109 protein-coding genes, 3 tRNA genes, 2 other RNA genes, 3 pseudogenes and 1 CRISPR repeat array (2 of these 118 cut by a window edge) are annotated in these 115,343 nt (G+C 45.2%); of the genes and pseudogenes, 45 read left to right on the top strand and 72 right to left on the bottom strand.

Going from position 1 to position 115,343, the window contains the following annotated elements:
• On the bottom strand, positions 1–613 hold the 5' portion of the coding sequence (gene hflK / locus IPP67_02765) for an FtsH protease activity modulator HflK (protein ID MBL0338117.1). It extends 485 nt beyond the left edge of the window; only the first 613 of its 1,098 coding nucleotides appear in the window; its start codon is at positions 611–613; its stop codon lies off the left edge, out of view.
• A 248-nt stretch (positions 614–861) separates the two neighbouring features.
• Between hflK and IPP67_02760 the strand changes: the two genes are divergently transcribed.
• The gene (locus IPP67_02760) at positions 862–1,917 is read left to right on the top strand and encodes an Mrp/NBP35 family ATP-binding protein (GenBank protein MBL0338116.1); all 1,056 of its coding nucleotides are present in this window, start codon (positions 862–864) and stop codon (positions 1,915–1,917) included.
• 34 nt (positions 1,918–1,951) lie between these two features.
• Here the strand turns inward: IPP67_02760 and IPP67_02755 are convergent, their stop codons facing one another.
• A complete protein-coding gene (locus tag IPP67_02755; protein ID MBL0338115.1) occupies positions 1,952–2,905 on the bottom strand; it encodes an FAD-dependent thymidylate synthase in 954 nt (317 codons plus the stop codon).
• A 58-nt stretch (positions 2,906–2,963) separates the two neighbouring features.
• On the opposite strand from IPP67_02755, the gene ssrA reads away from it, so the two are divergent.
• Together ssrA and IPP67_02745 are read left to right on the top strand one after the other, a co-directional pair.
• Positions 2,964–3,275: a transfer-messenger RNA gene (gene ssrA / locus IPP67_02750) on the top strand.
• Between the two features lie 37 nt (positions 3,276–3,312).
• Positions 3,313–3,897 (top strand): hypothetical protein, encoded by a 585-nt coding sequence (locus IPP67_02745; GenBank protein MBL0338114.1) that lies wholly within the window; start codon positions 3,313–3,315, stop codon positions 3,895–3,897.
• Between the two features lie 73 nt (positions 3,898–3,970).
• Here the strand turns inward: IPP67_02745 and pyk are convergent, their stop codons facing one another.
• Complete coding sequence (gene pyk / locus IPP67_02740) at positions 3,971–5,383, bottom strand: pyruvate kinase (GenBank protein ID MBL0338113.1); 1,413 nt, start codon at positions 5,381–5,383, stop codon at positions 3,971–3,973.
• Positions 5,384–5,538: 155 nt separating this feature from the next.
• Here pyk and IPP67_02735 point away from each other — a divergent pair, with 155 nt between their 5' ends.
• From IPP67_02735 to IPP67_02720, 4 genes are all read left to right on the top strand, one after another.
• On the top strand, positions 5,539–5,760 hold the full coding sequence (locus IPP67_02735; GenBank protein ID MBL0338112.1) for a hypothetical protein: 222 nt from the start codon (positions 5,539–5,541) through the stop codon (positions 5,758–5,760).
• On the top strand, positions 5,760–6,299 hold the full coding sequence (locus IPP67_02730; protein ID MBL0338111.1) for an N-formylglutamate amidohydrolase: 540 nt from the start codon (positions 5,760–5,762) through the stop codon (positions 6,297–6,299). The genes IPP67_02735 and IPP67_02730 overlap by 1 nt, the downstream gene beginning before the upstream one ends.
• A 23-nt stretch (positions 6,300–6,322) precedes the next feature.
• Positions 6,323–6,589, top strand: a complete 267-nt coding sequence (locus IPP67_02725) for a DUF1244 domain-containing protein (GenBank protein MBL0338110.1) — start codon at positions 6,323–6,325, stop codon at positions 6,587–6,589.
• A gap of 97 nt (positions 6,590–6,686) precedes the next feature.
• Positions 6,687–6,929: a DUF2312 domain-containing protein gene (locus IPP67_02720; protein ID MBL0338109.1), complete on the top strand. Its 243-nt coding sequence runs from the start codon at positions 6,687–6,689 to the stop codon at positions 6,927–6,929.
• Between the two features lie 201 nt (positions 6,930–7,130).
• Here IPP67_02720 and IPP67_02715 read toward each other — a convergent pair whose 3' ends face one another.
• From IPP67_02715 to IPP67_02690, 6 genes and pseudogenes are all read right to left on the bottom strand, one after another.
• Complete coding sequence (locus tag IPP67_02715) at positions 7,131–8,144, bottom strand: dipeptide ABC transporter ATP-binding protein (protein ID MBL0338108.1); 1,014 nt, start codon at positions 8,142–8,144, stop codon at positions 7,131–7,133.
• Positions 8,126–9,088 (bottom strand): ABC transporter ATP-binding protein, encoded by a 963-nt coding sequence (locus IPP67_02710; protein MBL0338107.1) that lies wholly within the window; start codon positions 9,086–9,088, stop codon positions 8,126–8,128. The genes IPP67_02715 and IPP67_02710 overlap by 19 nt, the downstream gene beginning before the upstream one ends.
• Before the next feature lie 7 nt (positions 9,089–9,095).
• On the bottom strand, positions 9,096–10,004 hold the full coding sequence (locus IPP67_02705; GenBank protein MBL0338106.1) for an ABC transporter permease subunit: 909 nt from the start codon (positions 10,002–10,004) through the stop codon (positions 9,096–9,098).
• Positions 10,004–10,923: pseudogene (oppB, locus tag IPP67_02700) on the bottom strand (oligopeptide ABC transporter permease OppB). The gene IPP67_02705 and the pseudogene oppB overlap by 1 nt, the downstream one beginning before the upstream one ends.
• Before the next feature lie 79 nt (positions 10,924–11,002).
• A pseudogene (locus tag IPP67_02695) lies at positions 11,003–12,600 on the bottom strand (peptide ABC transporter substrate-binding protein).
• Between the two features lie 331 nt (positions 12,601–12,931).
• On the bottom strand, positions 12,932–14,527 hold the full coding sequence (locus IPP67_02690; GenBank protein MBL0338105.1) for a peptide ABC transporter substrate-binding protein: 1,596 nt from the start codon (positions 14,525–14,527) through the stop codon (positions 12,932–12,934).
• A 321-nt stretch (positions 14,528–14,848) separates the two neighbouring features.
• Between IPP67_02690 and IPP67_02685 the strand changes: the two genes are divergently transcribed.
• Complete coding sequence (locus IPP67_02685; GenBank protein ID MBL0338104.1) at positions 14,849–15,724, top strand: serine hydrolase; 876 nt, start codon at positions 14,849–14,851, stop codon at positions 15,722–15,724.
• Positions 15,725–15,797: 73 nt separating this feature from the next.
• Here IPP67_02685 and IPP67_02680 read toward each other — a convergent pair whose 3' ends face one another.
• Positions 15,798–15,968, bottom strand: a complete 171-nt coding sequence (locus IPP67_02680; protein MBL0338103.1) for a DUF1674 domain-containing protein — start codon at positions 15,966–15,968, stop codon at positions 15,798–15,800.
• A 218-nt stretch (positions 15,969–16,186) separates the two neighbouring features.
• Between IPP67_02680 and htpX the strand changes: the two genes are divergently transcribed.
• Entirely contained in the window at positions 16,187–17,086 is a 900-nt protein-coding gene (gene htpX, locus IPP67_02675) for a zinc metalloprotease HtpX (protein ID MBL0338102.1), read from the top strand.
• Positions 17,087–17,212: 126 nt separating this feature from the next.
• Here the strand turns inward: htpX and gyrB are convergent, their stop codons facing one another.
• From gyrB to ubiE, 13 genes are all read right to left on the bottom strand, one after another.
• Positions 17,213–19,642: a DNA topoisomerase (ATP-hydrolyzing) subunit B gene (gyrB, locus tag IPP67_02670; protein MBL0338101.1), complete on the bottom strand. Its 2,430-nt coding sequence runs from the start codon at positions 19,640–19,642 to the stop codon at positions 17,213–17,215.
• 37 nt (positions 19,643–19,679) lie between these two features.
• A complete protein-coding gene (gene recF, locus IPP67_02665; protein ID MBL0338100.1) occupies positions 19,680–20,807 on the bottom strand; it encodes a DNA replication/repair protein RecF in 1,128 nt (375 codons plus the stop codon).
• A 19-nt stretch (positions 20,808–20,826) separates the two neighbouring features.
• Positions 20,827–21,948: a DNA polymerase III subunit beta gene (locus IPP67_02660; GenBank protein MBL0338099.1), complete on the bottom strand. Its 1,122-nt coding sequence runs from the start codon at positions 21,946–21,948 to the stop codon at positions 20,827–20,829.
• A 186-nt stretch (positions 21,949–22,134) separates the two neighbouring features.
• Positions 22,135–23,586, bottom strand: a complete 1,452-nt coding sequence (dnaA, locus tag IPP67_02655) for a chromosomal replication initiator protein DnaA (protein ID MBL0338098.1) — start codon at positions 23,584–23,586, stop codon at positions 22,135–22,137.
• Positions 23,579–23,998, bottom strand: a complete 420-nt coding sequence (locus IPP67_02650) for a rhodanese-like domain-containing protein (GenBank protein MBL0338097.1) — start codon at positions 23,996–23,998, stop codon at positions 23,579–23,581. Before IPP67_02650 ends, dnaA begins: the two co-directional genes overlap by 8 nt.
• Before the next feature lie 256 nt (positions 23,999–24,254).
• Positions 24,255–24,518, bottom strand: coding sequence for a 30S ribosomal protein S20 (gene rpsT / locus IPP67_02645; GenBank protein MBL0338096.1), 264 nt, complete (start codon positions 24,516–24,518; stop codon positions 24,255–24,257).
• Between the two features lie 159 nt (positions 24,519–24,677).
• Complete coding sequence (locus tag IPP67_02640) at positions 24,678–25,187, bottom strand: hypothetical protein (protein ID MBL0338095.1); 510 nt, start codon at positions 25,185–25,187, stop codon at positions 24,678–24,680.
• Positions 25,188–25,257: 70 nt separating this feature from the next.
• Positions 25,258–26,085, bottom strand: coding sequence for a HesA/MoeB/ThiF family protein (locus IPP67_02635; GenBank protein MBL0338094.1), 828 nt, complete (start codon positions 26,083–26,085; stop codon positions 25,258–25,260).
• A gap of 52 nt (positions 26,086–26,137) precedes the next feature.
• The gene (dut, locus tag IPP67_02630; GenBank protein ID MBL0338093.1) at positions 26,138–26,614 is read right to left on the bottom strand and encodes a dUTP diphosphatase; all 477 of its coding nucleotides are present in this window, start codon (positions 26,612–26,614) and stop codon (positions 26,138–26,140) included.
• Between the two features lie 48 nt (positions 26,615–26,662).
• Positions 26,663–27,892 (bottom strand): bifunctional phosphopantothenoylcysteine decarboxylase/phosphopantothenate--cysteine ligase CoaBC, encoded by a 1,230-nt coding sequence (gene coaBC, locus IPP67_02625; protein MBL0338092.1) that lies wholly within the window; start codon positions 27,890–27,892, stop codon positions 26,663–26,665.
• 5 nt (positions 27,893–27,897) lie between these two features.
• Positions 27,898–28,056, bottom strand: a complete 159-nt coding sequence (locus tag IPP67_02620; GenBank protein ID MBL0338091.1) for a hypothetical protein — start codon at positions 28,054–28,056, stop codon at positions 27,898–27,900.
• Positions 28,056–29,465 (bottom strand): 2-polyprenylphenol 6-hydroxylase, encoded by a 1,410-nt coding sequence (ubiB, locus tag IPP67_02615; GenBank protein ID MBL0338090.1) that lies wholly within the window; start codon positions 29,463–29,465, stop codon positions 28,056–28,058. The genes IPP67_02620 and ubiB overlap by 1 nt, the downstream gene beginning before the upstream one ends.
• Positions 29,466–29,469: 4 nt before the next feature.
• Positions 29,470–30,249: a bifunctional demethylmenaquinone methyltransferase/2-methoxy-6-polyprenyl-1,4-benzoquinol methylase UbiE gene (gene ubiE, locus IPP67_02610; protein ID MBL0338089.1), complete on the bottom strand. Its 780-nt coding sequence runs from the start codon at positions 30,247–30,249 to the stop codon at positions 29,470–29,472.
• A 29-nt stretch (positions 30,250–30,278) separates the two neighbouring features.
• Between ubiE and mutM the strand changes: the two genes are divergently transcribed.
• From mutM to IPP67_02585, 5 genes are all read left to right on the top strand, one after another.
• Positions 30,279–31,106, top strand: coding sequence for a bifunctional DNA-formamidopyrimidine glycosylase/DNA-(apurinic or apyrimidinic site) lyase (gene mutM / locus IPP67_02605; protein MBL0338088.1), 828 nt, complete (start codon positions 30,279–30,281; stop codon positions 31,104–31,106).
• A gap of 87 nt (positions 31,107–31,193) precedes the next feature.
• Positions 31,194–31,970: an enoyl-CoA hydratase gene (locus IPP67_02600; GenBank protein MBL0338087.1), complete on the top strand. Its 777-nt coding sequence runs from the start codon at positions 31,194–31,196 to the stop codon at positions 31,968–31,970.
• Between the two features lie 42 nt (positions 31,971–32,012).
• On the top strand, positions 32,013–33,296 hold the full coding sequence (locus tag IPP67_02595) for an ActS/PrrB/RegB family redox-sensitive histidine kinase (protein MBL0338086.1): 1,284 nt from the start codon (positions 32,013–32,015) through the stop codon (positions 33,294–33,296).
• Positions 33,297–33,343: 47 nt separating this feature from the next.
• The gene (locus tag IPP67_02590; GenBank protein MBL0338085.1) at positions 33,344–33,907 is read left to right on the top strand and encodes an ActR/PrrA/RegA family redox response regulator transcription factor; all 564 of its coding nucleotides are present in this window, start codon (positions 33,344–33,346) and stop codon (positions 33,905–33,907) included.
• Positions 33,891–35,222: an RsmB/NOP family class I SAM-dependent RNA methyltransferase gene (locus IPP67_02585; protein ID MBL0338084.1), complete on the top strand. Its 1,332-nt coding sequence runs from the start codon at positions 33,891–33,893 to the stop codon at positions 35,220–35,222. The genes IPP67_02590 and IPP67_02585 overlap by 17 nt, the downstream gene beginning before the upstream one ends.
• 45 nt (positions 35,223–35,267) lie before the next feature.
• Here the strand turns inward: IPP67_02585 and rmuC are convergent, their stop codons facing one another.
• Entirely contained in the window at positions 35,268–36,674 is a 1,407-nt protein-coding gene (rmuC, locus tag IPP67_02580) for a DNA recombination protein RmuC (protein MBL0338083.1), read from the bottom strand.
• Between the two features lie 7 nt (positions 36,675–36,681).
• Positions 36,682–38,637, bottom strand: a complete 1,956-nt coding sequence (locus tag IPP67_02575; protein ID MBL0338082.1) for an acetoacetate--CoA ligase — start codon at positions 38,635–38,637, stop codon at positions 36,682–36,684.
• An 84-nt stretch (positions 38,638–38,721) separates the two neighbouring features.
• On the opposite strand from IPP67_02575, the gene IPP67_02570 reads away from it, so the two are divergent.
• On the top strand, positions 38,722–39,651 hold the full coding sequence (locus IPP67_02570; protein MBL0338081.1) for a DMT family transporter: 930 nt from the start codon (positions 38,722–38,724) through the stop codon (positions 39,649–39,651).
• Between the two features lie 21 nt (positions 39,652–39,672).
• On the opposite strand, the gene IPP67_02565 is transcribed toward IPP67_02570, so the two are convergent.
• Together IPP67_02565 and cobT are read right to left on the bottom strand one after the other, a co-directional pair.
• A complete protein-coding gene (locus IPP67_02565) occupies positions 39,673–39,975 on the bottom strand; it encodes a 4a-hydroxytetrahydrobiopterin dehydratase (GenBank protein MBL0338080.1) in 303 nt (100 codons plus the stop codon).
• Between the two features lie 12 nt (positions 39,976–39,987).
• Positions 39,988–41,021, bottom strand: a pseudogene (cobT, locus tag IPP67_02560) (nicotinate-nucleotide--dimethylbenzimidazole phosphoribosyltransferase).
• Between the two features lie 96 nt (positions 41,022–41,117).
• Here cobT and IPP67_02555 point away from each other — a divergent pair.
• Both IPP67_02555 and IPP67_02550 read left to right on the top strand, forming a co-directional pair.
• On the top strand, positions 41,118–41,885 hold the full coding sequence (locus IPP67_02555) for an adenosylcobinamide-GDP ribazoletransferase (protein ID MBL0338079.1): 768 nt from the start codon (positions 41,118–41,120) through the stop codon (positions 41,883–41,885).
• A gap of 56 nt (positions 41,886–41,941) precedes the next feature.
• Positions 41,942–42,637, top strand: coding sequence for a lipid-binding SYLF domain-containing protein (locus tag IPP67_02550; GenBank protein ID MBL0338078.1), 696 nt, complete (start codon positions 41,942–41,944; stop codon positions 42,635–42,637).
• Positions 42,638–42,661: 24 nt separating this feature from the next.
• Here IPP67_02550 and IPP67_02545 read toward each other — a convergent pair whose 3' ends face one another.
• The 11 genes from IPP67_02545 to ffs all read right to left on the bottom strand — a co-directional run bounded on the left by IPP67_02545 (position 42,662) and on the right by ffs (position 53,870).
• A complete protein-coding gene (locus IPP67_02545) occupies positions 42,662–43,996 on the bottom strand; it encodes an insulinase family protein (GenBank protein ID MBL0338077.1) in 1,335 nt (444 codons plus the stop codon).
• 12 nt (positions 43,997–44,008) lie between these two features.
• Complete coding sequence (locus IPP67_02540; GenBank protein MBL0338076.1) at positions 44,009–45,331, bottom strand: insulinase family protein; 1,323 nt, start codon at positions 45,329–45,331, stop codon at positions 44,009–44,011.
• A gap of 46 nt (positions 45,332–45,377) precedes the next feature.
• Positions 45,378–45,956 (bottom strand): DUF3035 domain-containing protein, encoded by a 579-nt coding sequence (locus IPP67_02535; protein ID MBL0338075.1) that lies wholly within the window; start codon positions 45,954–45,956, stop codon positions 45,378–45,380.
• 38 nt (positions 45,957–45,994) lie between these two features.
• The gene (gene lspA / locus IPP67_02530) at positions 45,995–46,474 is read right to left on the bottom strand and encodes a signal peptidase II (protein ID MBL0338074.1); all 480 of its coding nucleotides are present in this window, start codon (positions 46,472–46,474) and stop codon (positions 45,995–45,997) included.
• Positions 46,452–49,301 carry an isoleucine--tRNA ligase gene (locus tag IPP67_02525; GenBank protein MBL0338073.1) on the bottom strand — a complete coding sequence of 950 codons (2,850 nt, stop codon included), beginning with the start codon at positions 49,299–49,301 and terminating at the stop codon, positions 46,452–46,454. The genes lspA and IPP67_02525 overlap by 23 nt, the downstream gene beginning before the upstream one ends.
• Positions 49,302–49,373: 72 nt before the next feature.
• Positions 49,374–50,315 (bottom strand): bifunctional riboflavin kinase/FAD synthetase, encoded by a 942-nt coding sequence (locus IPP67_02520; GenBank protein ID MBL0338072.1) that lies wholly within the window; start codon positions 50,313–50,315, stop codon positions 49,374–49,376.
• Positions 50,316–50,345: 30 nt separating this feature from the next.
• Positions 50,346–50,795 carry a MaoC family dehydratase gene (locus IPP67_02515; GenBank protein ID MBL0338071.1) on the bottom strand — a complete coding sequence of 150 codons (450 nt, stop codon included), beginning with the start codon at positions 50,793–50,795 and terminating at the stop codon, positions 50,346–50,348.
• Positions 50,796–50,843: 48 nt separating this feature from the next.
• On the bottom strand, positions 50,844–51,452 hold the full coding sequence (gene recR / locus IPP67_02510) for a recombination protein RecR (GenBank protein MBL0338070.1): 609 nt from the start codon (positions 51,450–51,452) through the stop codon (positions 50,844–50,846).
• A gap of 7 nt (positions 51,453–51,459) precedes the next feature.
• Positions 51,460–51,786, bottom strand: a complete 327-nt coding sequence (locus tag IPP67_02505) for a YbaB/EbfC family nucleoid-associated protein (protein ID MBL0338069.1) — start codon at positions 51,784–51,786, stop codon at positions 51,460–51,462.
• Positions 51,783–53,645, bottom strand: coding sequence for a DNA polymerase III subunit gamma/tau (locus IPP67_02500; GenBank protein MBL0338068.1), 1,863 nt, complete (start codon positions 53,643–53,645; stop codon positions 51,783–51,785). The genes IPP67_02505 and IPP67_02500 overlap by 4 nt, the downstream gene beginning before the upstream one ends.
• Before the next feature lie 126 nt (positions 53,646–53,771).
• Positions 53,772–53,870: signal recognition particle sRNA small type (gene ffs, locus IPP67_02495), an RNA gene on the bottom strand.
• 226 nt (positions 53,871–54,096) lie between these two features.
• On the opposite strand from ffs, the gene IPP67_02490 reads away from it, so the two are divergent.
• Positions 54,097–54,993: an LOG family protein gene (locus IPP67_02490; protein ID MBL0338067.1), complete on the top strand. Its 897-nt coding sequence runs from the start codon at positions 54,097–54,099 to the stop codon at positions 54,991–54,993.
• Positions 54,994–55,046: 53 nt separating this feature from the next.
• Here IPP67_02490 and IPP67_02485 read toward each other — a convergent pair.
• Together IPP67_02485 and IPP67_02480 are read right to left on the bottom strand one after the other, a co-directional pair.
• A tRNA-Ala gene (locus IPP67_02485) sits at positions 55,047–55,122 on the bottom strand.
• An 81-nt stretch (positions 55,123–55,203) separates the two neighbouring features.
• Complete coding sequence (locus tag IPP67_02480; GenBank protein ID MBL0338066.1) at positions 55,204–55,554, bottom strand: TIGR02300 family protein; 351 nt, start codon at positions 55,552–55,554, stop codon at positions 55,204–55,206.
• A 201-nt stretch (positions 55,555–55,755) separates the two neighbouring features.
• Between IPP67_02480 and IPP67_02475 the strand changes: the two genes are divergently transcribed.
• The 5 genes from IPP67_02475 (at position 55,756) to pyrF (ending at position 59,959) form a co-directional block, all read left to right on the top strand.
• Positions 55,756–56,448 carry a (d)CMP kinase gene (locus tag IPP67_02475; protein ID MBL0338065.1) on the top strand — a complete coding sequence of 231 codons (693 nt, stop codon included), beginning with the start codon at positions 55,756–55,758 and terminating at the stop codon, positions 56,446–56,448.
• Between the two features lie 120 nt (positions 56,449–56,568).
• Positions 56,569–58,323, top strand: coding sequence for a 30S ribosomal protein S1 (rpsA, locus tag IPP67_02470; GenBank protein ID MBL0338064.1), 1,755 nt, complete (start codon positions 56,569–56,571; stop codon positions 58,321–58,323).
• Positions 58,324–58,609: 286 nt separating this feature from the next.
• Positions 58,610–58,900, top strand: a complete 291-nt coding sequence (locus IPP67_02465; GenBank protein ID MBL0338063.1) for an integration host factor subunit beta — start codon at positions 58,610–58,612, stop codon at positions 58,898–58,900.
• A gap of 13 nt (positions 58,901–58,913) precedes the next feature.
• Positions 58,914–59,117: a DUF1049 domain-containing protein gene (locus IPP67_02460; protein MBL0338062.1), complete on the top strand. Its 204-nt coding sequence runs from the start codon at positions 58,914–58,916 to the stop codon at positions 59,115–59,117.
• Between the two features lie 86 nt (positions 59,118–59,203).
• Positions 59,204–59,959: an orotidine-5'-phosphate decarboxylase gene (gene pyrF / locus IPP67_02455; GenBank protein ID MBL0338061.1), complete on the top strand. Its 756-nt coding sequence runs from the start codon at positions 59,204–59,206 to the stop codon at positions 59,957–59,959.
• Between the two features lie 39 nt (positions 59,960–59,998).
• Here the strand turns inward: pyrF and gpt are convergent, their stop codons facing one another.
• Positions 59,999–60,496, bottom strand: coding sequence for a xanthine phosphoribosyltransferase (gene gpt / locus IPP67_02450; GenBank protein MBL0338060.1), 498 nt, complete (start codon positions 60,494–60,496; stop codon positions 59,999–60,001).
• A 236-nt stretch (positions 60,497–60,732) separates the two neighbouring features.
• On the opposite strand from gpt, the gene IPP67_02445 reads away from it, so the two are divergent.
• A tRNA-Arg gene (locus IPP67_02445) sits at positions 60,733–60,809 on the top strand.
• Between the two features lie 130 nt (positions 60,810–60,939).
• Here the strand turns inward: IPP67_02445 and IPP67_02440 are convergent.
• Entirely contained in the window at positions 60,940–61,104 is a 165-nt protein-coding gene (locus IPP67_02440; protein ID MBL0338059.1) for a hypothetical protein, read from the bottom strand.
• Positions 61,105–61,475: 371 nt separating this feature from the next.
• On the opposite strand from IPP67_02440, the gene IPP67_02435 reads away from it, so the two are divergent.
• Genes IPP67_02435 through IPP67_02425 form a run of 3 tightly spaced genes read left to right on the top strand, consistent with a single transcriptional unit; the run spans position 61,476 to position 63,028 of the window.
• Complete coding sequence (locus IPP67_02435; protein ID MBL0338058.1) at positions 61,476–61,772, top strand: YggT family protein; 297 nt, start codon at positions 61,476–61,478, stop codon at positions 61,770–61,772.
• A 36-nt stretch (positions 61,773–61,808) separates the two neighbouring features.
• The gene (locus IPP67_02430; GenBank protein ID MBL0338057.1) at positions 61,809–62,117 is read left to right on the top strand and encodes a DUF167 domain-containing protein; all 309 of its coding nucleotides are present in this window, start codon (positions 61,809–61,811) and stop codon (positions 62,115–62,117) included.
• Positions 62,114–63,028 carry a bifunctional methylenetetrahydrofolate dehydrogenase/methenyltetrahydrofolate cyclohydrolase gene (locus IPP67_02425; GenBank protein ID MBL0338056.1) on the top strand — a complete coding sequence of 305 codons (915 nt, stop codon included), beginning with the start codon at positions 62,114–62,116 and terminating at the stop codon, positions 63,026–63,028. Before IPP67_02430 ends, IPP67_02425 begins: the two co-directional genes overlap by 4 nt.
• 52 nt (positions 63,029–63,080) lie before the next feature.
• On the opposite strand, the gene IPP67_02420 is transcribed toward IPP67_02425, so the two are convergent.
• From IPP67_02420 to ccmD, 10 genes are all read right to left on the bottom strand, one after another.
• Positions 63,081–63,770: an ABC transporter permease subunit gene (locus IPP67_02420; protein MBL0338055.1), complete on the bottom strand. Its 690-nt coding sequence runs from the start codon at positions 63,768–63,770 to the stop codon at positions 63,081–63,083.
• A complete protein-coding gene (locus IPP67_02415) occupies positions 63,770–64,441 on the bottom strand; it encodes an ABC transporter permease subunit (protein ID MBL0338054.1) in 672 nt (223 codons plus the stop codon). The genes IPP67_02420 and IPP67_02415 overlap by 1 nt, the downstream gene beginning before the upstream one ends.
• A gap of 96 nt (positions 64,442–64,537) precedes the next feature.
• Positions 64,538–65,308 carry an ABC transporter substrate-binding protein gene (locus tag IPP67_02410; protein ID MBL0338053.1) on the bottom strand — a complete coding sequence of 257 codons (771 nt, stop codon included), beginning with the start codon at positions 65,306–65,308 and terminating at the stop codon, positions 64,538–64,540.
• Between the two features lie 148 nt (positions 65,309–65,456).
• Entirely contained in the window at positions 65,457–66,233 is a 777-nt protein-coding gene (locus IPP67_02405) for an ATP-binding cassette domain-containing protein (protein MBL0338052.1), read from the bottom strand.
• An 87-nt stretch (positions 66,234–66,320) separates the two neighbouring features.
• A complete protein-coding gene (locus tag IPP67_02400) occupies positions 66,321–67,022 on the bottom strand; it encodes a tetratricopeptide repeat protein (protein MBL0338051.1) in 702 nt (233 codons plus the stop codon).
• Positions 67,015–67,455, bottom strand: coding sequence for a cytochrome c-type biogenesis protein CcmH (locus IPP67_02395; GenBank protein ID MBL0338050.1), 441 nt, complete (start codon positions 67,453–67,455; stop codon positions 67,015–67,017). Before IPP67_02395 ends, IPP67_02400 begins: the two co-directional genes overlap by 8 nt.
• The gene (locus IPP67_02390; GenBank protein ID MBL0338049.1) at positions 67,455–67,991 is read right to left on the bottom strand and encodes a DsbE family thiol:disulfide interchange protein; all 537 of its coding nucleotides are present in this window, start codon (positions 67,989–67,991) and stop codon (positions 67,455–67,457) included. The genes IPP67_02395 and IPP67_02390 overlap by 1 nt, the downstream gene beginning before the upstream one ends.
• Before the next feature lie 74 nt (positions 67,992–68,065).
• Positions 68,066–70,027, bottom strand: coding sequence for a heme lyase CcmF/NrfE family subunit (locus IPP67_02385; GenBank protein ID MBL0338048.1), 1,962 nt, complete (start codon positions 70,025–70,027; stop codon positions 68,066–68,068).
• A gap of 2 nt (positions 70,028–70,029) precedes the next feature.
• Entirely contained in the window at positions 70,030–70,488 is a 459-nt protein-coding gene (locus tag IPP67_02380) for a cytochrome c maturation protein CcmE (protein ID MBL0338047.1), read from the bottom strand.
• On the bottom strand, positions 70,478–70,651 hold the full coding sequence (ccmD, locus tag IPP67_02375) for a heme exporter protein CcmD (protein MBL0338046.1): 174 nt from the start codon (positions 70,649–70,651) through the stop codon (positions 70,478–70,480). Before ccmD ends, IPP67_02380 begins: the two co-directional genes overlap by 11 nt.
• 222 nt (positions 70,652–70,873) lie before the next feature.
• On the opposite strand from ccmD, the gene mutL reads away from it, so the two are divergent.
• The gene (gene mutL / locus IPP67_02370; protein MBL0338045.1) at positions 70,874–72,685 is read left to right on the top strand and encodes a DNA mismatch repair endonuclease MutL; all 1,812 of its coding nucleotides are present in this window, start codon (positions 70,874–70,876) and stop codon (positions 72,683–72,685) included.
• A gap of 36 nt (positions 72,686–72,721) precedes the next feature.
• Here the strand turns inward: mutL and IPP67_02365 are convergent, their stop codons facing one another.
• On the bottom strand, positions 72,722–73,342 hold the full coding sequence (locus tag IPP67_02365) for a CDP-alcohol phosphatidyltransferase family protein (protein MBL0338044.1): 621 nt from the start codon (positions 73,340–73,342) through the stop codon (positions 72,722–72,724).
• A gap of 247 nt (positions 73,343–73,589) precedes the next feature.
• On the opposite strand from IPP67_02365, the gene IPP67_02360 reads away from it, so the two are divergent.
• The gene (locus IPP67_02360) at positions 73,590–74,456 is read left to right on the top strand and encodes an acetyl-CoA carboxylase carboxyltransferase subunit beta (GenBank protein MBL0338043.1); all 867 of its coding nucleotides are present in this window, start codon (positions 73,590–73,592) and stop codon (positions 74,454–74,456) included.
• 66 nt (positions 74,457–74,522) lie between these two features.
• Entirely contained in the window at positions 74,523–75,830 is a 1,308-nt protein-coding gene (locus tag IPP67_02355) for a bifunctional folylpolyglutamate synthase/dihydrofolate synthase (GenBank protein MBL0338042.1), read from the top strand.
• Between the two features lie 738 nt (positions 75,831–76,568).
• Here IPP67_02355 and trxA read toward each other — a convergent pair.
• The 7 genes from trxA to tsaE all read right to left on the bottom strand — a co-directional run bounded on the left by trxA (position 76,569) and on the right by tsaE (position 85,573).
• A complete protein-coding gene (gene trxA / locus IPP67_02350; protein MBL0338041.1) occupies positions 76,569–76,889 on the bottom strand; it encodes a thioredoxin in 321 nt (106 codons plus the stop codon).
• Between the two features lie 37 nt (positions 76,890–76,926).
• Positions 76,927–80,319, bottom strand: coding sequence for a double-strand break repair helicase AddA (addA, locus tag IPP67_02345; protein ID MBL0338040.1), 3,393 nt, complete (start codon positions 80,317–80,319; stop codon positions 76,927–76,929).
• A 12-nt stretch (positions 80,320–80,331) separates the two neighbouring features.
• Positions 80,332–83,301, bottom strand: a complete 2,970-nt coding sequence (gene addB, locus IPP67_02340) for a double-strand break repair protein AddB (GenBank protein ID MBL0338039.1) — start codon at positions 83,299–83,301, stop codon at positions 80,332–80,334.
• 21 nt (positions 83,302–83,322) lie between these two features.
• Positions 83,323–84,057, bottom strand: coding sequence for a nucleotidyltransferase family protein (locus IPP67_02335; protein ID MBL0338038.1), 735 nt, complete (start codon positions 84,055–84,057; stop codon positions 83,323–83,325).
• An 8-nt stretch (positions 84,058–84,065) separates the two neighbouring features.
• On the bottom strand, positions 84,066–84,614 hold the full coding sequence (locus IPP67_02330; GenBank protein MBL0338037.1) for a phosphotransferase: 549 nt from the start codon (positions 84,612–84,614) through the stop codon (positions 84,066–84,068).
• Positions 84,615–84,720: 106 nt separating this feature from the next.
• Positions 84,721–85,083, bottom strand: a complete 363-nt coding sequence (locus tag IPP67_02325) for a phosphotransferase (protein ID MBL0338036.1) — start codon at positions 85,081–85,083, stop codon at positions 84,721–84,723.
• Complete coding sequence (gene tsaE, locus IPP67_02320) at positions 85,076–85,573, bottom strand: tRNA (adenosine(37)-N6)-threonylcarbamoyltransferase complex ATPase subunit type 1 TsaE (protein ID MBL0338035.1); 498 nt, start codon at positions 85,571–85,573, stop codon at positions 85,076–85,078. Before tsaE ends, IPP67_02325 begins: the two co-directional genes overlap by 8 nt.
• A gap of 128 nt (positions 85,574–85,701) precedes the next feature.
• Between tsaE and IPP67_02315 the strand changes: the two genes are divergently transcribed.
• Together IPP67_02315 and argC are read left to right on the top strand one after the other, a co-directional pair.
• Entirely contained in the window at positions 85,702–86,715 is a 1,014-nt protein-coding gene (locus tag IPP67_02315; GenBank protein ID MBL0338034.1) for an NAD(P)/FAD-dependent oxidoreductase, read from the top strand.
• An 80-nt stretch (positions 86,716–86,795) separates the two neighbouring features.
• Complete coding sequence (argC, locus tag IPP67_02310; protein ID MBL0338033.1) at positions 86,796–87,734, top strand: N-acetyl-gamma-glutamyl-phosphate reductase; 939 nt, start codon at positions 86,796–86,798, stop codon at positions 87,732–87,734.
• A gap of 250 nt (positions 87,735–87,984) precedes the next feature.
• Here argC and IPP67_02305 read toward each other — a convergent pair whose 3' ends face one another.
• From IPP67_02305 to IPP67_02275, 7 genes are all read right to left on the bottom strand, one after another.
• Positions 87,985–90,246, bottom strand: a complete 2,262-nt coding sequence (locus tag IPP67_02305) for a PAS-domain containing protein (protein MBL0338032.1) — start codon at positions 90,244–90,246, stop codon at positions 87,985–87,987.
• Between the two features lie 203 nt (positions 90,247–90,449).
• On the bottom strand, positions 90,450–91,745 hold the full coding sequence (locus IPP67_02300) for an adenosylhomocysteinase (protein ID MBL0338031.1): 1,296 nt from the start codon (positions 91,743–91,745) through the stop codon (positions 90,450–90,452).
• Between the two features lie 145 nt (positions 91,746–91,890).
• On the bottom strand, positions 91,891–92,154 hold the full coding sequence (locus IPP67_02295) for an HPr family phosphocarrier protein (GenBank protein ID MBL0338030.1): 264 nt from the start codon (positions 92,152–92,154) through the stop codon (positions 91,891–91,893).
• Positions 92,151–92,576, bottom strand: a complete 426-nt coding sequence (locus IPP67_02290; GenBank protein MBL0338029.1) for a PTS sugar transporter subunit IIA — start codon at positions 92,574–92,576, stop codon at positions 92,151–92,153. Before IPP67_02290 ends, IPP67_02295 begins: the two co-directional genes overlap by 4 nt.
• Before the next feature lie 49 nt (positions 92,577–92,625).
• Positions 92,626–93,519 carry an RNase adapter RapZ gene (rapZ, locus tag IPP67_02285; protein MBL0338028.1) on the bottom strand — a complete coding sequence of 298 codons (894 nt, stop codon included), beginning with the start codon at positions 93,517–93,519 and terminating at the stop codon, positions 92,626–92,628.
• Positions 93,520–93,628: 109 nt separating this feature from the next.
• Positions 93,629–95,278 carry a stimulus-sensing domain-containing protein gene (locus IPP67_02280; GenBank protein MBL0338027.1) on the bottom strand — a complete coding sequence of 550 codons (1,650 nt, stop codon included), beginning with the start codon at positions 95,276–95,278 and terminating at the stop codon, positions 93,629–93,631.
• A 40-nt stretch (positions 95,279–95,318) separates the two neighbouring features.
• Positions 95,319–96,041, bottom strand: coding sequence for a response regulator transcription factor (locus tag IPP67_02275; GenBank protein MBL0338026.1), 723 nt, complete (start codon positions 96,039–96,041; stop codon positions 95,319–95,321).
• A 171-nt stretch (positions 96,042–96,212) separates the two neighbouring features.
• Between IPP67_02275 and IPP67_02270 the strand changes: the two genes are divergently transcribed.
• Positions 96,213–96,289 (top strand) — tRNA-Arg (locus IPP67_02270).
• A 91-nt stretch (positions 96,290–96,380) separates the two neighbouring features.
• Here IPP67_02270 and IPP67_02265 read toward each other — a convergent pair.
• Positions 96,381–96,773, bottom strand: a complete 393-nt coding sequence (locus IPP67_02265; protein MBL0338025.1) for an FKBP-type peptidyl-prolyl cis-trans isomerase — start codon at positions 96,771–96,773, stop codon at positions 96,381–96,383.
• 254 nt (positions 96,774–97,027) lie between these two features.
• On the opposite strand from IPP67_02265, the gene IPP67_02260 reads away from it, so the two are divergent.
• The 5 genes from IPP67_02260 to IPP67_02240 are packed head-to-tail and all read left to right on the top strand — an operon-like array spanning position 97,028 to position 103,115.
• Complete coding sequence (locus IPP67_02260; GenBank protein ID MBL0338024.1) at positions 97,028–100,564, top strand: FAD-dependent oxidoreductase; 3,537 nt, start codon at positions 97,028–97,030, stop codon at positions 100,562–100,564.
• 9 nt (positions 100,565–100,573) lie between these two features.
• Positions 100,574–101,401 (top strand): fumarylacetoacetate hydrolase family protein, encoded by an 828-nt coding sequence (locus tag IPP67_02255; GenBank protein MBL0338023.1) that lies wholly within the window; start codon positions 100,574–100,576, stop codon positions 101,399–101,401.
• A gap of 21 nt (positions 101,402–101,422) precedes the next feature.
• Positions 101,423–102,025 carry a DedA family protein gene (locus IPP67_02250; GenBank protein ID MBL0338022.1) on the top strand — a complete coding sequence of 201 codons (603 nt, stop codon included), beginning with the start codon at positions 101,423–101,425 and terminating at the stop codon, positions 102,023–102,025.
• 36 nt (positions 102,026–102,061) lie between these two features.
• Complete coding sequence (locus IPP67_02245) at positions 102,062–102,568, top strand: disulfide bond formation protein B (protein MBL0338021.1); 507 nt, start codon at positions 102,062–102,064, stop codon at positions 102,566–102,568.
• A complete protein-coding gene (locus IPP67_02240) occupies positions 102,561–103,115 on the top strand; it encodes a demethoxyubiquinone hydroxylase family protein (protein ID MBL0338020.1) in 555 nt (184 codons plus the stop codon). Before IPP67_02245 ends, IPP67_02240 begins: the two co-directional genes overlap by 8 nt.
• Here the strand turns inward: IPP67_02240 and IPP67_02235 are convergent.
• The 4 genes from IPP67_02235 to cas9 all read right to left on the bottom strand — a co-directional run bounded on the left by IPP67_02235 (position 103,112) and on the right by cas9 (position 109,796).
• Complete coding sequence (locus tag IPP67_02235) at positions 103,112–103,675, bottom strand: HNH endonuclease (protein ID MBL0338019.1); 564 nt, start codon at positions 103,673–103,675, stop codon at positions 103,112–103,114. The genes IPP67_02240 and IPP67_02235 overlap by 4 nt on opposite strands.
• A gap of 816 nt (positions 103,676–104,491) precedes the next feature.
• Positions 104,492–105,096: direct repeats of the CRISPR family, unit length 34 nt; unit sequence GTTATAGCTTCCTTTTCCACACGGATGCTCTATA.
• A gap of 243 nt (positions 105,097–105,339) precedes the next feature.
• Positions 105,340–105,645 (bottom strand): CRISPR-associated endonuclease Cas2, encoded by a 306-nt coding sequence (gene cas2, locus IPP67_02230; GenBank protein ID MBL0338018.1) that lies wholly within the window; start codon positions 105,643–105,645, stop codon positions 105,340–105,342.
• A 72-nt stretch (positions 105,646–105,717) separates the two neighbouring features.
• Positions 105,718–106,605, bottom strand: a complete 888-nt coding sequence (gene cas1, locus IPP67_02225) for a type II CRISPR-associated endonuclease Cas1 (protein ID MBL0338017.1) — start codon at positions 106,603–106,605, stop codon at positions 105,718–105,720.
• On the bottom strand, positions 106,605–109,796 hold the full coding sequence (gene cas9 / locus IPP67_02220) for a type II CRISPR RNA-guided endonuclease Cas9 (GenBank protein MBL0338016.1): 3,192 nt from the start codon (positions 109,794–109,796) through the stop codon (positions 106,605–106,607). Before cas9 ends, cas1 begins: the two co-directional genes overlap by 1 nt.
• A gap of 514 nt (positions 109,797–110,310) precedes the next feature.
• On the opposite strand from cas9, the gene IPP67_02215 reads away from it, so the two are divergent.
• From IPP67_02215 to IPP67_02185, 7 genes are all read left to right on the top strand, one after another.
• Positions 110,311–111,387: an IMP dehydrogenase gene (locus IPP67_02215; protein ID MBL0338015.1), complete on the top strand. Its 1,077-nt coding sequence runs from the start codon at positions 110,311–110,313 to the stop codon at positions 111,385–111,387.
• Between the two features lie 12 nt (positions 111,388–111,399).
• A complete protein-coding gene (gene guaA / locus IPP67_02210; protein MBL0338014.1) occupies positions 111,400–112,896 on the top strand; it encodes a glutamine-hydrolyzing GMP synthase in 1,497 nt (498 codons plus the stop codon).
• 5 nt (positions 112,897–112,901) lie between these two features.
• Positions 112,902–113,432, top strand: coding sequence for a GNAT family N-acetyltransferase (locus tag IPP67_02205; protein MBL0338013.1), 531 nt, complete (start codon positions 112,902–112,904; stop codon positions 113,430–113,432).
• Between the two features lie 18 nt (positions 113,433–113,450).
• Positions 113,451–113,588 (top strand): hypothetical protein, encoded by a 138-nt coding sequence (locus IPP67_02200; protein MBL0338012.1) that lies wholly within the window; start codon positions 113,451–113,453, stop codon positions 113,586–113,588.
• Between the two features lie 548 nt (positions 113,589–114,136).
• Complete coding sequence (locus IPP67_02195) at positions 114,137–114,502, top strand: NADH-quinone oxidoreductase subunit A (GenBank protein MBL0338011.1); 366 nt, start codon at positions 114,137–114,139, stop codon at positions 114,500–114,502.
• Positions 114,493–115,044, top strand: a complete 552-nt coding sequence (locus IPP67_02190) for an NADH-quinone oxidoreductase subunit B (GenBank protein MBL0338010.1) — start codon at positions 114,493–114,495, stop codon at positions 115,042–115,044. Before IPP67_02195 ends, IPP67_02190 begins: the two co-directional genes overlap by 10 nt.
• A gap of 45 nt (positions 115,045–115,089) precedes the next feature.
• Positions 115,090–115,343, top strand: partial view of an NADH-quinone oxidoreductase subunit C gene (locus IPP67_02185; protein ID MBL0338009.1) — the start only. The gene runs 349 nt beyond the window's last position; the window shows 254 of its 603 coding nt (coding positions 1–254); it begins with the start codon at positions 115,090–115,092; the stop codon falls past the right edge of the window.

Genomic DNA, 115,343 nt, shown 5'->3' with positions numbered 1-115,343 from the left:
CGAGGGTGCGGGCCCGGTCAAAGGGATTGCGGCCGATAATTTCCCGCATGGCGCTTTCGGAGATATTTTTAACCGTGGCCTCTGGATCGCGGACATTAAAGGTAAAATCCTCCGCATCTTTGATTTGCCAGAATACCACAAACTGAACGTCAATAATATTTTCATCACCCGTTAACATTAAGCTTTCAACAGGTTTATCCCGGCTGGCAATCCGTTGGCTGTCGCCACTGGCAATAAACCCGATTTCAACCCGGTTGACATCGGTGACTTTAGGGGTTGAGACACCGCCGATTGGGGCAGGCCAATTATAATTCAACCCAGGCGTGGTAGTGGCCACATACCGGCCAAAAATTGTTTCAACACCTAACTCATTGGCATCAACCCGGTAAAAGCCAGTGGCCATCCATACCACAACAGCAGCCACAATAATAAAAGCGATGGTGCGGCGATTATTAAAGGGATTGCCGGTTGGTAAAAAATCTTTAAAACGGTTTTTCCCCCCCTGATTACCTGTATTATCTGGATCGGGATCATTAGGGCTGGGGTTGCCGCGTCCCCATGGTGAGTTGGGTTGATCTTGTCCCCATGGATTCTTTTGTTGATTCCAAGCCATAAAATAATTTTTCCCTTTAAGAAGTGGTCGTGGCCATATAATATAAAATCAAAACGTAATTAATCAATAGCGGCAGGTAATAAAATATACCAATACGGGTACTTTCCGAATTCTTATTTTGTTCTGAATTTATAAAAAGACAAGCAAACTCTTGCTAAATCATAAAAAATATTTTCGTCGATGACTCAAAAATTCAACGCCCACTATCGCTGGCCCAAAAAAACGCGCTAACAAAAAGGCTGTAACATATGATTACCGACCATGACATTCGCCAACATTTACTGACCTTTCGGTTGCCAAGCAAGGATTTACTGATCCCTGATCCGAAAATTGTTGAAAGCATTCAACTGCAAGGACGGAATGTCTTGATAGTGCTCAACAACCCGTTGCTACAAGGAAGTGCCGAAAAGCAACACTGGTTTCAGCAGCAGGTAGAAAATTGCCTAAAAAAACTTCCGGGGATTGGGGATATTAAAATTGTATGGACGGCGGAAAAACCCTCAAAAACCACAGCACCTGTACCCTTAAGAAACGCTGCTATCCCGCCTGTTCCGGGCATTAAAAAAATTATTGCGGTTGCCAGCGGCAAGGGAGGGGTTGGCAAATCAACTGTTACAACCAATTTGGCGGTTGCCTTGGCGGGTTTAGGGCTTAAGGTGGGTATTTTGGATGCGGATATTTATGGGCCATCTCAGCCAGCTTTGCTGGGAATTCCCTATAAGAAACCGCAATTGCAAGAAAATAAAAAATTTACCCCGCCCGAAGCATTTGGGGTGGCCTGCATGTCGATGGGTTTTTTGGTGGATATCAGCGCGCCGCTGATTTGGCGGGGGCCAATGGTGATGGGGGCAATCCAGCAGTTACTTAATGATACCAATTGGGGGGAGAAGGATATTTTGGTGGTTGACCTGCCCCCTGGTACCGGGGATGCACAATTAACGCTTGTGCAAAAAGTTCCCCTAAACGGGGCGGTCATTGTTTCAACCCCTCAAGATATAGCCCTACTGGATGCCCGCAAGGGCTTGAATATGTTTCGTAAAGTGAATATCCCCATACTGGGCATGATTGAAAATATGAGTTATTTTATCTGTCCCCATTGTGGGGGGCAAAGCGATATTTTCAGTCATGGCGGCGCTGCGCATGAAGCGGAGGAGTCAAAGACGGAATTTCTGGGCCATATTCCGTTGGATTTAACCCTAAGACAGACTTCAGACATTGGAAAACCATTGGTTGTCATTCAACCGGATCATCCCATTAGCCAAATATTCAAATCCATCGCCCAAAAAATTTGGCGGCAGATTTGAATAACAGGATGAAGAATAGATAGCGGGTAGAGATTTATGCTTTCTTGCCAGAATTTTGCAATCCTAGGGCCTCCATCATTTCTTCCCATTCCCTTTTGCTCATTTGGCTGGTTTCTTGGGTAACCTTCTCGCCCTTAATCAGCCGCCGGATCACTTGCATAGCCGAGCTTGAAAAACTGGCCGAATCCATCTTGTATCTGCAAAAGGCACTGTAGGTTGCAGGCACCCATTGTTCCACCGTTTTTAACATGACATCGGCGTAAGCCCTGATTTCATATTGGGCATGGGAATGTGCGCGCAACCTTAAAAAATGCAGCAAATTATGCAAATCAATCTTCCAATACCATTGGGTATAGAAGTTTAAAGGCAGCCGCATACGGGCCAGTTCGCGGGCCAGCCCTGTTTCCTCCGCGGCAATGATTTTCCCCTCCTCATCTTCATTCATGAGTTGGGTGTAATCATCAAACGCTTTTAGGGATTCTTTCTTTAAAAGCTGCAGTACTTGCCTGGCCCGTTCAGCTTCCAGCAAATTTCCTCGTCCTTGGCGGTTGTTCTTGGATTGGGCGGCCAATTGCGATTCGGCAGGGACATAAAACTCATTTTCCATGATGGAATAACGGGCAGAATATTCATTGACATTGGCGGTACGGTGGCGGATCCACTGGCGAGCAATGAAAATGGGCAGTTTCACATGATACTTAATCTCACACATTTCAAAGGGTGTGGTGTGGTGGTGCCGCATCAAATAATCAATCAGCCCCTGGTCTTCCCGCACTGTTTTTGTGCCTTTGCCATAAGAAACGCGGGCTGCCTGGACAATTGCCGAATCATTTCCCATATAATCGATGACCCGGACAAAACCGTGGTCTAATACCGGCAGTGCCTGATATAAAATTTGCTCTAAGGCTGCGGCAGTTGGTCTTAAAGTCGTTGACGATTGCTGGCGTTGCGCCGCAATCATTTCTTGTTGGTCAGCTTTCAGGGGCATGTTGTTTCCTTATGGTGTGGAACTGCTGATGATAGATTATTCACTTTATTTTATAAAAAGTCTTTTATATGGATTGGGGATGGTATATATTAAAGATGTTGCGTAAGCAACTATGGCGATAAAAACTTTGTGTAATAAACATTGCGGACCCGGGGGCGGTACCCGGCGCCTCCACCATACAAGGGTTAATTGTTTATGGGGGCGAAATAGGCTTGACGAATGTGGTAAAGACAAGGCGTTTGCCCGGCATTGTTCCGCCGTTATCGGGCTAATTTGAAAATGCCAATGACAATAATCGTCTGGCTGTAGCTGCCTAATAAAAAGGCGAGCGCGCGGTTTGGGAAGGCACCGGGCAACAGAAGCCTTCCCGCTTAATACAAAATACTTTCAAAGGAATCGTCTGTTTCATGCAACAACCTCCTTCTCCATCTTTACGGTATGATCTGATCCTTGAACAGGCATTGAGGGGTGTTGTCAAACAAGTGTTGCAGGGGGTTGTTGATCACGGCTTGCCAGGTGCCCACCATTTTTACATCACTTTTCGCACCCGGGACCCAGGTGTCGTCATTAGCCCTTGGCTTAAGGAAAAGCACAATCCTACCATGACGATTGTGCTACAAAACCAATTTTGGGATTTGGCCGTTGCAAAAGACTATTTTTGCGTATCCTTAACATTCGGCGGAAAAATGGAAAAATTGCAAATTCCTTGGCAGGCTTTAACCGGCTTTGCCGACCCGTCAGTTAAATTCGGCCTGCAATTTCAAGAATTGGATTTAGAAAAATCCGAAAAAGAGCAGTTAACTCCATCTCCTATCAAAGATGCTTCCCAAGGTGAGACAGAGCTTATCCAATTACCGGTTGCAGACAAGCAGAAACAGAACAAGGCCCATCAATCACATGATAAAACACCGGAGCCTCCAACAACGGACGGCAAGGAACCCGGAACCCCGGATAATAAGGTTATTTCCTTAGACCGGTTCCGTAAAAAATAAAAGCTAGCCACAGTCTAGCCATAGTGCCAAGATTGATCCCATACCAACTGCCCATTTGAAGGGCCTCTGCTCTTTAGAGCTGTGCAATCCGTAAGGTGTTGGTCGAACCGGGTGTGCCAAAAGGAACGCCAGCAGTAATCACCAGCTTTTGCCCCGCTTGGGCGATGCCTTCCTGCAAAGCAATTTTTGAGGCTTTTTCAATCACCTGGCCAAAAGTATCTGCGTCGATTTGATAGACGCAGTGGGTGCCCCATACTAAAGATAAACGCCGGGAAATACGGATATCGGAAGGCAGACAAATAATTGGCACCTCTGGTCTTTCGCGAGCTGCCCTTAAAGTGGTTGAACCTGACGTGGTGTAGGTGACGATGGCTGCGGCGGAAATAGTGTGGGCAACTTGGGCTGCCGCCGCGGTAATGGCATCGGAAGCAGTTGGCTCTAACTGCAGATGTTGGGCATCCATAATCCGGCGGTATAAAGGATCGTGTTCCGTAGACATGATAATCCGGTTCATCATGGTGACCGCTTCGATTGGATAGGCGCCGGAGGCGCTTTCAGCCGACAGCATCACGGCATCTGCCCCGTCATAAACGGCGGTTGCCACGTCGGATGCTTCTGCGCGGGTAGGCGAGGGGGATTGGATCATCGATTCAAGCATTTGCGTTGCCACAATCACGGGCTTGCCCAGTTGTCGACAGGATGAGACAATCCTTTTTTGTACGGCTGGCACCGCTTCAGGCGGCATTTCAACCCCTAAATCACCCCGCGCCACCATGACGGCGTCGCTTAAGCGGACCAATTCATCCAGTTGATCGATGGCTGCGGGTTTTTCAAGTTTTACGATAATACCCGCCCGACCATTGATGATTTTGGCAGCTTCCAAAACATCTTCCGGGCGTTGGACGAAAGACAAGGCAACCCAATCCACCCCTAATTCCAAGCCGAATGCCAGATCAACCCGGTCTTTTTCTGTTAAAGCCGATACCGGCAACATAATGGAAGGAATATTAACGCCCTTGCGGTCGCTTAACTTTCCGCCGATTTGGACAATCGTATCCACAAAATCCTTGCCAGTCTTTTCAACTTTTAAGCGAATTTTGCCATCATCCAGCAATAACTCAACCCCCGGTTTCAATACTTTCAAAAGCTCGGGATGGGGAAAGGATACCCGTTCACCGTTGCCTGCATCCTTATTTGAATCCAGGCGGAATTTCTGGTTTGGCTGTAACTGGATTGAACCCGCCGCAAACTGGCCGACCCGCAATTTCGGGCCTTGTAAATCCATCATAATCCCTATGGGGCGCCGGTATTTTTTCTCAAGTTCGCGTAAGATCAGATAGCGTTGCCGATGATCTTGATGACTGCCGTGGCTGAAATTAAGGCGGAAAACATCCGCGCCTGCTAGAAACAATTCCTGGATCATTTCCGCTGTTGAGCTGGCAGGACCAAGAGTGGCCACAATCTTGGCACGGCGATCACGTTTCATAATGAAAAAATCCCATATAAAATGATAAAAAATGGTGTCTGTCACCAAATCATCAGCTATTATGCCACAATGTCCAGTGATTTATCCGTATCCTAGCGGACATCATCGCTATCGGTCAAGATCAGGTTCATTGCTTAAGGGAAGCTGTAAATATCATGTCTTTATTGTCAAAAAAAGATAGACTGCCCTTTCAACTGCTGGCTGGCAAGCCAGGTCAGTCATGGATTTTATTAGGTGATCATGCGGGTTCATTTTTTCCCGGCAAGACGAAGCAATTGAGTTTATCATTAGCTGATCGTGAGCGCCATATCACCTATGATTTAGGCATTAAAGCGCTGTTGGAGCGTTTATTTATTCTAACTGGCGCAACGGTTTGATGGGAAATTATTCCCGTTTGGTTATCGATTTAAACCGGCCTTTGTCTTATGCCGACTCGGTAACTCTCCAAAGTGACGGCATTCCTATTCCTGGCAATCAAGATCTTGATGATCGGGATGTGCAGCAACGGCAAGAAGAAATTTTTTGGCCGTATCACCGGGCAATTGAAACCACCCTTAAGAATCTGCTGGGGCAGGGGTTAAAGCCTAAAATCATTTCGTTGCATAGTTTTTGTTGCCAGTTAAATGGGCAGGAAAAACGCCCCTGGCATGCTGGGGTGCTGTGGAATAAAGATGACCGTTTAGCGGGCAAACTTTTAAATTTTTTAAAACATAAAACAAAATGGCAGATCGGCAATAATCAGCCCTATAGCGGTCAAGACCCTTGTTCTTTTACCTTGCCATTTCACGCCGAACCCCTTTATTTACCGCATGTTTTGTTGGAAATTCGCCAGGACATGTTGGAAAGCACGGCGCAGATTGAAGATTGGGCGTTGTTATTAGCCGATTTTATAAACAGGGCTGATCCAATTAATTAATCGGATAAGGAGGAGACAAGCGAATGGATGATTTAGAAGCTCAAATTCAGGCAAAAGTGCTTAATCAGTTATTAGAACATTTACGTGAGCGGACGGATGTTCAAAATATCGATTTGATGAATCTGGCCGGATTTTGCCGTAATTGCTTGGCCAAATGGTACCGGCAAGCGTCCTTGGAAAAGGGCAAAACCCCTAGTGATGCACAGGCGCGGGAGTTTGTTTACGGCATGAATTACGAAGAATGGAAAAAGAAATATCAGAAAGAACCAAGTAAACCCATATCTTCCTAACCTTTCAAATTAAATTTTCGAAAAGCCGTTGTGGTTTTCTTTAAATATACGTATCTTTCATTCTACAAAATAACCCATTTTATATATAGGAAAAGACATGACCCAAACCGGTGGTGTGACGGGCGATCAACTACGCTCCTTCATTGAACGAATTGAAAAGCTGGAGCAGGAAAAAGCAGCGTTGATGGAGACCATCCGCGATGTGTATAGTGAGGCCAAAGGTTCTGGCTATGATACAAAAGTGATGCGGCAAATTGTGCGCCTGCGGAAGATGGAAGATCAAGCGCGCCGCGAACAAGAGGAATTGCTGGATTTATATAAAAACGCGATCGGCCTTTAAAGCCTGCTTGGCATTCATTGACAGGAATGGCAATTTTCCCTTTCAGGTCTTTGGGTTCAAGCAATAAGGAAAAATTTGATTGTCTGGGTTTCAAGACAAGATAGGCAGATCAAGATAGGCAAATAATGGTAGGGAATGAACTTTCATTCCCTATTTTTATTATTCAGGTTTTATTATTCGGGCCTATAGATTTGGTTTTATTCAAACCTGATCCCAATGATGGCAAGCGACCCAATGATTGGGTTCAATTTGCTCAAGCGGTGGGATCTTTTCGGCACAAACGCTGGTGGCCAGGGGGCAACGGGTGCGGAAGGTGCAACCGCTGGGTGGGTTCAAGGGTGAGGGCAGTTCCCCGGAAATAACCAGCTGTTTTTTATTTTGCTCTTTATTAGGGTCAGGTAAGGGCACCGCTGAAATCAATGCCTTAGTATAGGGATGGCGAGGGTTTACATATAAACGGTCACGATCGGTTAACTCAACCACTTTCCCTAAATATAAAACCATAATCCGGTGGCTAATATGACGGACCACGCTTAAATTATGGGAAATAAAAATAAGGGATAATCTTTTTTCCCGCTGTAAATCCATCAGCAAATTAACGATTTGCGCTTGGATGGAAACGTCGAGGGCGCTAACCGGTTCATCGCAAACAATCAATTGCGGATTATTAACCATGGCGCGGGCAATGCCAATGCGCTGACATTGACCACCCGAAAATTCATGCGGATAGCGGTTGATTTGGGATGGCAACAACCCCATTTTGGCCATCATGTCCTGCACGATCTTTCTAGCGGTGGTGCGGTCAAGATCGGGTTGGAACGTACGTAAGGGTTCTGCAATAATTTCCCCCACTGTCATCCGCGGATTAAGGGAAGCCAAGGGATCTTGGAAAATAATTTGTAATTCTTGACGTTTTTTCCGAACTTCTTCGGGGGGCAGTGTGACTAGATTTTGGCCTTTCCATACCACATCGCCCTGAACATTGGGCAATAAACGTAAAACTGCCCGACCCAAAGTGGACTTGCCGCAGCCTGACTCACCCACCAATCCTAGGGTTTCACCGGAACCTAATTCAAAAGATACACCATCGACCGCTTTTAAGACAGCCTTGGGTTCTTTACTGAACATCTTCTTGCCAATCCGAAAATGTACCTTTAGGTCACGCACGGATAAAATCGGCTTGGCGGGGGGGGAGTTTAAAAATCCAGATGACATGTTTTATACCGTTGTTCGGCAATTTGCCGGAATTCAGGAGATTTGGTAATACAGATTGGTTGGCGATATGGGCAGCGATCGGCGAAAGAACAACCCGGTGGCAAATGTTGCAAATTGGGCGGTTGGCCAGCAATCGTCTGCAAACGGTCGGTTTTTACATCCAACCGCGGCATCGATTTTAAGAGCCCCATGGTATAGGGATGCTGGGGGTTATAAAAAATATCTTGAACCGACCCTTGCTCAACAATCCGGCCCGCATACATCACCAGCACCCGGTTGCATAACCCAGCGATCACACCCAAATCATGGGTAATCAGCACCATCGAATTGTTGGTATTTTTCTTTAATTCCCGCATTAATTGCAGGATTTGTGCTTGGATGGTCACGTCAAGCGCGGTGGTTGGTTCATCGGCAATCAATAATTCTGGTTGACAAAGCAAGGCCATGGCGATCATCACCCGTTGGCGCATACCACCTGAAAATTCATGCGGATACATAGAAATGCGGCGGGCAGCGCTGGGAATTTGCACTTTTTCTAAGAGCTCGATCGATTTTTCTTTAGCTTCCCGGTGTTGCATATCCCGGTGAGTTTCTAAAACCTCAGTCATTTGGCGTTCAATGGTTAAGTAAGGGTTTAGCGATGTCATGGGATCTTGGAAGATCATCGCCATACGGCTACCCCGAATTTTATTCAGCTTTTTTTTGGGTAATTTTAACAAATCAACACCGCGGTATCCAATGCTGCCTTTGGCACGCCCGTTGCCTGCGAGTAAGCCCATGACGGTCATAAAAATCTGGCTTTTGCCGGAGCCTGATTCACCCACCACCCCAACCACTTCGCCATCATTAATGGTAAATGAAATATTATTTACCGCTTGAACAGGGCCTTCTGGTGTTTTGAAAGTCACTTCCAGGTTTTGAACGGATAATAAAGGTGTGCCCATATATTGCCTACCGGTCTTTGGGGTCAAGGGCATCGCGTAGCCCATCGCCAATAAAATTAAAACAGAAAAGGGTAGCGGCCAGGAAAACCGATGGGAAAACCAAAGACCACCAAGCCGTATCCATGGTTTGCACCCCTTCGCTAATTAAAAGTCCCCAACTGGTCTCAGGTTCTTGTACCCCGAGCCCTAAAAAACTAACGAAAGATTCAACCAAAATTACAGAAGGGATGGTCAAGGTACAATAAATCGCAACCGGCCCTAATAAATTCGGAATGATATGGCGGCGGATAATATTGAAGGTTGAAACACCGCCAGCAACCGCCGCTTCCACAAATTCCTTCCGTCGCAAACTAAGCGCTTGGCCGCGCACAATGCGAGCCATATCCAGCCAGGTGATGGCACCAATAGCCACATAGATTAATAAAATATCTCGCCCAAAAGCCACGGTCAGCATAATGATAAAAAACATAAAAGGCATGGCGTATAAGATATCGACAAAACGCATCATGATGTTGTCAACCCGCCCACCAACAAATCCTGCAATAGCACCCCATAATACCCCGATCACCAAACTGACGAAGGTGGCAACTATCCCAACCGATAAGGAAACACGACCACCATATAAAGTGCGAACAAATAAATCGCGGCCATTACGCTCGGTGCCAAAATAATGCGCGTTTTCAAAGGAAGGTGCGGTAGAAAAATTATCGTAATCAACCGCATCATATTCATAGGGGCTTAAATAAGGCGCCAATAAGGTTAGTAAAACAATAAAACTAAGAAGAATAAGGCTAAACAGGGCAGCATAGTTTTTCCGCAGGCGGCGCCACGCATTTCCCCACAAACCTCGGCCTTTTACGGTCGCTTCGGCAATGATGGGGGTCTCAATGGAGGTAGTTGGTAAAGTTTCATTCATTAGTCATACCGTACTTTGGGATCTAAAAATCCATAAATAATATCGACCAGAAGATTACAGAAAACAATCAGGGCCCCATATAGGATGGTCACACCCATCACCATGGGATAATCGCGGTTAATCGCCCCTTGGACAAAGTGCCGGCCAATCCCCGGAATATTAAAAGTTTGTTCAATAACAATTGAGCCTGTGATAATCCCTGCCACGGCCGGTCCCAAATACGATAACACCGGCACCAAGGCGGGTTTTAAACTATGCCGTAAAATCGCCAATTTTTCTGGCAATCCCTTGGCCCTGGCGGTGCGTACATAATTGCTGCGCAAAACCTCGATCATGGAGCCGCGCATAAGCCTGGCGATAATGGCAATTTGCGGCAGGGACAAGGCGGCAATTGGCATGATTAACGAAGTCCAATCTTCCTTGCTCCAACTGAGTGGCAGCCAATTTAAAAACAATCCAAAAAACAGTGTCATAAATGGGGCAACCACGAAAACCGGGATGGTGATTCCAAACATGGCCACCGTCATCACCGCATAATCGGTTGTTTTATTTTGGCGTAAGGCCGCTATGATGCCAAGGCCCATTCCAACAATCAGGGCAATCAGAATAGCAATACCACCAATGATCGCTGAAATGGGGAAACCCAGGCCAATCAATTCGTTAACCGTAAAATCCTTGTATTTGAAAGAGGGGCCAAAATCACCTTGCAAAATATTACCCAAATAACGCAAATATTGTTCCGGCAAGGATTCATCCAAATGATAAACCTTGTTTAAATTCGCAAGTATTTCGGGCGCAATAGGCCTTTCCCTGCTGAACGGTCCGCCAGGGGCAATCCGCATCAGGAAAAAGCAATCGTGATAATTAATAGAAGGGTCGGAACAGCCCATAACAGCCGCCTGACGGCAAAATAAAACATTGATTTCTCGAATGTGCAATAGACAGAATGAATAAACCTGCTGACGATGATGAATCGCCAGCAGGTTTTTTTTGATAAACTACTTCTTCAGGGACATGTAACGGGTTAAATGGAAACCCATAACGTTATCTTGCCAACCCAAGACATTTTGCTTTACCAAAGATTTGCTGACATAAAAATAAATCGGAATGACGGGCAAATCTTTTAAGAAAATCTTTTCCGCTTGTTGCAAAGATTTTGACGTTCTTGAATATTTTGGGTAACCGCCGCTTTATCTAACAACGCATCAAATTCCTTGTTATTATAACCCGGACGGTTGGCAGCGCCAGCGTTCGATTTATACATATCCAAGAAATTCTGTGCATCGAGATAATCGCCAATCCAACCAGCACGGCCGATTTGATATTCTTTTTGATCACGGCTTTCTAAATACACTTTCCATTCCTGGTTGCTTAACGTGACTTCAACACCCAATACTTGCTTCCACATGGATTGAATGGCAACGGCAACCAATTTATGGCTTTCGCTGGTATTGTACAGAAGTTCGACTTTCAACACTTTGTTCGGACCGTAGCCGGCTTCGGCATACAACTTCTTAGCTAATGTATTGCGTTCTGCCTGAGACATCTTGGCATAATCCAATTGTTGCTGTTGATAGCCTGGAACACCAGGTGGTACCCAACCATAGGCAGGAACTTGGCCAGCTTTAAAGATCTTATCGGTCAGGGTTGTACGGTCAATCGCCAAGAATAACGCCTGGCGCAATTTCAATTGGCTGCCCAACGGCTCACGCGTTAAATTGATTTCGTAATAATAGGTGCCGAAATACGGTGGAATGTGGGTTTCAGCAGCCAAATTCTTTTTAACGAAATCCATTTGGTCGGTTGGAATATCATAGGTAATGTGCAATTCACCTGCTTGATACCGTTTGAATTCTTCCGATTGGCTTTCGGTCGGGTAATAATAAACTGTGTCAATTTTCACGCTGGCAGCACTGTGATAGTAAGGATTTTTCTTCAAAATGATGCGCGATTGCGGAATCCATTCCGTAATTATATAAGCACCATTGGAAACGGCGTTGCCCGGGCGTGTCCATTTATCACCAAATTTATCCATGGCGCCTTTGTTCACTGGAAACGTTGAGTGATGTTGCAATAAGGACAGGAAATAAGGTGTTGAAGATTTTAAAGTGACTTCCAATGTTTGGGCGTCAATTGCTTTAATACCCAATTTGCTCACGTCTTTTTCTGCGCCAGTGCGGATTTGCTCAGCATTTAATACGGGATCCAAAACCCAGGCATATTCAGCGGCGACGTTCGGGTCAACCAGATGGCGCCATGAATAGACGAAATCTTCCGCTGTAACCGGTTTGCCATCAGACCATTTTGCGTTGGTACGCAGATAAAAAGTGTATACCTTACCATCTTTGCTAATTTCCCATTTTTCGGCAACGCCAGGGGCAATTTCTGCCTTTGGGCCATACGTGATCAAGCCTTCAAACATATCATTTTCAATGAAAGCTTCGCTAACACCAGTTGATTTTTGCGGATCAATTGTTTCAGGCTCAGCGCCATTACCCCGGTGTAAAACCTGTTGCGCGCTGGCAACGGTTGCGGTGCCCAATGCAATTGCCGAGGCAAAAGCAAGGGCCGACCAATTAAATAATTTATTTTTCATCAAGTACCTCCTCCCATACAGGGCTAAATTTTACTGTTTTAGTAGGGTGCTTCCCGCTTGATTTTATCAATATTTTTAAAAATATTAATAGCAAGCGTCGTTTTTATTCAAACCAAATCAGGAATAAATCAAAACCACCTTCAGGTTATTCTGATAAACTTTCTTGGGAAGCGCAATGATTTTTTTTTATAAGGCAAGTAAAAGGGAAACATTCTCTAACGAACGGGGAAAATCGCTATGAAGAAACACACATTACAATCAATCAAGAAAATTTTTTTATAAGCCCCGATGCGGGATAATTATCCATCGGGGCTATAGGAAGTGAGGGGGATTAATTTTTTAAAGATAGATAACGGGTTAAATGGAAACCCAATAGATTATCTTCAAAGCCGCTGACATTTTTTTTGACCAAGGCCTTCGTCACATAATGATAAATAGGGATAATGGCGTGGTCATCCAGAAAAATTTTCTCGGCCTGTTCCAGGAGATTTTGCCGCTTGTTGGCATTTTGTGTAATGGCGGCGGTATTTAAAAGTTGATCATATGCTTCATTATGATAGCCAAGTTGGTTCGTGGAACCGGCATCTGATTTATGCATGCCCAGAAAGGCTTGGGCATCCAAATATACGCCAATCCAACCGGCCCTGGCCACCTGGTAATTTTTTTGTTCGCGGCTGTCCAGATAGACTTTCCATTCTTGATTGGTGATGGTGGTTTCAACCCCCAATACCTGTTTCCACATATATTGGACGGCAACGGCCGTCAATTTGTGGGATTCACTGGTATTATAAAGGATTTCAACTTTTAAGGGATTTTGCGGGCCGTAGCCAGCTTCCGCATATAATATTTTGGCCAATGCCTCACGCTCCGCTTGAGTCATTTTGGCTTCATTCAACTGTTGTTGCCCGTAACCAGGGATCCCGGGCGGTACCCAACCATAAGCTGGAATTTGCCCAGATTTCCATATTTTGTCCGTGATGACTTCACGGTCGATGGCTAAGGATAGGGCCTGGCGTAATTTAACCTGTTCCCCAAGGGGGGCTTTTGTCAGATTGATCGCATAATAATAGGTGCCGAAATAGGGGGAAATATGCAATTCCTGGGCCAGGTTCTTCTTCACAAAATCAATCTGGTCGGTAGGAATATCATAGGTGATGTGCAATTCACCCACTTGAAAACGTTTGAATTCTTCAACTTGGCTTTCGGTAGGATAATAATAAACGGTATTAATTTTGACCGCATTGGCGTCATGGAAATTCGGGTTTTTTTTCAGGACAATTCGGGATTGTGGGATCCATTCGGAAATACTATAGGCGCCATTGGAAACGGAGTTGCCGGGGCGTGTCCATTTATCGCCGAATTTCTCAATGGTTGCCTGATGTACCGGTAAGGTGGCATGGTGTTTCATCAACGACAAGAAATAAGGGGTGGAAGTTTTCAGGGTAATTTGCAAAATGCGTGCATCCAGTGCTTTGACCCCTAATTTGCTCAAATCTTTTTCTTCCCCCTTGCGAATTTGTTCGGCATTCAAAATGGGGTCTAAAACCCAGGCGTTTTCTGCGGCGGTGGCAGGGTTGACCAGCCTGGTCAGGGAATACACAAAATCCTTGGCTGTTACAGGATCACCGTTGGACCACTTGGCATCACTGCGTAGATAAAAGGTATAGACAAGCCCATCGGCACTGACTGCCCAACGTTCGGCAACACCAGGGACAGTCTCTGATTTAGGGCCATAGGTCACCAACCCTTCAAATAAATCGGTTTCAATATTGGCTTCGCTCACCCCGGTTGATTGTTGCGGATCCAGTGTTTCGGGTTCCGCGCCGTTGCCACGATATAAAACTTGCTGGGCGTTTGCCGCAAAAGCCGTAAAAATACTTGCTGCCAACAGGAAGGGCAGGGTAAAACCACTCAAATTCTTTTTCATCTATAGGATTTCCTTTATGAACATTATCTACAACCTAAACAAACATTAGGATTATTTTTTTTGGGTGCCGTACGTAAATATTTTACAGACATCGGCCATTATAACATAACAATTAAGCAGATATACAATAATAAAATGCAGGATCTCATGGCTTTACTAAATTCCCAAGTGAGGGAACCGTAGTGAAGGCAAGATATTTTTCTTATGCTTTGTTAAGGATATATCTTTTTTTAAGGTAAGAGTGGTATAATCCTGCTACTTATAAAGTATATTTACAGCGAGCCTTTTAGTGATTATGCATATAGGATGGAAGGGAAAATCATGCCATTTTATCAACAAACGCCATCCAGTACCAAAGCCAAAGAAAAATTAGCGGGTTGGTTGATGTCTGAATATCAGTTAGCTGAAAGGGAATTTTCTTTCACCTGGATCCAGATGAAGGAAGGAAGTAGCCCAATTGGTGCCGCGCATTTGGGGGATTTAACACTTTATCCGGCCAGTGTGGTCAAGTTATTTTACATGGTGGCCGCTTTCGCTTGGATCGAGTCAGGGGAGGTTAGTAATACCCCCGAATTGCAAAAAGCTTTATCCGCCATGATTAAAGAATCAAGCAATGATGCCACCAGTTATATCGTTGACCTTTTAACGAATACCGGCAGCGGTGCTGAAATGAAAGCGGTGTCTTTTGAAACCTGGCTGGTCAAAAGGCGATTGGTTCATGAGTATTTCCAGCGTTTTAAATGGGAAGAATTGGAGCGGGTGGTCATTACCCAAAAAACATGGGAAGACAGGCCCTATGGCCGGGAACATATGTCCAGGCTGATCCCGAATAACCGTAATTTATTGACCACCCATGCGGTGGCCAGGTTACTGATGGCAATCCAGCAAAAAACCATTTTGAAGACCAGCGCCAGTTGTGATTCCATGATGCAGTTGATGCACCGGCCTTTATCTTACCCATTATACGGTTTTGAGCCATCAAGCCAACGCAAAGGCTTTTTGGGGGAAGGGTTGCTGCCTGATTGTCAATTGTGGTCAAAAGCTGGCTGGACCAGTAATTGCCGCCACGATGCAGCGATTATCCAGCAAGGAAAAGATATCATCTTTTTTGTTATTTTCTTAAGCAAACCGAAACTTGCAAAGGACGAAGAGATATTGCCAAAGACAGCACGCCATATTTTAGAGAATAAGTTCTAAAACTTTAGTTTTTTCTGACCTTCACGGCAAAACGATGGAGAGAGAGAAAAAGCGAGTTATGGGCGGCTAGTTTTTAGAAATCATAACAACGCCCTTTTTTCTCCCAATCGCCATAGCGGGTTGGCTCCGGTCCTGTGGGGCCGCCGGTTTCTGCCCGAATTGATTGCTTTCCCGTCTTGGGTGGGCTGGTGGGTGAGGGATCAGGAACGATATGTTGGGGGTGGGTAAGGGGGAGGTCATTCATCTTATTTTCAAGCTGATCATGGGGTTGGGTTGGGTGACGCAAATAGCAGACATCGTTTTTCATCTTGTTTAAGGCATCCTATTCTCCCACGCTAGCTACCAGGATTTAATTTTTTGGATTTGGGCAGTGTAGCAGGCTTTCATATTATTAAAAACTCCCTATATGTAAAATGGTTAATGTTTCTTAGATTAACAGATTTATGGGAATATAGGACGATGATGAATTATGCTAGGGCGGCCTTGCTTTTGTCAGTGTTAACGGCGCTTTTTATGGCCCTGGGCTATATGGTGGCTGGCCAACAGGGAATGATGATTGCCTTGATTGCGGCCTTGGTTATGAACGGCAGCGCTTATTGGTTTTCTGACCGGATCGTTTTGCGTATGCAACGGGCAGAGCTTTTGGATTCACGTGACGCACCTGAATTATACCAAAAAATTTCCCAATTGGCCGCTAAAGCTGGTATTCCTACCCCGAAAATATATTTGGTTCATAGCCAACAACCGAACGCTTTTGCCACTGGCCGCAATCCACAAAACGCGGCTGTAGCCGTTACCACGGGTTTACTTGAATATTTAAAACCGGAGGAAATCACAGGTGTTTTAGCCCACGAACTGACGCATATCCGGCACCGTGATACCTTGATTATGACAATTGCTGCAACCATTGCGGGGGCTATTGGCTTGATTACTCAATTTGCCTTTTTATTTGGTTCGCAGCGCCGGAATAACCAATCATCATCCAATCCAATCGGAATGGTTGGCGGCTTGTTATTGCTTATCCTGGCCCCCTTGGCTGCTATGCTGATACAAATGGCGATTAGCCGTTCCCGTGAATACCAGGCGGATGCGGGGGGTGCCGAAATCTCCGGTAATCCCCTAGCGTTGGCTGCAGCTTTAGAAAAAATTCATCGGCTGGCAGATGTGAAAGAAAACCCCTATGCCCAGGCTAATCCTGCAACCGCCCATTTATACATTATCAATCCTTTGCACGCTGGCAACATGGCAGAATGGTTTTCAACCCACCCGCCGATTGAAAAAAGGATTGAGCGTTTACAGCAAATGGCCAGCCGATTTTCACCCACTCGCCAAGAAATTTTTTCCAAAGGCCCTTGGGGATGATATGGGCGTTAGCCTATTACTTGATAGGCTGGCGTAAATGGGTTAGGGAAGGATATCATGTTGTTACTAACAACAGAATTTATCTTTCCCGACCAGCGTAGGGCATAGCCAAAAATCAAAATCACCCTATATATCCAAGTTACCCACGCGTAAGGCGTTGGCCTGAATAAAATCTCGCCTGGGTTCAACCACATCACCCATCAGGGTGGAAAAGATTTTTTCTGCCTCATCCAAATGCTGTACTTTCACTTGCAGCAGCGACCGAACAGTCGGATTTAAGGTGGTTGCCCATAGCTGCTCCGGGTTCATTTCTCCAAGTCCTTTATATCTTTGTACGGTAACGCCGCGGCGGCTGAGGTCATTTAAATAGCTGATAAAAGATAAAGGGCCTGTTACGACTTGGCGCGAATCTTTACTGACAATATGCCAGGCTTTATCAATAAACAGGGAAGCCGCTTCCCGGAATTGGCGAAGCTGCTGGGTGTCCGGGTGATCCCATAAATGGGCACCGATTTTGTATTGTTCAGCCAACCCTTCTTGCCGCTTGGTAATAATAATGTCTTGGGCAGTATTTTTCATCATCATCCATAAAGGAGGCGATGATGGTGCAAAATGATTGAGTCGTTGCACCACTTTCTCAGCCATGACAGGCAAAGGTTTTGATAGATGTTCAGGGAATAAAATACCATGGATTGCGGCCTGTTCTGCAAGTTCGGTATTACCAATGACTTTTGCTATATTCCCAATCACCCGGGCAAAGGGGCGAAGCTGTTGGATATATTGCGTTAACACTTCGGTTGATATCGGTTTGCCATCAATTTCGATGGTCAAGTTTGATAAACTCATTTGCAAAAGATAGGTATCCAATTGATCATCATTCTTTAAATATTGCTCCTGGCTGCCTTTCTTTACGCGGTAAAGGGGCGGCTGGGCAATATAAAGATACCCTTTTTCAATGATCTGCGGCATTTGTCGATAAAAGAAAGTCAACAGCAAAGTCCGAATGTGCGAGCCATCAACGTCAGCGTCGGTCATGACAATGATTTTATGGTAACGGGCTTTATCGATATTGAATTCTTCACGGCCAATACCTGTGCCTAGAGCTGTAATTAACGTGCCGATTGATTCACTGTTTAACATTTTATCGAAACGGGCGCGTTCCACATTCAAGATCTTACCACGCAAAGGCAAAATGGCCTGATGTTTTCGGTCGCGCGCTTGTTTTGCGGATCCGCCAGCGGAATCACCTTCAACAATAAAAAGTTCTGACAAAGCAGGGTCGCGTTCTTGGCAATCGGCTAGTTTCCCAGGTAAGGAGGCAATATCCAAAGCCCCTTTGCGGCGTGTGAGTTCACGTGCCTTACGGGCGGCTTCGCGCGCGGTCGCAGCCTCCAAAATTTTCTGGACAACTTTTTTCGCCTCTCCTGGGTTTTCGTCAAACCACTGCCCTAATTTATCCTGTACCACTGCCTCAACAGCTGCCCTAACTTCAGAGGACACCAATTTTTCTTTGGTTTGCGAAGAGAATTTGGGATCAGGAACTTTAACCGATAAAACACATGTTAATCCCTCACGCGCATCTTCCCCGGTGGTACTGATTTTCTCTTTTTTAGTCGTGGGGCTTTGCTCAACGATATTATTAATCAAACGGGTTAAGGCAGCCCGAAAACCAGCCAAATGGGTACCACCGTCTTTTTGCGGGATATTATTGGTGAAACAAAGCATGGTTTCGTGATAGCTATCCGTCCATTCCATAGCAATTTCGACCGTGATGGCGTCTTTTTGCTGAACAAAGCTGATGGTAGGGGTATGCAAGGTATTTTTGCCATTATCCAAATATTGGACAAATGCTTGCAGGCCGCCTTCATAAAACAATTCAACAACTTGGGCAGGTTCAATTCGGCGGTCGACTAATTGCAAACGCACGCCGGAATTTAAGAAAGCCAGTTCTCGCAGCCGATGTTCTAAAACCTTGTATTCAAAAAGGATATTGGTAAAAGTTTGGGGAGAGGGCCAAAAGCGCACCTCCGTCCCTCTCATATCAGGGGCAACCGGGTGCATTTTTGCTAGCGGCGCCTCGGCCTCGCCATGACGGAAGCGCATGAAATATTCATAACCGTTCCGCCAAATTTTTAATTCTAATTTTTCGGATAAGGCATTAACCACCGATACCCCAACGCCATGAAGGCCGCCCGATACTTTATACACATTTTGGTCAAATTTACCGCCAGCATGCAGGCGGGTCATAATCACTTCAGCAGCTGATACACCTTCTTCCTTATGCATATCAACCGGGATGCCCCGGCCATTGTCCCGGACGCTGACCGATCCGTCTTCATGAATAATGACATCGATGAGGGTACAAAAACCAGCTAGTGACTCATCAATTGAGTTATCCACCACCTCATACACCATGTGGTGTAATCCGGAGCCATCGTCGGTATCGCCGATATACATGCCGGGACGTTTACGGACGGCATCAAGGCCACGCAAAACTGTAATCGAATCAGCACTATATGTTGCAGCAGTCAAATCGGCGGAGGGGGCTGTTGTCATCACTATATAACCTTTATGAAAATTATAGGTCAGACTATCACATATTCCTTGATTTTACCAAGCCCTTTTCGACATCAAAAAACTGTGCTTTTCCTTTTAGGCTGCTGAAAGGTTCCATTTCGGTGCCGCTTAACCAAAATTGGCTTTGCAACTTGATAAGATGGTTAAAAAAACGCTCCCTTTTTTGGGGGTCGAGATGGGCTGCCACTTCATCCAATAAAAGGATTGGTGATAAGTTTTGATGCTGTTTTTGCCAATTTGCCTGCGCGAGTAAAATCGACAGCAAAAGCATTTTTTGCTCACCGGTTGAACAGGATTCGGCAGGTGTGCCGCTGATCAAATCATGCACCATAAAATCGCTGCGTTGCGGGCCGATATGGGTCATGCCCGTGATTTGATCGCGTTTGCGCGACTGTGCCCAAATTTCTTGCAAATCCTCTTCAACCTTAAGGGCAGGGGAGTGTTGCAGAGATGTCTCCACCGTTCCTTGGATAGCCATGGTAGCCTGTGGGAAAGCCTCGTCTTGCAAAAAGAAATTTTGTAATTCCTTTAAATGCTGCAAGCGGGCGGAGGCAATAGCAACAGCATGTTCCGACATTTGTTGCTCCAAGCCATTTAGCCAGGGGTGGGCGATGCCATATTCCAGCAATACCTTTAAACGTTCTTTCAGCAAATTTTGGTATTCGGTTAATAAATCGGCGTGGGATGGATAATGGCTATAAACCAACCGGTCAAAAAAGCGCCGTCGTTCACTAAATGCCTCTAAAAACAATGTGTCCATCTGGGGGGTTAGCCAGATCATGGATAAAATAGATAAAAGCGTTGATTGATCGCGTTGGGTCTGACCATCGATGCGGATATGGCGGCGTACCGGCTTATCTATTTCATAAGCCGTGCCAATCGTGATGCTACCTTGAAGATTTTCTAAAACTGCTGCAATTGTCCAACCGCAAGGGGCGGATGAGCGGCAACTGATGTCGGGTAATTTGGCTTGGCGGAGTCCCCGACCGGGCACAAAAAAAGATAAGGCTTCTAATAAATTACTTTTACCAGCACCATTCGCCCCAATTAAGACAACGGGTGCTGCTTCAATTGCTAAAGCCAGACGGGAATAATTACGGTAATTTGTTAAATTAAGTTGGCGGATTGCCGGGACAAAAGACATGATCGCCAAAAACAAAGATTTATATGCGCATCGGCATTAAAACATAGGTGGCGGCAATATCTTCGGGGTTGCTGATGAGGACAGGGGAAGAAGCATCAGATAAGGCAATTTTGGCTTTCTTACCTGTCATTTGTTGCATGATATCAGCCAAATATTTGGCATTAAAGCCAATATCAAACGCTGAACCTTGGTATTTTGCTTCAATTTCCTCAATCGCACTGCCCATGTCAGTGCTGGCGGCTGAAAATACGAGGTTATTTTTCTGCACTTGTAATTTAATGCTGCGTAACTTATCGCTGCAAATGGTGGCAACGCGATCAACCGCGGCTGCAAACGCCAAGCGGTCAGCTTCAATTATTTGTTGGTTATTGGTTGGGATCACCCTTTCATAATCGGGGAAATTCCCATCAATCAATTTGGAAGATAGGGAAACCTGTTTGAAAGTCACCGTCATCCGTTGTGGCGACAGGCCGATTGTCACCGAATGATCCTCATGCTCCAGCAATTTCATCAATTCCTGTACCGTTTTGCGTGGAATGACGACGCCAGGCATTTGTTCGGCCTTGGCAGGCAAAACTGTTTCAGCGCGCGCCAAACGGTGGCCATCCGTTGCCACAGCCTTTAACGATTTGGGCGCATATAGTTGACTTGGCCCAACATGCAAGAAAATACCATTCAAATAATAGCGTGTTTCCTCATTGGACATTGCAAAACTAGTTTGCGTTAATAGTTTCAAAAACTGGATAGCAGGTATTTGAAAGACGCAGGGCATATCCGTTTGGGCGGAAAGCGGAAAATCTTCGCGTGGCAATGTTGGCAGCGAAAATCTTGACCGGCCTGCTTGCAAAGAAAGCGCCCCATTTTGCTGCCATTCTAGGGATAATTGGTTGGCGTCCGGTAGTTTGCGGACAATATCATAAAGAATATGGGCTGGGGTAGTAATTTGGCCAGGGGCAGTCACAGTTGCAGGCACTGCCTCCGTTACCGTTAAATCCAAGTCGGTTGCGGTGAGCTGCAATTGATTGTTTTTGGCCTCTAATAATAAATGGGAAAGTATGGGAATTGTGGTGCGGCGTTCAACAACACTTTGAATATGGGTTAATGCTTTCAGGAAGATATTTTTTTCAATGGTTAATTTCATGATGTTATTCAATTGATCCCTGTCGCAAGCCGAAAATAATAATGAATAGTTGCCACCTAAATTAGAAGGTCTTTTTAAAGAAAGCAAGCATGTTTAATGGATCATCAAAGACGGTTCTCTTTGGGTGAAAAAGCGAGGATGCCGCTTTCAAAAATGGTTCGGCAGCCCATTGCCGGAGAGGATAAATTAAAGGGATCTTCTTAAAATTTCAACGTCTTCAGCGAAACTTTTATCTTGCCCGCAAAGTTCTTCCACCTTTTTAACGGCGTGCAAAACGGTGGTGTGGTCACGCCCGCCGAATTTCTTGCCTATTTCTGGCAAGGAACATACGGTCAATTGTTTCGCCAAATACATGGCCACTTGGCGGGGCCGGGCAATATTGCGGGCACGTGAGGGGGAGTGCATTTGGATGATCTTCACATGATAATGTTCGGATACTTTTTTCTGGATATCTTCAATGGTTAGTTGTTTTTCAGTTTGTTTTAATAAATCACGCAACAATTCTTGGGTCCCCTCAATCGTAATGGGGGTATTCACCAAGGCTGCATGGGCCACCACCCGGTTAAGGGCGCCTTCCAATTCCCGGACATTAGAGGTTATTTTTTTAGCTAAAAATTCCAACACATTTAAAGGAACGTTACTTTTTAAAAGTTCACTTTTTGCTTGAACGATGCTGAGGCGCAATTCATAAGTGGTGGGGTGGATATCGGCAACCAAGCCCCAGCCTAAACGGGAGCGCATCCGCTCTTCAAGGCCCTCTAAATTTGCAGGCGACTTGTCGGCTGAAACAACTACTTGATGGTTTTTATCCACCAATTCATTGAAGGTATGAAAAAATTCTTCTTGGGTTGAATCTTTGCCACAAATAAACTGGACATCATCAATCATTAAAACATCAACGGAGCGGAACTCCTCTTTAAAAGAAAAGGTATCTTTATGCCGTAAAGCTTTGATAAACTGGTACATAAATTTTTCTGCCGACATGTATAAAACACGGCGTTCCGGTGATATTTGCCTGATATGCCAGGCAATGGCGTGCATGAGGTGGGTTTTGCCAAGCCCAACGCCCCCATACAAGAATAGGGGATTATAGGAAACAGTCGCCGATTCAGCCACCCGTCTTGCGGCGCTGTACGCCAGTTCGTTCGATTTCCCGACAATAAAATGATCGAAAGTAAAACGGGGATCCAACCTTACACCTAATTCTTCCCGGTGCTGCTGGGTGCTTAAGAGGGAAGAGGGGGATGTCTTATTTACCGAACCCTGGATAACTTGCAAATGACCTTGGGCATAAGACTGGCCTACAGGATCCTCAGCGTTGAGTTGGGCAGACTGATCGATATTGCGGTGGGGTGAATCTTCCAAAACGATCGCAACATCTTTAACGGACGCATCCTCAACGATCCATAATTGGCGTAATTTTTCTAAATAATGGGAAGTAACCCAGTCACGGATAAAACGGGTGGAGACCGATAAACGCACGGAACCGCCATCCCTGCTTAATAAGGATAATGGTTTCAGCCAGCTTCGATAAATCACATCGCCAAATTCTTTGCGCATCCGGCCTTGGATTTTTTCCCATTGGCTGGCAATCAGCGTCACTTTATGGTCGCGAATAGCCGTCAAATTTTCAACCATTCTTATGTAATCCCCACGGTAAGCCCTGTTGCTTCCAGCCTGGGGTTGAAGCTTCATGGGCAAACGAAGATAAATGCCCTAAAAATCCCCCTTGGATATTATAGGCTTTTGAGAAGCCGTTATTAGACGCTAAAAAAGCTGCGGATTTTGAACGTCCGCCGCTGCGGCATAAAAATAACAAAGGGGTGGTGCTGGTAAAAGATAGTTCCTGAAGTGCCTGAATAAAATAGGAAGGTTTTTCTAAAGCTTTTGCATTCCAGCTTAGAAAATGTACAGGGCGATTAAGGGCGGATAAGTCAGGCACGCCATCTTGCAGCCATTCGCCATCTGTGCGTACGTCAACCAATTCCACGGATGGGTTGGAAAGCAAATATTCCCAGGCTTGCTTGGGGGTCAGGTCACCCGCATACATACTGCTAATCCTTATAATCAGGAAATGTTCAAATTTCTGAATGATCCAATGAAGGGGATCAAAAATACGATGATCTAATAATCGCTTTTTTATCCTCCCCCTACTAAACAAATTCTAAAGGGGAAGAGTCAAGACTTTTTAAAATAAATTTTTATTATTGATACGAAATCAGGGAATAATAAAAAGGCAAAGCACAAGCGCACCCTGAGAAAAACCCTGATTTCTGAAAAATAAAAAAGCTTAATCCAAATTGTGGTTATGACAAAGCTTTAATGCGGGCAGACAACCTGGACAGCTTGCGGGCAGCGGTATTACGATGCAAAATGCCTTTGGTGACGGAGCGGTGAATTTCCGGTTGGGCCTCTTGTAAAGCCTGGCGGGCTTCATCTTTATTTTGACCGGCGATAGCAGTTTCAACTTTTTTTACAAAAGTGCGCATGCGGCTGGTATTGGATTTGTTGATTTCCGTGCGTTTCAGGGTCTGACGAATTCTTTTTTTGGCTGATAAGCTGTGCGCCATCTTGGTCTTTCTCTCTATAATAGTTACTACATATTTGGCTGGACAATCTAACCATTCTTGATTTTCCAGTCAAGGGTTTCAAAAAATAAAATTGTTATTTAAAGAATATTTATTTAACCAACTTTACCCAACTCCTGACGGGAAAGCTGGTTTCGCTGTTTAATTTAAGGTTTCTTGGGCATAAATTCCCCATAAATGTTGGCGAACGATCCAACCTTGGTAATCTTTCACCCGGATTTGGCAAAAAGCCACAACACATTTTTCTAAACTGACAAAAACGCCCGCCTCAATTCTTGCAAGGGTTGCGCTATCCACATTGTTGTCTCGGTACAAGAGGGTGATCGTCGTCGTAATGGCCGTACGGTTAGATGTCACCTGATCTTGCCTGACCCACCCGGTTGTTTTCTCCACATCACGGATTTGCAGCCAATCCTTATATTTATTGACCACTTCCACGGGGGTCAGTTTGCGCTGGTAGATCCATTCCACCACATATTGCATGCCGGGACCTGTGCGCAGGTTAACTTTTTCATATCTTAACGATGCAAAATAAGGCTGGAAAGGTTCTTGGGCCTTTAAAGAGGAAGGAAGCAACCCCAACAATAAAATGCTACTTATAGTAGATAAAAAAACAGCCATCGATAAAAGGGTATAACGGAACAATTTCATCTTTTAATCATTTTCCCAAGATTAATTATTTTTACTGCCGGAACGGCTCATCATTTTATCTTTATCAGAGTCAAGGAATTTGGCAACCATCAATCCGTTGTTTTTCTTCTTTTAAAATATTTTGCCAAGATTGGGGGCGGTTGCAAAAATGGCATGATGATTGTTTTTCTAAACGTATCTGTTGTACACTTGGTTCCAAGGCATCGTAAAGCAGCATCAGGCCAGATAAGCTGGTGCCTAAACCCAAAATTTCTTTGACTGTTTCGGTGGCAAGCATTGATCCTAAGGTTGCAGCAACCGAACCTAAGATCCCGGCCGTTTGGCATCTGGGGACCGTTCCTGTGGCGGGTGCTTCTGGGAAAAGACACCGATAACAGGGATGGGGATGGCCCAGATAGCCTTTCCAAGTGGTTATCTGCCCTTCAAAACGTAAAAGGGCTGCAGATAGCAAGGGTTTTCCCAAAAAGAAACAAACATCATGAACGAGATAACGGGTGGGGAAATTGTCACTGCCATCAATAATTAAATCGTAGGGTGAAAAAATGGGGCGGATATTTTGTGCAGTGATCCGTTCAGGATGAATATGAAGTTGGATGTCAGGGTTTAGGGAACCTAGGGTTTGGGCGGCACTGTAAGCCTTATTTTGTCCAATTCTTGCGGTGGTATGGATAATTTGACGTTGAAGGTTGGAGCGATCAACAACATCATCATCCACCACCCCTAATTGGCCGATGCCAGCCGCCGCCAGATATAGCAGGACAGGGGAGCCAAGCCCCCCGGCACCGATGACCAAAACCTTCGCCCCTAGCAAACGTTGCTGGCCTTCTTCGCCGATTTCATCCAAAATAATTTGGCGCGAATAACGTTCTAGTTGCTGATCATTAAGGGGCGGGATCATATGTTAAATCATCCATCTTCGTGATAAGAGTGATTAAGGCTAAGGATAGAAATTAGGTTTTCAGCCGCGGATGCTGCACGCCGGTTGAACCGAATCCGCCGGTACCCCGCTCTGTATTAGACAGTTCTTCGGCTTCTTGCCAAATAGCTCGCTGATAAACGGCAATGACCATTTGGGCAATCCGCTGCCCTGGCTCAACTACAAACGGCTGCTCGCCGTGATTGATCAAAATGACACCAATTTCTCCGCGATAATCCGCATCGATTGTACCGGGGCTGTTTAAGATGGTAACCCCGTGTTTCAACGCAAGACCTGACCTTGGGCGTATTTGTGCCTCACAATCCGCGGGTAGGGCTATGGCAATGCCGGTTGGGACCAACGCCCTTTTGCCTGGCTGGATGGTGATAGGTTTATCGATGGCGGCACATAAATCCATCCCCGCACTTTGGGTGGTTGCGGGTTGGGGCAAAGCAAGATGCTTGCCGTGGGGCAGCCGTTGGATGGGTATTTTGACAGTTGGTAGGGGCATTGCTGGTTATACTCGCTTTAAAGATGAAAAAATTGTACCTGGTTGATGTTAAGAAGAGTGGAAGAATGCCACCATTTTTTCAACCAATTTTATAGCAATTTGTTGCTTGGTCATTTTAGGCCATTGTTCCTGGCTGCTGCCGGTTACAAAAGTAACCTTATTGTCTAGACCACCAAAAGGTTGATGGTTCTGATCAACGGGGTTAGCCAAGATCCAATCACATTGCTTCTGTTGGCGTTTCAACAGTGCATTTTTCACCAGATTTTCTGTTTCAGCAGCAAAGCCAATAACCAATTTAGGCCGCTGTCCCTTGGGTAAATGGGCGATCGTTGCCAGAATATCTGGGTTACGGACAAGTTCTAGATGAAGATTTTGTTGATCAGATGTTTTTTTGATCTTTTGCAGGGCTGCTTGGGCCACCCGCCAATCGCTGACGGCTGCCGCGGCGACCATGATGTCAGCAGGCAAATGACTTTCACAAGCTGCGAGCATTTCTTGGGCGGTTTGCACGAAAGTAACGGGGATATGGGCGGGTAAAGTTTCATGGCTTGGCCCTGATACAACGGATACGGTGGCACCTGCATTGGCCAAAGCCAAGGCAATCGCATAGCCTTGCTTACCGGAGGAATAATTGCTGAGATATCGGACGGGATCAATCGCCTCAATTGTTGGGCCGCTGGTCACTAAAGCCCTCAGCCCTGCTAAAGGTTTTAAGGAAAAAGCGGGGGATAAGAGGGATAAAATTTCAGCAATGATGGTGGCAGGTTCTGCCATGCGACCAGCGCCTATTTCTCCACACGCCAAATCACCGCTGCCGGGTGCTACAAAAAACACCCCCCGTTGTTTGAGACGGTGCATATTATCTTGGGTGGCGGGATGTTCCCACATTTTGACATTCATGGAAGGGGCCAGCAAAACAAGTTTATCGGTTGCGAGTAACAGCGTACTAGCTAAATCGTTGGCCAAACCGCAAGCAAGCTTTGCCATGATATCCGCGGTAGCTGGGGCAACCACAATCAAATCTGCTGAACGGCTTAATTGGATATGGCCGAATTGGCTTTCTTCATCTGCGGAGAATAAATCGGACAATACTTTTTCACCGCTTAGGGAAGCGATGGATAGGGGTGTAACGAAATGGGCGCCTGCTTGGGTCAACACGCAACGTACCCCGATATCATGATCTTGGCGTAAGCGCCTGATCAATTCTAAGCTTTTATAAGCGGCGATCCCACCGCTAATAATCAGAAGAATGTGTTTCATCGACAAGGGCCTTATCATGTTAATTACGGATGAAAAATGAGCCAAGCAGCCAATAATAAAATGGCTGACCATAGTAGGAGGCCATTCAGCTGACGCAACCAACGATGCTTGATATTGGCATGATGTTGGTCAATGGGTTCCTGTTTTCGCCATAAATCAAGGCTTTGTTCTAATTTTGTCATTAAAATCGGTATTTTTCCACCAATTTTATTCCTTGTTCTGCCATGTTGATCAGCCGCGCTTCCACGCCCCGGTTTTCCCGCATCCAATCGGTAATCATGGGCCGTATTAAAACCCAAATATTCAAATTGGGGTTTAGGCTGCGACCGATCCCTTCCGCCATCAACATATTTTTTTGCAACAGTAGTAATTGGGGTTGGACTTCCATGTGATAGGTTCTGGCCAAACGGAATAACTGGGTCAATAAATTGGCTAAGGAAATTTCATTCAAGGATAACCCAAAAATCGGCTCACCAATAGCGCGGCAGGATTGCGCAAAATTTTCAAGCGATGTATCGGGGGGAATATAACCTGCATTCAGATGGACTTTAGCAACTTTTAGATAATCCCGCTCTAGAAACGCCAATAGCATATCGACCAGGTAATATTGGCTTTTTTTATCTAAGCGCCCCATAATCCCGAAATCAACCGCCCCCATATGGCCGTTTAGGGTAACAAATAGGTTGCCAGGATGTTGGTCTCCATGAAAATAGCCGTCCCGGAATACCTGTTTGAAGAAAACTTCTGCGGCATTTTGTAAAACAGCATCAATTTGGAATCCGGCTTTGACAATGGCGTCTTTATCATCAATATTGCAGCCTCTTAGCCTTTCTTGCGTCAACACCCGTTGCGAGGTATAGCGCCAATCAATAACGGGGACTTTATAACTGATATCCCCTTCAAAATTCTTGCCTAATTCAGCGGCAGCGGCAGCTTCCAGGCGTAAATCCATCTCCCGTTCCATCACCTCGGTAAAAGTTTTGGTAATGTCCAAAAGCTTTAAACGCCGTAATTTAGGCACCAGCCTGTTGAGTAATTGGGCAAGCCAAGTAAAAAGAGTCATATCTTGAAGGAAAGAATGCTCGATTCCCGGACGCAGGATCTTGACAGCCACTTCCTCAATGTTATTTGCCAAAGGCTTTTTTAGCCGGGCAAAGTGGACTTGGGCGATGGATGCCGCGGACACTGGGACAGGGTCAAAATCCACAAAAAAAGCTTCGAGTTCTTGGCCTAATTCTTTCTTGATGGTTTGCCGAACAATTTTATAAGGAAAGGGGTGCAAGCGGTCGCGCAACATCGCTAAATCAGCCGCCATTTCCTCACCGATGAGATCAGAACGGGTTGAAAGCGTTTGTCCAAATTTGATAAAAGCTGGCCCTAAATCCGTTAAAGCTTTTCGGAGACGCTCACCCCTGCGTTCATGCTTGTTGCCCTGGAACATCAAGGCTTGGAAAATCCTGCCGACCCATACCAGAAAAGCCAGTCGGCTGCTGCCCCTGACCAAAATAAAAACAGGCTCTAATGCGCCGTGGCGGGCCAAAGTAAAGACAATAGATAAAAGCCTAAAAAGATGGCGAATGGAATGACGCAAGATCTTACACCCGCCATGCTGTATGGATGGCCACAATCCCGCCTGTTAGGCTGTGGTAGCGCACATGCTTAAACCCGGCGTCTGATAATAGATCAACCAAATGTTCTGGGGAGGAAAATTTACGGATACTTTCTACTAAATACAGATAAGAATCCTGATCTTTTGCAACCAAATGGCCTAATTTAGGCAGAAGATGAAAGGAGTAAAGGTCATATAAACGTTGCAGGAAAGGTAGGGCACTTGGGCTGAATTCCAAACAACAAAATTGTGAACCAGGCTTTAATACGCGGTGGGCTTCTTTGAGTACAGCGGGGATATTACCCATATTGCGTAAACCGAAGGCCACCGTATATAAATCGATTGTTTGGGAGGCAATTGGCATATTTTCGGCATTTGCGTTAACCCAGGAAATACCGGTGGTAATGCCCTGGTCAAGCGCTTTTTTCTGGCCCATTTCCAACATCGCCGGGGTTAAATCAGCGACAATAACTTGGCCGCCCTTGGCTTGCATCATAGGGATCCCGCCACACGCTTTCACCAAACGTAAGGCTATGTCACCCGTGCCACCTGCCACATCAAGGATTTGCTGATAAGGTTGGGGGTTGGCTACAGAAACCATCATATTTTTCCAAAGGCGGTGGATGCCCAATGACATCAGATCGTTCATCAAATCATATTTTATGGCCACCCGATTGAAAACGTCCTTGACCATCGTTGTTTTGCTGTCTTTATCCACCAGGCGATTGCCAAACCAAACCTGTTGTGTATCTTGGGGGTTATTCATTTTATCTCGTCATTAAAGGTTGTTGGGATATGCCGGAATTGCCTGAAGTGGAAACAACGTGCCGGGGACTTGAAAAATACATGCAGGGGAAGGTTATTCGGCATGTTTTTATAAGCCGTCCTGATTTACGTAAGCCAATGCCTGACAATCTGATCTCCCGGATTGAGGGTAAACACGTGGATGCAATCAAAAGACGGGCAAAGTATATCCTGATATTTTTGGAAGGACAATATATTCTGCTTATCCATTTGGGAATGTCGGGAAGGATTATACATTCAACGCTTGCAATATCCAAGGATAAACACGATCATTTCGGTTGGCAAATGGACGGGGGTGATTGGTTCCATTTCCGCGATCCTCGCCGATTCGGGCTGGTTGATTTGATCGCTTCAAACCAAATGGCCAATTATCCCTTACTGAAAGAGTTAGGTCCAGAGCCGTTGGATCAGGCTTTTGGAGCGCGTCAATTAGCCGAAATTTTAAAGGGGCGGCAAGCGCCGATTAAAAATGTGTTGTTAAATCAGCATATTATTGCAGGGGTTGGCAACATATATGCGTGTGAAAGTTTATTTTATGCAGGTATATTGCCATTCCGGCCAGCTGCAAGTTTAAATAAGAATGAAGTCACAAAATTATGGCAAATGATCCGGCGTACCCTGGAAAAAGCGATCCAAGCGGGCGGTTCATCGGCCAGGGATTATGTGCAACCGGACGGTCAGTTGGGAACATTCCAGCAGCAATGGGCGGTGTATGGAAAAGAACAACAAACCTGTCCAAACCGCGGGTGCAAGCGGCCCATCCAGCGGGAAAACCAAGCTGGGCGTTCCACTTTCTATTGCGCCCATTGTCAACAATAGACATATTGATAAACGACCGTACATTCGTTACGCTGCTGTCGATGATCAACCCTATAAAACAATGCCAACAAAATATAAGGAAAATAAATGATTTACCAAAATATCAATGTGGAAAAGCGTGGAAAAATTGGATGGATTACCTTAAATCGCCCCAAAGCGCTTAATGCCTTGTGTCAGGCATTAATTGAGGATTTAAATCATGCCCTGAATGCGTTAGAAGACGATGTCTCCATCCATGTTTTGGTGATCACAGGCAGTGATAAAGCGTTTGCTGCGGGTGCTGATATTAAAGAGATGAAAGACCGTTCCTATATTGATGTGTATATGACCGATTTTATCACGAAAGGTTGGCAACGCATTGCCCAGTGCCGCAAACCGGTTATTGCAGCGGTTGCAGGCTATGCCTTGGGGGGCGGGTGTGAAATAGCGATGATGTGCGATATTATTTTGGCTGCTGATACCGCAAAATTCGGGCAACCGGAAATTGCCTTGGGGACAATTCCGGGGTCAGGCGGTACGCAACGGTTGACACGGGCGGTAGGTAAATCAAAAGCCATGGAGTTATGTTTGTCTGGTCGTACAATGGATGCGGTTGAAGCAGAAAAATATGGGTTAGTCAGCCGGGTAATCCCTGCCGCCGATTTGTTAAGCGAAACGATGAAGCTCGCCGAAAAAATTGCATCCATGTCATTGCCGGTTGCGATGATGGTAAAAGAATCCATTAACCGCTCTTATGAAACAACTTTGTCGGAGGGGTTGTTATTCGAACGCCGGGTTTTCCACGCCACCTTCTCGCTACAAGACCAGAAAGAAGGAATGGCTGCTTTCGTAGAGAAGCGCCCCGCCCAATTCAAACAACAATAATGAATAGTTAAACCCAATTTTAAGGGTAAATGCGCTGCGATCATGACCAACCTTTTCAAAGATCGGCAATTGCAACAGCGGACGTTGATTTTCATCCGCTGGATGGCCATCTGTGGGCAATTAGCGGCTATTTTAGCGGTTACTTTTATTTTTGGCTATTATCTGCCCCTGGCGTGGTGTTTAGCGACTGTAGGCGCTTTGGCTTTGGTCAATTTGATTGCCAACATCCGCCGGTCGCGTCCTTTTGTCAGCGACAAAGTGGCGGCTGCTTATTTGTCTTTTGACATGATCCAATTGGGATTTTTATTATATTTAACGGGTGGTATCAATAACCCTTTCTCCATCCTGATGCTTTCCCCGATTACGGTATCGGCAACGATCCTTTCCAAAAAAGTGACAGCTTTTCTCGTGTTTCTGGGTTTGGGATTAATTGCAATTTTATCTTTTGTTCATTTGAGATTGCCGATTGGTGGGGAAATCACTCTTCTACCGCCCATTTACTCTTGGGGGTTATTAACGGCCCTTTGTTTATCATTGGTTTTTATTGCCGTGTATCTGACCGTTGTTTCAGCCGATTCCAGCCGCCTATCCAAAGCTTTGCTTGAAATGCAAAAAATGCTGGATCAACAGCGCCGCTTGTCTGCCTTAGGGGCGCAAGCCGCCGCCGCCGCTCACGCGTTAGGCACGCCCTTGGGTACCATTTCCATTATCTCAAAGGAATTGACCCATGAAAAAACATTATCACCTGCCGTTCAGGAAGATATCCGCTTGCTCAATAGCGAAGCCCGCCGTTGTCAGGAAATATTGGCGATTCTTGGCAAAAAACCTGGCCAACAACCAGCAGAAATAGAACATTCTTTATTAAATGACCCTTTCACGCAATTGCCCATTAGCGCTGTTTTAGAATTGGCGGCGGAGCCTTATCGGCGTGCCGATATCCGGTGGGTTGTTGAAAGCAAGCTATCATCTGACCACATGCCTGCTTTATTGCCAAAACCTGAAATTTTACAAGGATTGGGTAATTTGCTGCAAAACGCTTTTCAATTTGCCCGTACTGAGGTAAAAGTAGTCATTGCCGAAAATCAGCAACATTATATCATTCGAATCCAAGATGACGGGTGGGGTTTTTCGGTTGATATATTAGATCGTTTGGGTGAACCTTATATCTCAACGGGCGCATTGCACCGCCAACAACCTTACAGTAGCCAGCATTTAGGACTGGGTGTTTTCATTGCCCAATCATCGCTGGCCACCATATCTGCCAATCTGTTTTTCTCTAATCATAAAGCAGGTGGGGCCCAGGTCACAATTGTTTTGCCAAAGTAAAAAATGAAAATGATGATGAATGAAGTACGAAGGATAGGATCATGGTAATGCAGGAACAAAATCAGGACGAAACAACTGTTGAATTGCTAAAAAAATTATTGATTGTCGACGATGATGAGGTTTTTCGGCAGCGCTTGGCCCAGGCTATGCAAAAGCGCGGTTATACAACCTACGTTGCCGAAAATGCCCAGCAAGCTTTAAGCTTGGCTCGCAATCATCTGCCTGATTATGCGATTATCGATTTGCGCCTGTTGGATAGTAATGGGTTAGAAATTGTTCCTGAATTACGCGAACTCAAAAAAAATATGCGGATTATTATGTTAACCGGATATGGGAATATTGTGACTGCTGTGGCAGCGGTTAAAGCAGGGGCGGTCGATTATCTGGCAAAACCTGCCGATGCCGATGCCATTGATGTAGCTTTGCAGCAACGAGGGTCAATGTTGCCGCCAGCGCCTGAATTATTAATGAGCGCTGACCGGGTACGTTGGGAATACATCCAGCGCGTTTTTGAACAATGTGGGCGGAATGTCTCGGAAACAGCACGGAGTTTACGTATGCATCGTCGTACTTTACAAAGAATTTTGGCCAAATATGCCCCAAAGAACTGATCTGTCTTCCATCCACCGGTTGCCTGATTCCATCAAAACTCGCTATATTGCAGCCAACACGATCCAAATATTATGGGATTCTTCCGACAAAATTGAAGAAGCACTCCATCATAGTGGCTGGACGCTGTTGGCAGAAAAACGGGATCAGGCTTTTTGTCGCTTGATGGTGTTAACGGCCTTGCGCCATTGGGGCCAAATCCGGCACATATTGCAAAATTATATTAAAAAACCTGTTCCCCAGAAAGATTGGCTGGTTTTGAATATGTTGTCGGTTTCGCTGACACAGCTTCTTTTTCTAGAAACACCGCCCCATGCCGTGATCAACACCGCCGTTGAAACCATTAAAAATTTTTATCAGTTAAAAAAATATCAAGGATTTGTGAATGCCATCTTACGCCAATTTGTGCGCGATCAGGAACAGCAACCAATTATCCCGGATATACAGCATAATTATGCCCCGTGGTTGTGGCAATCCTGGGTTAAAACTTATGGGCTACCGCAAACCCAGCAAATTGCTGAAGCCCATGTTCAAGAGCCTGGGTTGCATATTGCCGTCAAAGGCAGGCCCGCATATTGGGCTGATCAACTGAAGGCAGAAATTTTGCCGATGGGTGGTTTATTCGTAAAATCCCATGAGGGGCGGATTGAACAATTGCCTGGGTATGAACAGGGTGAATGGTGGGTCCAAAATGCCGCCGCCGCTTTGCCCGCCAAATTTTTGCAGGTTAAACCTGGTGATACGGTATTGGATATCTGTGCAGCCCCGGGCGGCAAAACCGCCCAATTATCTAGCGCGGGGGCAAAAGTTATTGCTTTGGAAATGAATGCCGAACGATTGAAAATGCTTGAAGAAAATTTAGAGCGATTGCATTTGCAGGCGGATTTGGTTGAAGCAGATGCCAATAACTGGCGTCCGGCCCAACCCATGCCGTTTATCTTGTTGGATGCGCCTTGTTCTTCAACTGGCACCATTCGCCGGCACCCAGAAATTGCTTGGCGGTGCAAACGGGAAGAACTTAGCCATTTGATCAAACAACAACGCGACCTTTTGCAATCATCTTACCAAATGTTGGCCAAAGGCGGCCAATTGGTTTATGCCACTTGTTCGTTGCTGCGGGAGGAAGGGGAGGGCCAGTTGGATTGGCTATTAAAAAAATATCCTGATTTGAACATTGTCCCCATCCTACCTGCAGAGGTGGGTGGGCTTAGCGAGTTAATTACTGATCGGGGGGAATTACGCACGTTACCTTATCATTTATTGGATAGGGGAGGCTTGGATGGCTTTTATGCCGTGCGGCTGCAACGCCGGGCTTAAGCGAAGTTAATGAAGCATAGGCGGTACAATAGCTTTTCTTGACACTTATTCATCGTCATGGGGTTCAACCACTTGCTTCCATAAATGCGGCTGGGGGAGATTAAGTTGTTGGTTTTTGGCCTCGGGGTAAATTGCCTTCTGATTATGGGGCTGGAATTGGGTTACTTTGGATAACAGTGGAAAAATATTTTTTTCAAAATCCGAAACAATTTTATTGTAATGTCCCAGCGATTTACTCAGCGCCTTGCCTAAATCAACCCATTGTGCAGCTGTTTTCTGCCATTCCTTATGAAGATTATCGGTTAAACCGCTGATTTCATTCATGGCGTTTTGGCTGTTATGTTGACGCCACCCCCATTCAATCACCCGCAACAGGGCAATTAAAGTGGTGGGGGTCGCGATAATAATTTTTTTCTGGAAGGCTTCTTCAAAAAGGTCGGGATTAGCCTCTAACGCTGCGTTATAAAAATGGTCGCCCGGAATAAAAAGGATAACCAAATCCAGCCCTTTTGTGCCGCTTGCATAATCTTTCCGGTGTAAACGTTGCAGGCAATCGGTGATATTGCTGGCATGAAGCTTTAAATATTGGGTTTGCTGCTGTTCATCGCTGGCTTCGGTTGCTTGTAAATACGCTTCCAAGACCACCTTGGAATCGATAACCAATGTGCGGTCGCCTGGCAAGCGGATGGTGACATCCGGCCTTTTCATCACGTCATCCGGCTTGTCTTTCGGCAGGGTGCTTTGTTCGATGAAATCGCAATAAGCGTTCATACCCGCCATTTCCAAGATATTACGCAAAGCGGTTTCCCCCCACCTGCCGCGGGCACGGGGCGACTGGCGCAAGGCGCTTGATAATTTGTTGGTTTCCAAACGCGCCAATTCATTAATTCTTTCAACCTGCTGAAGCTGGGTTTTGATATCACTATAACTGACATTCCAAATATTTTGCAGTTCCGCCAGTTTTTCTTGGTATTTGCTTAGATCTTGGCTGATGGGACCTGTTTGATGTAAAAAGGTTTGATATTGCTTGCCCAATTCTGCCCGTTGTTCCACTTGGCTGGTTTGCAGGGTTTGTTGGGCCATATGGACAAAAGTTTGATGGGCTTGTTGCAAGGCCTGCTGGGCAATGGCTGAAAATTCCTGGCGCTTCACTTGTTCATCGGCTTGGATATATTTAAGCCTTTCCTGCGCCATCACTAATTCACGGGCCAGTTGCTGCCTATCTTGCTGCAGCAATTGGTGATCGGCCTTCAATTCTTGCCAGTATTTTTCCTTGGTTTCCAGGCTAATTCGCAAATATTCCTGTTGGCCAATTTTCTCCTGTAAATTCTGAATATTTTCTAAATTTTGCTGATTCCTTCTTTTCCCCCAAACCCAAGATAATAAAAAACCGATGAAACCGCCGCCCAGCGCACATAAAACGAAAGAAAGATTCTCGGTTAAAAAAGCCATGCTGCCCCTAAGTCCGTAATTCCGTTAAATTACGGAATAATTCTAAAGCGTCTGGATTGGCAAGCGCTTCCTTATTATTGATAGGACGTCCGGCCACCATATCGCGGACAGCCAATTCAACGATCTTACCGCTGCGGGTGCGCGGGATATCACTGATTTGGATAATTTTTGCAGGCACATGGCGGGGGGAGGCATTTTGGCGGATTTTAAGGCGTATTTTTTGCTGAATGGCCTCTGTCAGGGCAAAAGGTGGTTTCAGCTTGACGAATAAAACAATCCGCACGTCATTTTGCCAATCCTGGCCGATGGCAATGCTTTCCTGCACTTCCTCGCATTGCTCCACCTGCCTGTAAATTTCCGCGGTGCCGATTCGCACTCCCCCTGGTTTTAAAACGGCATCTGACCTGCCATAAATGATAAAGCCGCCGGAACTTGTTTGTTCTGCGTAATCGCCGTGGCACCAGATGTTAGGAAAACGTTCAAAATAGGCTTGATGGTATTTTATCCCATCAGGATCGTTCCAAAAACCGATGGGCATCGAGGGGAAGGGAATAGTGCAGACCAATTCCCCTTTTTCTTGCTGAATTTTTTTGCCCCCATCGTTCCAAATTTCCACGTTCATGCCCAAGCCTGCTGTTTGGATTTCCCCCGACCAGACAGGGGCCGCCGGATTGCCCAGCACAAAACAAGACACAATATCTGTGCCACCGGAAACGGAGGCCAAGCATACATCTTTTTTTACATGCTGATAAACATATTGAAAGCCTTCAGGTGATAAGGGGGATCCCGTGGACAATACCATCCGCAAAGCGGGTAAAGAGTAGGATTTTGACGGTGTTACACCGGCTTTGATACATGAATCAATATATTTGGCAGAAGTGCCAAAGTGGGTGCAGTGATGCTGTGAGGCGAAGTCGAACAAAATTTCTGACTTCGGATGAAATGGCGAACCGTCATACAATAATAGGCTGGCTTCAGTTGCCAACCCGCTTACCAGCCAATTCCACATCATCCAGCCACAGGTGGTATAATAAAAAAGCCGATCATTTTTTTTCAAATCACTATGAAGCTGGTGTTCTTTTAAATGTTGCAAAAGGGTGCCGCCAGCACCATGTACAATACATTTTGGTTTACCGGTGGTACCTGAGGAAAAAAGGATGTAAAGCGGGTGGTTAAAGGGAAATTTTTCAAAAGTTAAGGTTGAGCCGAAATATTTTTTTTCCAAATCGGTAAACAAAGCGGCGTTAGGCATGTGGGAGAGATTGGTATAAGAATAAGTGTTGGAGAAAACCACCACCTTTTTTACCGTCGGCAATTGGGGCAGGAATTCCTGTACTTTGGCAAGTGAATCAAAGGTTTTGCCATTATACAAATAACCGTCCGCACATAATAAAACTTTGGGTTCAATTTGGCTAAAGCGGTCGACAATCCCGCCTACCCCGAAATCGGGTGAGCAAGAAGACCAGACAGCCCCAATACTGGCGGTAGCCAAAACACCGATGATCGCTTCGGGGATGTTCGGAACGAAAGCGGCCACCCGGTCCCCGGCTTGCACACCGTAATCTTTTAAAACATTGGCTAAACAAACAACCTTTTCATACAGTTTTTTATAGGTCAGGCGCGTCTTAATCTGATCTTCCGACCAATAAATAATGGCAGTCTCCTGGTCTTGGCGACGCAATAGGTTTTCTGCAAAATTCAAACGGGCTTCTGGAAAAAAACGGGTTCCCGGCATTTTGTAGGGGCCGGGTGTTAGGACAATTTTTCCCATGTCGCCGGTTACCTTGCAAAATTTCCAAACGGATGACCAAAACAAATCAGGCTTTTTGATGGACCATTCGTACAAAGATTTGTACCCACTAAGGTTTTCATGACAATCTTTGTTGACCATGTGGCGAAAGAATTCCATATTGGTAGTAGCGATCTGTCCAGGGGTGGGTTGCCAGAGTGGGGTTAATTGCATATCGTTTCCCATTTGGTTGTCGTAATTGTTTGATATGTTGCAATAATAATTTTTCCTATTTTGATCACTTTCCTAAGTTGTGCAATGGCTAAAATAACATCTTCATTCCAGTCGGCTTCCATTTCCTTGCAAACAGCGTGCTGGACGGTTATGTCTGCCGTGCTTTTTTCTGGTTTAGGCGCGATTGTCAGGCATTTGTCCGAACATCTGCACACCTTCCAAATATCCTTTTTTCGGTGTGCGGCGGGGTTGTTATTTATGATGCCATGGTTGCTTAGGCACGGCCTGGGCGTTCTCAAAACCCGCCGTTTAGGGCTGTACTCTTTAAGGTGTTTTTTGGGACTTTTATCCATGCAAATGGGTTTTTTTGCCCTGACTTTGATATCTTTTGCAGATGCTGTAGCGCTTAGTTTTACCACACCTCTGTTTGCAACCGCGATGGCCGCCCTGTTTTTAGGGGAGATTGTGCGTATTAGGCGTTGGACCGCAACCCTGGTTGGTTTTATAGGCGTTTTAATCATTATTCGTCCGGGTGCCGGGGAATTCAATATTGGCGTTTTTTTAGCAATTGCGGCTGCCTCCATTTCAGCGGTGACAACCTTGATTGTCAAAAAACTAACCAAAACCGAATCACCCACCGCTATCGTCACGTTCATGGTGCTGATTATGACTCCGATGTCATTGCCGATGGCACTTTGGGTGTGGCAGCAACCGACAGCTATCGAATGGTTGTGGATTTTAGGGATGGGGGCCTGTGGATCGGCTGGCCATATTTGCTTGGTTAGGGCCTTTTCTCTGGCGGATGCTTCGGTGGTGATGACCTATGATTACACCCGCATGATTTTTGCAACTTTTATCGGGTGGATAGCTTTTACGGAAATCCCCGATTTATGGACATGGGTAGGGGCGGGGGTGATTGTGGCATCCACTATTTATATTGCCCACCGTGAAGCCTTGCGCAATCAATCGATTGCGGCACCGGCTGCGGCAAAATCGGGCGACGTGGCGGCATAAAATATTTTTAGCTGTTTTACGCTATTTGCAACTTAAGGCAATTTGTTCAATCATTCCAGCCAAACGGATATCACGATCCGAAAGATCAAGGCAATCATGGGTTGTTAGTCGAATATCCACTTTATTATAAACATTGGCCCATTCAGGATGGTGGTCTAGTTTCTCCGCTAATAAAGCGACCCTAGCCATAAAACCCCAGGCTTGGTTAAAATCTTTAAAGGAAAAAGATTTATGGATGGCTTTCCCGGATGCTTCTAAACTCCAGCCTTTTAGTTTTGATAAGGCAGTCGTCTTTTCCAGAAGTGATAGCGGGTGAATGGTCATGATCAGCACCTCTTAAGAGATAATTTTGGTTGAAACCTCTGCTTCAGCAAAGGTTGCCATGCCATTATGGCAAGCCAGTGCTGCTTTGATAAGCGGAATCATTAAAGCTGCCCCGGTTCCTTCGCCTAAGCGCAATTGTAAATCCAATACAGCTGACTTACCAATTTTGCTTAACAACAATTTGTGACCAGGTTCGGTTGATAGATGGGATACGATACAATGATCCAAGCTGTGGTGGTTATAATGATATAAAACGCTGGCCGCTGCCGTACAAGCAAAACCATCAAGTACAACCGGAACCCTAGCCATCCGTGCGGCAATAATCGCACCAGCGATAGCGGCCAATTCATGCCCGCCCACACACCGCATCCAATCAAAACTGTCTTTAATACCTGGTTGATGAAGGGTAACTGCCTGTTTCACCAGCCCAACTTTTTGTGTCCAAATGGTTTGGTTAATACCGGTGCCATAACCAACCCAATCCTCGGCTTTCCCCCCAAATAGCCCTAAACACAGGGCAGCAGCGCTGCTGGTGTTTCCGATCCCCATTTCACCCAAACATAATAGGTCAATTCCGGGTTCAACCGCCATCATGCCGTAAGCGAATGATTTGGCGCAACTTTCCTCAGACATCGCAGGCATTTGGCTGAAATCTGCTGTACCTTCATCCAGCGACATTTCATAAACCCGCAAATCAGAATCAAATAAGGCCGATAATTGATTGATAGCGCCCCCCCCTGAATAAAATTTTTCAACATTTGTTGGGTAACGCTTGAGGGATAGGCAGAAACGTGATGACGATTAATCCCATGGTTGCCTACAAAAACGGCGATACGTGGATGTTCGAGTGCGGGCGGGTATTTCCCCTGCCATTTGACAAACCACTCCGTTAGTTTTTCCAATCGACCTAAAGAACCCGCTGGCTTCGTTAATAAAACCTCCCGTTGCAGGGCAAATGTCACCGGCTCCAATGCGGGGATTGGAAAATGATCAATGATTTTTCTAATTTCTGTAAGATTGATTGATTTCTGAGGGGAGGAGGCCATTGCTTGGTTCTTTGTAATGATTTATCTGTTAATAACATACCTAGTGTCATCAATGCTAGAATAAGGCATTGCTCAGGAAAGAGATAGAGTTAGTGCATGAAAAACTTACTAATCGATTGGTGTCAAGCTTTTCGTTTTTTAACGCGCCTACCCATGGGTTCCCGGGAATGGGTTAGGCGCCTATCGGCAAGCCGCCGAATATCCAATTGTGCGTGGATGTTCCCAGTTGTGGGCTTGGGCATTGCCGGATTTGCTTATGGAATTTATCAATGCTTTATCCTTTTTTTGCCCGCACCGATTGCCGTTATCCTGATGATCACGGCAATGATTGCCGTGACGGGGGCTTTCCATGAAGATGGGCTGGCGGATTGCGCGGATGGTTTGGGGGGCAAAACGGTTGCCGAACGTTTGGTCATTATGAAAGATCACCGGATTGGCACATATGGGGGAATTGCCTTGATCCTTTCCTTAATTTTGCGGATCCAATTATTGCTGACAATCCCTGCACATCTTTTATTTGCTGTATTAGTAGCGGAACAAATGTTTTCAAGGACATGGATGGTGGCCGCCTTGCGCTTAGGGTGGTGGGCCAAACCCACCGGTTTAGCCGTTTCATTTGGCCAGCCCAAATTATGGGTTGTGCTGGTGGCTTTCGCGATCAGTGTTGCCAGCCTATTTATTGTTTGGGAATGGCAAATAGCAGCGATCATAATCACTGGGTGCGGGGTGTTTTTTTGTCTATTTATTGGGGCGGCCAAACGGGTCTTTGGGGGCATAACCGGGGATGTGGTAGGTGCCTTACAACAATTGCTGCAATTGGTTATTTTGTTTTTAATTATGATCGGGCAGCGATTTGTGAATTAGTGGTAGATATGGTAAACATATCAAGCGAAGAAATTTTTTAAAAGAAGGACAATATAATGACACAAAAAATCTCATACGCACTTTCCAAATTAGCCTTGGTTATCGGGGCATTGATGATGTTGCTGCAAACACCCGCTCAAGCCTTATCAACCCAGCAAGAAATTATTGAAAAAGCCCGCTTGACGTTCCTCAAATTGGTGACAGGCCAGGATTTTAAAAGTTTACCGGATTATGTGAAAAAGGCAAAAGCCATTTTGATTTTCCCCAGTTTAATCAAGGGCGGATTTATTATTGGGGCGGAGGGTGGTACCGGGGTGCTTTTGGTGCGCGATGACGTTAAGGGATGGAGTGATCCGGCTTTTTATACCTTGGCTTCAGGAAGCGTTGGCTTGCAGATCGGCGGACAAGTTTCTGAAGTGGTCTTTACCATCATGACCCCTAAAGGGTTAGAGGCGATTATCCGCAATCAATTTAAATTTGGCGGAAGTGTTAGCGTGGCTGCAGGGCCCGTCGGTATTGGGGTCGGCACATCCAGCAGCACCAATTTGAAAGCGGATGTTTATTCATTTGCTTCATCGGTTGGGTTATTTGGCGGCATTTCTTTTGATGGGGCAGGGGTCTTGGCCCGCGAAAGCTTAAACACGGGATATTATGGCAAAGGGGCCACCCCCGAAGCCATTTTGGTTGAACGGCGTTTTTCTAACCCGGAAGCCAAACCTTTAAAAGATACCCTCACTAAATACAGTCGTTAAAACAGGATGAGATAGTTAGAGGTTTTACTTCGATTGGGGGGCGGTTGGGCCAACAACGGTAAATAACAGCCGATCTGGCTGGAATAAACGGTTGGCTACCCGCTTCGCATCTTTAAGCGTCACTCCTTCAATGAGTTTTTGGCGTCCACCCATAATATATTCTTTGCTAAAACCGTTCATCTGTAGGCTTAAAAGGCTGGCGGCGGTTGACCAAGTGCTTTCAAAACGTAGGGGGAATGAGCCGATCATATGAACTTTCGCTAATTCCAATTCTTCGGCAGTCGGGCCATTGCTAGCCATTTCTTGCCATTCACCGCGGACTAAAGCAATAACCTCATCGGTATGTTCAGCAGCCGTTGCCAAGGCACCGCTTAAAACACTGGCGTAATCTAGGGGAAAGAAACTGGTGGATACGCCATAGGTAAAGCCACGTTCAACGCGTATTTTACGCATCAGGCGACTTGAAAATAATCCGCCCCCGCCCATTATTTCACTTAATAAATAGCCAGCGATATAATCCGGGTCTTTCCGATCGAATCCAGTTTGGCCGAAAACAATCGTTGTTTGGCTGATATCTAAAGGAAAATGAAATACCCCCGCCTTACCAGGGGTGGATGGTTGATGGGGGGAAGCCGGTTTCTTGGATGGCAAAGAACCAAATGTTTGATCAAGAAGTGCTGCCAGTTCAGCTGCGGTAATATCACCAACCACGACAATTTTTATATTTTCTAAGGTGAAGTTGCTCGCTACAAATTTTTTCATATCCGCTGCCGTCAATCCTAATATGCTTTGGTTGTTGCCATAGCTTGGATTGCCGTAGGGATGATCAGGGAAAAACAATTGATTCCAATTCTCTGCAGCGATATTACCTGGATCTTCCTGTTGACGACGGAAATAAGCCTGGTATTGACGTTGGTTGCGCTCAATATCCGTTTGGTCAAAACGCGGCAACAATAAAATTTTGTTTAAAACATCGAAAGTGTCCCCGCGGAATTTACTTAGGCCCCGTATCTGGATAACAACATGATCACGACCGGCCGAGCTGGATGATTCGATTGCCAAATTGTCCAATTTTTCCTGGAACTCAAGGTAGGGTGAGCTTCCAGCCGCCTCCGTCAGCATCGACATGGTGAAATTTGCCAGTCCCAGTTTGGAAGATGGGTCAGAATCCGTGCCACTGAAACCGACTGCCAGGGAAAAAAGGGGAACCTGGTGATCTTCAACCAGCCAAGCTTGAATGCCTTTTTTTGATGTAACCGTTTGAATATCAAATGCTTGTAAAGAGGCGAACGGGAATATAAAAAAGGCAACAAAACCAAATAAAATTTGAAAAAATTTAAGGGGAAGCCATGAAAACATGTAATGATTACCCTATTTAAGTTGAGGAAGTAAGGTGCCAGTCACAGAATTCTCCAGTAAAAGATATTGCTGCGCTTGTTTTTGCAATTGTTCCGGCTGCACTTGGCGAATGGAATTTGACCAGTTTTGTAAATCTTCTAACTTCCAGCCGGTTGTTAATCCCACCAGGATATATTGCCCTAGGCTACTGATATTATCGTGGGATTTTATGGCAGCATTTTCTAATTGGGCCTTTGCCTGTTCAAGCTCACTTTGGGAAACCGGTTGGTTTTTTAGTTTATTAATTTCTTCGTTAATGATTTTTTCGATCAGGCTGAATTGTTCGCTTGATGAAGCACTGGCGTAAAAATTTAAGGTTACGTAATCCCTATTGCTGGTATCAAAGGAAACGGAAATATTACTGGCAACTTTTTCCTCAATCACTAATCGCTTATAAAGGCGGCTATTACTATTGCCACCTAAGATTTGGGCGATTAATTCCATGGGCAAGGCTTCGGTAGTTCCATGGGAAGGAATTTTATAAAACCGCCACCAACGAAATTCTTGGGTATTGGCGGATGCGAATTCTACCTGGCGCGGGATGGCCAGGGCCGGTTCTTGTAAGCGTGTCCGTGCGGGGACAGCAAAGCCTGGTATGGCGCCATAATATTTTTCAACCAATTGCCGAACTTGTGGCACTTGCACATCCCCCGCAATCAGCAAAATAGCGTTGCTGGGGCTGTACCAACGATGGTAAAAATTGTCGGCATCTACGGCGGTTAGTTGGGTGACTTCATGATCCCAGCCAATGACCGGTGTCCCGTAGGGGTGATGGGTAAAAAGCACCGCCATCATCATCGTGTATAACCGGCTGGTGGGGGGATCTGTATGATTAAGGCGAATTTCTTCGCGCACCACTTGTTTTTCGGCCGTGAAACCGGGATCATGGATAATCAAATGTTGCATCCGCTCGGCTTCCAGTTTCATCAACATTTCTAAAAATTCTGAGGAAACCGTTTGATGATAAACGGTATAATCAGGGGTGGTGAAAGCGTTAGCTTCGCCACCTACCCGTTGGATTTCTTGGTCATAAAACCCCTCTGGAAAATTTTTGGTAGCTTTAAACATCAAATGTTCCAGGAAATGGGCCAAGCCGGACTTGCCCGGCTCCTCATCGGCTGAGCCAACTTGATAAAGGATCATCTGGGTAACAATGGGCGCACGGTTACTTGGCAGCACGACCACTTGTAACCCATTCGACAACTGAAAGCTTTCTACCACAAAGTCATGCCGATTTTGGGCAGTAAGCGTAAAAGAATAGATAAGGAAAAAGGGAAGTAAGATCAATTTTCTCATTCGTTTAATCATCTACCCTTTACTCCTTACCATCATGGGGGTGTTTCTAAAATAAACTATCAAAGAAGGAGCGCTTGCGAACCTTCAAGACAGGCGTTTCACCAGTTGATAAGGGTCGACCGGCGGCCAAATTCTCATCAATACGCTGTTTTTCCTTAGTTGGATCAAGCACCACGCCTGGATTGCTGCCGGGACTGGATGAAAAAAGCTTGCCTAATAAACTGCGGTTGGAGCGGTTAATAGAAGCTGTTTCTTGTTCCACAAGCCTACGGATATCTGAGGGTACATTGCCAATGCCGGTTTTAGCGATCAGGTTTGCCTCACCTGCGGATGCGGGTTGATCATTCAAGCGATTGGCAAGATTTTTGCCATTAGTTAAAGCGGTCTCTGCCTGGTTGGCAGGGGTGCCGCTATTGCGGTTAGGTGCCCCTGCCACAGGTGGAACCAGGGCAAAGTCGGGCGGCAAGGTCAAAGGCGGGTGGGTGGTGACCATAAATTCATCTGGCGCTTTTGCCCCTCCAAAGCCTAATGATTCTTTAATGCCTTCACATCCGGATAAAATCAGCATTAACACGGCTGATAATCCCATAACTGTCATTTTTTTAGAAAAAGCCAAGTTACTCATACCTAATTCCTTCCATTGCTCTTTTAACAGACGACATCTTATGCTTTTTTGCGAAAGCTGTCGAGCATTAGTAACACAACACCTATAGTAATCGCGGTATCAGCCACATTAAACGCCGGCCAAGAAAAACTGCCGACATGTACATAAAGGAAATCAACAACGGCGCGAAAACGCAGCCGGTCAATCAAATTTCCTAAGGCGCCACCAATAATTAAAGCCAACACAACTGATAAATAAGGTCGTTGATTGTGCCATAACCATATCATTAATCCGCAGGCGATCAAGAGTGTAAACCCAATAATTAAAGCCTGTTGGTAAACATTGTCAGATGCCAGTATGCCGAAACTCACGCCTTTATTCCAAACCAGTACTAAATCAAAGAAACTAGTCACCGGAATAGAAAAAGGGGCAGTGGGTGACCAGAAAGTTTCTAAAATCCAATATTTACTGACTTGGTCGATTAAGATAATGGCAACAATCCAACATAAGCTGCGTTTAAACATGGGAATGCCCTGCATGTTGAATGACATCATGACAACGCGCGCATAAGCTTGGATAGGCTTTAAAATTTCCCACTTCCGGTAAAGTTTTCCAGCAGCGGTCACATTTTTGCCCGTCTGCCAGCTCAACCACCACCGCCACTTCGGGCATATCGGCTGATTTAAACGCGTGTGCTGGGGCGAGGGTTGAGCGCACTTCTGCAGTTGAGGTAATCATCAGGTCGGCAACATCCATCAGTTGCAACAATTTTGCCAATGATTTATCCACATAAATAATCGGCTTGGCCTGCAGAGAAGAGCCGATCTTTTGTTCGGCCCGCGCCACTTCCAAGGCGCCGGTCACCACCCGGCGGACGGAGCGGATTTTTACAAATTTGTCTGCTAAATCCTGATTTTCCCAACTATCAGAAATGATGGGGAAGGTCCGCAAATGGACACTGGAAGAATTCGGATGATAAGTTTGCCAGGCTTCTTCAGTGGTAAAACATAAAATAGGGGCTAGCCAAGCTGTTAGACATTCAAATACTTCGTGCATGACTGTTTGCGTGGCACGACGGGTAGGGTTGGCAAGATCATCACAATACAGGGAATCTTTGCGAACGTCGAAATAAAAGGCAGATAAATCGATGGCACAAAAATGGCTAATTTCGCTGAATAACCGATGAAAAGAAAAATCGTTACAAGATTGCCGAACCACTTTGTCCAGCTGCCATAAACGATGTAAAACCCATTTTTCCAGGGCAGGCAATTGATCAACAGGCAATTTCTGGCCTGCTTCAAAACCATTTAAAGCACCTAGGAGATAGCGCATGGTATTACGCAGGCGGCGGTAAGCTTCGGCCTGATGTTTCAAAATTTCTGAACCGATCCGTAAATCATCGGTATAATCGGATGCCACCACCCATAACCTTAGGACGTCTGCCCCATATTGTTTAATGACATCCGCCGGGGCCATGACATTACCTAGTGATTTTGACATTTTCCGCCCCTGCTCATCCAAAACGAACCCGTGGGTCAACAAGGCTTTAAAAGGAGCTTCGCCGCGGGTGCCGCAGCTTTCAAGCAGGGAGGTGTGAAACCAGCCGCGATGTTGGTCGGATCCTTCCAAATACAAATCAGCTGGCCATTTCATATCTGTATGTTGCCGATTTTCTAACACAAAGCTGTGGGTGGAGGCACTGTCAAACCAAACATCAACCGTATCCATGACGACGTTATAATCAGCAAGCTGATATTCGGGTTTTAAAAAGCGTTCGTGATTGCCGCTAAACCAGGCATTGGCACCTTCTTTTTCAAAAGCTTGGGCGATACGGTCAATGACTTTCTGGTCGCGCAAAATCTCGCCCGTTCTTTTATGGATGAACAATGCAATCGGTGTTCCCCAGCTGCGTTGACGGGAAATGCACCAATCCGGCCGTTGTTCAATCATCGATTTCAGGCGCTGTTTGCCCTGAACCGGGATAAAATGCGTCCGATCAATGGATTTTAAAGCCTTTTCTCGCAACTGGTTTCTATCCATGCTAATGAATATTTGTGGGGTTGCGCGGTAGATCAAGGGCGATTTCGACCGCCAGCTATGGGGATAGCTATGGGTGATTTGCTTCAAAGACAATAGGTGTGTGGCTTGGCGTATAGCCTCAATCACGACTTTATCAGCGTCTCCTGTTTTGCCGTCCAGCTTTAAAATCCGGGCACCCGCAAATAAAGGAACGGTTGGGCTATAACTGCCATCCTCCATAATGAGGTTTGGGACTTCCAATTTGTATTTTTTGCCGATTTCGAAATCGTCAGACCCGTGGGAAGGGGCAATATGAACCAACCCCGTCCCTTGTTCGGTGGTGACATGGTGACCTTCAACCAGGGGAACATTAAAATCATAGCCTTTGCCGTGCAGCGGATGTTGGCACATACTGCCAGTCAACATGCTGCCCTTGATTTCTTGTAGTATCTGGTGCTGGATAATGCCGGTTGCCTCACAGAACCCTTGAACCAGATCAGCTGCTACCAAATAAATATCGGCTGTTTGTATAGCAACATTATCTTTCGTTTGCCCAACCTTTAAGGCCACATAAGATAAATCCGCCCCAAAAGCAATGGCGCGGTTGGCTGGTAAAGTCCAGGGCGTGGTTGTCCAAATGACGGCATAACAATTCTTGCCCTTTAGAGAGGGCAGAGATGTTTTAACAACCGGGAACCGCACATAAATAGCTGAGGAGTTTTTATCATGATACTCGACCTCCGCTTCGGCTAAAGCCGTTTTCTCAATCACCGACCATAAAACGGGAATAAAACCAAGGTATAATCCACCATTCATCACGAATTTGCCGATTTCCCGCAAAATCTGGGCCTCGGCCTGGGGTGACATGGTCATATAGGGATGATCCCAATCCGCATTCACGCCTAATCTTTTAAATTCCTGTCGCTGGGTATCCAACCATTGCTTCGCAAATTGTTCGCACTCACGGCGGAATTCTGCCACTGGCACTTTATCTTTGTCACGGCCTGCTTTACGGTATTGCTGCTCAATTTGCCATTCAATCGGTAATCCATGACAATCCCAACCAGGGACGTAATTCACATCTTTGCCCAGCATAAACTGGCTACGGTTTACCATATCCTTTAAAATTTTATTAAGGGCTGTACCGATGTGGATATGACCATTTGCATAGGGTGGGCCATCATGCAGTAAGAATTTTTCCTTGCCTTTATGAGCCTTGCGTAATTGGTTAAAAAGATCGGTCTTTTGCCATATTTCGAGTATCTGGGCTTCCCGTTCAGATAAATTCGCCCGCAAGGCAAAATCAGTTTTTGGCAGGAAAACTGTTGATTTAAAATCCAAGGCTATTCCCCTTCATCCACAATCAATAAACATGATAAGATATCTCTCACGCTCTCGCTTATAAAAGTCGAACCACGCTCAATTGTCAATTTTCTTCAAAAGAAAAAGTGCTTGCTGACAATCTTTAGCAATTTGTGCACGAAGTTTTTGAAGGTCAGAAAATTTTTTCTCGGGCCTTATAAAGTGATGAAACTGCACATATAAACGCTGCCCATATAAGGATTGATTAAAGTTAAAAAGATGAACTTCTAATAAGGGTTCCTGTTCATCAAACGTCGGCCTAATGCCTAAATTCGCAACCCCTTGCCAGATGGTTTCCGCAGAATTTGAGTTCATTTTTACCCGCACCGTATATATGCCGTAAGGCGGTAACAGCCGGTCTTTGACAGATAAATTAGCGGTTGGAAAACCGAGTAGCCGACCCTGTTTGCGGCCATGTTGTACATGTCCCGCAATCATCCAGGGGCGCCCCAGTAAATCTTTGAGTTTATCTAACTGCCCTTCTTCCAAATAACGCCGGGCGGTGGTTGAAGAGCAAATAGTTCCATTCGCATCCGTAAAGGGCTCTAGGGCAGTGGTTGAAAAAAATTGATGATACTCTTTCAATAAAGCAATGGTGCCCTGACGCTGGTGACCGAAGGCAAAATTCTGGCCCACCACAATGTTGGAAACCTTCAACTGCTTGATTAAAATATGTTCAATAAAATCTTGCGCGTTTGTTTTGACCAATGCCGGGCCGAAATGCTGCAGATAAAGAAAATTCATGCCATAGCTTGCCAGTAATTCGGCCTTGCATCGCCAATTAGTTAATTGAAAGGCTGGCGCCGATGGCGAAAAATAAAGGCGAGGGTGCGGGGCAAAGCTTAGTATAGCTGCTGCTTTCCCGTGCTTGTTGGCTAATTTTTTTGTGAGAGTTAAGATCGCTTGATGGCCACGATGCAATCCATCAAAATTGCCGATGGCAACAACCGCCCCTTGCTGTTTGGGGGTTAACGCATGAAGGGAGCGAAAAATCTGCATTTCAATAAGGGGGATCGGCCTAACAACATATTATAAAGAGGGTGCGGGACGTTTGGGTACTAATAATTCCGCTTCTCCGGTAATCACCAGTAATTCGCCAACCGAGCAAGTGGTTTCAAATATCACCCGTGCCCGATTTAAATCAATGTTTTTGACTTTGACTTTTGCTGTGACTGTATCGCCAATTTTAACCGGCGCTTTAAATTGAAGGGCTTGGTTTAAATAAATACTGCCAGGCCCCGGCATTTTCATTCCGAAAACCGCAGAAATAAAGCTGGCCGACAGCAAGCCGTGTGCAATGCGCTCTTTGAAGCGGGTGGTTTTCGCAAAGGCTTCATCCAAATGGACGGGATTTTTATCACCGGAAATTTCGCTAAAAGACAAGACATCTTTTTCCTGCACTTTTTTCGTTAAGCTTGCCTCCATTCCGATGTGCAAGTCTTCCACATAAGATGTTTTTAGCAGATTAGCATTTGTCATAGGTTTTTTCCCCGTGGTTCGGATTAGTTCTAGTAGATGGCTAGGTGTTTAAGTACTGGTTTGCTTAAAAGGCAGTCTGGCTTTATAGGCTAGGGCAATGGTAGTTTCGTCTAAATAATCCAAAGCTCCGCCTACCGGCAACCCATAAGCCAAGTGGGTAACCCGGACGGTATTTTTATCAAACAACTCTGTCAAGTAATAAGCGGTGGTTTGGCCATTAACAGTTGCTGAGGTGGCTAAAACCAGCTCGTGGATTGGCTTGTGATTGATGCGGGTGACCAATGAGGCGATATTCAGCTGTTCAGGCCCGATTCCGTCAATGGCTGATAAGGTTCCGCCCAAGACATGATAAACGCCTTTAAAACTTTGCGTCCGCTCCATCGCCCAAAGGTCGGATATTTCCTCGACCACGCACAGGCTGTGATGATCCCGTTTCCCATCGCTACAAATAAAACAGGGATCTTTACTGTCAAGATTGTGGCATTGAGAACAGGTTTTTACGTGTTCCTGGGCTTGTGCCAAGATGGACAACAGCTGCGGCATCAAACTTTGCCTTTTCTTCAAGAGATGCAAGGCAATGCGTTTGGCCGACCGCGGCCCAACGCCGGGTAGTTTGCCGAGTATTTGGATAAGTTGTGAGATTTCTATGCCGTACATGATCGGATTAAAATGGCATTTTAAAGCCAGCGGGCAAATTTAATCCGCCGGTTATTTTGGACATTTCTTGGGAGGCATGCTGTTCCACTTTATTTTTAGCATCATTAAAGGCGGCACAAATCAAGTCTTCCACAATTTCTTTTTCCTCGCCTTTAAACAAGGAGGGATCAATTTTAATTTGGCGGACATTGCCTTTACCCGTCAAGGTCACCTGTACCAAGCCGCCGCCTGATGCCCCGCTAATTTCTACCTTGTCCAGCTGATTTTGGACATCTTGCATTCTTTGCTGCATCATTTGCGCTTGTTTCATCATGGCGCCAATATTATTTTTCATTCATTCATCTCCTCAAAATTCGGGTTCATGTCTGTTTTATCAGAATCGGCTGATAAAATATCAAAATCTTTTGTTTTTTGATAAATACGTTCAATCTTGCTTTCCGGGAAATGTTTGAAGATATTTTGCATGACCGGATGCTGTATTGCCGATTGTTCCTGTCTATCTTTCAATATTTTCTGTTGCTCTAAGGCAGTTGGAACATCCACTTTCTGGTTATTCACTTTAATTTCCCAGGCTGTTCCCGTGGTTTCCCTTAAAAATTGTCCAAGCTTAAGGGTCAGATTGCTGGGTGCGTCAGGGGTTAAGCCGCATTCGATAAAACCGGGGGCGAATGTTATTAGGCGCATATCCCGCATCAAATGGGCATGCAAAAGTCCCTGCCGACGCTCGTCAACTAGTTTCAAAACTTCTTGAAAACTATGAAGCAGCAAGGTAGGTGGGGAAGAAACAGAAGAATTTTGAACCTTGCCCGGCGCTCCTGTTTTATTGGCCGGTTCCGATGATTTAGCCAGATTAGCATAGGTAGAAGGGGGCACAGCAGGGGGCGATGATACATCTTTCTCGATCGTTGGAAAGGGCGATACGGCTAATGCGGTAGGGTTGGCAGGGGTGGTTGGTTTTGATAGGACGCTGATGGAAACGCTAGGTTGCGTAGCAGAATTGCTTTGGGCCGGTTGCCCGGCTTGAGGGACCTGTTGGTTTGACAAAAATAAATTGCTGATCTCCCCCGGGCTAGGCATGGCTAAATAATGCGTCAGTCTAATCAGCACCATTTGGGCGGCCTGTAAGGGGGCAAAGGCTGTCTGCACCTCGCTTAAACCTTTTAACAAAATCTGCCACATGATGTTTAATCCATCCACCCGCAATTTGTCCAACAGTTGGCGATAGGCGGGGGACAAGTTCTCCGTATCCACCCCTAACCAAGTCAGGTTTGACTTAACACCATATTTTAACAGGGTAAATTGATGGGTAAAGCGCAATAGGTCTTGTAGTAAAAAGGAAGGATCCACACCCTGACGATAAAATTGTTCCAATTCCTGGATGGCTAAGGCAATTTTGCCATCAATTAAATATTCAAATAGAACCAAGATATGTTGATCTTGGGCATGCCCCAACATTTCTTGGATCATTTGACTGGTAATGGTGCCATTCGCCATGACAATGGCTTGATCAAGCAAAGACAGACTGTCCCGGGCTGAACCATCTGCAGCCTCCGCAATCAAGATCGCCGCCTGCTGATCCAGAGCAATGGATTCTTGCTGGGCAATATTTAATAAATGTTGGGTTAATACCGGTGTATCAATCCGGCGTAGATCAAACCTTTGGCAACGGGAAAGGACGGTTACTGGAACCTTCCGAATTTCAGTGGTGGCAAAAATGAATTTAACGTGCGGCGGCGGTTCCTCCAGCGTTTTGAGTAAAGCATTAAAAGCGCTAGTTGATAACATATGGACTTCATCAATAATATAAATCTTATAGCGCGCGGAAACAGGCAAATATTTCACGCTATCGATAATTTCCCGCATATCGCCAACCCCTGTCCGGCTGGCTGCATCAATTTCGAGTACATCAACATGGCGATCCTGGCTGATCATGGCACAATGGGTACAGGTTCCGCACGGTTTGGTGGTAACACTACCTTGGCCGTCTAAGCCTATACAATTTAAACTACGGGCAATGATCCGGGCCGTTGTGGTTTTGCCAACACCCCGGACCCCTGTTAACATGAAAGCATGGGCAATCCTGCCACTTTGGAAGGAATTATGAAGGATACGCACCAACGTTTCCTGGCCAACCAACTCCTGCAAAATGGTCGGACGATACTTCCGTGCTAAGACACGATAACCGCTTGTCATGATTCGTTGTGGGTAACCCTTTAATTTATCGCATATGCGAATGTTATGTAATGGAAGAAATGAGGTTTGTCATGAATTATTTTTACCCCTTTAACCAGGGGCTTGATAGCTATGGCAACCGTTTGTATGGGGAGACCGAGCAATGACCCGGGCTGACAATCGTTACGGCTGCTTCCTTCCGGACCTGGCCGGGTTAGCGCGACATCCGTCCATTGTCGATCTCCATCCTCACTATAGCAAGACAAATATGTAAGGAAAAGAAATAAATGAATGAATGAGGAGAGGTGGCATTAAAACATTCTTATTATTATTTTCTTGCCGATTATATTGCGGCTACCAAGCAATGGGGCTATAAATAGGAAGTAAAAATCTATTGACGTCTAACAAATGAAGATCACCCGCTTTAAGCGGGTTTTCAGTAATTGAATGCCTGGATAAAGAAAGAAATGAGATGAAACCCATTATTCCCCCCGTGGAGTCACCGAATATTTCCGCTTTACCGCCACAAAAACCGGAAGAGAAAATAAACCCAAGGTCTATTATCGCTTTTAAGGATCTGGATTTTATTGCCCGGGAAGATTTACGCCCGATTCGATTGCAGTTGGAATATTTAAAAACTGATATGCTTTTAAAAGAGTGGAACGTCCGCTCAACGATTGCGGTTTTTGGCAGTGCACGCATTCCCTCTCCTGAAACCGCTTTGATGGTGTTAGAAAATGCAAGAAAAACCAAAAATCCGCGGATACGCGAACAGGAGTTGGCGCGGGCAGAAAAATTGTTAGGGCAAGCAGAGATATATGAAAGGGCACGGGCTTTATCTTTTTTAATTGCCAAAGAAAGCCAGAAACGTTTTCAATGCGCCCATATATGCAGGGATTTTGTGATTTCCACGGGCGGTGGACCCGGGATCATGGAAGCATCTAATCGCGGCGCGGCGGATGCGGAAAGCCCCAATATCGGCTTTAATATTGAGTTGCCACATGAACAATATCCCAACCCCTATATCACCCCCGATTTGAATTTTAGGTTCCATTATTTTGCCTTGCGGAAAATGCATTTCATGTTACGGGCGCGGGCGTTGGTGTATTTCCCAGGGGGTTTTGGTACCTTAGATGAAATGTTCGAAGCCTTGACGTTAATTCAAACAGGGAAAGTTGAGCCGTTGCCAATCATCCTTTTTTATAAGGAATTTTGGAAAAAACTTATTAATTTTGATTTTTTGTTGGAACAAGGGATGATTTCTGCCTCAGACCTTGCTTTGCTCCAATTTGTGGACACGCCGGAACAAGCCTGGAAAATCATCGTTGATTTCCATGATAAAAAACCTACCCCACCCAGCAATACATGAAGTATTTTCCATAAAAAAAGCAGTTCACAATTTGGTGAACTGCTTTCACAATTTGGTGGAGCCAAGCGGGATCGAACCGCTGACCTCTACAATGCCATTGTAGCGCTCTCCCAGCTGAGCTATGACCCCAATGTCGATTCCTTTGTAAAGGAGAAGACCTTCCCTATGCAACAAAAAAATCAATAAGCCGACGATTATTTATTGCAGGCTTTATTGTTCTTCTTCATTTTCCACATTGTCAATCACATTGCCCACATCATCTTCTTCAGCTAGTTCTGATGTATCTTCAATTAATTCATCATCCTTGTGGGTGGCATCTAACCCAGGCAGCACAATGTCAGCATCGTCAGCTAAAAATTCGACAGTTTCAGGAAGCAATTCCGCCTTTTTGGCGGCCACCGTTTTTGCGGCTGCGCCCCGGCCTTTTCTCGATTTTAACGAGGCTTCGGGATCATGTAATGTCCCACATTTGGGGCAAGTGCTGGGTTGATGGTTCAAATCATAGAAATATGCCCCACAGCTTAGGCACAACCTTTTGATACCCCATTTTTCTTTTGCCAAGACCATTTACTCCTTTAAGCAAAAATATTAACCGAATGGGAATTGCCATCTTCTGAGGTTTTTGTCAAAAGATAAATGAATGACTTGCCGAAATAAAATAGGGGTTCTATTTAATAATGTCTCATTCTAAGGCGCATGAGATGTTTTGATATGTTGCAAACGCTCATTATGTAACATGGGAATGTGGTTAAGGATATTAAGATGCATAAAATCTCAGATAAAAAGAAAACCATCGTGGTGATTGCGGTTGATGGGCCAACCGCTGCAGGAAAGGGCACATTGGCCCGACAGTTGGCGCGGCATTTGCAATTTGCTTATTTGGATACGGGCCTATTGTACCGGGCGGTTGCTGCCAAAGCGCTTGAGCATCAGCTGGATTGGAACAATAAAGACAATCCTAAGTTGCTTGATCTCGCCAAAAATTTAACGGAAGTTGATTTGCAGTCACCTTCCTTGCGCGAGGAAAAAGTGGGGCAGACCGCATCTATTATTGCAACATTCCCGGCAATCAGGGCAGCTTTATTATCATTTCAGCGGAATTTCCCAGAATCGGCAACTGCGGGTAATAAATTACTTCAAGGGGCGATTTTAGATGGGCGTGATATCGGCACTGTTATTTGGCCTGACGCTCAGGTAAAGCTGTTTGTAACTGCTTTGCAAGAAATTCGAGCGAATCGGCGTTATAAAGAGTTGCTAAATCGTGGGCAACAAGTTATACATGCGCAGGTTCTGCAAGATATCCAAGAGCGTGACAAGCGCGATCAGAATAGGTTGCATGCGCCTTTGATACCCGCTGCGGATGCCGTTATTATTGATAATTCCAATCTTAATGCCGAACAGGCTTTTCAAGTTGCTTTAGGCCATGTTCAGCAAAGATTAGCCAATTATCATTAATAATTTAATTGAGGTGTTTTATAGGTCTAAAACCTGAAAATATCTTGTGTATAAAATTATCAACCCCAAGTCCGCCGTTTCAAACTGGCTGGCCAAATATAAATTAGGATTAATACTGGTATGAACGTAACAAAAAACAGCGCTAGCAAATCAACCATTCCCCCAATGGAAGACTTTGCAGCCCTTCTGGAAGAGTCATTTGGTAACCGTAAAAATATTGAAGGCTCTGTGGTTAAAGGTAAAGTTATTCGCATTGAAAATGATTTGGCGATCATTGATGTTGGATTGAAGTCGGAAGGCCGCATTTCGATAAAAGAATTTGCCTCCCCCGGCCAAACCTCGGAAATTAAGGCGGGCGACATTGTCGAAGTTTACATTGAACGAATTGAGGATAAAAATGGCGAGGCTTTATTAAGCCGTGAAAAAGCGCGCCGAGAAGAATCATGGGTTCAATTAGAAAATAACCACAAACAAAATGTCCGTGTTACGGGTGTTATATTTGGTCGGGTTAAAGGTGGGTTCACGGTTGATTTATCCGGAGCGGTTGCGTTTTTACCAGGCAGCCAGGTTGACATCCGTCCCATTCGAGACATCACTCCCTTAATGGGCCATCCCCAGCCTTTCCAAATTTTGAAAATGGATCGTGCCCGTGGCAATATTGTGGTTTCACGCCGGGCAATTTTGGAAGAAAGCCGTGCTGAAGCAAGAACTGAACTGGTCGCTGGTTTGAAGGAAGGCCAAATACTGACTGGCAAAATCAAAAACATTACAGATTATGGCGCCTTTGTGGATTTAGGTGGTGTTGACGGATTGCTGCATATCACCGATATTTCTTGGAAAAGAATTACCCATCCATCGGACGTTTTGTCCTTAGACCAGCCTGTTAAAGTCCAAATTATTCGCTTTAACCCAGAGAATCAGCGGATTTCTTTAGGCATGAAACAGTTGGAAACAGATCCATGGCAAAATATTGCGAATAAATATGCTGTCGGGACCAAGGTTAACGGCCGAATTACCAATATTGCTGATTATGGCGCCTTTATGGAACTCGAGGATGATGTTAAGGGGCTGATTCATGTTTCCGAAATGAGTTGGACAAAAAAGAATTTGCACCCCAGCAAGATTGTCACGGTCGGTCAACAGGTTGAAGTGGTTGTTTTAGATATTGACCACCAAAAACGCCGGATTAGCTTAGGCTTAAAACAAACTGCTGATAATCCATGGATTTCTTTCCAACAAAAGAATCCGGTTGGGACGGTTTTGGAAGGCGAAGTGCGTAATATTGCTGACTTCGGCTTATTTGTAGGATTGCCGGGAGATGTGGATGGAATGGTACATTTATCCGATCTTGATTGGCAACGCCCTGGCGAGCAAGCCATTGCCGATTATAAAAATGGCGATAAAGTTAAAGTGCGTGTCCTGGATATTGATTCGGAAAAGGAACGGATTAGCTTAGGGATTAAACAGTTAAATGCAGATCCATTTGCTACTGCTTCCGATCAATATAAAAAAGGCGATGTGGTGACGGCGACCATCACCGCTATTCAGGAAGCAGGATTGGAAGTATCCCTGAAAGAAGGGGTGGTTGGGTTCGTCCGTAAAGCTGATTTGGCCCGTGAACGTTCGGAGCAGAGAACAGACCGTTTTGCTATCGGGGAAAAAGTCGATGCAAAAGTGACAAGCGTTGATGGCAAAACCCGCAAGATTTCTTTATCTGTAAAAGCGAAGGAAATGGATGAAGAAAAGCAAGCAATGGCCGATTATGGTTCTTCTGATTCGGGCGCAAGCTTGGGTGAAATATTAGGTGCTGCTATTTCAAAAGCACAAAAGGATACCAAACCAAAGAAAAAGAAATCGGAAGATTCAGAGGCATAAAATTGCCGCAGGATCAGAAGACTTAAATATAAAAGGCCTGGTTATCCTGATCAGGCCTTTTTCTTAGGAAGAATTAATTGCAAAACGGATCAAAACGATTGATTGTTGAAGCAAGTAATATGTATCCGGCAATAAGGAAGATGTAGAAAATATATCTCCTCAAAAGGCCGTTTGAATGGCAATGGTCTATATTTATCTTCCGCACAATTTAGATTGTTTTGCTAAGGTAATATCAGTATATAAAGCATCATTGAATTTTATCGGGATAATAAAAGGTTCGAGATCCATGACAAAATCAGAGTTAATAGCTACGCTTCTTAGCCTTCACCCCCTGCTAACCCATGATGAGGCAGAACGCGTTGTTACAAGCGTTTTTAATCGGATTAGTGAAGCGATGATCAAAGGGAAAAGGGTGGAGTTGAGAGGGTTTGGAATTTTTTCAACACGCCTGCGGGATCCCCGCCCTGCCAGGAATCCTAAAACCGGTGAAAAAGTTATGTTGCAGGAAAGAAGAAGCCCTTTTTTCCGGGCAGGTAAAGAATTAAAAGAAAGAATTAACCAGGTCTCTAAAAATTAGTCAGGAGCATGCGATGTCAAAGTTAGGATGGATTATTGCTATTCCGGTCATCGCTATATTGGTTGTTTTTGCGGTAACCAACACCCAATCTGTCGTTATTACTATTTGGCCATTTGTTACGGCGGAAACGAAGGTTTTTTTATTAGTCCTCGTTATCTTTTTTATAGGGTTTTGGGCGGGTTGGATTGGTCGTTGGTTTGCAAAGCGTCCCAAATAAATTTTTCTTAATCACAAAATTCTCGTGTCATCAAATACTAATAGACACGCAATGAAGAAGGGCAAGGAATTTTCCTTGACATCCCCATGACCCCCCCAAACTTATTTGTAGCTTTAGACATTCACGATTCAGAACAAATTAACCCGATCCTTCAGAAATTGTCCAATCACATCCAAGGGATAAAAATAGGGTTGGAATTCCTCTATGCCATCGGTTGGGAAAAAATGAAGGAAGTATGCGAGAAAAATCCCTATCAATTATTTTTAGATGTAAAATTGCACGATATTCCCCATACGGTAGCACGGGCAATTGACGGACTGGTCAAAAATTGCCAGCCAGATTTAATAACGGTTCATGCAAGCGGCGGATCAGCTATGTTAAAAGCGGCGGTAGAATCAGCCCATGAAGCGGCAGATAAATACCGGGTGCACTGTCCTGATTTGATTGCGGTTACCTTATTAACCAGCCTTGAGAAAAGCGATCTGGAGGATTTTGGGTCCTTTTCCTCCTCTCTGGACCAAAGTTTGCGTTTGGCAAATTTGGCTTATCAAAGTGGGGTTCAGGGCGTGGTATGTTCTGGATTGGAAGTGGGTTTTTTAAAAGCGGTTTTCGGAGATAAATTGCGTTTGGTTGTGCCGGGGGTCAGACCTTCGCTGCAACAGGCAGTTGATCAAAAAAGGATTATAACGCCAAGGCAAGCCATTATAGAGGGTGCAACAGATTTAGTGGTTGGCCGGCCTATTTTACAAGCGGTCAATCCTGCTGAAGCCGCCCAGGCCATTCAGTCTGAAATGCAACAGGCGCAGCAAGAACTATCCCAACATAACAACCAGGTGATGTAAGCCCTGTTTCTATATAATCAGGCGCAATGAAAAAATGACTTAAAGCTTATCAACGGGGATTTGGTCAGCAATCGGCTGGGTCATTTGATGTTCAATATCCCAGGGAAACAAAATCCAGGTGTCTTGGCTGACTTCCGTGACGAAACTGTCAACCAACGGGCGACCGGCGGGTTTGGCATAAATGCAAGCGAAATGGGCATGGGGCAACATGGCGCGAATCGCTTTGGCGGTCTTACCGGTATCTACCAAATCGTCAATGATTAACCAGCCTTTGCCATCGCCTTTAATGGGCTTTAAGATTTTTAGGCCCCCTTGTTTTTCATCATCATAACTGGCGATACAAACGGTATCTATTAACCGGATATCCAACTCGCGCGCGATGACAGCGGCTGGCACCAGCCCGCCCCGCGTGATCGCAACAATCCCTGTCCAGCGACCGTTGTTAGGGCCTTGGTTGACGAGACGCCAAGCTAATGCCTTGGTGTGGCGGTGGAATTCGTCCCAGGTAACAGGAAAATATTTATTGACTGGATTCATGGTGCACCGAAAAGGGTATTGAAGGGATAAAAAGTATTAGCCTATCACTAATTCATTCCTTCATAAAAAGCAATCGATTGTTATTTGGGCGCATCTGGTGAGATGTGTGTTTATAGATGCCAAGATATCACTAGATTTATGGGTGGTTTAATAAATCAAGAACATTTCTTTTATAAACTGTTCTTGCCTTTCTTAGAACGCTCGTGTAAAACAGCCTTTGCATTTGGTGTTATTGCGCGCCCGTAGCTCAATTGGATAGAGCATCTGACTACGAATCAGAAGGCTAGGAGTTCGAGTCTCTTCGGGCGCACCATTCTTCCGTATCTATCCAAATGAAATTTTCCAAGACATATAGGGCAAGATTTTCGCTTAAAAAACAACCCCAACCTAAGATCCTTAGATTGGGGTTATCCTTGTAGAATTTAGCGAATATTCATCAAATCTTACCGAAGAAAAGTGCTAAGCAGTTTTTTACCAACCTCAACCCATACTTTCTTCCGTATTTTATCACAATATTTCTTCATTTTTTCCACTTCTTCTGGATGGAAGCGGAAAAAAACCACCAAAGCAACAGCAAGAATAATAGCAAGATATAGTATCTTTTTCATTTTTATCTCCTTGTTTTGCCTAGGGTTTTAGCCAATAAATACCATACCAGGCTATTGTACTCCTTCTGCAGGGAGTTTACAACTAAGTTTGCTGGTTTCAAGAAGTGGCCATGTCAAATAATTAAAGTCATGGCATAAAAGAGGGATAGAAAACAGGTGCAGGATATGGTTTGATGACTATACATTTCTGCGCTTATCACGTTCCGTGAAAGCTTGAATATTCAACGCCCATGAAAAAAGCACTGTTTCTAGGTAAGTTTTAGGCAGATCAATAAAAGTCCTGATCCTAACTTTTGGTTCTTGCCCAAATAGTTAAGCTGTCTTAGTATTTCACCTTAATATTTTATTTTTAAAAATGGTCTTCAATAGGCATGTATTCCCTGTTCCGCTTGGTCGATACCCTGTTAAACGTTTATGGCTGGATATTACTTATCAGTGCGGTTTTAAGCTGGCTGATTGTTTTTGATGTCGTCAATGCCCGCAATCATTTTGTGCGCAGCATTACTCACTTTTTATTTGCGGTCACGGAGCCCTTATTGCGTCCTATCCGGCGGTTGTTACCGGCGATCCAAGGGGTTGATTTGTCGCCACTTGTCTTATTCCTGATCATCTATCTGATCCGCAGCTTGATGTATGAATATTGGCTGGGGTGGATTTTCAGGGTTTAAGGTATCACTAAATAGTCGGTTGCGAAGGATAACCTGTTGATTAAAGAGGAATATATTAAGCTTTATGTGAAGGTTATCCCCAACGCCCGCTGCACCCGGATAATGGGGTGGATCACCCAGGATAAAGGTTTGAAATTGCTTAAAATATCGGTGGCCGCTATTGCCGAAAAAGGAAAAGCCAATCAGGTCGTTCTAAAATTCTTAAGTGTTCAGTTGAAGATTCCCTTGAAAAATATTACCCTTGAACAGGGCGCTAAAGATCAATACAAAACGATATTGATTAAGAGTGATCAGACAAATGTCATGCAATTATTGGCCCCCGCAGGAACAGAAGATATCGAATGACGGTTTCCACCCCCCCCTTATCTACCAAGATTATTGACGGTAAATTTTATGCCCAACAATTGCTGGACCTTGTTGTTTCACAAGTCCGTGAGCTTGGGCAGAAAGAAAAAGTAACGCCTGGATTGGCGATGGTTTTGGTTGGCGATGATCCGGCTAGTATTTTATATGTAGGCATGAAGACCCAAAAGGCACAAAAAATCGGGATAAAATCCAAGGATTTTCGCTTGCCTGCTACCACCAGTTTAACCAAATTATTGCAATTGATTGGGCAATTGAATGCAGACCCTGCCATCCACGGCATTCTCATCCAATTGCCATTGCCTTCCCATTTACCTGTCCGTACCGTCATTGACCATATTGATCCTGCCAAGGATGTGGATGGATTGCATAGCATCAATGCGGGGCATTTAGCCAACGGCCAACCTTCCATCATACCTTGTACGCCTGCCGGTTGTTTATATTTACTGCAACAAATTTTTCCGAAGGGCTTGGAGGGTAAAAAGGCTGTCGTGATTGGACGTTCCGCCTTGGTAGGGCGGCCAATGGCTTGGTTGTTGCTGCAGCAAAATTGTACGGTAACCATGGCACACCGGCATACGGTGGATTTGGCTGGCCAATGCAGGCAGGCGGATATTATCGTGGCTGCTGCTGGGCATGCGCAGTTGGTCAGGGGGGATTGGGTAAAAAATGGTGCGGTGGTCATTGATGTGGGGATTAATAAAATAGATGATCCCACAGGACAGAAAGGCTATAGCCTGCAAGGAGATGTGGCTTTTTTGGAGGTACTGCCAAACGCTAAAGCCATTACCCCTGTGCCAGGCGGGGTTGGCCCCATGACCGTTGCCTTTCTTTTGCATAATACCTTGAAGCTTTGTTATCAGGGGTTAAACCGTCCCTATGCCAGTTTATGATAATTAACTCCGCCCGGTGTTTATTTTTTGCGTTTAAGCTGCTTGCTTGTGATTACTGAGATCGGTTTAAATGGCGGTATAACCGTTTTTCGGCCAGGCGGAAAAGCCCACTGATCAAGTAAGTGGTGGCTAAATAGATAAAAGCGATGGCTAAGTAAAAAGTGTTGCTGGCATAGGTTCTGCTAATCAGATTTTGGGCGGCGGCTGTTAAATCAAGCAAGGTAATGGCCCCCACCAGGGAACTGGCATGCAGCATTTGAATGACTTCATTGGAATAAGCGGGCAACATCAGGCGGAAGGCTTGGGGCCATATAATCCGCCGCAGTAACAGCCAACGGGACATCCCGAATGCCTGACCTGCCTCAATCGCCCCTTGGGGAACATTGGCCATCGCGCCCCGAATAATTTCCGCGGTGTAAGCGCTGGTGTTAAGGGTTAAGGCAATTAGGGCGCACCAATAGGCATCAATTAAAATTGCCCATAAAAAAGAATCCTGAACCCAACCGATTTGGCTGCTGCCATAATAAATCAGATATATCTGCACCAATAGGGGTGAGCCCCGAAAAATAAAAATATATGTCTGGGCCGCATAGCGGCAAATCCGGTAACGGGATAAAGCAGCTAAAGCGATCAAAGCCGCCAAGATAAACCCAATCAACAACGATAAAGACACCAGTTGGACGGTGAGCCAAGCGCCCTTTAATAAATCCGGCCAATATTGTTGCAGCAGCTGAAAGTCCATTATATCCCTGGCTTTCTGCGTTCATAATTATTTTTGTGTTCCAAATATTTAATGACAAAGGTTGAAACCACCGTCAGCAATAAATACATGATGGCCGCTATCCCAAAGAATAATAGCTGATCGCGGGTGGCGCCGCCAGCGATCCGGCTTTTGCGGGTCAATTCTTCAAGGCCGATCAACGAAATAATGGCGGTGGATTTTAATAAAATTAGCCAAATATTCCCAAGTGCTGGTAAAGCAAAACGCCACATTTGCGGCACTAAAATCCGGCGGGCCATCAACCAACGGCTCATCCCGCAAGCATAGGCAGCTTCCACCTGACCTTTGGGGATCGCTAAAATGGCGCCCCGGAACGTTTCCGTTGCATAGGCACCGTAAACAAAACCCAAGGTGATGAAGCCAGCAATAAAGGAATTAATTTCGATAAAGCCCTGTGGTTCCGACCATAAAGACACAATCAAACGGATCAGTTGGGCACCTTGATAGTATAAAACAAGCAACAATACATATTCAGGTATCCCCCGAATAATCACGGTGTAGCAATTGGCAATAAAACGATTGATTCGTGACCGGCCCAGTTTTCCGTAAGCGCCAATTAAACCGAATAAAATGGCAACCATAAAAGATAATAGGGCAATTTCGATGGTTAAGATCACCCCATCGATCAACATCCAACCGTAGGCCGCAATATTTTTAAACATTATTCAACATATCATGAAAAAAGGGGAAGGTTTTAACTCCTTCCCCGTAAGATAGTCACCCGTTAATTAGTTACCATAGACATCGAAATCAAAATACCGGTCGTTGATTTTTTTAAAAGTCCCATCTGCCCGAACTTGGGCAATGGCTTGATTGAAGGCTTTTAAAAGGCTGATGTCGCCTTTGCGTACGGCAATACCAACACCTTCCCCAAGGATATCCTTGGGTTCTGTATAACTGGGGCCAACAAATTCATAATTCTGTCCTGCCACTGTTTTTAAAAACCCCTCATTTAACGCAACACTGTCAGCTAAAATCAAATCCAACCTGCCGCCGACCATATCTAAATGGGCATTTTCCAATGTATCATATAAAACGATCGTGGCCTGGGGGAACAAGCGGCGCAAAAAACCTTCATGGATGGTCGCCCGTTGCGCCCCAACCCTTTTGCCAGCTAAGCCTGCAGCAGTAATGGTAAAATCAGATCCTTTTTTGGCAACAAAACGGGTGGGGGTATTAATATATTTGTTGCTGAAATCAACTTGTTGCTTCCGCTCCGGTGTGATCGACATCCCGGCCATGATGGCGTCGAATTTGCCGCTTTGCAAGGCAGGGATCAGGCCATCCCAATCTTGGCCCACCATCACGCATTCCACATTCATTTTTTGGCATAGGGCCTTGGCCAGATCAATTTCAAAGCCAATCAATTGGCCGTTTTGATCGGTGTAATTAAAAGGGGGATAAGCCCCTTCCGTCGCAATCGTAATTTTTTTACTTAACAATCCCGTTGGATTGGCAGATGGTTCGGTCGGGGTGAGTACAGAGGAGGGGCTTTCAATCCCTAACCATATTTTCGCCCGAGTATATTCAGCAGGGTTCAAATAAAAGTAAATTCCTAAAGCGGCGGCTATAACCACCACAAAAAACAAAAATTTATTCACGAATAAACTCCTTCTTTCATTATTTAAATCGGATTATTAGGGATCATTATTCCCACTTTACACTAGCCAGGAACTGTCTGCAACGTTCTGATTGCGGAGAAGAAAAGATTTTTTTGGGCGAGCCTTCTTCTTCAATTTTCCCTTTGTCCAAAAACACAACATGTGAGGCAACGTCCCGGGCAAATTTCATTTCATGGGTAACAATAATCATCGTGCGTCCTTCCTGCGCCAATTGCTGTAGAACACGTAATACTTCTCCAACCAATTCTGGGTCAAGGGCGGATGTTGGCTCATCCAGTAACATAACCTTGGGATTCATGGCCAAGGCGCGGGCGATGGCGGCCCGTTGTTGTTGCCCGCCAGAGAGTTGGTTAGGGTAATAAGAAGCTTTATCGATAATACCCACTTTATCCAACAATTCTTTTGCCTCTGATATGGCGGTATCTTTCGGTTTTTTCAAAACGTGGACAGGGGCTTCGATGACGTTTTCCAAAATGGTCAAATGGGCCCAAAGGTTAAAATTTTGAAAAACCATCGATAATTTTGTTCGGATGCGATCCACTTGCAAACGGTCGGAAGGTTCATAAACCTTTTTTCTGTTATACTGCATTTTGATCAGTTCGCCATCCACCGTAATCTGCCCTTGATCAGGGATTTCCAGCATATTGATGCACCGTAAAAAAGTGCTTTTACCGGAACCACTGCTGCCGATTAGGGCAATCACATCCCCTTGGCGGGCCGTTAAAGAAATGCCTTTGAGGACTTTAATGTCCCCAAAACTTTTATGGATATTTTCAACGATAAGGGTGGGATTATTGTTCATCAGCTTCCATGGGTGGAATTTCATTTTCTAGCGATGATTGAAGCATGAGCCAGGGATGAGAAGCAAGTAAATATTTTAGGAAAATGATCATTCGGCTGAGGGGGCAGGGGTAGAAGACAGCTTTTGCAATTGTTCTTCGATTGCAAGGGCCCAAGGGGTGCCTGCAGGAACTGCTTGCCTTATTTCTTTTAATTCATCAAGGGCAGATTGTGTTTCCCCATCTTCTGCATGGATCAAGGCCATATAAAAACGGGCGCGGATGTTGGCGGGTTCCAGGGTTAAGGCTTTTTGCAAAAGCCCACGGGAAATAGGATCGGCAATCCCATGGATACGAATTCGGATTTCCGCATAAATGGCATCATATTCTGCTGGCAATTGAATATGAGCAGTCAAGGCGGCTTCCCCTAATTTTTTGTAATATTCTTCGGCCAAGGGGTATTCTCCCAAGCGGCGGTAACTGTCAGCCAACAAATAAAGTGCTTGGATATCACCAGGATTTTCCTGCAAATATATTTTTAAATCTTTAATTAACGCCTCAAGCTGCCTGTTTGCCGAGGGTGCTGAAGGGGTTATTGCCAAATCAGGGTGGCCTAAATAAAGGTATAAACTTCCTGAAACTGCCAGCAACAGAATAATCATAACATTTCTATAGAGGGGAATGTTCTTGAAGGAAGGGCTGGAAATAGCAGCAGGTACCATCCGCGGCCGTCTGACCGCCACGAAAGATGCGGCCATGATGAGGAGGGGAAGACCAACCATGATCCCCCAAAAAAGAAAGGTGTTATTCATGCAAGTGCCTTTGATCGGGAAGGGAGCTTGCTTTTTGGGTGCGCCGGATCACCACCCATAACCCTGTTAATAAAATAATAAAAGGCAATAACCATAAAATATACGTCCGCCCGCTAAAGGGGGGATTGAATAAGATGGTATCACCATAACGGTCCTTTAAGAAATTGATGATCGTTTGTTCATCATCACCTGCTTGCAACTGCTCTAATATCAACGCTCGCATATCGCCCGCTAATTCCGCCGGCGATTCAGCCAAAGATTGGCCCTGACAGACCGGGCAGCGCAATTGGCTGTATAAGTTGTAAGCGCGTTGTTGCAAGGAATTATTGGCAGCATCCGGCGCCTGTTGGGCCATGACAGATAGAACGGGTATCAGGAAAAACAGCAAGAGGCTGGCCAATATTTTTGTTGTCTTCGCAGGGATCCATTTCATTATTTTATTTTTTCCCATAAGGGTAATAGTTTTTCCTGGATAATTGCTTGATTGAGGGGGCCTGCATACCGGAAAACAATTTTTCCCTGACGGTTAATCAAAAATGTCTCAGGGATACCGGAAATGCCAAAATTGATTGTCACCCTGCCTTGATAATCGGACAAGGTCTCTTGGAAAGGGTTGCCCAGTGTTTTTAAAAAAGCCCGTGAATTTTCAGCCTTGTCTTTATAGGCAATGCCAACGATAGGAATATGTTCCTGGTTGCTTAAATAAAGCAGGTAGGCATGTTCTTCCCGGCATGGGGCACACCAGGATGCAAAAAAATTAATCATCAGCGGTTTGCCCGCAAAATCTTTGAAAGAAACCATCCTGTCCGGTTGGGATAGGGAAGGCAAGGAAAAATCAGGTGCCAGCTTGCCCAGCATTTCTGAAGGTTCTTGCTGTGGCTGCATGTTTTTTAACAAAGCAAAGCCTAAATAAGCGGCCAGCACACAAACAAGCGCTAAAGGAAGATAAAAGAAATAATGTGATCGCATGTGACCTGCTGTGGTTTTAAAGTTATCTAGATATACCTTATCCTCAAGATTTTTTTAAGAAGGATTTATATTCTTCATGATAGCTGGGTAGGGCGGTTGAGAAAACGCCTTTTTTTTCGGATTGCGGCAATCAAACCAATAATTCCCCCGCTGATCATCAATCCAATCCCACCCCACAAAGTCTCGATTAACGGATTGATATAGATCCATATCCGCGCTTTTCCTTGTGGATAATTTTCTTGGGCAATTGCTGCATATAAATCATGCCAGCCACGTGATAAAATGGCTGCTTCCGAAGTTACCATTTCTTTAACCGGGAAATATCTTTTCTCGGGGTAAAGCGAGGCGATTTTTCGGCCGTTTTCGATGACATCCAGTTGCAGACGTTCGCCCTGGAAATTTGGGCCTTGGAATGGACGGGTTTCTTGTAAAATGATTTGGTAAGGGCCGATTGCCGTTTGTTCGCCGCGTGCCAGAACCTGCACCACTTCCATTTTCCAGGCCATGTTCCCCGCAATACTGGCCGCCAATATCCCTAAACCCAGATGTCCCAACAACATCGCATAATCTGATAAAGGGATATGACGGAAACGGGATAGGAAAAAGGCAGGTTTACTTCCGCGCAGCCGCTTAATAAACCAAGATAAGGTTGAGGTGATAACCCAAATCCCGCATCCCAAACTGATAATGTTTACCCAATTGCCGCCCAGCCACCAGAAAATCAGCAGGGTAATGATTATCGTCAGGAATAAAGCAACGAATAGCCGTTTTAACACAGGCAGCCAATGGCCGCCTTTCCAAGGTAAGAAAGGTGCAAAACCCATCAAAATTAATAAAAGTAAGAATATAGGCACAAAGGTTTGGTTATAATAAGGTGGGCCGACGGCTAAGCTGCGCGCCCCAATCGCTTCCAAAACAACCGGATATAAGGTGCCGATTAAGACCGTTGCCATTGCCGTCAATAATAACAAGTTATTCAGCAAAATACCCGCTTCCCTACTGGCATTGCGAAAATGGATAGATCCTTCAAAAACCATCCCACGGCGCGCATATAACCAAAAGGCGCTGCCAATGGTCAGGAATAATATGGCCAAAATGAAAATACCGCGGCTGGGGTCGGTTGCAAAACTATGGACGGAAATGACCAAGCCTGAGCGCACTAAAAACGTTCCAAGCAGACATAAGGAAAAACAAATAATCGCCAGCAATATCGTCCAGCTTTTAAAACCATCGCGTTTTTCTAAAACATGCAGGGAATGCAACAAAGCGGTTCCGGCAAGCCAGGGCAATAGCGAGGCATTTTCAACAGCATCCCAAAACCACCAGCCGCCCCATCCCAATTCGTAATACGCCCAATGGCTACCAGCGCCAATCCCCAAGGTTAAGAAAATCCAGGAGATAAGAACCCAGGGCATTAGCCAACTGGCCCATTCTTGGTCAATTTTCCGCCGCAGCATGCCAGCAATAGCAAAAGAAAACGCCACTGAAAAACCCACATATCCCATGTAAAGGGTAGGGGGGTGCAGGGCTAAAGCCGCATCTTGCAGCAGGGGATTAAGCTCAGCCCCCTGTAAGGGCGCTGGCCATAGGCGTTCAAAAGGGTTCGAAGAAAAAAGGATGAAGGCCAAAAAAAGCGCTGCCATCAATCCTTGGCAACTCAATACGGTAATACGGAAACCAAGGGGGAGATTGACCATTTTCCAAGACAGGCAAAAACTGAAAAAAGAAAATAACACCACCCATAACATCATGGAACCTTCATGATTACCCCAAGCCCCGCTAATGCGGAAAAACAGGGGTTGTTTTGAGGAAGAATTATCCGCCACATTGAGCACCGAGAAATCAGAAGTGGCATGGACATAGATCAAACACAGGAAAGAAAACAGCAAAAACAGAAACTGTAATTTGGTGACGACAGGAATAATGCTATAGGCAAAAGAACGCCAGGCTGCTGGCTTGCCCCACATTCCCGATGCTTGGATCAGGCTTAGGCAAAAAGCTAGGATCAGAAGGAAAAGGCCAATTTCTGCCACCATCTTTATTGTTCCCGATGAGGCAATTGGCTGTTTAGGTCCAAGGTTTTTTGGACGGAGCGGGGAACATAATTTTCGTCATGTTTGGCAAGGATCAGGGTAGTTTCAACGGTGCCGTCTTGCCGCCATATCCCTTCAATTACCACCCCTTTCCCTTCTTTAAATAGGGCTGGCCAATCCCCCATGTAGTTTTTGGTCACCGCGACAATTTCAGCCTGAAGATCGGTAATGATAAAATAATCAATGCGGCCGTCCGGGGACAGGTGGAAGCTGCCAGGTTTTACCAAGCCCCCAACCCGTAATTTTTGCCCATCGGCAAGGGGGGATTTGGGCTGTTGTAAATCACTGGGGGTATAAAAAAATGCTGAATTTTGGTTAATGACATAGATTAACAAAGCCGTGGCAGCAACGGCCAATCCTAAAATAATTAAACATAAATATAAACGGTATCTTTTAGGGTTCATGGGGACGATGTTCCAATGACGGGGTGGTGGTACGCTTTTGATTGCGGATATTTTTCATCTGTTTTTGATGATATAAAAAACGCCAAACAACCACGACCGTTGTCAGCAATAAAACGGTTATGGTAATTCCATAGGACAGCAAAATATATAGGCCGTGTTCCATCTTATTAATCAACCAGTTCTTTCTATGTATCAGGAAGCCTCATTGCCCTCAGGGGTTCCTAGCTTAAAAAGCATGGATTGATGACAGGATGATGAAGAATATCATATTCCTGTCTTGTGACGTGAAAGAATCCTTTCTATATTTATAATGGCTATTTTGGATAAAACAATCTTCTTTCCCATCAAAGGGTTTATACCCCGTCATTTATTATAGGAATTTTATATGGCTATTCGCGTTCTTCCCGAACATATGATTAATGTGATCGCCGCTGGTGAAGTGATTGAACGGCCAGCGTCGGTGGTTAAAGAGCTTTTGGAAAATGCGATTGATGCCGGGGCTTCGCAGATATCTGTCATGCTTGAGAATGCGGGCAAAACCAAAATTGTTGTCAACGATAATGGCTGCGGTATTTCGCCCCAAGACCTGGCATTGGCCATTGAACGGCATGCCACCTCAAAATTACCCGGGGATGATTTAAGTGATGTCGCAACTTTAGGTTTTCGGGGCGAGGCTTTGCCATCCATCGGGGCTATCGCCAAATTAACCATTACCAGCCGTATGGCAGGTGCTGAAGCGGCCTGGCAAATCGAAGTACATGGTGGTAAAAAATCTGCGGTGCATCCGGCCTCCTTAAATCCCGGCACGATGGTGGAGGTTGGGGATATATTTTTCGCAACCCCCGCCCGATTGAAATTTTTAAAATCAGATGCCACGGAATTGGCCCATATCATTGATATCGTCAATCGCCTGGCGTTGATTGCCCCCAAAATCGGGTTTAGTGTCCAGCACCGGGAACGCTCGCTCTTACGCTATGCCAAAATTCAGGACAATCTGTTGGGGACGGATTTATACCAACCCCGTGTGCTGCAAGTCATCGGGCAAGAATTTATCTCCAATAGCTTGACGGTTGAAGCGCAGCGCGAGGAACTGAAATTATGGGGTTTCATTGGATTGCCCACTTATCACCGTTCGAACAGCCAAGAACAATATTTCTTTGTGAACAACCGCCCTGTCCGTGACCGCCAACTTCAGGCTGCCATCCGCGTTGCGTATCAGGATGTTTTGCCCCATGACCGCTATCCGGCGACCATCTTATATTTGGAAATGCCGTCCGATCAATTGGATGTGAATGTCCATCCCGCTAAAACGGAGGTGCGTTTTCGTCAAGCAGACCGCGTGCGCTCCTTGATCATCTCATCGCTGAGATCACGCCTTATGCAGAATGATGTTAAAACCGCGAACACCATTGGCCAACAAGCCATCGATTATTTTAAGCCAAACGCGGCCGTGCAAAATCCGGGCCTGGTTTTTGCCGAGAAAGCGCCAGCCCAGCAATTCTCTTGGAATGCAAGCCGTGCTTCTTTTTCAACGCAAGATAATACGTTCTACCCCCCTCAGGACAATAGCCCTGCCTCCGCACCTGGTTCTTCCACCCTTAGCCCCGTTGAACCCGAGTATTTTCTGGGACGGGCAGTTGCCCAAATCCACCGCACGTATATTGTGGCGCAAACCGAGGAAAAAGTAGTGATTGTTGATCAACATGCTGCCCATGAACGGCTGATTTATGAAAAAATGAAAAATGGGCTGCAAGCGGAAGGGGTGAAAAGGCAGGCTTTATTGATCCCGGAAGTTGTCAATTTGCCTCAAGGAAGGGCTGCCATATTTATTGAAAAGGCAGCAGAACTATCCAAATTGGGTTTAACAATTGAGCCATTTGGGGTGGATGCGGTATTGGTGCGCGAAATTCCTGCCTTATTGGGGAGGGAAGATATTACCCAAACCATCCTTGATTTAGCAGAACAGATATTTGAAAATGGCGAAAGTTGGATTATCCAAAACCATTTGAATGAAATTTGCGGCACTTTGGCTTGCCATAGTAGCATTCGGGCTGGCCGCACGCTTAGTCTCAATGAAATGGATGCGCTGTTGCGCCAGATGGAGCAAACCCCCAATAGCAGCCAATGTAATCACGGGCGTCCGACTTATATTGAATTGAAACGCGAAGATATGGAAAAACTTTTCGGCAGACGTTAGGCGCTGCTATGGCACTATCAAAACATCCAACGCCTTTTACCGCTTAAATCTTCTTCTAGCTTTTAATAGGGCCTGTGATAAATGCCAATACATGGCAATCACCAGCAGGATGGCTGTAATGCCTAAAACAATATTCGTCCATAAGCCCGGGGTTACGCCGCAACCAATGACTAAGGATAAGATGAAAAAGATGGCTGCACGGTCGCTTTTCCCCATCGGCCCGTCATACGGTTTGGCCACCCTGGCAATATGGGCCATGATGGTGGATAATTCCGCAATAACAATTAAAATGACCAAAACCACCATGAGCCAGGCATGAATCCCAGGAATCAGCGCAAAAGGTAAATACAACATCACGTCGGAAAAAACATCACCCAATTCGGTCAAGGTTGCCCCCAGCCTTGTTTGGTGCTTATATTCCCTGGTTAGCATGCCGTCGGTTGCATTTAACATGGTTCGAAGCAATAACACGACGGGGATGGCCAATAAAAAATGAGGGGAAAAAGATCCGAGTAACACGGCCCCGCCACCGGTGGCACATAAGATAAAATTAACCCACATCACCTGGTTGGGGGTGGCGCCCGCTGAAGCAAGGCGCTGAACGAAGGGTTTTAATTGCCGTTTAAGGCGTGGTTTGATGCTTGGGAAAAGTGGCATTATACATACTGTCCGGCGTTGATTGGCTTCTGATCAAGAGGTTATAGAGGCCTGTTGTAAAAACATTCTAAAAGAATTTATTGTACAGCGGCATAATATTTCGGTACTCGTAAAACGTTTGTAATAGTAAAGGAAAGATAATGCCAACTAATTTATTGCATTATTAATTTACCAACTGTTGCGATTGTTTGCAACAGACGCTAAAGTAAAGAGAAACGATATTGTTTTTGTGTTGGGAGATGATCGCATGAGCTGGCTGACAAATTTTGTACGCCCTAAAATTCAATCCTTAAGGAAAACCGAAACACCGGATAATCTTTGGGAAAAATGTCCCGGTTGTAAACAAATGATTTTCCACAGGGATTTACATGCAAATCTATTTGTGTGCCCAACTTGTCAGTACCATTTGCGCCTGAGCTATAAAACACGTTTGGAAAAATTATTTGATCACGGCAAATATACCAGAAGGGAATTGCCTAAGTTTGAAATTGATCCCTTGAAATTCCGTGATCAGAAAAAATATGTGGACCGGTTAAAGGAATACCAAAATAAAAGTGGTGAAAATGATGCCTTGGTGGTCGCGGAAGGTGAAGTCCAAGGCCATCCGTTGGTGGTGGCTATTTTTAACTTTGCTTTTATGGGCGGTTCGATGGGAATAGCGGTGGGTGAGGGATTGTTGGCCGCTGCAGAGGCCGCTATCGCTAGTAAAGCTGCTTTGTTGGCCATTCCCGCTTCCGGGGGGGCGCGCATGCAAGAAGGCATATTATCCCTTATGCAAATGCCCCGCTCAACCATTGCGGTGGAGCGTGTTAAAAAAGCCGGGTTGCCTTATTTAGTCTTGCTGACGGATCCAACCACTGGCGGGGTTAGCGCTTCTTTTGCTATGCTGGGTGATATTACATTGGCTGAACCGGGCGCTATTATCGGTTTTGCTGGCGCACGGGTGATTGAAGAAACTATCCGTGAGAAGTTGCCGGAAGGATTTCAGCGGGCTGAATATTTACAAGAGCATGGGATGGTTGATTTGGTCGTGCATCGCCAAGATATCCCAGCTACCTTGGCAACCATTTTGCAACATTTAAATCCGGCGGCTAAGAAATTAGCAAGAGGATAGCAGGGGATAAGCATTGGCCCCCTATGAAAAATTTGGTGAATTTATTTTTTAGGAAGCTTTTGCCTGATGAAAATAAAAAATCAACAGACAGGGCCCAGCGGCCAAATTCTCGAAAGGCTCAAACATTTACACCCGAAAATGATCGACCTTTCTTTGGGGCGTATCCAACATTTACTGGCAAAGCTACATAACCCCCATCAAAAACTGGCGCCGGTCATTCATGTGGCAGGTACCAATGGCAAAGGATCAAGTGTTGCTTATTTGCGGGCCATTTTTGAAGCAGCCGGTTACCGAGTCCACGCTTATATTTCGCCCCATTTGGTTCATTTCCATGAGCGTATTCGGGTGGCGGGGCGTTTAATTGATGATGAAACCTTAACGGCCTTACTCGATGAATGCGAAAAAACCAACGGGGGGGAGCCGATTACTTTTTTTGAAATTACCACGGCTGCCGCCTTTTTGGCTTTTTCAAGGGCGCCCGCTGATATTGTTTTGCTGGAAACGGGTCTTGGCGGCAGGTTAGATGCCACCAATGTGATTGCCGAACCTTTGGTAACAATTTTAACCCCGATTTCTTTTGATCACATGCAATATTTAGGCAATAGTTTGGCTGATATTGCGGCAGAAAAAGCGGGCATTATGAAATATCGCGTGCCTGCGGTGATTGGCCCCCAACCCTTTGATGCGATGCAAGTATTTATCCCAAAAGCTGCAAGCTTATCGGCCCCACTCAGCCGCTATGGGGTGGAGTGGGATGTTGAAGAACGGACAGAAGATTTCATTTTCAAAGAATCGGGTCGGACAAAAATTTTCCCTAAACCTATTTTACCCGGATCACACCAAGTGTTAAATGCAGCAACCGTGATTGCGGCTTTAAAATATTTAAAAAAGTTCCGCCTAGATGATTCGGATATAGCGCGGGGCTTGAGAACAGCGGACTGGCCAGCGAGATTACAGCGCTTGACGAAGGGTCCCTTAAGTAAAATGTTACCGCCTTTGTGGGAATTATGGCTGGATGGCGCCCATAATCAGGGGGGTGCTGCAATTTTGCTGGATTGGTTGCAGCAACAGCCATCGAAGCCGACCTATCTTATTTTCGGCATGATTACCACCAAGCAACCTTTGGAATTCCTAGGTTATTTTGAGGGGAAAGTATCTGCGGTCAAAGTGATTCCGATTGCGGGTTCTGATCATTCCGCTTTCGACCCACAACATATTGTGGAAATGACTCAAAAATTATCTACAAATATTAGGGCCGAAAAAAATGAAAAAACGGCTCTTCAAAACATTATTGTGAATGAGCAACAGCCTGCAAGGGTTTTGATCTGTGGTTCTTTGTATTTGGCTGGGGAGATTCTGCGGGATAACGAATGAGTGATTATAATGTATATGCCGAAATAAAGCAAGAAATAATTATCGAATTATTCATCAGTTTTGATGAATAACCATATAATTTGCCGTTTTATTCGATAGCAGGGTAGGATACATTGAACTTATCGCACCATTGTGGGGCGATTTTATAAAAGGATAAAGAAAATGAATAAGAATCAAAAGCCAGCCGGTAAGCCAGCTCCGACTTCAAAGCCGAGCGCACCAGCCGGTGGCAAAAAGAAGTAATTTTTCTGAAAGCAAGTAATTGTTTTTAGAGAGATCTTCTCAAAACCCCTGTTTTGGCTATGCCAACAGGGGTTTTTAATTTGTGCTTAGGGATGGTCGGCCTCAACGAATGTTAAGAATTGGCCGTAAACATTAAAACGAAAGCGAACCAAGGTTTTTTCTGCTTGGCTTTTCCTTAATAGGGATAGGAAACAAAATGAGGATCATCGCGTTTTAGGAAATATATGGCCGCATGTTTGTCAAAATAGATACCGATCGGTTCTGACATATTTCTATCATCTATACGGATTACTCTGTCGCTGTCGATCATGCTGTCGGCCATAGCAATAGTTTCCATCGTCAAAAATGAATATCCAATCAAAAATAAACCCCATAAAAATTTAATCCCTAGGCGTGATTTCAAAGGATTGCTTGAAATATTGATCTCTAACATCTTCAAATGTATAAAAATTTGATATTGAATGGATTTAAGAAAAATCCATAGTTTTGGTCAAGCTAGAGGACTGATTCAATCCATTCTAATAATTTTGTTTTCTGCATGGCACCAACTTTTGTGGCGGCCACTTGGCCATTTTTGAACAGCATTAAGGTCGGTATACCACGCACCCCATAATTTTGCGGGGTATTGGGATTGTCATCGATATTGATCTTGGCAATAGTCAATTTTTCTTTTAACTGGGTTGCAATGTCTTCAAGAGCGGGGGCAATGACCTTGCAAGGGCCGCACCAATCCGCAAAAAAATCCACGAGTACGGGCTTGCTGGACTGCAAAACATCTTTCTGAAAATTATAATCGGTTGTTCTGATGGTTGACATAAGGCACCTTTTGATCGTTTGTGGTTCAATAATATATTCAATGGATGATGTAGGTATTAAGTAGATCATTTTCCAGTTCCATCAGCAAGGGTTTTGCTGTCCATAACAAAAAACAGCGAATCTGGCTAGGGGGATAGATATCGGGGGGATATATTTGGCTAATCAATGATCGATAAATGGCCATTTGCCGGAAATATTCAGCTGGAACATCGGCAATTGACCGGGGCAGGGCATGATGGGTCTTATAATCCATAATCCATATTTCTTTATCAAAGATAGCCAACCGATCAATGCGTCCGGTGATATGTACCCTTTCCCCTGATTTTTTAGGGATGAACCCTTGAATCGGTGCTTCATATAAATTCTCGGCCATACGTAACGATTGCCATAAAGGACTGCCGAGCAAGTGATGAATATGATGCAATATTTCTTGTTGTTGTCTGATGGGAAGGGCAAAAACCGCCCGCGCCAGAAACTGTTTGGCCGTTTCTTGAAAATCGGCTGGTGGTTGCTGTTCGGCCATTTGCAGTAATTGGTGGATAATCTGTCCCCTTAAATAAACCGATTGTTTGCCGTCCTCAGATAAGGGGCTAATCAAATGGCTTTGCTGTTCCCCACTGGGCAGCATAGTGGCAACCGGGCTGTTTCTTTCCACAATCGGTTTTTTCCACCAAACCGGCAAGGAATTTGCCAAAACCGGTGCAGGGGGCGCCTTCGCAAGTAAAGGGATAGTTTGCGGGCAATCAATCCTTAACCCTAAACCGGATGCTGGCCAATCTGCATCCGATTGGCTTAAGTCAAATGAACTTGCTATTTTCTCCATGCCGCTGCGGATAAAATCATGCCAATTTTTTCTTGATTTTGTGGTGGTCATCGAGCCGCCAATATATAGCCTGTCTTCAGCCCTGGTCATGGCCACATATAATAAACGTTCTTGTTCCTCGAGTATCTTTGCATCCATTTTTTCGCGCACCCTATTTTGCCATTCCGTATTCTGGCCTTTACCAGGTACCATAATAGGAAGGGGGCAAGGCTTCTGATCATCCCAAAAAATTTGGCTTGAAAGATTATTAACAAATAAGGTTTGGGCCAGAAAAACGATAGGCGCCTGCAAGCCTTTCGCCCCATGAATGGTCATTAAGCGGACGTGATCCAAGATGGGTTGTTCAAGATCGCGTTTAATCTCGGCATCACTTTCCTCTAAATGGTCAATAAATTCTTGTAAAGTACCAATACCTTGCTCTTCAAAATTAAGTGCTAAATGCAAAAATTCATCAATCGCCTCATGAATATCTGTTCCTAGTTCGGCCAGAAGTTTTGAACGCATGCCCAAATGGTCTAGAATATTTATATAAAAATGGTAGGGGCGCTGATAATCAACGGTGCTGAGCAGGCTTAGCAACATTTCATGTATAGGCTGATAGGGGGGATGATCCCGTTTTTTCTGTTTCAGGTTCTGCCAGAGCGAGGAGGAGCGGCCATGACATAAATCAAGCAAATCCTCCTCCGTGAGGCGGCCCAAAGGCCCCTTTAATACAATCGCCAAATTGAAATCATCTTGCGGCAGCAGACAAAATTTTCCGATAGCCACCAAATCATTAATCCCCATATTTTCTTTCAAAGCCAATCGATCAACACCTGCTACGGGAACTTCTTGTTGGCGCAGGGCATTTAATAAAATGCTGGTTAAAGGTTTGCGCCTTTGCACCAAAATCATGATATCCCGTGCTTGGATGGGACGACCTTGGGACGCCAACATCTCGCCTGAAAGCATTTTCTTAATCCGGCGGGCGATGGCCTGGGCCAGGACGATGTCCGCATTTTCCGCACCATTAAGGGGATTTTTAGATTGAAGCATGGGCCATAATTCAACGATTCCCCCGGCTTCTTGCCGATTCGGGATATGATTGATCTTAAATCCCTGCTGTTGCATCAAAGATTGGGGTTGGGTGAAGACGGCATCCACAACCTCTAGGATGGCTTTGGTCGAACGGAAAGATATGTCCAAATCCACATTTCGCCATTTTTTGGCAGCCTGTTGTGTATATTGGTGAAAGCGGTGGTTGGCTTTTAAAAATTCAGCTGGTTCTGCCTGCAAAAAACCATAGATGGATTGTTTCACGTCGCCCACGGCAAAAACCGTCCGGTTATCTTGGCGTTGCCCGCGCCCGGCAAAAAATTCCTGAACCAAGGTTTCAATCATTTGCCATTGCTCACTGTTTGAATCTTGGGCTTCGTCCAGTAAAACATGGTTGATATGATTGTCCAGTTTGTATAAAACCCAGGAAACATTCTGGGTGGAAAGCAGAAAACGGCTGACCAAACGGACCAAGTCTTGGTAATCAAGGCTTAGGTTTCGTCTTTTGATCAATTGATAATGGGTATCAAAATGTTGATAAATCACCAGCAAATTACTGATTTTACCGATCCATTGTTCTGCCCTGATAACGGACAGATATTGGACGCATGCTTGGATTTCGCCATGGATGAATGCGCCCTCTGCGGAATTGGCGTCTATTTTTTCCAGTTCTTTGCGGGGTGTTTCTTCTTTGGTTAAGAAAATCGCTACATATTGTTGCAGGTGATGGCTGGTACCGCTTGCACGCGCAACCCATTCCTGGATCTTTTCAACTGTTTTACCAAATGTTGTTTTAGAAATTGAAAAATCGCTTTTGATCCCATGCTTTTTTAGACGTTCCTTGGTTTTTTTATAAAATTCTTGGCGGATCAATTCGCTATCCCCCAAATTTTCTATGCCTTCTTGGTGCTTGAGGATATTAACGACATTTTCAACATTCTGATGCTCATCCAACAATTGATGGAAAAAGCGATTGTTTTGCCGCAGCATACCCATCATGTCGATAAAAGCGGGCCAGCTATATTGGCTAGTTACCTGATGAAGGGCTTGCCGTAAATCTGGCCGCGCAGTCTCACGGATTTCCTGCAGCGTATCTTCAAGGGCTTGTTTCACGAGAAGTTTTGCCTCGGTTTCCTCCATCACCTGAAAACCTGGGGAGATACCTGCTTCCAGTGGGAATCTTTCTAACAAGCTTTGACAAAAGGAATGCATGGTGGAGGCTTGCAAGCCAATGGGATCATCAAGAACTTGGAAAAAAAGCTGCCGGGCCCTGACAATATCGGCTTTGGCAGGCGCAACCCCCAAAAGTTGCATTAAATCTTTTTCCAAAAATTCCTGGCCGTTCACCACCCATGCTAGCATCCGTTCCAATATACGGTTGACCATTTCGGATGCGGCCGCTTTGGTGTAAGTTAAACAAAGGATGGTTGAAACTTTGGTGCCGTCCAGCAACAGCCTTAAAACCCGATCTGTTAATACTTTGGTTTTACCCGTGCCTGCCGAGGCGGATACCCAGGCAGATGCCTGCGGGTCGGAGGCTTGCCGCTGATCATGGAAGGCTTTTTGTTGCAAGGATGGTTCCTATTATTCATCACTATCTGCACCTAATCCTTGGGATCCGGAATTCCAACTATCGAACCTGGCCAAATGCTGATAAGGTAATAATAAGGCAGAATCAGGTTGGTTAACGGGGAATTCGTAAGTTGAAGTGGGGACTGTGTAATAATAATTTAAGGTTTGATGTAATTTTGCCGTTAGGTTTTCCCGGATTGGCAGTTCATAGGGATCCAGTGACAACATCGGATCATTTTTAAATTGGCTGCCTAATTGGTAAAAGGTTAATTCCTGGACTTTTTTGGCGGGGATCGATTTGAAAGCGCCAGCTTCGGCAATTAATAATTCAATCGGCAATTGGCAGGCTTCCCCTTCGACGATTTGGGTTTTTGAAGGGATTTTGCCAGTTTTATAATCGATGATCCGTAATTGATCATTGTTAAGCCAGTCAATCCGGTCAGCACGGGCATGAAGGGTAAGGGATTGGTTGCCAATTGATAGGACGATAGACCCTTCACTTTCACAAAAAACCTGTTTGATGGTAGGACGATTTTCATATTCCGTTTGCCACAGCCATGCCAGCACCGGTTGAAAAGGCAACCACCAGAAGGCCCATATTTGGGGGTTTTTTAAGTAAGGGGCAAAAGAATCTTGGGCCAGCTCATAGAAACGTTTTTCTGCCGCTTTGGGTAATTGTTGGGGATAAAGACGATTAAATTCATATAGGATATGATGGATAAGGATTCCACGGGTCCGTGCTTGGGGATCCATTCTTAACCCCAATAAAGGTTTTAACCGTAGGATGCGTTTTGTATAAAATTCATAAGGGTTGCGCAGCAATATTTCCATATCGGTCGCTGCTATTTTAAGCGGCCTTTGTTCGAAAGCAGGGCAGGGATGCGGCCTGGGGATTTTAACGGGTGTGACAGGTTCAATCAGCTGTTGTTGCCAATTCAGCCAATCGCCTTTGGGGATATCCATGCCGAACCTGGCTTTGGCCAAAGCCTGGAGGCGTTGGATAAAGCGGGATGGGCGGGTGGGGGTGCCATCCAGCTTAATCGACCGGGTTAAATATACTTTTCGGGCGTAACAATTTTGAATAAAATCAAAAGCGGAAGCCCCAATCATTTCCTCGGACGGCGGCAAGCCCAATTGCTGCCGAAAACGGCTGTTAAGCCAAGGGTTTGAGGGGATGGTTGGCGGCCATTTTTCTTCATTAAGCCCCGCCAGGACGACGACATCAGCCTGTTGTAATTGCGCCTCCAATACCCCCCATAAAAACAGCCTGGGATTGAAGCCGATTTTTGGATAGATCGTTTTCTCCTTCAAGAAATCGGTTAAAATATCCGCATATTGTTCGGGTGCAATGAGCAGGTCATTTTGATCAGCCTCTAAGATATCGGCAATCACTTGGGCGGCTGTTTCCCCTTCTTCATTTTTCCAAAGCAAAGAAGCACCTGATTGTTCGGGGGTACTAGCTAACCATTCCGCAAATGCACAATGAATTTTAACCAGTTTTTTGAAACTGACCAAAGGCTCTTTAAATAAATCGGCAAAGGCCGCGGATTGCTGGTGCAGCAGTGTTAAAAGCGGCAATAAACGCCTGTATTCTTTTTTCTCCCGGCACCTTTCCAAAAGCATGGCCAGATTAGCAGGAAAATTCTGGCGCAAAAATTTTATTTCAATTTGCCGAATGATAGTCAGGAACATCTGGCGGTTGCGTCCGGCATGGCTAAAAGGGTGTTTCAAAGCGGCTAGAAACGAAGCAGTTTTTTGATTGGGATTAAACATTTGAGCGGTCAGCCGCAAATATTTACCGATGACGGTTTGATGCAGGAATTGGCCAGCCGAATCGTCAATATTGATATGCCAACGCTTTAATTCAATGGCGACTTGCAGGGCTAACCTACGATCAGGGGTGATGAGGGCAATCCGGCGGTGATCCGGGTTTTCCAAGGCCGCACGCAAGATTAAGGCAACCACCTGGCTTTCTTCCCGCAGCCCTGGGCATTCAACTAATTGGATGTTTTCCAAAGATGTGGCTGGAATATGATTGGTTTCATGATACCAATCCCCAATCAAGGCAGATGAACGCATGGCCAAATGCAGCAATTGATGACGGCCTTCTGCATGCGGTATAGGGGGGGCGGATGGCCAGGGCTGCACTAAAGCTATATCCTGCTTCAAATAAGTCATTATTTTAAGGATTTTATATTGGGGATGGGTAGGGTCTTGGCGGATTTCTTGCTGTAAACCAGGGCTGGCCAAAAGATCAATCGCAGGAAATAAAATCACCCCCTTGGGTAAACGGGCAATCACGGATAATAGTTGCAGGATCAGGGGATCTGTGTGGGTGATGCCCACCGCGATTACCGGATCCGCTGGCGGCACGGTACGCCATAGGTGGCAAAGGCTTTCCAACGCTTGTTGATGCAATTCTTCGGGGTTTATGGCCCCTTCATCGGCCAGAATTTGGGGCCAAGCTTGCCGGATAATATTTAAGAAAACTAAGGTTTTCTGCCAATGTTCTGCATAATCGCTATCAACAATATTTTCAAGTTCGCTGAGATCGGTCCGAAAGTTGATGGTTTCTTCCAAGAATCCCACTAAAGAACGGGCCAAACGTAAAGAATGTCGCACATTATGGCTGCCGACTGCCGTAAATCCCCCTTGCCGGATTAAGCGCGCCAATAAAAATTCACGGCGTGTCTTAGATAAGGCGGGTTTCCAGGGGTTTGTGGCTAAGAAATTTGGCAATAATCCGGGAATGGGCGTATCAATTTTCACATCAGAGATGGGCAAAATTCTTGGCAAAAGGATCGCGGCAGCGCTAGGGGTTTTTTCCAAAAGCGCTGCTTGTAAAAAGCGGCAAGAACGCCGGTTAGGCAGAAAAATAATCGCCTTGGCCATCGACAAGGGGTCATTCTTCGTCTCATCGGTAATATAATCCGCCAGTAATTGGATCGAGGAATAACCGGGTGGGGTATAATATAAGGTCATGCCGTCAATGGGTTCAATTTTTTAACCGTTCCGATGCTTGGTTTTTAGGTAATTTTCAACTTCCTTGATATCTTGCGGCGTACTGACATGCAACCATTCACCGTCATGCCGGACGGCATATAAACGTTGGTTGGCAATCGCTTGATCATATAAGACATTCAAGGAGAATTTCCCTGTAGGGCTTGTGTCAAATAATCTTGGGTGGATAATTTGGATGCCGCTGAAAACGAAAGGGGCTACCTCCCCATCCTCCCGGCGCTTTACGGTGCCATCTGCAAATAAATGGAAATCCCCGGCCGCGTGATACCCAACCGCCTTGATTACCGGTTGCAATAAAAGCAAAACATCCATTTTGGTATCATCCCACTGCCCGGCAAGATGCCGCAAGGCGTTATGGCTGGCATTAAACCAAATAATTTTGCCATTAATGACATAAAAAGGCTGGTTGTCCAGCAAAGGCAATGCTTGTTTGACCCCGCCGCCTGTTTCCAAAATTTCTTTTTCTTCGCTTAGGGTGATTTTAATACCGGTTTGACGGGCAAGATATTGGTGTAAATGGTCTGCCAAATGATGGCTGTTAATGACCACTTCTTCAAGATTGACTTCTTTTAAGCGGTCAAGGATATAGCCGAGAATGGGTTTTCCCAAAATGGGAACCATGGCTTTGGGCATATGGGTTGATATGGGCCGTAACCGGGTGGCGTAGCCTGCGGCTAAAATCATGGCGGTACGTATGACAGGTGACTGGGTCATCATAATATATGCTAGGCTTTCAAGCTTAAGGGGTTATGTCTTATTTTTGCAGGAAAATGGCCTGCAAACCAATTTTTTAAAGGTAGTAAGGAGGGATAATCCAAGGCTGATTCCAACTGTTTCCAGACCCTTGGGATAAATTGCAGGTAACCGGGTTTGGTATCCCGTTTGAAAAGCCTGACGAAGGTGCCCAGAATGCGCGTATGCCGCTGGGCCGCAAAAAGCGCATAACTGGCATCAAATTCTTCCCGGTGGTCTTGGGGGAAGGCTGATTGATATCTGTGAATAAGCTGCGTGCCTAAAGCCTGGCCCACATCCCGCCTGGCATCATCAATTAAAGACATCAAATCAAACATGGCAGGCCCTTGGACGGCATCTTGGAAATCAAGCAAGCCACAGGCTTTTATGCCGGGTTTATGGGGCAGAACCATCAAATTATCCACATGAAAATCAAAATGGGTCAATACTTGATGCGGGGATGCGGTTGTTTGGAAAATATGTTGCCAAATTTCAACATATTCTTGCAGAGTGGCTGCAGGAATAGGGGTTTTATGAATCATTGGCCAATACCATTCCGTAAAAACTTGAACCTCGCGCAACACTTTATTTAAATCAAAAGGTGATAACTGCGCTAGGATGGGGGATCAGAATGATGACGGATATGGATCAAAAGATCGCAGGCAAGTTGATATAATTTTTTTCTTCATAGCCTGTTTGCAGTAAGCGGGTGTAGGTATTATCTCCCAAATCTTCCATGATGATAAAGCCTTGTTGCAGATCAACGGCCAAGATCTCTGGGACAGATATCTCCATTTTATGAAGTATTTGGGCAATTTTTAGAAAATGATCAATCCTTTCCTTGGGTGGCGGGGCATCCATTAACATGGCGGACTGCCGATTCGCAAGGTGTAACCGTTCATATTGCCGGAAAGACGCATCCCCAGAAATTTTGATCCTTTGCGCCTGTTGCCAACCATGTTCCCGAAGAAAATGCTGAAGGCTTATTTCTCGTTCCTTGAGATTAGACATCGAATAATCCTGCTAAAGTTAGTCTTTCTTGCCAATTGGTAGATCCATATACGCTAATATGCCGCTTTTCCGCTGTTTCAGCAAATTCAATCATGATATCCAGTCGTTCTTTTGGCAAAAAATGCTTCAAACGTTGCGGCCATTCTACTAAACTAATGCCAGTTGCCCATGCTTCTTCAATGGATAACTCTAATACTTCTTCCGGTTGTTGAAGCCTATAAAGATCAAAATGCCAAATAGTTTCCGTCCCACCCGAATACACTTGAACCAAGGGGAAAGTGGGGCTGGGGATTTCCCCGATTTGGGGGTATAAGGCTTGGATAAAATAGCGGGCGAAAGTCGTTTTACCGGCCCCTAAATTTCCCCATAAAGCGATAATATCCCCTGGGTTACAAAGAATTGCCAATTGACGGGCAAAAATTTTGATATCGGCCAGTTTTTGGCTGGATAACTTTCTAAGGATCGGCAAAGAAGGAAATTCGGGATACATATTTCTAAAAAAAACGACCGTGAGTTAACTTAATCTATAATTAATAAGAATAGGATGACATTATACATCAATTCAGTGGATAATATACCAAACAATTTCTATCAATGACAAAGGGAAATGCGGGTATCATGCAACATCATACGACTGACGTTTTAATTGTGGGGGCAGGCCCTGTTGGATTATTCAGTGTTTTTGCTTGCGGCATGCAAAAGCTGCGTTGCCAGGTGGTTGATTCGCTTGAAATGATCGGCGGGCAATGCAATGCCTTATATCCTGAAAAACCTATTTATGATATACCAGCCTACCCGCTGATTACCGGGGCTGATTTAATCCAAAAATTGCAGGCGCAAATTGCCCCTTTTCATCCGGTTTTCCATTTGGGGCACCAAATCCAACAATTGCATTTTTATGAAGGCAGATGGCAGGCAAAAACCAATAAGAATTTGGTTATCAACGCATCGGCCGTGATTGTGGCGGCAGGGGTAGGGGCATTTGGCCCCAACCGCCCGCCTTTGGCTAATATTGAGGAATATGAGGGGAAAAGCGTTTTTTACCATGTGCGCCAACCCAGCCAGTTTGCAGGTAAAACCATTGTGATTGCGGGTGGGGGTGATTCTGCCCTGGATTGGGCGATTAACCTGAGCCCCTTAACCGCCAAAACCTACTTGATCCATCGCCGCCAGAAATTCCGGGCGGCCCCAGCCAGTTTAGAAAAACTGGAAGATCTTGTTAAAAAGGGCAAAATAGAGGTGGTGGTGCCCTATCAGTTACATGAATTAAAGGGTCAGAATGGTTTCTTGACAGAAATGGTGTTGCAAGATTTGGATGGCCATCAGAAAAGCTTGAAGGCCGATGCCTTGCTGGCTTTCTTTGGCCTATCCAATCAATTAGGGCCGATTGCCGATTGGGGGTTATCACTTGATCACCACCATATCAAAATCAATCCTGAACATTGTGCAACCAACCAACTTGGTATTTATGCGGTTGGCGATATTGCGGCCTATCCCGGTAAATTGAAGTTGATATTAACCGGGTTTAGCGAAGCCGCAAGCGCGGCCCACGCCATCCGGGCCTATTTACGCCCGGATGAGGTGGTGCATTTTGAATATTCAACGACTTCAGGGGTTAACCCGCTTTCTTAAGTCTTAAAGGTAAATTTTTTCTTCTTTCTCTAGAAAACAAGGGGCCACGGATTGAACGGGATATTTATTTTTTATAAAACATGAAACCACTTATTTTCATCGACGGCGAAGCCGGTACCACTGGTCTGCAAATCCATTCCCAGCTGAGCAATCGCAGCGATATCGAGTTGCTGCAACTTCCCCAAGCTGACCGAAAAGATCCATTAAGGCGCACGGAGGCGATAAATTCTTGTGATATCGCCATCTTGTGTCTGCCTGACGACGCGGCCCGTCAAGCAGTGTCATTCGTGAAAAATCCGCGAGTTCGGGTGCTGGACGCCAGTTCAGCCCATCGCACCACACCGGCTTGGGTCTATGGTTTTCCTGAGTTGACCATTGGCCAGAGCCAGCGGATTGCAATGGCGCCGCGTGTATCTAACCCGGGCTGCTACCCTACTGGTGCTATTGCATTATTGCGTCCGTTGACTGAAGCGAAAATAGTACCGCTCGATTATCCGGTGAACGTACATGCAATTTCCGGATATTCGGGCGCCGGTCGTTCTTTAATTGACGCTTATGAGGATCCGCAGCATCCGCAGCATACGAATGCGCCGTTTCGCGGTTACGGGCTAAACCTGGAACATAAGCATGTTCCAGAAATGCAGACTGAGGCGTTGCTGAAGTATCGCCCTATCTTTACACCGAGTTATGGTAAATACCGACAAGGGATTGTATTGTATGTGCCGCTTCACCTGCGCTTGCTGGCACCAGGCATATCGGTTGAACAGATTCACTCTAGTCTGAGTGAGCATTATGCCGATACCGAATATATCAATGTTCTGTCCTTGGAACAGGCGCGTGCCGTGTCTCAGCTGGATCCTGAATATTTGAATGGGAGCAATAAGCTCGACGTCTACGTGTTCTCGAAAGAAAATTCGGGACATGTTTTGCTGACGGCAGTCTACGATAATCTGGGCAAGGGCGCATCGGGAGCCGCAGTGCAGAACTTGAATATCATGCTCAATGGCCGTATGAAATAAGCTTCGGAAAATATAGTTTGGGGGATTATATACTTAATAGACCCAAGCGAATGACTTAGTGTTTTCTTAATAACTAAGGGAATGCCATAATGAGCGTGAAGCAATGCGTGAATTACACATTGAACCGATGGGGGGTAAGGATACAATTGTAGAAGCCAACGAAAAGTATGTTGGGGGCTTGGAAAAAAATAAACACACCACATTTAGTATGTGGGTCTGTCAAGTATATAATCCCCTATTTTTCGGGCATTTATGCGGGAAAAGTGCAGGTGATGGTGGTTTCTGCTGTATTTGATTCAAGCGAGATACTGCCTTGATGCATCACAATTAATTGCTTGCTGAGGGCCATGCTCAGGTAATTCGCCCCGGATTTTTTACGGGCATGGTTATCTGCAAATTTCTCAAAAGTTGCTTTTTGCTCTAAGGGAGACAAAAATTTACCTTGATCTTTGACCGTTAAAATAAACAAACCTTGCTCAAATTTTAAAGTGATATTGACGGCTTTGCCCACTGAAGAGCGACTGACGGCATTGCTGATAATGGTCATTAACGCCTGCTTTAAACGTTTTTCATCCCCATAAATCCAAGCCTGGTTTATAGCGGGATAAAAATGGATGACAATCTGCTGTTGTTTGGCCTGTGGACTCAGTGAATCGACCATTTGCTGTAATAATTCACGTAAGTTAACCGGATGCCTCGCGAGTTCCAAATAGCCTGCTTCAATGGCAGTGACATCTAAAACATCATCGATCAATTGGGTTAATTGGGCGGATGCTTCAATGATATTGCCCATGATGGGTTGCTGCGCTTTGGGCAATTGTCCCCAATAACCCGCCTGCAGCATTTCGGTAAAACCCACAATAGCGTTCAAGGGGGTGCGGAACTCATAAGAAATATTGGCCAGGAAGGTGGTTTTCATTTTATCAGCGGCCTCCAATGCTTCATTGCGTTGCTGTAAGGCTTCCGCTGCCCGGAAACTATCGCTAATATCCAAATAACTAAATAAGCTGCTGCCGTCTGGTAAAGGTTCCACACTAAATTGGAAAACACGGCCGTCTTTCAATTCAACTTTACCCTGCCTTGATTGACCATTGGTAATTAACCCAATAACTTCCGTCGCTTGTATGGCTGATGACTTGCCTGGTTGGGGTAATAAGATGGCTTCGATCTTGGGGACAATTTCGGTGATATGGGGGGTCTGATTAACGGAGGTATTTTCCGGCTGCCAATATTTGCGGTAGGCGGCGTTGGCAAGTTTTAAGCGTCCATCGCTGCCAAAAACAGCCACGGCTTCATGGAGGTGGTCAATCGTTGCCCGTTGAACGTCAATTAATGTATTATAAGACCGCTCCAAACTAAGCCGATCCGTGACGTCATCAACCCGCATTAATACCCCGCCAAAAGGATGGGGAGAAACCCCCAGACGCAGCGTTGACCCATCACTTAAATGCCACAATTCTTGAAAAGATTCGGTAACAGACATATAAAGCCTAACTAAATCTTTCTTATATTGCACAAAATCAACTTGTTCGGGAATGCGGCGATGGTTTCTTAACTGCTCCAAAACATCTGCCATGCTGGGATTTTTGCCCAAGAAATTTTCAGACAATCCTAAAATTTTACAGTAAGCCTGGTTGAAAAAGCGCAGACGGCTTTCGGGGCTGTAGATGGCAATGCCGGTGTCAATCGTCTCTAGTATCTCTGCATGGGCGGAAATTTGCTGCGATAAGCGGTTTTGTAAATCCTCCAAACCGGTAACATCCAAAGCAATCCCTATCGTTGCAAAATCTTTCTTTAACCCTTCCTCAGAAACGGGGGTTTCTTGAAAATCCAATAAATGCCGTTTGCCACCGATGATAACATGGTGGCTTTCTGACTGGGTCAGGTTTAAATCTAGCGAACGTCCTGCCAATTTCTGCAGATTAATACCCTGCCCCGGCGCCAGCAGCTCGCTATGATCCAATATAATGGAGATTTGGTCTTTACCTAAAATATTGGCGTAGGCTTGATTGCAATAGAATAACTGTAAATTTTTCTTTCTACCCCAAACCGGAAAAGGAAGATCATTCAGTATGTATTCCCGCTGTAAAAGGGTTTGATAAAAATCCGAGAGCACCAAATGATCAATAAGCAATAAGTAAAGGCGATTTTCTTGTTGATAAACGCAGCAAAACATTATTTTACCAGCGGAGCTTGTATACCAAAATCCGATCGGTGCAGATGCCAAGCGTCCCTGGATCTCCTGATTGAGCGCTTGATGGTCTTCCTCTGATAAAATGTGATCGAGGGTAGGGGTTGTTATGATAGCTGTCCAAAAGCTGGCGCTTGGTGTGCCGCCTGAATCTTTATAAAAAGCATAAACTTTCCCCTGACCGGCTAAGCCTTCCAAAAAAGATTGATTTTTTCTTTGGGATTTTTTCAAACGAAAATGGCTAATTGCTAAAACCAGCAAGCAAAGGCATGATAATACTAAGGCACCAACCATAAACCAGAAAAGAGCAGGGTCATTCATGGGCGGGTAACCTTATGGCCAAGTAATGAATAGAGTTAACAAAATGGTAACAAAATGTGGGAGCAACCGCAATCTTTAAAAAGGAATTTGCCTGATTGCCAGCTTGTATCTCACAAAGATAAGGCATGCGGGTAAAGCAGGTTACTCATAAGACGGGGTTGATAAAAATGGAATTTTATCAACCCTAGATTCTGCAGCAATCATTAGTAGCGATAGCTTTCTGGTTTAAACGGCCCTTTAACTGGGACATTAATGTAATCAGCCTGTTTTTTATTCAGGGTTGTCAATTTAACCCCAATTTTTGCCAAATGGAGGGCCGCCACTTTTTCATCTAGTTTTTTTGGTAACGTGAAAACGTTTTTCGTATAGTTTTTGTGGTTCTGCCATAATTCGATTTGCGCTAACACCTGGTTGGTAAAGGATGTACTCATCACAAAACTTGGGTGTCCGCTGGCACAGCCTAAATTAACTAAACGCCCTTTAGCTAAAACAATCAATCTTTTGCCGTCCGGGAAGACCACTTCATCAACTTGCGGCTTCACTTCTTCCCACCGGTAATTCCTAAGGGCATCAATCTGGATTTCTTGGTCAAAATGCCCGATGTTGCAAACAATCGCCCGGTCTTTCATGTTGCGCATATGATCGAGCGTGATGATATCCACATTTCCGGTGGCAGTCACAAAAATATCCGCATAACCGGCCACGTCTTCAAGCGTTGTCACCTGGTATCCTTCCATGGCAGCTTGCAGGGCGCAAATAGGATCAATTTCCGTTATGATAACGCGGGCGCCTTGGCCTCTTAAAGAACTGGCACAACCTTTGCCGACATCGCCAAAACCGCAAACTACCGCTACTTTTCCGGCCAACATTACCCCTGTCGCTTGCTTGATACCGTCAATCAGGCTTTCGCGGCAGCCGTATAAATTATCAAATTTTGATTTGGTGACGGAGCTATTGACATCCATGGCAGGAATTGCCAATTTTTTCTGGCTAGCCATTTCATATAAACGGCGTACTCCGGTTGTGGTTTCTTCTGAAACCCCCTTAATGTTTTTCAACAATTGTGGATATTTCTCATGCAAAACCTGGGTTAAATCACCCCCATCATCCAGCAATAAATTCGGCGTCCATTGATTGGGGCCGGTAATGGTTTGTTCCACACACCACCAATATTCCTCCTCACTCATCCCTTTCCAAGCAAATACCGGGATGCCAGCGGCTGCAATGGCGGCGGCGGCATGATTTTGGGTTGAAAAAATATTGCAGGAACTCCACCGTATTTCTGCCCCTAATTTAACCAATGTTTCAATGAGGACTGCTGTTTGGATGGTCATATGCAAGCAACCAGTAATTTTAGCGCCTTTCAAGGGGGACTGGGCTGCATATTCTTGCCTTAAAGCCATTAATCCCGGCATTTCCGTTTCAGCAATACTGATTTCGCGCCGGCCCCATTCTGCCAAAGACAGATCAGCCACTTTATAATCAGTTTTTTTCATCATTGATTTCTTCCTTTATGTGCATGCAAGTGCGGGTCAGTAGTTGATATAGCAGTAGGGGGAAATGAAATAAAAAACAAGAAACTTTTTTTGCTTGGGAAAGGCAAAATACGGCGATCATTATTTCCGAAGAAGGCATTTGATTGCCTTAATCTTCGCTGAATTTATTTTCGATCAGTGTTTTCAAGGCAAGTGCCGCCTGCTCCGCGTCCACCCCCTCAGCTTTAATCGTGATCTGGTCATCCTGCCCGGCATTTAACATCAGTAATTCCATGATGGATTGCCCAGAAGCTTCAAGCCCATTCTTTAAAACGACAATTTCACTGGCAAACAAGCCCGCAGTCTTGACGAATTTTCCGGCAGCCCTGGCGTGTAAGCCGCGTTTATTAAGAATTTTTAAGATTATAATCATTTTACCAAGGGTAGGGTTGCTTTTCGATTATTAAGAACTTGGGACGCAATATTGATATATTTGCGACCTTCTTCTTGGGCAGCGGTGGCTGCCTCAATTAAAGAACCGCTTTGCCTTATGCGGGTTAATTTCACGAGCATCGGTAAATTAATCCCAGCAATAACCTCAATCGGTTCTTGTTCCATGATAGAAATAGCCAGGTTGGATGGAACACCACCAAACATATCGGTTAATACAATGACCCCTTGACCCAGATTGACGGATTGAATGGTTTGCTGGATTTCTTGGCGCTTATGCTCCATATTATCGGCGCTGGCGATACAGACACATTTAATATTTTCCTGTGGACCTGCTACATGTTCTAACGTGCTGAAAAACTCTAAAGCTAACTTTCCGTGGGTTATCAAAACAATCCCGATCATATACCTCTCCTGAAACTAATACCGAATCTTCGGGATATTAGCAAAATGCTCACCCTAAGTCTCGATGTTTTATCGTCGGCTGATAGCCTTGGCTAAGCAGCCAATTTGACAATGCTTCCGCTATAAAAACAGAACGGTGTTTACCCCCGGTGCAACCCAATGCAATGTTCAAATAACTTTTCCCTTCATGTTCAAAGGCCGGTAACAGGATCAAAAGTTGGGTTTTTAAAGATTGAAAAAATTGTTCATATAAAGGATCTGCTTGAATATAGGCTTGCACCATTTTCGTTTGCCCACTTAAATGACGGATTGATTCTTGGTAATGAGGGTTACGCAAAAAGCGCAAATCCCAAACCAAATCTGCATCACGCGGCAATCCGTGTCGATAGGAAAATGATGTCAAGTGGATCGACATTTTTGTGATGGCTAAGGATGAACCTAATACCAGGCTGCCAAATTGGCGCAATTTTTCTTTTAAATCAACCGCCAATAACGCGGAAGTATCAATCACCAAATCCGCTTGGTCTTTGAGTGGCGCCAGTAACGCGCGTTCTTGGATAATGCCATCCATAACGGGACGATCGGAGGCCAAGGGGTGACGGCGTCGCGTTTCCGTAAAGCGCCGGACCAACACATCATTATCGCAATCCAAGTATAAAAGACGTACATCAAAGCCTTCTTTGGCTTTTAAGCGGCCAATAACTTCTTGTAAGAGATGCGAGGAAAAACCGATGGTCCGGCTATCAATGCCCAGGGCAAAAGGGCTATGGGATAATGATTCGTTATTTTCGTAACTGAAAGCTTGCAAGAAAGTCATGGGCAAATTATCAACCACATAAAAGCCCATATCCGCAAAGGCTTTTAATGCGGTGCTTCGCCCGGCACCGGAAAGGCTTGTCACGATAATGATGGGATGGTTTTGTAACGTGCTTGATGGGGGCATGCAGGAAATCTTTTATTTAGTTTTTGCTTAAAATTTCACCAGATTATCAATGATCCATAGGTTTTTTGCGACAAAATAATTCTATTTCAAATGTTGAAGCAATATCTTTCTAAATTGCAGGTAAGGTAACGGTAAAAACGGCCCCTGCCTGGGAGCCATCAGGGGAGCGGTTTTGAGCAACAATCCAGCCGCCATGGGCCTCAATTATTTGGCGGCATATGCTTAATCCCAGGCCTGAATGTGTACCGAATTTCTCCTGGTTGGGCCGCAACGAAAAGAATCGTTCAAAGATTTTTTCAAGATTTTCTTCCGCAATGCCCGGCCCGTCATCGCCAACGGAAAACCATATATCCGATTTGGTGGATCCTGCGTTGAGATAAATTTTTCCATTTTCCGGGCTAAAGGATTGGGCGTTCTCAACCAAATTTTGTAAAACTTGGGCCAATCGATTCCGGTGGCCGTAAACCGGTAATGGAGTAGGTGGAACATGGATTATGAAAGCTTGGGCGCTAACCTGTCTGTTAATTTGGACAAATGTGTTAAGCAAATGGCATAAATCAAACAATTCAGGCGGAGTTTTAGAAAATTCGGCATCCAACCGGCATGATTCGGCAATATCGTGGATTAGGCGATCGAGCCTGCCGATATCTTCTTGAACGATAGAAATCATTTTTTGGTCGGCCTCCGCAAGCGGTGTCCGTGCCAAATTTTCTAAAGCGCTACGCATGGAAGTTAAGGGGTTGCGGAATTCATGGGAAACATCGGCTACGAAACGTTCCATATTGTCGATTTGATCTCGCAAGGCTTCCGTCATCCGTTGCAACGATAAGGATAAATAGCCGATTTCATCCCGTCGATGTGTTAAATGAGGCACAGCAGACGATAAGATAGAGGCCGCTGTCAATTGGCGTCTTCTTCGGTCTGGCTTGCCTGGCGAGGAATATAGTATTTGCACTTCTTCAGCCGCTTTTGCCAATTGATGGATGGGTCTTGCAATGGTCTGTGACAAAATAAACGATAAAAGGGTGGTCACGGACAGGCTGATCAAAAAAACCAACAAAATATCCATGTGGAAACGCCGTATTGCCAAGGAAATATTGCTGCCATCCGTGGATAATAAAAGAGCCCCTAGCACGCGCCTGTAAAGCTGGACCGGGACAGCCGCCGTTAAAATTAATTGCCCGGAGCTGTTTTGGCGTACCATATGGCTGTTTTGGCCATCAAGGGCTTGGACAACCTCGGGATAATTGCTAGCGGTTTGGATGGGGAATTCCTGGTACATTTCCAGTTTTTGATTTTCAAACGTTAAATATGACATGAAAGAGGAAAGGGAATTCAGCAGATCGTTGAAATCACCCAGGGAGGATGGGTCAGGCAGGACTTCTATTTGGATGGAATTGCTGGCAAAAGAAGTCCCTGCGGTATCGGTAATCAATATCCCACCTGGAACAAATAGCCTGGCCCGATGCCCCGATATGCTTTCTAAACGTTTGAGCGCGGCGAGTGCAAGCTCAGGCGATAAACGTTCTTCGCCAAATTCACCCCAAATAATGGCAGTACTGGCCAAGGCTGCAGCGAAGATCTTGGCGTCGGTTTCCAAAACATTTTCTTCCCGTTCAATTAAAGTTTGCCGATATTTATTGGTTTGCAAAATACCAATCAGCGGGATCAGTAAGGCAAGCAAGTTAATCAGTAATATGCGTCGGGATAGCCTCGATCGCCGATTTTTAAAATTTATCTTTGTCAGAAATTTTAGCATGAAGGGGGCAATCTTTCCCGAATATCAGTTATTTTAAAGGTTACTCTATTTTATAGCGATATCCCAACCCGTACAGGGTTTCAATTTGATCGAAACTACTGTCAATTTTCTTAAATTTATGCCTGATTCTTTTAATGTGACTGTCAATAGTGCGGTCATCGGCATAATAATCTTGACCGTAGGCGGTATCAATCAATTGATCACGGGTCTTAACGTGGCCTGGGAAGGCTGCGAGTAATTTCAGCAACAAAAACTCACTGACGGTCAAGGGAACCGGCTGGTTTTTCCAAGCGCAGCTGTGTCGTGCCGGATTTAAGGTTAAGGATCCCTTGATAACTATTTTCTCATGATGATTATGTTCGGTAGCGGCAATGGATTGTAAAGGCAAAGGTTGATGACGGCGAAGGACTGCGCGGATTCTCTCGAGTAACAAGCGCTGTGAGAAAGGCTTACGGATATAATCATCCGCCCCGATTTGCAAGCCCGCGACTTCATCCGCTTCCTCATCCTTAGACGTCAGGAAAATGACTGGCGTTAGCGACTGTTGACGCAATTTTTGTAAAAGCTTCATGCCATCCAAAACCGGCATTTTAATATCTAAAATGACCAGATCCATAGGCTCGCGCACAAGGCTATGTAAGGCTTCTCGGCCATCACTAAAGCAACTCACATCAAATCCTTGTTGTTTCAGGAAGATAGAGAGGCTTTGTAAAATGTTTTTATCATCATCAATCAACGCAATATGGGCGGTTACTTCAGGCATTGCATGTATTTCCTAGTCAAAAATAACATCATTGAAACCACCGCATTCTAGCAATTCTAGAAAAAATTGCAGATAAAAATTGTTGATGGGACGGTAAAAACAGTTAATCAGGCACTTGCTTATTAAGGAATTTTTTTGTTATAAAGATCAAGCTAAAACGTGATTGATCATGTCCTCGTAGCTCAGGTGGATAGAGCAACAGTTTCCTAAATTGTAGGCCGCGCGTTCGAGTCGCGCCGAGGACACCAATATTGACCAGCAAACTTCCTGAAGCTTCTCGCTTTATTCATTGTTATCATTGTTCTTGTGAGAACATTTTAATCCCTTGGTTAACGTATTTTACGGTATTTTCCTTTCCCCGTGGATGATGATTTCAACTTTTAATGAAGCGTTCGGGGGAATTATTTTTTCTACCCCCTGGTTACGGTAGGCTAAAAAAGGCGCAATTCTCAAAATCTTTTTTCCGCCTATTCGCATTCCTTGGATACCTTGGCATAAGCCCTCGAAAAGAAATTCCCGGTCAAGCCGGTAATCTGTGGTTAGGGCGCAACCATCTTCCGAAATTTGGCTTGTATCGGAAAGGCCAAACGCCATAAATCGAGGGGACTGTGACCATATGAGCGGTTCCCTTTGATTGAGCCAGATTGACAATGACATGCGATAAAATCGGTGCCGTTGGACTTCAGGTCCTTTCCCGATAATGTCTTCTAAAATTGTAACGCCAGGCGGCATGCTTATAACCTTTATGATTGGACGAATGAAATTCGTAAGATGGGTTTTGCTTTGAAACCATCATTTATCATCTGGCTTAGAATATTTTTTCTTTCACATTATTATCTTTTATCCATAAGAAAAATTATTGAAAGGATTTTCTTTAAATTTCTTTCATTTCTTTATATAGGTGAGTAAGCGAAATAAATAAATTTTTTTGCTGATGCTGATCAATGAAATATTCAGTTGCTGTGGGTGCAGATAAAAAGGATGGAATGATGAAAAATACGAAAACGAATGTGAGGCAGTTGCCGTCGTCGGTTCGGCAATTAAAGCTTGCTGGCGGTCTTCAATTCCTTGACCTTTATGATCGTACCGGCATCATCAAATTGGATCACGCTTTTATGGAGTATCTGGAAAAACATCAGCAACCGTTGGTTGGGCGCTTATTGGCTGCCAGGGCTAATCCAGCGGCTGCTAAACCTTTGGAAGAAAGCAATCTGCTGATTGAATTGGCCCCTTACCTGGAGCAGTTTATCGGTGAACTATTTGGTGTGGAAAACAAATTACAAGCTTTATCAGCCCAAACTCATCAATTGGCGCCTCTCTATGCTTGCAAACGCCTATTTGTCCAGCGGCAGGCTGTCAAGGCTTTTAAAGGGGAAGAGGCTGCTTTATTCTCCGTAGGGGAATTAGACCAACAATTAACGGATATCCTAGGTAAAGATTGGGATGAGCTGGCTTTTGCAACCAAAGTGATGGAGTGGGAAAAACAGCCAGATATCCATCAAACCCAAAAAAATATAGCCTTAAGATACGCGGCCTGGGCAACCTTAACCCCGATGGGACAAAAACGTCACCAAAAAGGTATTTTATTTCATCAGCCTCATAAATTAGATCACCAGCATCTGATCCCCCTGGATGTGATAGAAAAGGACGGGGTGCGCATGCTGCGCTTGCCGCCATCTAAACATCGGTCACGGGATGGTTTTTCTTTAACGGATGTAGGTGCTGATTTAAAGCATGCTTTAGATGAAGCCCATTATTGCATCCTTTGTCACGATCAGGGGAAAGATTCCTGTTCCAAGGGGTTAAGAGACCGCAAAACCGGTGAATTTCAGAAATCCGTATTCGGGGTTACCCTGACGGGCTGCCCTTTGGAAGAAAAAATATCTGAAATGCACAGCTTGAAAACCCAAGGCTACGCTGTTGCAGCGTTAGCGGTTGCGGTGGTGGATAACCCCATGCTGGCGGCAACCGGCCACCGTATTTGCAATGACTGCATGAAAAGCTGCATTTATCAAAAACAAGAACCGGTCAATATCCCCCAGGTGGAAACCCGGGTTTTAAAGGATGTTTTGGAATTGCCCTGGGGCTTTGAAATTTACAGTTTATTAACGCGGTGGAATCCCTTAAATATCAGGCGGCCTTTGCCAAAGCCGGAGAGCGGGTATAAAATACTGGTGGTGGGGATGGGGCCTGCCGGTTTTACCCTTGCCCATCATCTGATGAATGATGGCCATAGCATTGTGGCCGTTGATGGGTTGAAAATTGAACCGCTGTCGCCGAATTTATCCGGCATTCAACATAACGGTCAGCGCATTTCTTTCGAACCCATCCAGGATTATAAAGTGCTTGAGGAAGATCTTGATAAAAGGGTGTTGGCGGGATTTGGCGGGGTTGCTGAGTATGGGATCACCGTCCGTTGGAATAAGAATTTTTTAAAAATCATCCGCCTGCTTTTGGAAAGGCGTGAGCATTTCAGCCTGTTTGGCGGGGTACGTTTTGGCGGCACCATCACCATAGAAGCTGCCATGAATTTAGGTTTTGATCATATTGCTTTATGTGCGGGCGCTGGTCGTCCAACCAATATTCCGATGCCCTATGCCTTGGCGAAAGGGGTGCGGATGGCTTCGGACTTTTTAATGGCTTTGCAGTTGACGGGTGCTGCCCGTCATGAATCTATTGCCAATTTACAACTGCGCTTGCCGGTCGTCGTGATCGGTGGCGGTTTGACCGCCATTGATACGGCTACGGAAGCTATGGCTTATTATGTACGGCAGGTGGAGAAATTTGCCGAACGTTACCAAATATTGGTGGGCAAGTTGGGGGAAACAACCGTCCGCAAAAACTGGACGGCAGAAGAAGCCATTGTTTCCCAAGAATTCCTATCCCATGCGGCAGCCATTCGTGCTGAGCGTGTGGCTGCCAAAAAACAAGACAGGTTACCAAAATTTCAGTCTTTGATTGAATCATGGGGGGGCGTAACGGTTGCTTATCGGCGCCAATTGATAGAGGCCCCCAGTTATACCTTGAATCATGAGGAAGTGGCGATTGCCATGGAGGAGGGGATCCAATTTGCCGAAGGGGTGACCCCGCTGGCGGTTGAGGTTGATGAATACCAAGCCGTCAAAGGTTTAAGGGTGAAAGTGGAGCAACAAGGGAGGGTTAGCGAAAAGATATTGCCTGCGCGCAGCATTTTAATTGCAGCCGGAACCCAACCGAATACCACCTTGGCCAAGGAAGAAAGCGATATCATTAAGGTTGAAGGGCGTTATTTCCAAGCCATTGATGCAAATGGCCTGCCGGTTAAGCCGGTTCAAGCGCTTGCCAAACCACCCGTCCCCGAAATGCTGATGTCACGGTATCCTGACGGCCGGTTTATCAGTTTCTTTGGCGACCTGCATCCGTCTTTTTTTGGGAATGTGGTGAAAGCTATGGGCAGCGCCAAGCAGGGATATCCGGTGGTCAGCCGTATTTTATCGAAGCGCCTGCCAACGACCGTTTCCGCGAAAGATTTGGTGCAGCAACTCAATCAGCAGTTACCGGCAATTGTCCATGCCGTCAACCGGTTGACCCCAAATATTGTGGAAGTGGTGCTAAAAGCCCCACAGGCTGCATCCTCGTTCAAGCCCGGTCAGTTTTACCGCCTGCAGAATTATGAAAATTATGCCAAATACACCAACCATACTTTACTCGCGATGGAGGGATTGGCGATGACGGGCGCTTGGACGGATATCGAAAAAGGCCTGATTGCCGTTATTGCCCTAGAAATGGGGGGGTCTTCTGATTTATGCGCCCATCTGCAACCGGGCGAACAAGTCGTCCTCATGGGGCCAACCGGCACGCCTACAGAAATTGTTACCGAACGACTGGCGGTCTTGGTGGGCGGGGGGCTTGGCAATGCGGTATTGTTTTCAATTGGCGCAGCCTTGCGCGCCGCTGGCACCAAAGTTTTGTATTTTGCCGGATATAAAAAACGCCAAGACCGTTACAAGATCGAGCAAATTGAAGCCGCGGCAGATGTTGTGGTGTGGTGTTGTGATGAAGCTCCGGGATTTTTGCCAGAAAGGCCGCAAGATAAAAGTTTTGTGGGTAATATTGTGGAAGCGATGGCGGCCTATGCCAGCGGCCGTCTTGGCACACCGGTCTTGTCGATGAAGGAAACCGACCGGCTGATTGCCATTGGTTCCGACCGGATGATGGCGGCGGTTGCCCGGGCGCGGCACGGAATTCTGGCGCCCTTTATTTCAAAAAACCATCAAGCCATCGGTTCCATCAATTCGCCGATGCAATGTATGATGAAAGAAATCTGTGCCCAATGTTTGCAAACCCACCGTGATCCGGTAACCGGTAAAGAAACAGTGGTATTTTCTTGTAGCAACCAAGACCAACCACTCGATCATGTGGATTGGGGAGTATTATCCGGGCGTCTATCGCAAAATTCCTTGCAAGAAAAATTAACCGCTTTATGGGTTGATCATTCTTTGAAACAATTGGGTTTACGGCCCGCTACGACGGCAAAAGTTTAGGGGGTTCACTTGAAGTATGCGACTTTCTTATACCAAGGTCAGCAATTGGCCGGGGCTGTTGATTTAGGACAACAAACCGTTAAGCCGTTGGCGTTCGATATGATGGATATTATCAAGCAAAAAACATCTTTTGAAGCGCCATCGATCCCTTTTAGCCAAATCACGCTGTTAGCGCCCATCCCCAAACCTGGCCGCAATGTGTTTTGTGTGGGGAAAAACTACCACGAGCATTTGAAGGAAGTCAGCCAAACAGCTGTCAGCGGGGATGCTGTCCCCGAATACCCTATTTTTTTTACCAAGGCAGATAATTGTATTATTGGGCCCAACCAATCCATCAAATTGCCGAAATATTTAAGCTCAAAAATCGATTATGAGGCAGAACTAGCGGTGGTTATTGGCAAAACGGCCAAAAATATTACCCTGGCGCAAGCGGATGAGCATATTTTCGGCTATATGATTGCTAATGATGTGACAGCGCGGGATATCCAAAAACGCCATCAACAATGGTTCCTGGGGAAATCCCTGGATACTTTCCTGCCCATGGGTCCTTGGATTGTTACCAAAGAAGAAATTGGCCAGCAAGACTTAACAATTAAATGTTGGGTCAACGGGGAATTACGTCAGGAAAGCAGCATTTCAAAAATGATTTTTAATATCCCAAGCTTAATCGTTACCTTGGCTGCGGGAATCACCTTGCAGCCGGGCGATATCATCGCGACCGGCACACCGGCAGGCGTTGGCATGGGCTTTAATCCGCCGCGCTTCCTGCGGGCGGGCGACCATATAAAAATCACTATCAGCCATATTGGCGATTTAGAAAACAGGGTTAGCGAATAAGGGCAGGGAACCGAAAGCTACATGGACGAACAGGCCATACCATCAAAGAAGATATCTTTCCAACAACGGATGACGCGGTGGGCGGAGCACCGGTGGGCTGGCTTTTACCTTTTCTGTTTTGCCTTTTTTGAAAGCTGGATATTTCCACTGCCTCCCGATATTTTTTTGATTGCTTTGGTTATAGGCCGTCCTAATCATTGGGTGCGGTGGGCGATTACCTGCACGGTTGGATCGGTGGTGGGTGGGATGATCGGCTACGGCATCGGGGCTTGGTTATATGACACATTGGGCCAGTGGGTTGTCCGTACCTATGGGTTCGAATCGGACTTGGCAAGGTTCCGGCAGATCTATGCGGAATGGGGTGTATGGATTATCTTTTTAAAAGGGTTAACCCCCATCCCCTATAAATTGATAACCATAGCCAGCGGCATAGCGGGGTTCGATTGGCGGATATTTTTGGGGATGTCGATCTTGACGCGGGGACTGCGATTTATAATTGTTGGGTTTCTGGTTTATCGCTATGGTACATATGTCCATCTGATGATGGCCCGTTATCGTGGGCTAAGCATTTTGCTGCTGGTTATCCTAATTATTGCGGGTTTTGCCAGTATCGCTTTTTTATGATAAGAAAAACATCATAGTGGTTGTAAGGAGAAAATTGTGGTCAAAAAACATCCTGCCCATACTGCCCATATTGTTTTTATTTTAATGTTTTGCTGGTGTTTTGCGGCTCTTTTTACAGCCCTCATGGCTCAATATTGGGGCGGGCTTGCGCCTTGCATCCTCTGTCACTATCAGCGGTATCCCTATGTGGCCGGTTTGCTTGTGGCGTTGGTTGCTGCCCTGTTTTGGCCCTCCCGTTGGTTGGCTGCCTTAGGTATTTTATGTATTGCTGCGAGCGGCGCGGTGGCGGTTTTCCATGTGGGTGTTGAGCAGCAATGGTGGGCAGGCACGAATGCTTGTGCAGGCACCCCGATTGATATTGGGCAGGATCCTGGGTCTTTTATCCGGGCCTTGCAAACCCAGCCTTTGGTTCGTTGTGACCGTCCGGCTTGGACATGGGCTGGTATTTCCATGACAGGCTATAATTTATTGTATGCGGTGACAGGGGTTGGTTTATTGGCCTATCTGGCCAGGGCAACCCGGAAGGGAAAAGTGAATGTTTAATGATGCCTACCATCCCCCCTTGCCGGGTGATTTAAGTGAGCAGGAAAGCCTGCATCAGGCCTTGCGCGTCAATCAGGCGGGGGAATATGGGGCGATCCGTATTTACCAAGGGCAATTGGCTGTGCTCAAGGATACCCCTACGGTTGCCCTTGTGCAAAACATGTTGCAACAAGAGCAAAAGCATTTGGATATTTTCAATCAATTATTGCGGCAAGAAAAAGTCCGTCCAACCTTGTTGCATCCGATTTGGCATATGGCTGGCTATGGATTGGGGGTCATCACTGCAGCAATGGGGGTTAAGGCCGCGATGGCTTGTACCGTGGCAGTTGAGGAAGTAATTGACCGGCATTATCAGGAACAATTGGCAAAATTACCCCCCAACCAATCTTCTTTAAAGGCGGTTATTGCCGAATGCCGGGAAGATGAATGCCATCACCGCGATACCGCCCTTGCAAATAAGGCAAATGAGGCGCCTGCCTATCCTGTTTTGAAAACAGCCATTCAGGCCTTGACCAGAACAGCAATTTGGCTGTCAAAGAAAGTTTAGCTTTCTTCGAGTTCGCTGTCCCAATATAAAAAGTCCCGCCAACTTTGGTGCAGGTGATGGGGCGGAAAAAAACGCCCCTGTTCTTGTAATTCCCAACTGCTTGGTTCTTTGGGATAGCGCAGCGGGATCATCCTACTTACCTCTGGCAGATTGTTGCCTTTCTTCATATTGCAGGTTTGGCAAGCGGTTGCCACATTATCCCAATTGGTTCTTCCCCCTCTTGACCTAGGTATGACATGATCAAAGGTCAGTTCTGCGGCCTTATGGGGAGTGCCGCAATATTGGCAGGTGAAACAATCGCGCAAGAATACGTTAAATCTGGTAAAAGCTGGCTTGCGGGATAGGGGGATAAATTCCCTTAAAGCAATGACGCTGGGGATTTTCATGCGGAGGGTCGCGCTGCTGACATAGCGGTCATATTCGCAAAGGATATGAACCCTTTCCAGGCAAACGGCCTTAATGGCATCTTGCCAGGACCATAATGATAAAGGAAAATAACTAAGCGGCCGGAAATCGGCATTAAGGACAAGAGCTGTACAGGCTTCCAAATCTGCAAACAAGATAAATCCTATCTAAGCCATTATACCTATTCTAAATGATTCAAAAACCCATAACGATGTGACCGATAGATCATTCTTATATGGGATCCAAAACGGACAGGTTGTAATATAGTCAAGATTCTGGTTCCAGGCAACTAGGATATCTTAATTTTAGGCTTATCTTTCCCGATGAAAAATTTCGGCGACTGTCCTAGATGACGAAGAAAGTGTTATAAAGGACGTTATGAGAAAGAGCAGATTAAGAAACGAATTCAGGAACGATATTTGACCTGCTCCCCAATAAACTAGTCCAAAATAGAGGAGGGTCTGGTATAGATCAAGGCCCTTAAGACAGGGCAGAAAGAACAGACCTATGAAGAAGAGATTTACGGAAGAACAGATTATTAAAGTGCGGACACTTCCCTGCCGGGGCTACGTGTCGTGCGTGAGCTGGATCGGCTCGTACAGATGCGTGGCAAGCCCCAGGTGATTATCTCTGACAACGGGCCGGAACTGACCAGCGCGGCCGTTCTGATCTGAGCGTCAGCGCAAAGCATCGACTAACATTATATCGCGCCGGGCAAGCCGCAGCCAAACAGCTACACCGAAAGCCTCAACGATAAAATCCGTCAAACCCTGCAAACCAATCAGGGGGCATGCCCCCTGATCAATCATTGATGGTCTTACCACCACCGTCTATAACCACGGCAACACTCTACTCTCTCCTGGATTAGAATTTGGGGGCAGGTCAGGGGTTATTCCTTTTCTGGATGGCTCAATAACTCAAAGAAATTATACAACTTTTAGGATATAAAATCAAACATTGGTCTCGCTATAAGTTATAGCTTCCTTTTCCACACGGATGCTCTATAATACGACAATGTTTTTCCGGCTCTTAACAGCCGTTATAGCTTCCTTTTCCACACGGATGCTCTATAATTGCTATTAGCGGCGTTTGCCAAGATATTTGAGTTATAGCTTCCTTTTCCACACGGATGCTCTATAATATCGGCCAAGCTAATTTGCGCGTTATAGCTTCCTTTCCACACGGATGCTCTATAATGTATGAAATCTGCCTAAGTTATAGCTTCCTTTTCCACACGGATGCTCTATAATTGCCGCAGTGTTTATTGATGACAAGTTAACCACTGTTATAGCTTCCTTTTCCACACGGATGCTCTATAATATAAATATAGGGATATCCTATAATACATGATGGTTATAGCTTCCTTTTCCACACGGATGCTCTATAATGCAATCGGCCACCGTTAAATCAGAAACGTTATAGCTTCCTTTTCCACACGGATGCTCTATAATGTTTAAGGCTTGCTGGACATCATCCAGGCTGTTATAGCTTCCTTTTCCACACGGATGCTCTATAATATATTTCGATCAAAATAATTCTTTAGTTATAGCTTCCTTTTCCACACGGATGCTCTATAATCTTTATAATTTAAAGTTATAGCTTCCTTTTCCACACGGATGCTCTATAATAACCGTTGAGGCTCATAATTTTTCATAGGGTTATAGCTTCCTTTTCCACACGGATGCTCTATAATAGATGCGGGCGAATTGACGACAATTATGAATGGTTATAGCTTCCTTTTCCACACGGATGCTCTATAATATCAACGCATTAACCCCCGAATAAATAAGGGGGTTTTTGCTTTTTTGTGCCAGAAAAATCAGAATAAAACCAGTTGTTCTTTGCCTATTTTTTCCACTTTTTTTAGCGTCCCAACTAAAATTTTAATGCGTGCATATTGCTGATCGGTAATTTCCAACACCCGGATACTGCCTTTTGCGGGCAAATTGTTTTTTAGCCTGCCGATATGTTTATCCACGGTATCCTGCCCTTTGCAGATGCGGCAATAAACCGATAACTGCACCATGAAATACCCGTCGTTAATTAAAAATTTGCGGAATTGGTTGGCACATTTCCGTTCAAATTTTGATTCGGTGGGAAGATCAAAAAACAGCAGGATCCGCATAAATTTCTCTTCCTTATGGTTCATGGGATTATTGATAGCCTCAAAAAAAATCAAAAAATTAATGAAGGATATTTAAATAAAGCTTGGCAGCAACAGCACGGTTGGGTCTTTCTCACGCGTGGCTTTTTGCAAGGTTTCCGCCGTGCGCTCAATCGCCTTTAAAACGGTTATTTTTTCCTCATGGAACGAACAAAATTCTGTTAACACGGCAATCAGTTTTTGTTTATCGGCAGGTATTAAATCATGCCGTTCCAAATCTTGGAATTCGGTATATACCATTTGATCAATAAACGGCCGGAATGGCTCAATCACATCATCCGCTAGATTGAAGGCATTCAGGTTATTGGCATGATGCACGCCCAGGGCCGGTATAAAACCACTGGCAACCAAGTTTCTGGCCACACATCCGCGTAAAATGGCATAGCCATAATTTAGGGCTTTATTTTTCATGTCTTCCTGGCCGCGCCTGAAATTTGCGAATAAATAATCCCAATATTCACGGGCGGCATGCGCCTCACAATTATCGGGATCACCAGAAAGGACGGATTGGGAGAGTTTGAGTAATCGCGCGTTGGTATAACCCTTTACTTTCTTCACGACAGTAAATTGATTGTAAATTTTCTGCTCAACAATTTTTTGCCAAACCCTTTTTTTAAAAGGCTCGCTCCAGCCTATTTGATAATTCAATATCTCACTATAGCGACTGTGCTGATGGAAGGGTAAAAACAGGCCATTGGGGATATGGCTGGCATCACAAGTGAAAAGGGCAATGCCATGACTGGCCAACTCCCGCAGCAGAAAACTGCTAAAAGTTATTTCCGCATTATCTGCAATGATCACCGCAATATCCTCAAGCGGCATGGTCACTTCTTCCGAACCATCGGCGGGTTTATACAGCAATTGATGATTTTTGAAACTCAGGCGGCTGTCCTTGCCAATATGGATAATACGCCATCCCATCAGGCCACCTTTGGTTTACCGAATGGCTGACGTTTTTCCCCCTTCACCTCATGATAATTGCCTAAAACATCAATTTGGTATTTTTTAAATATTGCCAAGCTTTGAACTCCCCAGCCTCGTTCTGATTTTACCCTGTTGTATTGATCAAAATTAATACTGGCTGCAGCTCTATCCATACCTGTGTAATAACCAAAAACCTCCGGTTCTTTCTTCTTTTTAACCAAAATTAGATCATCCTTGAATAAACTAAAGATGAACTGATAAGTATCATCAATCACCCGCCAGTCATTTTCTTCTTTTCCTGCCGTGGCCGCTTTGTTGGGTAAGATGCCTTGGGTGAAATCTTTCAGGTAAATGGGTACTAGATAGAATTTTTTGTCTTTGCAAAACACATCCACCCGTGCCATATCACCATTATCAGCAATTCCTTGCCGCACAGTCATACCGGATTTTTGCGTATTTTGGAGGCGTACGGTTTTAATCACGGGGCCGTCGGTGCCATCTCTCCGTCGCATATGAAGATCATTGACAAAAGCCTTTTTACTATCCCACCCATGTTGTTGAAGCCTCTCCAGCAGTACCTGGTAAACGGAGTTGGAGCCACGGTCTGTATCAAAAATAAGTTTATCCAAATCGTCGGCATTCTTAGCCTTAATATTAGCTAATTTAGTACGAAGGGCGGAAACACCATCCGATTGCAATTTTTTTGTAGAACGGATGGTTTCATCATGAATTGGCCCACTGGCCTTGCGGCGTGGTGCACGCGATACAAAAATTTTCTCTAAATGTTCCTTGACTTCCTCCCTGAAACTTTCCCAATTGCCCCACGGCACCGGAACATGGGATTGATAGGCAAATTTTTTCAGCCATTCCTTGCCTTTTTCCTCAAGCCGGCTGGTATAGCGGGAAAGATATTGCACCATCCCTTGGGTGGAAACCGCACAAACCAGCGCATCAAGGGCGTGGTGTTGATCACCAGCTTCCCGGTTTTTGTTAAACCCCCAATGATGGCGAAGGAAGGCGGTTAAGGAACCATTACGGGTTTGCACAGTATTTTTGATATTCTTGCGGTCAGTTAACCTCAAAAAATTCCGAACATAATCCGCCGTGTAGCGCGTGATATAGGATGTGTCGCGCAAATTTCGTTCAATAAATTTTTCTTCTTCCTCAATTTTTAATTTCAGCAGCCTGTCCCGTTTAGGTTTAGGTAGGGCAGAGGCTGTGATCCGCTGTTTAAAATCTTCCCATTTTGGCGTATCAATTCCAAAATATTCAGCAGGTATTTGGTTCCTTTTTTGCCGGTTTTCTTGCACAAGGCACAGCACTTTGTTGTTTAAGCTGTCGTCCAAGCTGCGGCTATAGGGAATGATATGGTCAATTTCCAATGCTTGGGGGTTCTGTAAATCTGCAATGCGGATGTCTTTAGCGGAATAGACACATTTCTCATCTTGTTGACGCCATAATCTTAACCGCAGCAGATTGTCGCCCTCATCCGAGTTTAAGCCCATAGCTTCACATTGTTTCTTGGCTTGCTCTTTTTCTTCTTTATATTCTTCCTGCCCTTTTCGAATTTCTTGCCTTTTCTTAAAGGAATTTTTAGCATGACGGGTAAATTCAATGTTAATTTGGTCGGGGCGGCCATATTGGCGGATAATGGCGTTGACCACTTTCCGCACCTGGCAAACGGCGCGGTGGACAACCGGGTTCCGAATTTCATCGAAAACAATATCTTTATCCCGCAGCTCTTCAAAAGAAGGCAGGAAATCAAATTTTGCACTTTCGGAATTAGGGTCATAGTGCCGATAACCTGCTAGTTCACAGGCTTTGGCATAATTGTGCCATTGCTGCAGATAAGGGTTGATTTTGGACAAGGCTTTTAAAGAGAGATGAATATATTTGCTGAAGCTGATGTTTTTCAGTTTTTCAGCGATGGCAGCAGGGACAATCTGTTTAAGTTCGGCCAGTGATTCTTCCTCGGTTTTTGTCGTCGTTAAAATTTCACAAATTTGGTCAAATTTTTCGGGGTGCTTTAATAAAGAATGAAATTCTTCTGTGCCAAATCCTTCATAGGCTTTTTTAATTTCATAATACCCTTTTAATTCAATAAATTTTTCACTTTCGGGGTCTTTTTCTTTGCCACCCTTAGTTTTCTGGCTGGAATAGCTTAATCCTTTGAAAATGAGTTGGTTTTCCAAATCAAGACAGTTTCGGATAGTTTTATAGCTAACCGTTTTTTGTTGATAGGCAAGCTCGCGAATTTTATTTTTCTGCTCATGGGTTAATTCAATTTTCTCTGGGTTATCGATTGTTCTAAGGTTCAAATTCGCAATTTTTGTCAGTAAGACAAATAATTCGGCGGAATAAGAATTTCTGGCGGCTTTCCTTTCGATTTTCTCAAAAATGCAATGGCCAATCATTTTTTCCATTTGTTTGCGATCCATGGCTGATCGTTGCGTAAAAGCAAGGTTGTTAAATTTCGTGATAAATTGAGTGGTAATATAGCTGGCACCCAAATTCACTTGCTTTTCTAAAATCAACTGTGCTTCTTGTTGGATCATGGGGCGGGGGATGGAATTGATATAACTACCATCACGGTTCCGGAAAACCGGATCAGGTTGTTGGTTATTGCTAACCAATAATTGTGGGAATGTTACAAAACCTGATAGTTCAAGTAATTGGTTGTTATGACGAATGGCTTCTTTGACAGCCCCATCTTCTTTTTGGGCTTTTTCATCGCTGATGTCGCCTTTTTGTGGTTTATAACCCCTGGATTTTGCTAAATGATAAAGGGCACGAAATAATTCTTCTTTTGTTAGCAACCTGTCTATGGCCTCAGCGCGCAATTGCCAGGGCGATTGTAAGAATGCCTGCGGTTTCAATAATTCATCAATTTCTTGGGCAGATAGCAAATGATGCCCAATAAATAATTCTTTTAATTGATCCAAGCGTTGCCGCCGCCGTCTTAACCTGCGGCGTTGGGAACGCTTTTCTCTTCTGGGCAACGCCAATGATTTCCCATCTTTAGGATTTTCCGCTTGGGTGAAAGTTCTGACCCCTAAGCCAATTATTTTTCCCCGTAAGGTCACTTCACCTGTTTCTGGGTCAATTTGTGCTAATTTCTCTTCATCAATTTCCGTCATCGCCCAGCCAACTGAGGCAATGCCTATGTCGAGCCCTAAGATTTTTTTCATTTTTCCTCCCTTATTTCTGTTTTGTTCTATTGACTTTAAAGATAAAGTTTATACTATTCAAATAGTTTCTCTTATAGATTATCCGTGTGGAAATGGTTGCTATAATAAGAAGAAATTCGTGGGTTCCTCCCGCCGCAAGGCGGGATACCCTATTTAGGCTTCGGATATCGCCTAACCCCAACCTTCAATATTTTCAAAAATTCATTCGGGCTGATCAAGATATTAAGTCTTAGTCTTGGCTGCTGGCAGGCTTGTTGCCGCCAATCAATGATTGTGCTGGACGAGAGGCCATTTTATCCTTATAAACGTCCAAACGCTTTAAGCCGGTTAGTCATGATGCTGGTTAAAGCAAAAGATGATTGAGGGTTTTTGTTGACAATCAACAGCGAGGGGCACGAGATGTACCTGATTTCCCTATGTAAAATACCTACCATCCCGTATCAAAAAAACATTTTAAATCTTGAGAATTTGCGGCAGGCGAACCAAACAGCCACTTATGCAAGCTTGGTGCAGCATGATTAACCCAAATTTCAAAACCTTACCCCATTACCTAACTTTTGATGATGTCTTGCTGCTGCCAGCTTATTCGGACATCACCCCCCTGGATGTCAGTTTGTCTGCAGAACTAGCCAAAGGGCTGTCCTTAAACATTCCTATTCTATCGGCCCCAATGGACACATTGACCGAAAGCAATATGTTGGTTGCTTTAGGAAAAATGGGGGGTTTAGGGGTTTTGCACCGCAATTTAAGTATTGCCGAGCAGGTGAGGCAACTGAAAATTGCCCTTGAGGCCAAGGTTAAGGTTGGGGTGGCGGTCGGTTTCGGGGCAGATTTTGAAAGCCGGGTGGAAACGCTGGCCCAACTCAAGCCCCATGTCATGTGCATTGATTCGGCGCATGGGCACACCAAAAATATCATGGAAACAACGAAATTTATTAAACAGCGTTACCCAGCTATTTGCCTGATTTCCGGAAATGTTGCCACCTATGAAGGGGCCAAGGCGCTTTTTGAGGCCGGGGCTGATGTGGTCAAGGTTGGGATGGGCTCCGGCTCCATTTGCACGACCCGGATTGTTTCCGGTGTGGGTGTTCCCCAATTGTCGGCAATTTTTGAATGTGCAAAGGCCGCCCGTGAATATAAGCGCCCCATTATTGCCGATGGCGGTATCCGCAATAGTGGTGATATTGTGAAAGCGCTGGCGGCAGGGGCCTCTGCGGTGATGCTGGGCTCCTTACTCGCGGGTACGGATGAATCGGTGGGTGAATTGGTTGAATATAATAAGGTGTCCTATAAATCCTACCGGGGGATGGGTTCGGTCAAATCGATGGTCCAGGGAAGCGCTGCGCGCTATGGTCAACATTATACCGTTGGTGAGAAACAAAAATTGGTGCCAGAAGGGGTGGAGGGTTTGATTCCCAGTCGTGGGCCTTTGAAAGATTGGCTGTATCAGATTTTGGGGGGCATAAGATCGGGTTGTGGCTATCTGGGGGCCGCTAATATCAAAGCGCTTCAAGAAAAGGCGCAATTCGTAACCATCACGTCGGCAGGAATGGCTGAATCAAATCCCCATTCCATTATTCAAAACCCATGATTGGAAAAACATATGATTGTCATTGTTGATTTCGGCTCGCAAACCGCCCATATGATCGGTCGACGGTTGAAAAAATTCGGGGTGGCCGTGGCTTATGCGTCGCCGGATGATGTGCTAAGTAAAATAACGACTTTAAAACCTAAGGGATTGATTTTTTCAGGGGGGCCAGCGTCGGTTAACGGCACGAATTCGCCCACTCTCTCCCCCAAGATCTTTGATTTGAAAATCCCCATTCTTGGCATTTGTTACGGTTGGCAATTAATGGCCAAAATACTCGGTGGCAAGGTGGTTTCGGAGCGGAAAGAATATGGCCCTGAAAAAATCCAGTTTGTTGACAACATCTTTCACCTGGGGAAAACCGCTTTCAGCGTGATCATGTCCCACGGCGATTCGGTTCAGCAGATCCCCGCGGGCTTTACAATTGCTGGATCCACCAAAAATGTGGATTGTGCGGCCGCTATCCACCTGCAAAAACGTTTTTATGGCATCCAATTTCACCCTGAATTAAATGATACGGAGCAAGGGTTTGATATCTTGCGGTTTTTTGCCATCAAGGTGGCTGGATGCAGTGCCATACCTAAGGATATTGACGTTCCGGCAATTCTTGAAAAAATCCGCACGCAAGTGGCGGGGCATGAGGTTATCTGTGCGATATCGGGGGGGGTGGATTCAACCGTGGTTGCAACCTTAATTGACCGGGCCATCCATTCTAAACTTCACCTTCTTTACGTTGAAAACGGCCTCATGCGACAAGGAACTAAGGAAAGGGTTGTTTCTTTATTTAAAAACGCCACCATTATCCATGCGGAAAAATTGTTTTTGGATTCGCTCCGGGATGTTACAGATCCCGAGCAGAAAAGGAAAATTATTGGCAAATTATATATTGATTTGTTTGAGCGCGAAGCCCTGAAATATCCAGGGGTCAAGTTCTTGGCCCAGGGTACGATCTATTCTGATGTCATTGAATCCCAGGGTACAAAATTGGCTTCAAAAATCAAATCGCATCACAATGTGGGCGGTCTACCAGAAAAATTATCACTACAATTGCTGGAGCCTGTACGGGAATATTATAAAGATGAAGTGCGCGAAATCGGCAAAATTCTGGGTATTCCTGATAAAGTGCTGATGGAACACCCATTTCCAGGCCCTGGGTACGCCGTGCGTATCCGTGGGGAGGTTACTGAAAAAAGGTTAAACCAAGTCAAATTGGCAGACTCAATTTTGGCCGACGAACTGCAAAAAGCTGATATTTATCATCGACTTTTCCAATGTTTCCCGGTGATGACCGGTGCCCATAGTACCGCCGTTAAGGGTGATGAGGGGATATTTGCCGAAGTTGTGGCCATCAGGGCCTATGAATCGCTTGATATCATGACCTCAACCTGGGCGAAACTACCTTATGATGTTTTACAAAACATTTCTTCGCGGATTGTCAACGAAGTGCCTGATGTTTCGCGGGTGGTTTATGATATCTCAACCAAACCACCGGCCACTATGGAGTGGGAATAAAGCTTATGATCTTTAAAGATAGGGCGGATAAAGTGCCTATTCTACATACCGAGCGTTTAATCCTGCGTCTTCCTAGACTGCCAGATTTCGAGCATATTGCACGCTTTTATGAATCCGACAGGTCACGTTGGGAAGATGGACCTATGAGTAGGGAGCAAGCATGGCGGATTTGGTCTTCAGATGTCGCTAGTTGGTTGCTGAAGGGTTTTGGACCCTTTGGGGTAGATGAAAAGAGTAGTGGGCGTTTTTTAGGTGAGGTTGGTATTTATCAACCCGAAGGATATCCTGAACCCGAGTTAGGCTGGTTTGTCGTTCCTGAAGCAGAAGGAAGGGGCATCGCATTTGAAGCAGCTAAGGCTGTCATGAAATGGGCAAAAACCGAACTCGGTTGGAACCGTTTGGTCAATTACATTGATCCCAGTAATGAGAAGTCCATATCTCTGGCATTGCGGCTAAACGGCAAAAGGGTGGATATTATAGGAAGCAGCCTGACAGATGTGGTGATAACTCATGATCTGTCTGTTGATAATTTTTAGAAGCGATAAGACGGAATCATGACCTCAACCTGGGCGAAACTACCTTATGATGTTTTACAAAACATTTCTTCGCGGATTGTCAACGAAGTGCCAGACGTATCGCGGGTGGTTTATGATATCTCAACCAAACCACCGGCCACTATGGAGTGGGAGTAAGTTAAAAAGTATTTCGCTGCAAAATATACAAAGAAAAGGGAAGAGGTAAAAAACTTATCTATTTGCAGGATATTTTTAGAATAATGCTTGTTATAACCAAAAATTTCTATACCCCTTCCGCTGCAGATCAGGTTTTCTTTGATGTAAGTTATTCAAGCCACTCGCTCGTTTATTTAGGCTTATTTTTTAATTTGCCCATTTGTTTTCTTAAGGTGATAATGGGAAGCTCGACCAACCTGTTTAGAAACCGTAAAATCTGAAAGAACTTCTATATGCTATGGTTAATTTTTGGCTTTTTTTCTGTGAGTATTGGGGTAATTTTACTTGTATTCTCGACCAATATCGTAGTGATTGATTTAGCCTTGCGCCCGTTTATTATAGGCGGCGTGATATTAGGGTTGATAGGCTTGTGGCAAATAATCGCAAGATCAAAACGAAGCGATAAAAAACGCGACTCCAATCCGCAATCATGATACTTTGTTGGTTGAAAAAATAATAGAATACCCTATAACCATGAAGGATTATTTTTCATTTAGGTATTTTCGCATATGCAAGAATTGTTAGGGCAATATTTACCGGTTGTGGTTTTCTTAGGGGTCGCTTTTGTTATTTCCGGTGCTGTGGTTGCGGCGTCCTTGATAGCGGCCTGGCAAAAGCCGGATGCCGAGAAACTAAGCTCTTACGAATGCGGATTTGAACCTTTTGATGATGCGCGTCGCCCTTTTGATGTACGGTTTTATTTGGTTTCAATCCTGTTTATTATTTTTGATCTAGAGGTGGCCTTCCTCTTTCCTTGGGCGATTTCATTAAGTGCGATAGGCACCTTCGGCTTTTGGTCGATGATGATGTTTCTGGGTATTTTGACCATCGGGTTTATTTACGAGTGGAAGAAAGGGGCTTTGGAATGGGAATAGAATCATTATTGCCAGCAACGGCGAAATTGCCGGAAAAAGCCACGCCTGACGAACTATTGCAAGCGGTTTCTGCCGATGTGGCGGATAAGGGTTTCGTGGTGGCGCAATTAGATAAATTGGTTAATTGGGGGCGTACCGGTTCCTTATGGCCGATGACTTTTGGGTTGGCTTGCTGTGCCGTAGAAATGATGCATGCCTATATGCCGCGCTATGATTTGGACCGGTTTGGTATTTTTCCGCGTGCGTCCCCCCGCCAGTCGGATGTGATGATTGTGGCCGGTACTTTAACCAATAAAATGGCCCCAGCTTTACGTAAAGTGTACGACCAAATGGCAGAACCGCGCTGGGTAATCTCCATGGGTTCTTGTGCCAATGGGGGCGGGTATTACCATTATTCCTATTCTGTGGTACGTGGTTGTGACCGGATTGTCCCGGTCGATATTTATGTGCCAGGCTGTCCGCCTACCGCTGAGGCTTTATTATATGGCATCCTGCAGCTGCAGCGAAAAATTCGCCGCACTGGCACGATTGCCCGCTCATGATAGGAACATGCTGCTATGAATAATAGCCTATTTGAAAATCAGCAAATGCGATTACAATTGGTGGCTAAAGCTGTTCAGCAACAATTTCCGGAGAATTTTCTTCAAATTACCTGGCCGTTGAATGAGCTAACCTTAGCGTGCTCGCCTGTAAATATAAAACAGTTGTTAATGTTCTTAAAACAAGATACCAGCTGCCTTTTTGATCAATTGATTGATATATGTGGTGTAGATCATCCGTCGCGACCGAAACGTTTTGAAGTTGTCTATCATCTGTTGAGCTTACGGAACAACATACGCGT

The sequence above is a fragment of the Rhodospirillaceae bacterium genome (genome assembly GCA_016722635.1).
Taxonomy (GTDB): domain Bacteria; phylum Pseudomonadota; class Alphaproteobacteria; order JAEUKQ01; family JAEUKQ01; genus JAEUKQ01.
Note: the sequence above shows the minus strand (reverse complement) of the source record. Positions and strands in the feature narration are given on the sequence as shown.

What these genes read in the sequence shown, in the direction of transcription:
- IPP67_02760 (MBL0338116.1), top strand. Translation starts at nt 862, where the DNA reads ATGATTACCGACCATGACATTCGCCAACATTTACTGACCTTTCGGTTG.
- IPP67_02755 (MBL0338115.1), bottom strand. Translation starts at nt 2,905, where the DNA reads ATGCCCCTGAAAGCTGACCAACAAGAAATGATTGCGGCGCAACGCCAG.
- IPP67_02745 (MBL0338114.1), top strand. Translation starts at nt 3,313, where the DNA reads ATGCAACAACCTCCTTCTCCATCTTTACGGTATGATCTGATCCTTGAA.
- pyk (MBL0338113.1), bottom strand. Translation starts at nt 5,383, where the DNA reads ATGAAACGTGATCGCCGTGCCAAGATTGTGGCCACTCTTGGTCCTGCC.
- IPP67_02735 (MBL0338112.1), top strand. Translation starts at nt 5,539, where the DNA reads ATGTCTTTATTGTCAAAAAAAGATAGACTGCCCTTTCAACTGCTGGCT.
- IPP67_02730 (MBL0338111.1), top strand. Translation starts at nt 5,760, where the DNA reads ATGGGAAATTATTCCCGTTTGGTTATCGATTTAAACCGGCCTTTGTCT.
- IPP67_02725 (MBL0338110.1), top strand. Translation starts at nt 6,323, where the DNA reads ATGGATGATTTAGAAGCTCAAATTCAGGCAAAAGTGCTTAATCAGTTA.
- IPP67_02720 (MBL0338109.1), top strand. Translation starts at nt 6,687, where the DNA reads ATGACCCAAACCGGTGGTGTGACGGGCGATCAACTACGCTCCTTCATT.
- IPP67_02715 (MBL0338108.1), bottom strand. Translation starts at nt 8,144, where the DNA reads ATGTCATCTGGATTTTTAAACTCCCCCCCCGCCAAGCCGATTTTATCC.
- IPP67_02710 (MBL0338107.1), bottom strand. Translation starts at nt 9,088, where the DNA reads ATGGGCACACCTTTATTATCCGTTCAAAACCTGGAAGTGACTTTCAAA.
- IPP67_02705 (MBL0338106.1), bottom strand. Translation starts at nt 10,004, where the DNA reads ATGAATGAAACTTTACCAACTACCTCCATTGAGACCCCCATCATTGCC.
- IPP67_02690 (MBL0338105.1), bottom strand. Translation starts at nt 14,527, where the DNA reads ATGAAAAAGAATTTGAGTGGTTTTACCCTGCCCTTCCTGTTGGCAGCA.
- IPP67_02685 (MBL0338104.1), top strand. Translation starts at nt 14,849, where the DNA reads ATGCCATTTTATCAACAAACGCCATCCAGTACCAAAGCCAAAGAAAAA.
- IPP67_02680 (MBL0338103.1), bottom strand. Translation starts at nt 15,968, where the DNA reads ATGAATGACCTCCCCCTTACCCACCCCCAACATATCGTTCCTGATCCC.
- htpX (MBL0338102.1), top strand. Translation starts at nt 16,187, where the DNA reads ATGAATTATGCTAGGGCGGCCTTGCTTTTGTCAGTGTTAACGGCGCTT.
- gyrB (MBL0338101.1), bottom strand. Translation starts at nt 19,642, where the DNA reads ATGACAACAGCCCCCTCCGCCGATTTGACTGCTGCAACATATAGTGCT.
- recF (MBL0338100.1), bottom strand. Translation starts at nt 20,807, where the DNA reads ATGTCTTTTGTCCCGGCAATCCGCCAACTTAATTTAACAAATTACCGT.
- IPP67_02660 (MBL0338099.1), bottom strand. Translation starts at nt 21,948, where the DNA reads ATGAAATTAACCATTGAAAAAAATATCTTCCTGAAAGCATTAACCCAT.
- dnaA (MBL0338098.1), bottom strand. Translation starts at nt 23,586, where the DNA reads ATGGTTGAAAATTTGACGGCTATTCGCGACCATAAAGTGACGCTGATT.
- IPP67_02650 (MBL0338097.1), bottom strand. Translation starts at nt 23,998, where the DNA reads ATGTATGCGGGTGACCTGACCCCCAAGCAAGCCTGGGAATATTTGCTT.
- rpsT (MBL0338096.1), bottom strand. Translation starts at nt 24,518, where the DNA reads ATGGCGCACAGCTTATCAGCCAAAAAAAGAATTCGTCAGACCCTGAAA.
- IPP67_02640 (MBL0338095.1), bottom strand. Translation starts at nt 25,187, where the DNA reads ATGAAATTGTTCCGTTATACCCTTTTATCGATGGCTGTTTTTTTATCT.
- IPP67_02635 (MBL0338094.1), bottom strand. Translation starts at nt 26,085, where the DNA reads ATGATCCCGCCCCTTAATGATCAGCAACTAGAACGTTATTCGCGCCAA.
- dut (MBL0338093.1), bottom strand. Translation starts at nt 26,614, where the DNA reads ATGCCCCTACCAACTGTCAAAATACCCATCCAACGGCTGCCCCACGGC.
- coaBC (MBL0338092.1), bottom strand. Translation starts at nt 27,892, where the DNA reads ATGATAAGGCCCTTGTCGATGAAACACATTCTTCTGATTATTAGCGGT.
- IPP67_02620 (MBL0338091.1), bottom strand. Translation starts at nt 28,056, where the DNA reads ATGACAAAATTAGAACAAAGCCTTGATTTATGGCGAAAACAGGAACCC.
- ubiE (MBL0338089.1), bottom strand. Translation starts at nt 30,249, where the DNA reads ATGAATAACCCCCAAGATACACAACAGGTTTGGTTTGGCAATCGCCTG.
- mutM (MBL0338088.1), top strand. Translation starts at nt 30,279, where the DNA reads ATGCCGGAATTGCCTGAAGTGGAAACAACGTGCCGGGGACTTGAAAAA.
- IPP67_02600 (MBL0338087.1), top strand. Translation starts at nt 31,194, where the DNA reads ATGATTTACCAAAATATCAATGTGGAAAAGCGTGGAAAAATTGGATGG.
- IPP67_02595 (MBL0338086.1), top strand. Translation starts at nt 32,013, where the DNA reads ATGACCAACCTTTTCAAAGATCGGCAATTGCAACAGCGGACGTTGATT.
- IPP67_02590 (MBL0338085.1), top strand. Translation starts at nt 33,344, where the DNA reads ATGCAGGAACAAAATCAGGACGAAACAACTGTTGAATTGCTAAAAAAA.
- IPP67_02585 (MBL0338084.1), top strand. Translation starts at nt 33,891, where the DNA reads ATGCCCCAAAGAACTGATCTGTCTTCCATCCACCGGTTGCCTGATTCC.
- rmuC (MBL0338083.1), bottom strand. Translation starts at nt 36,674, where the DNA reads ATGGCTTTTTTAACCGAGAATCTTTCTTTCGTTTTATGTGCGCTGGGC.
- IPP67_02575 (MBL0338082.1), bottom strand. Translation starts at nt 38,637, where the DNA reads ATGCAATTAACCCCACTCTGGCAACCCACCCCTGGACAGATCGCTACT.
- IPP67_02570 (MBL0338081.1), top strand. Translation starts at nt 38,722, where the DNA reads ATGGCTAAAATAACATCTTCATTCCAGTCGGCTTCCATTTCCTTGCAA.
- IPP67_02565 (MBL0338080.1), bottom strand. Translation starts at nt 39,975, where the DNA reads ATGACCATTCACCCGCTATCACTTCTGGAAAAGACGACTGCCTTATCA.
- IPP67_02555 (MBL0338079.1), top strand. Translation starts at nt 41,118, where the DNA reads ATGAAAAACTTACTAATCGATTGGTGTCAAGCTTTTCGTTTTTTAACG.
- IPP67_02550 (MBL0338078.1), top strand. Translation starts at nt 41,942, where the DNA reads ATGACACAAAAAATCTCATACGCACTTTCCAAATTAGCCTTGGTTATC.
- IPP67_02545 (MBL0338077.1), bottom strand. Translation starts at nt 43,996, where the DNA reads ATGTTTTCATGGCTTCCCCTTAAATTTTTTCAAATTTTATTTGGTTTT.
- IPP67_02540 (MBL0338076.1), bottom strand. Translation starts at nt 45,331, where the DNA reads ATGAGAAAATTGATCTTACTTCCCTTTTTCCTTATCTATTCTTTTACG.
- IPP67_02535 (MBL0338075.1), bottom strand. Translation starts at nt 45,956, where the DNA reads ATGAGTAACTTGGCTTTTTCTAAAAAAATGACAGTTATGGGATTATCA.
- lspA (MBL0338074.1), bottom strand. Translation starts at nt 46,474, where the DNA reads ATGCAGGGCATTCCCATGTTTAAACGCAGCTTATGTTGGATTGTTGCC.
- IPP67_02520 (MBL0338072.1), bottom strand. Translation starts at nt 50,315, where the DNA reads ATGCAGATTTTTCGCTCCCTTCATGCGTTAACCCCCAAACAGCAAGGG.
- IPP67_02515 (MBL0338071.1), bottom strand. Translation starts at nt 50,795, where the DNA reads ATGACAAATGCTAATCTGCTAAAAACATCTTATGTGGAAGACTTGCAC.
- recR (MBL0338070.1), bottom strand. Translation starts at nt 51,452, where the DNA reads ATGTACGGCATAGAAATCTCACAACTTATCCAAATACTCGGCAAACTA.
- IPP67_02505 (MBL0338069.1), bottom strand. Translation starts at nt 51,786, where the DNA reads ATGAAAAATAATATTGGCGCCATGATGAAACAAGCGCAAATGATGCAG.
- IPP67_02500 (MBL0338068.1), bottom strand. Translation starts at nt 53,645, where the DNA reads ATGACAAGCGGTTATCGTGTCTTAGCACGGAAGTATCGTCCGACCATT.
- IPP67_02490 (MBL0338067.1), top strand. Translation starts at nt 54,097, where the DNA reads ATGAAACCCATTATTCCCCCCGTGGAGTCACCGAATATTTCCGCTTTA.
- IPP67_02475 (MBL0338065.1), top strand. Translation starts at nt 55,756, where the DNA reads ATGCATAAAATCTCAGATAAAAAGAAAACCATCGTGGTGATTGCGGTT.
- rpsA (MBL0338064.1), top strand. Translation starts at nt 56,569, where the DNA reads ATGAACGTAACAAAAAACAGCGCTAGCAAATCAACCATTCCCCCAATG.
- IPP67_02465 (MBL0338063.1), top strand. Translation starts at nt 58,610, where the DNA reads ATGACAAAATCAGAGTTAATAGCTACGCTTCTTAGCCTTCACCCCCTG.
- IPP67_02460 (MBL0338062.1), top strand. Translation starts at nt 58,914, where the DNA reads ATGTCAAAGTTAGGATGGATTATTGCTATTCCGGTCATCGCTATATTG.
- pyrF (MBL0338061.1), top strand. Translation starts at nt 59,204, where the DNA reads ATGACCCCCCCAAACTTATTTGTAGCTTTAGACATTCACGATTCAGAA.
- gpt (MBL0338060.1), bottom strand. Translation starts at nt 60,496, where the DNA reads ATGAATCCAGTCAATAAATATTTTCCTGTTACCTGGGACGAATTCCAC.
- IPP67_02440 (MBL0338059.1), bottom strand. Translation starts at nt 61,104, where the DNA reads ATGAAAAAGATACTATATCTTGCTATTATTCTTGCTGTTGCTTTGGTG.
- IPP67_02435 (MBL0338058.1), top strand. Translation starts at nt 61,476, where the DNA reads ATGTATTCCCTGTTCCGCTTGGTCGATACCCTGTTAAACGTTTATGGC.
- IPP67_02425 (MBL0338056.1), top strand. Translation starts at nt 62,114, where the DNA reads ATGACGGTTTCCACCCCCCCCTTATCTACCAAGATTATTGACGGTAAA.
- IPP67_02420 (MBL0338055.1), bottom strand. Translation starts at nt 63,770, where the DNA reads ATGGACTTTCAGCTGCTGCAACAATATTGGCCGGATTTATTAAAGGGC.
- IPP67_02415 (MBL0338054.1), bottom strand. Translation starts at nt 64,441, where the DNA reads ATGTTGATCGATGGGGTGATCTTAACCATCGAAATTGCCCTATTATCT.
- IPP67_02405 (MBL0338052.1), bottom strand. Translation starts at nt 66,233, where the DNA reads ATGAACAATAATCCCACCCTTATCGTTGAAAATATCCATAAAAGTTTT.
- IPP67_02400 (MBL0338051.1), bottom strand. Translation starts at nt 67,022, where the DNA reads ATGAATAACACCTTTCTTTTTTGGGGGATCATGGTTGGTCTTCCCCTC.
- IPP67_02395 (MBL0338050.1), bottom strand. Translation starts at nt 67,455, where the DNA reads ATGAAATGGATCCCTGCGAAGACAACAAAAATATTGGCCAGCCTCTTG.
- IPP67_02390 (MBL0338049.1), bottom strand. Translation starts at nt 67,991, where the DNA reads ATGCGATCACATTATTTCTTTTATCTTCCTTTAGCGCTTGTTTGTGTG.
- IPP67_02385 (MBL0338048.1), bottom strand. Translation starts at nt 70,027, where the DNA reads ATGGTGGCAGAAATTGGCCTTTTCCTTCTGATCCTAGCTTTTTGCCTA.
- IPP67_02380 (MBL0338047.1), bottom strand. Translation starts at nt 70,488, where the DNA reads ATGAACCCTAAAAGATACCGTTTATATTTATGTTTAATTATTTTAGGA.
- ccmD (MBL0338046.1), bottom strand. Translation starts at nt 70,651, where the DNA reads ATGGAACACGGCCTATATATTTTGCTGTCCTATGGAATTACCATAACC.
- mutL (MBL0338045.1), top strand. Translation starts at nt 70,874, where the DNA reads ATGGCTATTCGCGTTCTTCCCGAACATATGATTAATGTGATCGCCGCT.
- IPP67_02365 (MBL0338044.1), bottom strand. Translation starts at nt 73,342, where the DNA reads ATGCCACTTTTCCCAAGCATCAAACCACGCCTTAAACGGCAATTAAAA.
- IPP67_02360 (MBL0338043.1), top strand. Translation starts at nt 73,590, where the DNA reads ATGAGCTGGCTGACAAATTTTGTACGCCCTAAAATTCAATCCTTAAGG.
- IPP67_02355 (MBL0338042.1), top strand. Translation starts at nt 74,523, where the DNA reads ATGAAAATAAAAAATCAACAGACAGGGCCCAGCGGCCAAATTCTCGAA.
- trxA (MBL0338041.1), bottom strand. Translation starts at nt 76,889, where the DNA reads ATGTCAACCATCAGAACAACCGATTATAATTTTCAGAAAGATGTTTTG.
- addB (MBL0338039.1), bottom strand. Translation starts at nt 83,301, where the DNA reads ATGACCTTATATTATACCCCACCCGGTTATTCCTCGATCCAATTACTG.
- IPP67_02335 (MBL0338038.1), bottom strand. Translation starts at nt 84,057, where the DNA reads ATGATGACCCAGTCACCTGTCATACGTACCGCCATGATTTTAGCCGCA.
- IPP67_02330 (MBL0338037.1), bottom strand. Translation starts at nt 84,614, where the DNA reads ATGATTCATAAAACCCCTATTCCTGCAGCCACTCTGCAAGAATATGTT.
- IPP67_02325 (MBL0338036.1), bottom strand. Translation starts at nt 85,083, where the DNA reads ATGTCTAATCTCAAGGAACGAGAAATAAGCCTTCAGCATTTTCTTCGG.
- tsaE (MBL0338035.1), bottom strand. Translation starts at nt 85,573, where the DNA reads ATGTATCCCGAATTTCCTTCTTTGCCGATCCTTAGAAAGTTATCCAGC.
- IPP67_02315 (MBL0338034.1), top strand. Translation starts at nt 85,702, where the DNA reads ATGCAACATCATACGACTGACGTTTTAATTGTGGGGGCAGGCCCTGTT.
- argC (MBL0338033.1), top strand. Translation starts at nt 86,796, where the DNA reads ATGAAACCACTTATTTTCATCGACGGCGAAGCCGGTACCACTGGTCTG.
- IPP67_02305 (MBL0338032.1), bottom strand. Translation starts at nt 90,246, where the DNA reads ATGAATGACCCTGCTCTTTTCTGGTTTATGGTTGGTGCCTTAGTATTA.
- IPP67_02300 (MBL0338031.1), bottom strand. Translation starts at nt 91,745, where the DNA reads ATGATGAAAAAAACTGATTATAAAGTGGCTGATCTGTCTTTGGCAGAA.
- IPP67_02295 (MBL0338030.1), bottom strand. Translation starts at nt 92,154, where the DNA reads ATGATTATAATCTTAAAAATTCTTAATAAACGCGGCTTACACGCCAGG.
- IPP67_02290 (MBL0338029.1), bottom strand. Translation starts at nt 92,576, where the DNA reads ATGATCGGGATTGTTTTGATAACCCACGGAAAGTTAGCTTTAGAGTTT.
- rapZ (MBL0338028.1), bottom strand. Translation starts at nt 93,519, where the DNA reads ATGCCCCCATCAAGCACGTTACAAAACCATCCCATCATTATCGTGACA.
- IPP67_02280 (MBL0338027.1), bottom strand. Translation starts at nt 95,278, where the DNA reads ATGCTAAAATTTCTGACAAAGATAAATTTTAAAAATCGGCGATCGAGG.
- IPP67_02275 (MBL0338026.1), bottom strand. Translation starts at nt 96,041, where the DNA reads ATGCCTGAAGTAACCGCCCATATTGCGTTGATTGATGATGATAAAAAC.
- IPP67_02265 (MBL0338025.1), bottom strand. Translation starts at nt 96,773, where the DNA reads ATGCCGCCTGGCGTTACAATTTTAGAAGACATTATCGGGAAAGGACCT.
- IPP67_02260 (MBL0338024.1), top strand. Translation starts at nt 97,028, where the DNA reads ATGATGAAAAATACGAAAACGAATGTGAGGCAGTTGCCGTCGTCGGTT.
- IPP67_02250 (MBL0338022.1), top strand. Translation starts at nt 101,423, where the DNA reads ATGGACGAACAGGCCATACCATCAAAGAAGATATCTTTCCAACAACGG.
- IPP67_02240 (MBL0338020.1), top strand. Translation starts at nt 102,561, where the DNA reads ATGTTTAATGATGCCTACCATCCCCCCTTGCCGGGTGATTTAAGTGAG.
- cas2 (MBL0338018.1), bottom strand. Translation starts at nt 105,645, where the DNA reads ATGCGGATCCTGCTGTTTTTTGATCTTCCCACCGAATCAAAATTTGAA.
- cas1 (MBL0338017.1), bottom strand. Translation starts at nt 106,605, where the DNA reads ATGGGATGGCGTATTATCCATATTGGCAAGGACAGCCGCCTGAGTTTC.
- cas9 (MBL0338016.1), bottom strand. Translation starts at nt 109,796, where the DNA reads ATGAAAAAAATCTTAGGGCTCGACATAGGCATTGCCTCAGTTGGCTGG.
- IPP67_02215 (MBL0338015.1), top strand. Translation starts at nt 110,311, where the DNA reads ATGATTAACCCAAATTTCAAAACCTTACCCCATTACCTAACTTTTGAT.
- guaA (MBL0338014.1), top strand. Translation starts at nt 111,400, where the DNA reads ATGATTGTCATTGTTGATTTCGGCTCGCAAACCGCCCATATGATCGGT.
- IPP67_02205 (MBL0338013.1), top strand. Translation starts at nt 112,902, where the DNA reads ATGATCTTTAAAGATAGGGCGGATAAAGTGCCTATTCTACATACCGAG.
- IPP67_02200 (MBL0338012.1), top strand. Translation starts at nt 113,451, where the DNA reads ATGACCTCAACCTGGGCGAAACTACCTTATGATGTTTTACAAAACATT.
- IPP67_02195 (MBL0338011.1), top strand. Translation starts at nt 114,137, where the DNA reads ATGCAAGAATTGTTAGGGCAATATTTACCGGTTGTGGTTTTCTTAGGG.
- IPP67_02190 (MBL0338010.1), top strand. Translation starts at nt 114,493, where the DNA reads ATGGGAATAGAATCATTATTGCCAGCAACGGCGAAATTGCCGGAAAAA.